At 46.2% G+C, this 115,343-nt stretch carries 109 protein-coding genes and 1 tRNA gene (2 of these 110 cut by a window edge); 69 read left to right on the plus strand and 41 right to left on the minus strand.

Features of this window, described 5'->3' with window-relative positions:
• The 6 genes from megL to Nant_RS02775 form a co-directional block, all read left to right on the plus strand.
• Window positions 1-1,181 carry the 3' portion of a methionine gamma-lyase gene (gene megL, locus Nant_RS02750; RefSeq protein ID WP_238377054.1) on the plus strand. It extends 19 nt beyond the left edge of the window, so 1,181 of the gene's 1,200 nt are visible here — the last part of the coding sequence; its start codon lies off the left edge, out of view; the stop codon is at window positions 1,179-1,181.
• Window positions 1,182-1,603: 422 nt separating this feature from the next.
• Complete coding sequence (locus Nant_RS02755) at window positions 1,604-2,986, plus strand: ATP-binding protein (protein WP_143773538.1); 1,383 nt, start codon at window positions 1,604-1,606, stop codon at window positions 2,984-2,986.
• 35 nt (window positions 2,987-3,021) lie between these two features.
• Window positions 3,022-3,720, plus strand: a complete 699-nt coding sequence (locus Nant_RS02760; protein WP_202904934.1) for a response regulator — start codon at window positions 3,022-3,024, stop codon at window positions 3,718-3,720.
• Window positions 3,721-3,839: 119 nt separating this feature from the next.
• Entirely contained in the window at window positions 3,840-4,334 is a 495-nt protein-coding gene (locus Nant_RS02765; RefSeq protein ID WP_054340122.1) for a hypothetical protein, read from the plus strand.
• Between the two features lie 630 nt (window positions 4,335-4,964).
• Window positions 4,965-7,640, plus strand: a complete 2,676-nt coding sequence (gene aceE, locus Nant_RS02770) for a pyruvate dehydrogenase (acetyl-transferring), homodimeric type (RefSeq protein WP_054340123.1) — start codon at window positions 4,965-4,967, stop codon at window positions 7,638-7,640.
• Between the two features lie 67 nt (window positions 7,641-7,707).
• Window positions 7,708-9,045, plus strand: a complete 1,338-nt coding sequence (locus Nant_RS02775) for a 2-oxo acid dehydrogenase subunit E2 (protein WP_162224919.1) — start codon at window positions 7,708-7,710, stop codon at window positions 9,043-9,045.
• Between the two features lie 70 nt (window positions 9,046-9,115).
• Here the strand turns inward: Nant_RS02775 and Nant_RS02780 are convergent, their stop codons facing one another.
• Window positions 9,116-10,303: a GAK system CofD-like protein gene (locus tag Nant_RS02780; RefSeq protein WP_054340125.1), complete on the minus strand. Its 1,188-nt coding sequence runs from the start codon at window positions 10,301-10,303 to the stop codon at window positions 9,116-9,118.
• A gap of 326 nt (window positions 10,304-10,629) precedes the next feature.
• Between Nant_RS02780 and Nant_RS02790 the strand changes: the two genes are divergently transcribed.
• The 3 genes from Nant_RS02790 to Nant_RS02800 all read left to right on the plus strand — a co-directional run bounded on the left by Nant_RS02790 (window position 10,630) and on the right by Nant_RS02800 (window position 13,698).
• Window positions 10,630-12,135, plus strand: a complete 1,506-nt coding sequence (locus tag Nant_RS02790; protein ID WP_054340127.1) for a fumarate hydratase — start codon at window positions 10,630-10,632, stop codon at window positions 12,133-12,135.
• 162 nt (window positions 12,136-12,297) lie between these two features.
• Entirely contained in the window at window positions 12,298-12,606 is a 309-nt protein-coding gene (locus Nant_RS02795) for an ArsR/SmtB family transcription factor (protein ID WP_054340128.1), read from the plus strand.
• Window positions 12,607-12,624: 18 nt separating this feature from the next.
• A complete protein-coding gene (locus tag Nant_RS02800; RefSeq protein WP_054340129.1) occupies window positions 12,625-13,698 on the plus strand; it encodes an alkene reductase in 1,074 nt (357 codons plus the stop codon).
• Window positions 13,699-13,869: 171 nt separating this feature from the next.
• On the opposite strand, the gene Nant_RS02805 is transcribed toward Nant_RS02800, so the two are convergent.
• Together Nant_RS02805 and Nant_RS02810 are read right to left on the minus strand one after the other, a co-directional pair.
• Window positions 13,870-14,916: a CobW family GTP-binding protein gene (locus Nant_RS02805; protein ID WP_054340130.1), complete on the minus strand. Its 1,047-nt coding sequence runs from the start codon at window positions 14,914-14,916 to the stop codon at window positions 13,870-13,872.
• Window positions 14,917-15,035: 119 nt separating this feature from the next.
• Complete coding sequence (locus Nant_RS02810; protein ID WP_054340131.1) at window positions 15,036-15,353, minus strand: hypothetical protein; 318 nt, start codon at window positions 15,351-15,353, stop codon at window positions 15,036-15,038.
• 162 nt (window positions 15,354-15,515) lie between these two features.
• Between Nant_RS02810 and Nant_RS02815 the strand changes: the two genes are divergently transcribed.
• On the plus strand, window positions 15,516-15,962 hold the full coding sequence (locus Nant_RS02815) for a flavodoxin (protein WP_054340132.1): 447 nt from the start codon (window positions 15,516-15,518) through the stop codon (window positions 15,960-15,962).
• A 2-nt stretch (window positions 15,963-15,964) separates the two neighbouring features.
• Here the strand turns inward: Nant_RS02815 and Nant_RS02820 are convergent, their stop codons facing one another.
• The 5 genes from Nant_RS02820 to Nant_RS02840 all read right to left on the minus strand — a co-directional run bounded on the left by Nant_RS02820 (window position 15,965) and on the right by Nant_RS02840 (window position 22,529).
• Window positions 15,965-18,631, minus strand: coding sequence for a bifunctional diguanylate cyclase/phosphodiesterase (locus Nant_RS02820; RefSeq protein WP_054340133.1), 2,667 nt, complete (start codon window positions 18,629-18,631; stop codon window positions 15,965-15,967).
• A gap of 77 nt (window positions 18,632-18,708) precedes the next feature.
• A complete protein-coding gene (gene nfsA, locus Nant_RS02825; protein ID WP_054340134.1) occupies window positions 18,709-19,446 on the minus strand; it encodes an oxygen-insensitive NADPH nitroreductase in 738 nt (245 codons plus the stop codon).
• 17 nt (window positions 19,447-19,463) lie between these two features.
• On the minus strand, window positions 19,464-20,105 hold the full coding sequence (locus Nant_RS02830) for an alpha-ketoglutarate-dependent dioxygenase AlkB family protein (RefSeq protein ID WP_076496024.1): 642 nt from the start codon (window positions 20,103-20,105) through the stop codon (window positions 19,464-19,466).
• The gene (locus tag Nant_RS02835; RefSeq protein ID WP_054340135.1) at window positions 20,098-20,982 is read right to left on the minus strand and encodes a ribose-phosphate pyrophosphokinase; all 885 of its coding nucleotides are present in this window, start codon (window positions 20,980-20,982) and stop codon (window positions 20,098-20,100) included. The genes Nant_RS02830 and Nant_RS02835 overlap by 8 nt, the downstream gene beginning before the upstream one ends.
• Window positions 20,983-20,984: 2 nt before the next feature.
• A complete protein-coding gene (locus tag Nant_RS02840) occupies window positions 20,985-22,529 on the minus strand; it encodes a thymidine phosphorylase family protein (RefSeq protein WP_082400035.1) in 1,545 nt (514 codons plus the stop codon).
• Window positions 22,530-22,710: 181 nt separating this feature from the next.
• On the opposite strand from Nant_RS02840, the gene purU reads away from it, so the two are divergent.
• The 4 genes from purU (at window position 22,711) to Nant_RS02860 (ending at window position 25,862) form a co-directional block, all read left to right on the plus strand.
• Window positions 22,711-23,565 (plus strand): formyltetrahydrofolate deformylase, encoded by an 855-nt coding sequence (purU, locus tag Nant_RS02845; protein ID WP_054340136.1) that lies wholly within the window; start codon window positions 22,711-22,713, stop codon window positions 23,563-23,565.
• Window positions 23,566-23,659: 94 nt separating this feature from the next.
• Window positions 23,660-24,067 (plus strand): CBS domain-containing protein, encoded by a 408-nt coding sequence (locus tag Nant_RS02850; RefSeq protein ID WP_054340137.1) that lies wholly within the window; start codon window positions 23,660-23,662, stop codon window positions 24,065-24,067.
• Window positions 24,068-24,130: 63 nt separating this feature from the next.
• Window positions 24,131-25,114: a DnaT-like ssDNA-binding domain-containing protein gene (locus Nant_RS02855; protein ID WP_054340138.1), complete on the plus strand. Its 984-nt coding sequence runs from the start codon at window positions 24,131-24,133 to the stop codon at window positions 25,112-25,114.
• The gene (locus Nant_RS02860) at window positions 25,029-25,862 is read left to right on the plus strand and encodes a replication protein P (RefSeq protein WP_238377055.1); all 834 of its coding nucleotides are present in this window, start codon (window positions 25,029-25,031) and stop codon (window positions 25,860-25,862) included. Before Nant_RS02855 ends, Nant_RS02860 begins: the two co-directional genes overlap by 86 nt.
• Window positions 25,863-25,896: 34 nt before the next feature.
• Here the strand turns inward: Nant_RS02860 and Nant_RS02865 are convergent, their stop codons facing one another.
• Both Nant_RS02865 and Nant_RS02870 read right to left on the minus strand, forming a co-directional pair.
• Window positions 25,897-26,961 (minus strand): DUF3549 family protein, encoded by a 1,065-nt coding sequence (locus Nant_RS02865; protein ID WP_054340140.1) that lies wholly within the window; start codon window positions 26,959-26,961, stop codon window positions 25,897-25,899.
• Window positions 26,962-27,019: 58 nt separating this feature from the next.
• On the minus strand, window positions 27,020-29,005 hold the full coding sequence (locus tag Nant_RS02870) for a monovalent cation:proton antiporter family protein (RefSeq protein WP_238377056.1): 1,986 nt from the start codon (window positions 29,003-29,005) through the stop codon (window positions 27,020-27,022).
• Between the two features lie 182 nt (window positions 29,006-29,187).
• On the opposite strand from Nant_RS02870, the gene Nant_RS02875 reads away from it, so the two are divergent.
• From Nant_RS02875 to Nant_RS02890, 4 genes are read left to right on the plus strand one after another with little or no spacing between them, the layout of a single operon-like run.
• Window positions 29,188-29,910, plus strand: a complete 723-nt coding sequence (locus Nant_RS02875; RefSeq protein ID WP_054340142.1) for a DUF1538 domain-containing protein — start codon at window positions 29,188-29,190, stop codon at window positions 29,908-29,910.
• Entirely contained in the window at window positions 29,910-30,704 is a 795-nt protein-coding gene (locus Nant_RS02880) for a DUF1538 domain-containing protein (RefSeq protein WP_054340143.1), read from the plus strand. The genes Nant_RS02875 and Nant_RS02880 overlap by 1 nt, the downstream gene beginning before the upstream one ends.
• Window positions 30,705-30,728: 24 nt before the next feature.
• On the plus strand, window positions 30,729-31,079 hold the full coding sequence (locus Nant_RS02885; protein WP_054340144.1) for a P-II family nitrogen regulator: 351 nt from the start codon (window positions 30,729-30,731) through the stop codon (window positions 31,077-31,079).
• Complete coding sequence (locus tag Nant_RS02890; RefSeq protein ID WP_054340145.1) at window positions 31,076-31,477, plus strand: CBS domain-containing protein; 402 nt, start codon at window positions 31,076-31,078, stop codon at window positions 31,475-31,477. Before Nant_RS02885 ends, Nant_RS02890 begins: the two co-directional genes overlap by 4 nt.
• Before the next feature lie 72 nt (window positions 31,478-31,549).
• Here Nant_RS02890 and Nant_RS02895 read toward each other — a convergent pair whose 3' ends face one another.
• Window positions 31,550-31,879 (minus strand): YqcC family protein, encoded by a 330-nt coding sequence (locus Nant_RS02895; RefSeq protein WP_054340146.1) that lies wholly within the window; start codon window positions 31,877-31,879, stop codon window positions 31,550-31,552.
• The gene (locus tag Nant_RS02900) at window positions 31,876-33,231 is read right to left on the minus strand and encodes a class II 3-deoxy-7-phosphoheptulonate synthase (protein ID WP_054340147.1); all 1,356 of its coding nucleotides are present in this window, start codon (window positions 33,229-33,231) and stop codon (window positions 31,876-31,878) included. Before Nant_RS02900 ends, Nant_RS02895 begins: the two co-directional genes overlap by 4 nt.
• A gap of 216 nt (window positions 33,232-33,447) precedes the next feature.
• On the opposite strand from Nant_RS02900, the gene Nant_RS02905 reads away from it, so the two are divergent.
• Complete coding sequence (locus Nant_RS02905) at window positions 33,448-33,846, plus strand: carboxymuconolactone decarboxylase family protein (RefSeq protein ID WP_054340148.1); 399 nt, start codon at window positions 33,448-33,450, stop codon at window positions 33,844-33,846.
• Window positions 33,847-33,895: 49 nt separating this feature from the next.
• On the opposite strand, the gene Nant_RS02910 is transcribed toward Nant_RS02905, so the two are convergent.
• The 3 genes from Nant_RS02910 to Nant_RS02920 form a co-directional block, all read right to left on the minus strand.
• Entirely contained in the window at window positions 33,896-34,810 is a 915-nt protein-coding gene (locus tag Nant_RS02910; RefSeq protein ID WP_054340149.1) for a LysR family transcriptional regulator, read from the minus strand.
• Window positions 34,811-34,908: 98 nt separating this feature from the next.
• Entirely contained in the window at window positions 34,909-35,814 is a 906-nt protein-coding gene (gene argF, locus Nant_RS02915) for an ornithine carbamoyltransferase (protein WP_054340150.1), read from the minus strand.
• 48 nt (window positions 35,815-35,862) lie between these two features.
• On the minus strand, window positions 35,863-37,065 hold the full coding sequence (locus Nant_RS02920; RefSeq protein ID WP_054340151.1) for an aspartate aminotransferase family protein: 1,203 nt from the start codon (window positions 37,063-37,065) through the stop codon (window positions 35,863-35,865).
• Between the two features lie 276 nt (window positions 37,066-37,341).
• On the opposite strand from Nant_RS02920, the gene grxD reads away from it, so the two are divergent.
• Entirely contained in the window at window positions 37,342-37,677 is a 336-nt protein-coding gene (grxD, locus tag Nant_RS02925) for a Grx4 family monothiol glutaredoxin (RefSeq protein WP_054340152.1), read from the plus strand.
• Window positions 37,678-37,749: 72 nt separating this feature from the next.
• Window positions 37,750-38,352, plus strand: a complete 603-nt coding sequence (locus Nant_RS02930) for a peroxiredoxin (protein WP_054340153.1) — start codon at window positions 37,750-37,752, stop codon at window positions 38,350-38,352.
• A 228-nt stretch (window positions 38,353-38,580) separates the two neighbouring features.
• Here the strand turns inward: Nant_RS02930 and rnt are convergent, their stop codons facing one another.
• Window positions 38,581-39,210 carry a ribonuclease T gene (gene rnt / locus Nant_RS02935; RefSeq protein ID WP_054340154.1) on the minus strand — a complete coding sequence of 210 codons (630 nt, stop codon included), beginning with the start codon at window positions 39,208-39,210 and terminating at the stop codon, window positions 38,581-38,583.
• Between the two features lie 187 nt (window positions 39,211-39,397).
• On the opposite strand from rnt, the gene Nant_RS02940 reads away from it, so the two are divergent.
• The 3 genes from Nant_RS02940 (at window position 39,398) to Nant_RS02950 (ending at window position 43,283) form a co-directional block, all read left to right on the plus strand.
• A complete protein-coding gene (locus Nant_RS02940; protein WP_054340155.1) occupies window positions 39,398-40,261 on the plus strand; it encodes a flagellar protein MotY in 864 nt (287 codons plus the stop codon).
• A 102-nt stretch (window positions 40,262-40,363) separates the two neighbouring features.
• Window positions 40,364-41,590, plus strand: coding sequence for an argininosuccinate synthase (locus Nant_RS02945; RefSeq protein ID WP_054340156.1), 1,227 nt, complete (start codon window positions 40,364-40,366; stop codon window positions 41,588-41,590).
• Between the two features lie 112 nt (window positions 41,591-41,702).
• Entirely contained in the window at window positions 41,703-43,283 is a 1,581-nt protein-coding gene (locus tag Nant_RS02950) for a response regulator (protein WP_054340157.1), read from the plus strand.
• A 1-nt stretch (window position 43,284) separates the two neighbouring features.
• Here the strand turns inward: Nant_RS02950 and Nant_RS02955 are convergent, their stop codons facing one another.
• Window positions 43,285-43,647, minus strand: coding sequence for a hypothetical protein (locus Nant_RS02955; protein ID WP_054340158.1), 363 nt, complete (start codon window positions 43,645-43,647; stop codon window positions 43,285-43,287).
• 69 nt (window positions 43,648-43,716) lie between these two features.
• Here Nant_RS02955 and Nant_RS02960 point away from each other — a divergent pair, with 69 nt between their 5' ends.
• The 11 genes from Nant_RS02960 to Nant_RS03010 all read left to right on the plus strand — a co-directional run bounded on the left by Nant_RS02960 (window position 43,717) and on the right by Nant_RS03010 (window position 58,055).
• Window positions 43,717-45,837 carry a type I secretion system permease/ATPase gene (locus Nant_RS02960; RefSeq protein WP_179078931.1) on the plus strand — a complete coding sequence of 707 codons (2,121 nt, stop codon included), beginning with the start codon at window positions 43,717-43,719 and terminating at the stop codon, window positions 45,835-45,837.
• Window positions 45,838-45,846: 9 nt separating this feature from the next.
• Window positions 45,847-47,178, plus strand: a complete 1,332-nt coding sequence (locus Nant_RS02965) for an HlyD family type I secretion periplasmic adaptor subunit (protein WP_054340160.1) — start codon at window positions 45,847-45,849, stop codon at window positions 47,176-47,178.
• 132 nt (window positions 47,179-47,310) lie between these two features.
• Window positions 47,311-47,934, plus strand: coding sequence for a LuxR C-terminal-related transcriptional regulator (locus tag Nant_RS21490; RefSeq protein ID WP_054340161.1), 624 nt, complete (start codon window positions 47,311-47,313; stop codon window positions 47,932-47,934).
• A 25-nt stretch (window positions 47,935-47,959) separates the two neighbouring features.
• Window positions 47,960-49,318, plus strand: a complete 1,359-nt coding sequence (locus tag Nant_RS02975) for a TolC family outer membrane protein (protein WP_082400036.1) — start codon at window positions 47,960-47,962, stop codon at window positions 49,316-49,318.
• A gap of 124 nt (window positions 49,319-49,442) precedes the next feature.
• Window positions 49,443-50,477, plus strand: coding sequence for a hydroxymethylglutaryl-CoA reductase (locus Nant_RS02980; RefSeq protein WP_054340162.1), 1,035 nt, complete (start codon window positions 49,443-49,445; stop codon window positions 50,475-50,477).
• Window positions 50,477-51,508, plus strand: a complete 1,032-nt coding sequence (gene fni, locus Nant_RS02985; protein ID WP_054340163.1) for a type 2 isopentenyl-diphosphate Delta-isomerase — start codon at window positions 50,477-50,479, stop codon at window positions 51,506-51,508. The genes Nant_RS02980 and fni overlap by 1 nt, the downstream gene beginning before the upstream one ends.
• A gap of 15 nt (window positions 51,509-51,523) precedes the next feature.
• Window positions 51,524-52,693, plus strand: a complete 1,170-nt coding sequence (locus tag Nant_RS02990) for a hydroxymethylglutaryl-CoA synthase (RefSeq protein ID WP_054340164.1) — start codon at window positions 51,524-51,526, stop codon at window positions 52,691-52,693.
• Between the two features lie 29 nt (window positions 52,694-52,722).
• Window positions 52,723-53,754: a mevalonate kinase family protein gene (locus Nant_RS02995; protein WP_202904935.1), complete on the plus strand. Its 1,032-nt coding sequence runs from the start codon at window positions 52,723-52,725 to the stop codon at window positions 53,752-53,754.
• A complete protein-coding gene (gene mvk, locus Nant_RS03000) occupies window positions 53,732-54,667 on the plus strand; it encodes a mevalonate kinase (RefSeq protein WP_238377057.1) in 936 nt (311 codons plus the stop codon). Before Nant_RS02995 ends, mvk begins: the two co-directional genes overlap by 23 nt.
• Window positions 54,657-55,691: a diphosphomevalonate decarboxylase gene (gene mvaD / locus Nant_RS03005; RefSeq protein WP_054340166.1), complete on the plus strand. Its 1,035-nt coding sequence runs from the start codon at window positions 54,657-54,659 to the stop codon at window positions 55,689-55,691. The genes mvk and mvaD overlap by 11 nt, the downstream gene beginning before the upstream one ends.
• Window positions 55,692-58,055 (plus strand): DNA polymerase II, encoded by a 2,364-nt coding sequence (locus tag Nant_RS03010; RefSeq protein WP_054340167.1) that lies wholly within the window; start codon window positions 55,692-55,694, stop codon window positions 58,053-58,055. It abuts the gene before it with no gap.
• A 4-nt stretch (window positions 58,056-58,059) separates the two neighbouring features.
• On the opposite strand, the gene Nant_RS03015 is transcribed toward Nant_RS03010, so the two are convergent.
• From Nant_RS03015 to Nant_RS03025, 3 genes are all read right to left on the minus strand, one after another.
• Window positions 58,060-58,617, minus strand: a complete 558-nt coding sequence (locus tag Nant_RS03015) for a sarcosine oxidase subunit gamma family protein (protein ID WP_054340168.1) — start codon at window positions 58,615-58,617, stop codon at window positions 58,060-58,062.
• Between the two features lie 89 nt (window positions 58,618-58,706).
• Entirely contained in the window at window positions 58,707-59,837 is a 1,131-nt protein-coding gene (gene gcvT / locus Nant_RS03020; protein ID WP_054340169.1) for a glycine cleavage system aminomethyltransferase GcvT, read from the minus strand.
• A 212-nt stretch (window positions 59,838-60,049) separates the two neighbouring features.
• Window positions 60,050-61,411 (minus strand): alanine/glycine:cation symporter family protein, encoded by a 1,362-nt coding sequence (locus tag Nant_RS03025; RefSeq protein WP_054340170.1) that lies wholly within the window; start codon window positions 61,409-61,411, stop codon window positions 60,050-60,052.
• A gap of 458 nt (window positions 61,412-61,869) precedes the next feature.
• On the opposite strand from Nant_RS03025, the gene Nant_RS03035 reads away from it, so the two are divergent.
• From Nant_RS03035 to gcvP, 4 genes are all read left to right on the plus strand, one after another.
• Window positions 61,870-63,255 carry an L-serine ammonia-lyase gene (locus Nant_RS03035; RefSeq protein WP_054340172.1) on the plus strand — a complete coding sequence of 462 codons (1,386 nt, stop codon included), beginning with the start codon at window positions 61,870-61,872 and terminating at the stop codon, window positions 63,253-63,255.
• A 31-nt stretch (window positions 63,256-63,286) separates the two neighbouring features.
• Window positions 63,287-64,588 (plus strand): serine hydroxymethyltransferase, encoded by a 1,302-nt coding sequence (locus tag Nant_RS03040; protein ID WP_054340173.1) that lies wholly within the window; start codon window positions 63,287-63,289, stop codon window positions 64,586-64,588.
• 104 nt (window positions 64,589-64,692) lie between these two features.
• Window positions 64,693-65,085, plus strand: a complete 393-nt coding sequence (gcvH, locus tag Nant_RS03045; protein ID WP_054340174.1) for a glycine cleavage system protein GcvH — start codon at window positions 64,693-64,695, stop codon at window positions 65,083-65,085.
• Window positions 65,086-65,092: 7 nt separating this feature from the next.
• On the plus strand, window positions 65,093-67,975 hold the full coding sequence (gene gcvP, locus Nant_RS03050; protein ID WP_054340175.1) for an aminomethyl-transferring glycine dehydrogenase: 2,883 nt from the start codon (window positions 65,093-65,095) through the stop codon (window positions 67,973-67,975).
• A 616-nt stretch (window positions 67,976-68,591) separates the two neighbouring features.
• Here the strand turns inward: gcvP and Nant_RS03055 are convergent.
• On the minus strand, window positions 68,592-69,131 hold the full coding sequence (locus Nant_RS03055) for a DUF3313 family protein (protein ID WP_054340176.1): 540 nt from the start codon (window positions 69,129-69,131) through the stop codon (window positions 68,592-68,594).
• A gap of 110 nt (window positions 69,132-69,241) precedes the next feature.
• Complete coding sequence (locus Nant_RS03060) at window positions 69,242-70,408, minus strand: Acg family FMN-binding oxidoreductase (protein ID WP_238377058.1); 1,167 nt, start codon at window positions 70,406-70,408, stop codon at window positions 69,242-69,244.
• 91 nt (window positions 70,409-70,499) lie between these two features.
• Here Nant_RS03060 and Nant_RS03065 point away from each other — a divergent pair, with 91 nt between their 5' ends.
• The 10 genes from Nant_RS03065 to Nant_RS03110 all read left to right on the plus strand — a co-directional run bounded on the left by Nant_RS03065 (window position 70,500) and on the right by Nant_RS03110 (window position 81,205).
• Window positions 70,500-70,964 carry a MarR family winged helix-turn-helix transcriptional regulator gene (locus Nant_RS03065; RefSeq protein ID WP_054340337.1) on the plus strand — a complete coding sequence of 155 codons (465 nt, stop codon included), beginning with the start codon at window positions 70,500-70,502 and terminating at the stop codon, window positions 70,962-70,964.
• A 366-nt stretch (window positions 70,965-71,330) separates the two neighbouring features.
• A complete protein-coding gene (locus Nant_RS03070) occupies window positions 71,331-72,089 on the plus strand; it encodes a transposase (protein ID WP_054340178.1) in 759 nt (252 codons plus the stop codon).
• Window positions 72,090-72,147: 58 nt separating this feature from the next.
• The gene (locus tag Nant_RS03075; protein ID WP_054340179.1) at window positions 72,148-72,414 is read left to right on the plus strand and encodes a YrhK family protein; all 267 of its coding nucleotides are present in this window, start codon (window positions 72,148-72,150) and stop codon (window positions 72,412-72,414) included.
• A 179-nt stretch (window positions 72,415-72,593) separates the two neighbouring features.
• Window positions 72,594-72,902, plus strand: a complete 309-nt coding sequence (locus Nant_RS03080; protein WP_202904936.1) for a hypothetical protein — start codon at window positions 72,594-72,596, stop codon at window positions 72,900-72,902.
• Window positions 72,903-73,322: 420 nt separating this feature from the next.
• The gene (locus tag Nant_RS03085; protein ID WP_054340181.1) at window positions 73,323-74,006 is read left to right on the plus strand and encodes a response regulator transcription factor; all 684 of its coding nucleotides are present in this window, start codon (window positions 73,323-73,325) and stop codon (window positions 74,004-74,006) included.
• A gap of 9 nt (window positions 74,007-74,015) precedes the next feature.
• Complete coding sequence (locus Nant_RS03090; protein WP_054340182.1) at window positions 74,016-75,452, plus strand: ATP-binding protein; 1,437 nt, start codon at window positions 74,016-74,018, stop codon at window positions 75,450-75,452.
• A 70-nt stretch (window positions 75,453-75,522) separates the two neighbouring features.
• The gene (locus tag Nant_RS21495; protein ID WP_054340183.1) at window positions 75,523-77,079 is read left to right on the plus strand and encodes a YHYH protein; all 1,557 of its coding nucleotides are present in this window, start codon (window positions 75,523-75,525) and stop codon (window positions 77,077-77,079) included.
• A gap of 45 nt (window positions 77,080-77,124) precedes the next feature.
• A complete protein-coding gene (locus Nant_RS03100) occupies window positions 77,125-77,892 on the plus strand; it encodes a YbhB/YbcL family Raf kinase inhibitor-like protein (RefSeq protein WP_054340184.1) in 768 nt (255 codons plus the stop codon).
• 13 nt (window positions 77,893-77,905) lie between these two features.
• On the plus strand, window positions 77,906-79,171 hold the full coding sequence (locus tag Nant_RS03105; RefSeq protein WP_054340185.1) for an efflux RND transporter periplasmic adaptor subunit: 1,266 nt from the start codon (window positions 77,906-77,908) through the stop codon (window positions 79,169-79,171).
• A gap of 3 nt (window positions 79,172-79,174) precedes the next feature.
• Window positions 79,175-81,205: a MacB family efflux pump subunit gene (locus Nant_RS03110; RefSeq protein ID WP_054340186.1), complete on the plus strand. Its 2,031-nt coding sequence runs from the start codon at window positions 79,175-79,177 to the stop codon at window positions 81,203-81,205.
• Between the two features lie 518 nt (window positions 81,206-81,723).
• On the opposite strand, the gene Nant_RS03115 is transcribed toward Nant_RS03110, so the two are convergent.
• The 6 genes from Nant_RS03115 to Nant_RS03140 all read right to left on the minus strand — a co-directional run bounded on the left by Nant_RS03115 (window position 81,724) and on the right by Nant_RS03140 (window position 86,851).
• Window positions 81,724-82,113 (minus strand): RidA family protein, encoded by a 390-nt coding sequence (locus Nant_RS03115; protein WP_054340187.1) that lies wholly within the window; start codon window positions 82,111-82,113, stop codon window positions 81,724-81,726.
• An 88-nt stretch (window positions 82,114-82,201) separates the two neighbouring features.
• Window positions 82,202-82,693 (minus strand): cupin domain-containing protein, encoded by a 492-nt coding sequence (locus Nant_RS03120; protein ID WP_274378312.1) that lies wholly within the window; start codon window positions 82,691-82,693, stop codon window positions 82,202-82,204.
• Window positions 82,597-83,892, minus strand: coding sequence for a TRAP transporter large permease (locus tag Nant_RS03125; protein ID WP_076496026.1), 1,296 nt, complete (start codon window positions 83,890-83,892; stop codon window positions 82,597-82,599). The genes Nant_RS03120 and Nant_RS03125 overlap by 97 nt, the downstream gene beginning before the upstream one ends.
• Window positions 83,892-84,401, minus strand: coding sequence for a TRAP transporter small permease (locus tag Nant_RS03130; protein ID WP_054340190.1), 510 nt, complete (start codon window positions 84,399-84,401; stop codon window positions 83,892-83,894). Before Nant_RS03130 ends, Nant_RS03125 begins: the two co-directional genes overlap by 1 nt.
• A gap of 54 nt (window positions 84,402-84,455) precedes the next feature.
• A complete protein-coding gene (gene dctP, locus Nant_RS03135) occupies window positions 84,456-85,466 on the minus strand; it encodes a TRAP transporter substrate-binding protein DctP (protein ID WP_054340191.1) in 1,011 nt (336 codons plus the stop codon).
• A gap of 77 nt (window positions 85,467-85,543) precedes the next feature.
• Entirely contained in the window at window positions 85,544-86,851 is a 1,308-nt protein-coding gene (locus Nant_RS03140; RefSeq protein ID WP_054340192.1) for an NAD(P)/FAD-dependent oxidoreductase, read from the minus strand.
• A gap of 189 nt (window positions 86,852-87,040) precedes the next feature.
• Here Nant_RS03140 and Nant_RS03145 point away from each other — a divergent pair, with 189 nt between their 5' ends.
• Window positions 87,041-88,045 (plus strand): LysR family transcriptional regulator, encoded by a 1,005-nt coding sequence (locus tag Nant_RS03145; protein WP_054340193.1) that lies wholly within the window; start codon window positions 87,041-87,043, stop codon window positions 88,043-88,045.
• Between the two features lie 274 nt (window positions 88,046-88,319).
• Here the strand turns inward: Nant_RS03145 and Nant_RS03150 are convergent, their stop codons facing one another.
• From Nant_RS03150 to Nant_RS03160, 3 genes are all read right to left on the minus strand, one after another.
• A complete protein-coding gene (locus tag Nant_RS03150) occupies window positions 88,320-89,171 on the minus strand; it encodes a substrate-binding periplasmic protein (protein ID WP_238377059.1) in 852 nt (283 codons plus the stop codon).
• Window positions 89,152-90,432 carry a GGDEF domain-containing protein gene (locus tag Nant_RS03155; RefSeq protein WP_054340194.1) on the minus strand — a complete coding sequence of 427 codons (1,281 nt, stop codon included), beginning with the start codon at window positions 90,430-90,432 and terminating at the stop codon, window positions 89,152-89,154. Before Nant_RS03155 ends, Nant_RS03150 begins: the two co-directional genes overlap by 20 nt.
• Before the next feature lie 155 nt (window positions 90,433-90,587).
• A complete protein-coding gene (locus Nant_RS03160; protein ID WP_054340195.1) occupies window positions 90,588-91,475 on the minus strand; it encodes a LysR family transcriptional regulator in 888 nt (295 codons plus the stop codon).
• Window positions 91,476-91,606: 131 nt separating this feature from the next.
• Between Nant_RS03160 and Nant_RS03165 the strand changes: the two genes are divergently transcribed.
• Window positions 91,607-92,449, plus strand: a complete 843-nt coding sequence (locus tag Nant_RS03165) for a PhzF family phenazine biosynthesis protein (RefSeq protein WP_054340196.1) — start codon at window positions 91,607-91,609, stop codon at window positions 92,447-92,449.
• Between the two features lie 139 nt (window positions 92,450-92,588).
• On the opposite strand, the gene Nant_RS03170 is transcribed toward Nant_RS03165, so the two are convergent.
• Window positions 92,589-93,185 carry a DJ-1/PfpI family protein gene (locus Nant_RS03170; RefSeq protein WP_054340197.1) on the minus strand — a complete coding sequence of 199 codons (597 nt, stop codon included), beginning with the start codon at window positions 93,183-93,185 and terminating at the stop codon, window positions 92,589-92,591.
• Window positions 93,186-93,233: 48 nt separating this feature from the next.
• The gene (locus Nant_RS03175; protein ID WP_054340198.1) at window positions 93,234-94,121 is read right to left on the minus strand and encodes an AraC family transcriptional regulator; all 888 of its coding nucleotides are present in this window, start codon (window positions 94,119-94,121) and stop codon (window positions 93,234-93,236) included.
• A 159-nt stretch (window positions 94,122-94,280) separates the two neighbouring features.
• Here Nant_RS03175 and Nant_RS03180 point away from each other — a divergent pair, with 159 nt between their 5' ends.
• Window positions 94,281-94,757: a YHS domain-containing (seleno)protein gene (locus Nant_RS03180; protein ID WP_076496028.1), complete on the plus strand. Its 477-nt coding sequence runs from the start codon at window positions 94,281-94,283 to the stop codon at window positions 94,755-94,757.
• Window positions 94,758-94,823: 66 nt separating this feature from the next.
• On the opposite strand, the gene Nant_RS03185 is transcribed toward Nant_RS03180, so the two are convergent.
• Entirely contained in the window at window positions 94,824-95,045 is a 222-nt protein-coding gene (locus Nant_RS03185) for a hypothetical protein (protein WP_054340199.1), read from the minus strand.
• Between the two features lie 181 nt (window positions 95,046-95,226).
• Between Nant_RS03185 and Nant_RS03190 the strand changes: the two genes are divergently transcribed.
• Complete coding sequence (locus Nant_RS03190; RefSeq protein WP_076496029.1) at window positions 95,227-96,663, plus strand: mechanosensitive ion channel family protein; 1,437 nt, start codon at window positions 95,227-95,229, stop codon at window positions 96,661-96,663.
• A 330-nt stretch (window positions 96,664-96,993) separates the two neighbouring features.
• On the plus strand, window positions 96,994-98,187 hold the full coding sequence (locus Nant_RS03195; RefSeq protein WP_054340200.1) for a zinc-binding metallopeptidase family protein: 1,194 nt from the start codon (window positions 96,994-96,996) through the stop codon (window positions 98,185-98,187).
• Between the two features lie 120 nt (window positions 98,188-98,307).
• Here Nant_RS03195 and Nant_RS03200 read toward each other — a convergent pair whose 3' ends face one another.
• Entirely contained in the window at window positions 98,308-98,922 is a 615-nt protein-coding gene (locus tag Nant_RS03200; RefSeq protein WP_054340201.1) for a YigZ family protein, read from the minus strand.
• Window positions 98,923-99,153: 231 nt separating this feature from the next.
• Between Nant_RS03200 and Nant_RS03205 the strand changes: the two genes are divergently transcribed.
• Both Nant_RS03205 and Nant_RS03210 read left to right on the plus strand, forming a co-directional pair.
• The gene (locus Nant_RS03205; RefSeq protein WP_054340202.1) at window positions 99,154-99,390 is read left to right on the plus strand and encodes a DUF2789 family protein; all 237 of its coding nucleotides are present in this window, start codon (window positions 99,154-99,156) and stop codon (window positions 99,388-99,390) included.
• Between the two features lie 34 nt (window positions 99,391-99,424).
• The gene (locus Nant_RS03210; protein WP_054340203.1) at window positions 99,425-99,556 is read left to right on the plus strand and encodes an entericidin A/B family lipoprotein; all 132 of its coding nucleotides are present in this window, start codon (window positions 99,425-99,427) and stop codon (window positions 99,554-99,556) included.
• A gap of 113 nt (window positions 99,557-99,669) precedes the next feature.
• Here Nant_RS03210 and Nant_RS03215 read toward each other — a convergent pair whose 3' ends face one another.
• The 3 genes from Nant_RS03215 to Nant_RS03225 are packed head-to-tail and all read right to left on the minus strand — an operon-like array spanning window position 99,670 to window position 102,555.
• A complete protein-coding gene (locus Nant_RS03215; RefSeq protein ID WP_054340204.1) occupies window positions 99,670-100,335 on the minus strand; it encodes a LutC/YkgG family protein in 666 nt (221 codons plus the stop codon).
• A gap of 13 nt (window positions 100,336-100,348) precedes the next feature.
• Window positions 100,349-101,755, minus strand: coding sequence for a LutB/LldF family L-lactate oxidation iron-sulfur protein (locus Nant_RS03220; RefSeq protein WP_054340205.1), 1,407 nt, complete (start codon window positions 101,753-101,755; stop codon window positions 100,349-100,351).
• A gap of 11 nt (window positions 101,756-101,766) precedes the next feature.
• A complete protein-coding gene (locus tag Nant_RS03225; protein WP_054340206.1) occupies window positions 101,767-102,555 on the minus strand; it encodes a (Fe-S)-binding protein in 789 nt (262 codons plus the stop codon).
• A gap of 182 nt (window positions 102,556-102,737) precedes the next feature.
• Here Nant_RS03225 and Nant_RS03230 point away from each other — a divergent pair, with 182 nt between their 5' ends.
• The 10 genes from Nant_RS03230 (at window position 102,738) to Nant_RS03275 (ending at window position 111,497) form a co-directional block, all read left to right on the plus strand.
• Complete coding sequence (locus Nant_RS03230; RefSeq protein ID WP_054340341.1) at window positions 102,738-103,436, plus strand: FadR/GntR family transcriptional regulator; 699 nt, start codon at window positions 102,738-102,740, stop codon at window positions 103,434-103,436.
• Window positions 103,437-103,666: 230 nt separating this feature from the next.
• The gene (gene thrS, locus Nant_RS03235; RefSeq protein ID WP_054340342.1) at window positions 103,667-105,580 is read left to right on the plus strand and encodes a threonine--tRNA ligase; all 1,914 of its coding nucleotides are present in this window, start codon (window positions 103,667-103,669) and stop codon (window positions 105,578-105,580) included.
• A 66-nt stretch (window positions 105,581-105,646) separates the two neighbouring features.
• Window positions 105,647-106,141: a translation initiation factor IF-3 gene (gene infC, locus Nant_RS03240; RefSeq protein WP_425319948.1), complete on the plus strand. Its 495-nt coding sequence runs from the start codon at window positions 105,647-105,649 to the stop codon at window positions 106,139-106,141.
• Between the two features lie 98 nt (window positions 106,142-106,239).
• A complete protein-coding gene (gene rpmI, locus Nant_RS03245) occupies window positions 106,240-106,434 on the plus strand; it encodes a 50S ribosomal protein L35 (protein ID WP_054340208.1) in 195 nt (64 codons plus the stop codon).
• A gap of 41 nt (window positions 106,435-106,475) precedes the next feature.
• Window positions 106,476-106,832 (plus strand): 50S ribosomal protein L20, encoded by a 357-nt coding sequence (gene rplT, locus Nant_RS03250; RefSeq protein ID WP_054340209.1) that lies wholly within the window; start codon window positions 106,476-106,478, stop codon window positions 106,830-106,832.
• 203 nt (window positions 106,833-107,035) lie between these two features.
• A complete protein-coding gene (gene pheS, locus Nant_RS03255) occupies window positions 107,036-108,019 on the plus strand; it encodes a phenylalanine--tRNA ligase subunit alpha (protein ID WP_054340210.1) in 984 nt (327 codons plus the stop codon).
• Between the two features lie 58 nt (window positions 108,020-108,077).
• On the plus strand, window positions 108,078-110,468 hold the full coding sequence (gene pheT / locus Nant_RS03260) for a phenylalanine--tRNA ligase subunit beta (RefSeq protein ID WP_054340211.1): 2,391 nt from the start codon (window positions 108,078-108,080) through the stop codon (window positions 110,466-110,468).
• An 18-nt stretch (window positions 110,469-110,486) separates the two neighbouring features.
• A complete protein-coding gene (ihfA, locus tag Nant_RS03265) occupies window positions 110,487-110,798 on the plus strand; it encodes an integration host factor subunit alpha (RefSeq protein ID WP_054340212.1) in 312 nt (103 codons plus the stop codon).
• Window positions 110,770-111,129, plus strand: coding sequence for a MerR family transcriptional regulator (locus tag Nant_RS03270; RefSeq protein ID WP_054340213.1), 360 nt, complete (start codon window positions 110,770-110,772; stop codon window positions 111,127-111,129). The genes ihfA and Nant_RS03270 overlap by 29 nt, the downstream gene beginning before the upstream one ends.
• Before the next feature lie 291 nt (window positions 111,130-111,420).
• Window positions 111,421-111,497, plus strand: a tRNA-Pro gene (locus Nant_RS03275).
• Window positions 111,498-111,598: 101 nt separating this feature from the next.
• Here Nant_RS03275 and ggt read toward each other — a convergent pair.
• The 3 genes from ggt to Nant_RS03290 all read right to left on the minus strand — a co-directional run bounded on the left by ggt (window position 111,599) and on the right by Nant_RS03290 (window position 114,485).
• Window positions 111,599-113,284 carry a gamma-glutamyltransferase gene (gene ggt / locus Nant_RS03280; RefSeq protein WP_238377063.1) on the minus strand — a complete coding sequence of 562 codons (1,686 nt, stop codon included), beginning with the start codon at window positions 113,282-113,284 and terminating at the stop codon, window positions 111,599-111,601.
• Window positions 113,285-113,448: 164 nt separating this feature from the next.
• Complete coding sequence (locus tag Nant_RS03285; protein ID WP_054340215.1) at window positions 113,449-113,748, minus strand: ribbon-helix-helix domain-containing protein; 300 nt, start codon at window positions 113,746-113,748, stop codon at window positions 113,449-113,451.
• A gap of 176 nt (window positions 113,749-113,924) precedes the next feature.
• Window positions 113,925-114,485 (minus strand): DJ-1/PfpI family protein, encoded by a 561-nt coding sequence (locus Nant_RS03290; RefSeq protein ID WP_054340216.1) that lies wholly within the window; start codon window positions 114,483-114,485, stop codon window positions 113,925-113,927.
• Between the two features lie 226 nt (window positions 114,486-114,711).
• Here Nant_RS03290 and Nant_RS03295 point away from each other — a divergent pair, with 226 nt between their 5' ends.
• The 3 genes in view from Nant_RS03295 to Nant_RS03300 are tightly spaced (at most 15 nt apart) and all read left to right on the plus strand, a layout consistent with a single transcriptional unit that may run on beyond the window.
• Window positions 114,712-115,089 carry a F0F1 ATP synthase subunit beta gene (locus Nant_RS03295; protein ID WP_054340217.1) on the plus strand — a complete coding sequence of 126 codons (378 nt, stop codon included), beginning with the start codon at window positions 114,712-114,714 and terminating at the stop codon, window positions 115,087-115,089.
• 15 nt (window positions 115,090-115,104) lie between these two features.
• The gene (locus Nant_RS21660; protein WP_274378313.1) at window positions 115,105-115,194 is read left to right on the plus strand and encodes a hypothetical protein; all 90 of its coding nucleotides are present in this window, start codon (window positions 115,105-115,107) and stop codon (window positions 115,192-115,194) included.
• Window positions 115,191-115,343, plus strand: the beginning of a protein-coding gene (locus Nant_RS03300; protein ID WP_054340218.1) for an OmpP1/FadL family transporter. The gene runs 300 nt beyond the window's last position; only the first 153 of its 453 coding nucleotides appear in the window; it begins with the start codon at window positions 115,191-115,193; its stop codon lies beyond the right edge, outside the window. The genes Nant_RS21660 and Nant_RS03300 overlap by 4 nt, the downstream gene beginning before the upstream one ends.

A 115,343-nucleotide genomic window follows, 5' to 3' on the forward strand; every position in this document is an offset into this window, starting at 1 on the left:
GCCTGTCTTTTTCAACCCGGGCGATTCATTCCGGCTACGATGCTTCTGCTAATGAAGGCGCGTTGAATCCTCCCGTGTATATGACTTCTACTTTTTGCTTTGATAGCGTCGAGCAAGGTGCCGCACGTTTTGCCGGTTCCGAGTCCGGTCATTTTTATAGCCGTATCTCTAATCCTACGCAGTCATTACTCGAAACCCGGTTAGCTGATCTGGAAGATGCGGAAGCCGGTTTGGCTACCGCATCAGGTATGGGGGCCATTACGGCGGCATTATGGACGCTGGTGGCACCTGGCGATAAAGTGATTGCGGATAAAACCCTCTATGGCTGCACATTTGCTTACCTTAAGCATGGTCTGCGAAAGTTTGGTGTGATTGTTGAATTTGTCGATTGTACGGATATCGAAGCCGTTGCCGCCGCGTTGTCTGAAAATACCAAAGTGGTGTATTTTGAAAGTCCGGTCAATCCGAATATGCGGGTGATGGATATTAAAGCGATCAGTCAGCTCGTGCATGACTATGATCCCGCCATTAAAGTAATGGTGGATAACACATACTGCACACCCGCGTTGCAGCGTCCTCTGAATCTGGGCGCAGATCTGGTGGTACATTCGGCGACTAAATATCTGGGCGGGCATGGTGACTTGATTGCCGGTGCGGTGCTGGGTAATCAGGCGACGATTGATCAAATACGTGTGTATGGTCTTAAAGATATGACCGGCGCGGTCATTGCTCCGTTAACTGCATTCCTGATTCTGCGTGGTCTGAAAACGCTGGAGTTACGTATGGAGCGCCATTGCAACAGCGCTCAGGAATTGGCGACCCGCTTGCAGCAGCATAATACCGTTGAAAGCGTTTATTATCCGGGTCTTGCTGATAATCCTTATCATGAACTGGCAAAAGCCCAAATGAAACGTAATGGCGGAATGATTGCGATGGAGCTCAAGGGTGGTTTTACCTCCGGGGTGCAGTTTATGAATCAACTTAAAATGATCAAGCGGGCCGTAAGTCTGGGCGATGCCGAGACACTTTGTCAGCACCCAGCGAGTATGACTCACGCGACTTATGCGCCAGAGGAGAGAGCGGCGCATGGTATCAGTGAGGGATTAGTAAGAATTTCGGTGGGTCTTGAAGATATCGAAGATATCTATGCGGATATTGAACAGGCGCTGCAATACGTTTAACCGTATTTTCTGGTCTCGTTAGCTTATTGACTTATCTGAAGCCGGCTACGTAGCGTAAGAGCCACGTAGCTATCTTTAAGGAAATTCTTAAGTAAAACTTTTTAAATAAAATAAAAAAATCCCAAAACAGAGGTGACATCTTGTTCATTTATCGGGCACTTTTCATCCATCATATCCTTGAAAGAAACACGATGGACTCCTCCTCACCTATCAGCTGATACGTGCCCAGCATAAACTAAAGTTAGCATCTTCTTATTTCCTCCACAATTTAACGTTATGCTGTATGGAGTTAAATTTATGCCTACACGCTGGCATGTTATGCTGCTTTTCAAGACTAGCGTTCCGATCGGAGAATCTGCTTGCGCTCCCGTATTTTTGTTAAATTACTGATAACGTTACTGTTGAGTTTTAGTTCAATAGTTATGTTTATATTAATTATCATTAACAGCTCTTTTCAGCAGGGTTTTGCCAATTATTTACAGCAAAAAGAGATTCGTTTAGCTAATGATATGACTGAGTTTCTTGTCCAGCATTATCAACAACAAAAAAGCTGGAAGCTTATGCAGCACAACCATAAGCTGTGGGAAGAAGCCTTAGAGTCAGCCAATATTTCGATTCCTCCCGGCCCGGGCCCTCGCAGGGCTCACGATAATCCCCCTCCAAAGCATTTGCCGCAGCAAGAGGAATCAAGCAGAGGTGCTCTGCCGCCTCACCGTCCCTTGGCGATGCGAATAAGCCTGTATGATGCTGAGAAAAAACTTTTTTTCGGGCCTCCGGATCAATCAGTAACTGGCCATTGGATAGAAATAAACACGCAAAAACAGTTGATTGGTTGGCTTTACCTTAGCCCTACTGAACTGATTGGCGAGCAATTAGCTAACAGCTTCGTTGAACAGCAGCAGCAGAATTTCATTGTTATAGCTGCGGCTGTCATGTTGCTGTCATTAGTGGTCGCCGCTATCTGGGCGCAACTCCTGCTGCGTCCGGTTAACCGGGTTATCTATGCTGTCCATAAATTATCAGCTGGCCAGTATGATATCCGGGTACCGGTTCGAGGCAATGATGAACTCACTGGTCTGGCACTCAATTTCAATCGTATGGCAGAAGCCTTGCAACAAAATGAACGGTTGCGACGTCAGTGGTTGACAGATATATCCCATGAACTTCGTACACCACTGGCGGTTATCAGTGGTGAAGTAGAAGCTTTACTGGATGGTATACGCCAGCCTACTAAAGAAAATATCACGTCATTACAAGAAGAAATTATCGCACTCACCCACCTTATTGAAGATCTTCATCAGCTAGCCATGGCCGACAATGACGCTCTGGATTTACACTTCACCGAGTGTGATCTGTATTCGATAATTGAGCATCAGGTTCAGATGTTCAAGCCTCGGATGAAAATGAAAAATCTGCAATTGAAACTGAAAACTGAACCTAAAGAAGGCTGTAAAATAAGCGCTGATTCCCGGCGCATATCTCAGCTGATGAGTAACCTATTGGAAAACAGCTTACGCTACACTGATCCCGGTGGTTCTGTAGAGGTGCAACTATATAATGATACCAAACAGTTAACGATAGTCGTCTCGGATACCAAACCCGGCGTCAGTAATACAGATCAGGAAAAGATTTTTGACCGCCTTTACTGTGCTGACAAATCCCGCAGCCGCAGCGCTGGCGGTTCAGGTCTGGGCCTGGCTATCTGTAAAGCGATAGTAACCGCCCACGGAGGTATTATTTTCGCTGAAAACCTTAATGGAGGTGGTCTCCGTATTACGGCTCAACTGCCACTGATCCCCGTCTAATTATTCAAGAAAACAGATCTTATCAGATGGACATTATGACCCAAAAAACTGTACTGGTAGTCGAGGATGAAAAGAAACTGGCGCGTCTGTTACAGGAGTATCTTGAACAGGCGGGCTACGCAACTCATTGCCTACACGATGGCAACCAAGTCGAACCCTGGCTGGACGAGCATCAGGCCGACCTGCTTATCTTGGATCTAATGTTACCGGGTGTCGACGGCGTTACCCTTTGTAGACAGATCCGTAGTCATTCATCAATACCTATAATAATGGCATCGGCTAAAGTGACAGAAGATGAGCGGCTCACGGGTCTTGATACCGGTGCAGATGATTACCTCTGTAAACCTTATAGTTTGCGGGAGATGGTTGCTCGGGTAAACGCGCTCTTTCGCCGCAGCGAAGCGGTTTTATTACCACCCGACAGATCAGCTAATCAACAGATAGGGCTATTCAGCTGTAATTCTGAAACCATGTCTATCCAGGTACATGGACACCTGCTTAACCTCACCCTTGTTGAGTTTCGCTTGCTTAATTATCTTCTGCACAACCCTGATGTGGTGTTTAGCCGAGATGAATTACTCAATCAGATATACAGTGACTACCGCCTGGTAACCGACCGTACTGTTGACACCCATATAAAAAATTTACGCCGAAAAATACAACAGATCATTCAGCATCAGGAAGTTATCCTCTCTATTTATGGCGTAGGCTATAAACTGCTTCTGCCAACGTAATATTTAAATTATTTACCGACGGGCGAAAACTTCACATTGTCTCCATATTTTAAACAATACTTTGAATTATGCTTAAATCCAGCCATCATTTACTATGGCAATAGCCAAGGAGATTAACCATGGTCAGCAGTATTTCAGGTAACAGTTTCCAAAGTTTCATGCCGCAGCAATCCACCCAGAGCAGCTCACTGACGGCAGATCAACAACAATTAGTAAAAGATACATTGGCCGAATTTGATTCTGAAGCGTTAACAGAATCTGATGCTCAGGCCATCGTGGAAGCCTTTGCTGAAGCAGGAATACAGCCTGGAAGAGCGCTAGAGTATACAATGGCTGCGGAAGGTTTTGATGCCCTCAGCATAGGGGACATGGCAGGTGTTCAGGAGTCAGGGCAAGGCGGTCCGCCGCCACCGCCACCACCACCCTCGGGTACGGAGAGCACTACACAAGGTCTTAATATTAGTGATGAGCTTTTGAGTGAACTGAACGATCTGCTGAACAACTACTACAGCGACGATCAGTCAGATGAGGAAAAAGTAAAGAGCCTGAATAGCATCCAGGAAATTTTACAAGCCTCAGCCCCGGAAGGCGGCCTGATTCATGTAACGGCTTAATGCCTCCCCCATAACATTTAACCTTTGACAGCTGTAACAAATTGAAAGCTATATCCGGAAGGTCTAGCAGCGAAATAAACCGTATCTTTATTCCCTATGCGGTTTATTTTGCCCTTTTGAACCTGATCAGGTGACGCAAAAATCCCCCCCCCCAGCTCCCATATCAAAAAACAGCCTTTCGGCTGCTTTCCTCTTTCATTAGATTTGACACCTTCAATATCGAGCAGTCGCCATTATTAATTCTTCTGATGTAGGTGCATCTCGACAGTAGGGGGATGTCTACAGTTTTCTCTGATTAACACCATTTTTGCTATTTTAGTTAATACTACGTTTTTAGTGCTAATTACGTAATTTTTTATGGGTTGTATCGCTAAAAATTACAGATTTAATGAAAATCTTCGCAATATAAAACTAACCAGCAGATGCTAGATTGTTTTAAGAATCGGTGATGAAAACCACCCCCTATCTCCCGGTTATACACCAGTTCACAAGACTGATTGCTTCTGTCCTTACAAGGGACGTCATACAGGGACTCTACTCAGGTCCCGTTATTACTCTGCAGCTAAGTGCCCTGTCGTTAAAGTGCTTTGCGTAAAGACCTTTGCTTTAAAAGTCCTTTGGGGAAATGCTATGAATACAATTAATCCTATAACTGAGTCGTTAAATATTGATGATTTGACTCATGAAAATAAAGAGTGGATTGAGGCTCTGAATGATATCTTGAGCGCCCAGGGAGAGAATCGTGGTCGCGACATTCTGAGGCTGCTACAGAATTACATGTTAAGTAAAAATATTAACTTAACAGAAGCAACGCTGAATACACCTTACCGCAACAGTATCTCGATACATAACCAGCCCGCTTACCCGGGCAATCCTGAAATAGAGCAGCAGCTGGAAAATATCATCCGCTGGAATGCGGCAGCCATGGTGTTAAAGGCGAATGATCAGGGTACCGGAGTCGGTGGACATATTGCGACCTACCAGTCTGCCGCGACTATGCTGGAAGTCGGTTTTAATCATTTCTTTAAAAACAAAACCGATAACTATGGTGGCGACCAGTTATTAGTTCAGGCGCATGCTGCACCCGGGTTATATGCCCGCGCTTATGTTGAGGGCCGTTTGTCTGAGCTGCAGATGCAAAATTTCCGCCGTGAACTGCAAGAAGGCGGCGGCTTGAGTTCTTATCCGCACCCGCGCCGTATGCCGGACTTTTGGCAAGGTCCAACCGCATCGATGGGGCTTTCTACTCCCTCTGCTATTTATCAGGCCAGATTTATGAAATATCTGGAAAACAGAGGTTTGAAAAAACCGGATGGTGGAAAAATCTGGTGCTTTATCGGTGATGGTGAATCGGACGAGCCGGAAGTGTTGGGTACGATCAACATGGCAACCCGCGATAATCTGGATAATCTGGTGATGGTGGTTAACTGTAACTTGCAGCGTTTAGATGGCCCTGTACGTGGAAATGGAAAAATCATCCAGGAACTTGAGCGTAATTACGGCGGTGCTGGCTGGAATGTTATCAAGGTGATCTGGGGTAGTGAGTGGGATGAACTGTTCTCGCGTGATCATGATGGTATTTTGCAAGCAAGAATGGACCGTGCTGTTGATGGTGATTATCAGTTTTATACGGTATCAGACGGCCCTACCGTGCGTGATCACTGGATCGACGGAGACCCAAAACTTGATGCTCTGATGAACTCTCTGAGCAATGAACAGATTCGTTGTATTAAGCGCGGAGGTCAGGATCGACGTAAAATATTCGGCGCTTTTGATCTTGCATTGCGTAGCGAAGGCAAGCCTACAGTTATCTTGATGAAAACCGTTAAAGGGGACGGTATGGGGGCGTCTGCAGAAGGGCAGAACACCTCTCATCAGAAAAAGCAGTTTACAACGATTGAGCGTATTGATATCGGGCGTCGTTTTGGTATTCCTTTGTCTGATGAGGCGCTGGCTGACGCGCAGTTATATAAACCTGCCGATGATAGCCCGGTGATGCAGTATCTGCATGAAAAACGCCAGGGATTGGGTGGTTATCTGCCTTCGCGTAAGGTGGCTTTCGAGTCTGTTGTGGCGCCAGAGTTAAGTTTATTTAAAGAAGCAATGGAGGGCACGACACGCGAGCAGTCGACCACCATGTCGTTTGTTAAAATACTCTCTCGTATGCTTAAAGACAAAAATCTCGGTAAGTACATCGTGCCGATTGTGCCTGACGAAGCGCGTACTTTTGGTATGGAGTCGCTGTTCAGGCAGTTTGGTATCTACTCCAGCGAAGGGCAAAAATATAAGCCCGTCGATTCGAGTAGCTTGCTGCCTTACAAAGAAGCCAAAGATGGGCAGTTATTGCAGGAAGGGATCTGTGAAACAGGTGCTATGGCATCATTCCTGGCGGCTGGTACAGCGTATGCGAATTACGGTGTACCTACCATTCCGTTCTATATTTTCTACTCGATTTTTGGATTCCAGCGCGTTGGCGATATGATCTGGGCGTGTGCTGACAGCTTGGCGAAAGGCTTTTTGTTAGGCGGTACAGCGGGCAGGACGACCTTGAACGGTGAAGGCTTGCAGCATCAGGATGGTCACTCTCAGGCCGTTGCTGCAACATTACCTAATATGTATAGCTACGACCCGTCTTTTGCCTATGAGTTGGCCGTGATTGTACAAGATGGTATCAAGCGGATGTATGAGCAAGGTGAGAATATTTTCTATTACCTAACGCTGTATAACGAAAATTATCCGATGCCCGCAATGCCGGAGAATGTTGAAGACGGCATTCTTAAAGGCATGTACCGCTTCAGACAAGATAATAGTAGTGGTTATAAAGTTCATTTGTTAGGTAGCGGTAGCTTAATGCAGGAAGTATTAAAAGCGGCTGAACTGCTGAAGGAATATGGCTGCAGTACTGATATCTGGAGTGTCACCAGCTATAACCTGCTGACACGTCAGGCGCAGTCAATTGAGCGACAGAACCTGCTGAATCCGGAGAATCCGCAGCAAAACTATATTGAGCAGCTATTGGATCGAGAGAAGGGTGCATTTGTCGCCGTCAGTGATTTCATGAAATCACTGCCTAATGGTATTGCCCGCTGGTTCCCGCAAGGGTTGGTTGCGTTGGGTACAGATGGTTTTGGCTTAAGCGAAAGTCGTCCTACGCTGCGCGATCACTTTGAAGTGGATGCACGCTATATCGCCTGGGCTGCGTTAACCAGTCTTTATCGTAAAGGTCAGCTGGCAGAGGCTGAATTAGCCCGGGCACGTGTAGCTCTGGTTATTCCACACGAAAAAGCTGATCCAGCGCTTTTTTAAATATTCGTAAACACTCTGGTGTGAAGCAAAGCCAGAGTGCCCACTTTTATGCGAGTGATATATGGCTATGGAAATAGTTTTAATGCCCGATGCGGACGGCAGCGGGGATGTAATCGAGTTTTGCCTTCAGGTTGGTGATCAGGTTTCAATCGGTGATTCGATGATTGTTATTGAGTCTGATAAGGCGTCAATGGAAATCCCTTCTTCCGTTGAGGGAACGGTTGTTGAGTGGCTGATTGAGATGGGTGATAGCATTGAGAAAGGTCGCCCTCTTGCTCGCGTTGATACTAGCGTAGAGACACAAGTCGAGCTCAAAACTGAGCGATCGGGTAATGACGTATCTGATATCAACGTTGAACGCCCGATTATTACGAACCTCAGTATTGATAATACGGCAATGATTTCTGTGCAGTCTGTTGATGCTCCAGCCAAAAAAGTGGTGGGTAGTACCCTAAACACTCCGCTTTTAATTGACGTTGTAGGAAGCATTTATGCTGGCCCTGCAACACGAAAATTCGCCAGAGAGCTGGGTGTTGATTTGTCGCGTGTGACAGGCAGTGGTACGCGTTCGCGTATTTTGAAAGATGATGTGAAACAGTTCGTTAAGCACTGTCTTACACAGCCGCTGGATAATGTTGCATCTGGAGCACTACCAGGACTCGCTCAACGCGGCATACCTACTTTCCCTGAGGTTGATTTCAGTCGATTTGGTCCGGTTGAGGAAAGAGCTCTCTCAGGGATAGCGAAAGCGACCTCTGCGCATATGACGCGCTGTTGGCTGAACATCCCGCATGTGACTTTGTCGGATGAAGTCGACATTACTGATTTGGAAGCGTTCCGCGCGACGATAAATCCTGATGTTTACGGTCTCGAGAAGAAGCCTACGTTGCTGCCGTTTATTATTATGATCGTCGCTAAAGCGTTGCGTAAGTATCCACAGTTCAACACCTCATTACATGTCGATGGTGAACGGATTATTTACAAAGATTATGTACATATTGGTGTAGCGGTCGATACCCCTGCAGGGTTGGTTGTGCCTGTCATTCGGGACGCAGATAAAAAGTCGATCAGCGAGCTGGCAAAAGCATTGGCTGATCTGGTTGTTAAGGCGAACGCGAGGAAGCTGAAAGCAGAAGATATGCAGGGCGGCTGTTTTACAGTGTCTAGCCTTGGCGTAAGTGGTGGTACCGGCTTTACGCCGATCATCAATGGCCCTGAAGTAGCGATTTTAGGGGTGGCCCGTTCAAGTATTAAACCGGTGTGGGATGGTCAGGTGTTTATACCCAGAAAGCAGTTGCCGCTGTGTTTGTCATTTGACCATCGGGTTGTGAATGGAGGGGATGCCGGTCGGTTTATGGTGATGCTGCATCAGTGTCTTGCCCAGATAGGTAATACGATCTTGTAGTGAAAGCTCAGGCTCTTTTTGAGTGGCCCGATGGGCCACTCATTTTTTAAGAATATGACAACCGCTGGATTTAAGTAAGCGATAATAGGGCATCTACCAATTTTTGTGGGTCGTAATAAGGAGCACTATCAGGAGTAACCAGGGGTAAATCAATTAACTGGATATTCTTAGCCCTTAGTGTTTCTCGGGTTTCAGCATCAATTTCGGTATAGCGCCCATCCAGCAAAATAATATTCAGACATTGGTTATCCCATTTTTCTGGCTGTCCATTTCTCAAATACTTTAGCAGTTGCTGAATCGCTGCGCGGGTGGTGGTGCCATACAATTCAGGGTCTTCTCCTAAGCTGGGAATATACACTTTTGGACAAATATTTTGCTGCACCGCGGTGGCTACGCCCGTGGGTATAAGGTTGGCCAGTATGCTGCTATAAAAGCTACCCGGAGGGTAACAAATCAGGTCCGCTTGCTGAATAAATGAAGTGAGTGTGTCGCTAAGCTGGCAGGGTGTTTTCTGGTAGTCGTCAGGATCACTGCTTAAACTAATATCCACTATTCTGGACGCTAACGGTGCTGTCTCTTTGCCCGTAATCCGATGTTGACCAATAATCTTCTGGCCGTCTTCCAGGTGTGCGACCAGATGTAAGCTTTCCTCTGTGATGGCATGCACTTCACCGAGAGTGTTGATCAGCTTGCTGAGTAAAAAGATGACCGGTTCCAGTTGTCGATGATGTGTTAAGTAGCCGCCGGCAATCAATAAATTACCGATGCTGGCACCCCGCAGGTTGAAATTCTCGGGCATAGCATCGATGAAAAAAGTCAGTAAGCTGCGAACCAGGTCTCGCATGGGTTGCTGAATGGACATGATCAAAGGATGGGTGCCATCAGCAATGTGATCCAGTTGAGATATTAAGTCGGTATCTGTTACTGATTCAGGCAGGCGGTAATTGAATAGCGCATAAATGGCGGGGTTACCTGTGACCGTTTCATCTGCTAACGCGAGTAAACGGCTACGTAAATCGCCAATCGCGGGCATATCAAAAGCATCACGTAATTTGGCAGAGCTGCCGCCGGAATCGAAGGCGGTCACCAGATGTACTGAATTGTGTGTGTAGTGTTTGAGTGTTCGGCTAACATGCTTGAGTGCACTGCCACCGGAAAAAAACAGCACACGTGGGCCACGTTCGGGGCTTTTACGGTAGCGGCTGATTCGCAGTAGATCCGGTAGTGTTGCCTGGCGCTGGATTAGGATCTTATCCATGTAGAGTTCCTGTAGAACAGATCTGCAAAAAAATATGAGACAGTAAAATCATCTCCAAAAAAGCTTTATTAAATGATAGCAGCAAAGGTGGGATAGCGTCTCCATGGCCAACATAATAGGTGAAACGGGATTTCAGATAATAAATGTAATTGTGGGCACAAAAATACATTTTATTTGTTAGGGCGGCTAAAAGAGGTAGGTATTTGGTGAGATAGTTAAGACTAACGCCCAACCCCGCATCATCTTTGATTTGGTGTATAATTTGCTCCACTCCGGCTCATCCGAGCCATTAAATGATATAGAACCAGAGTAGTGGGGAGCCTCGAATGAGCGTTATTCGCCAAGACGATTTCATCAGTAGCATCGCAGATGCGTTACAGTTTATCTCCTATTACCACCCGATTGATTTTATCAAAGCGGTCCATGGAGCCTATTTGAAAGAACAGAATCCAGCGGCAAAAGATGCTATGGCTCAGATTCTGATCAATTCACGTATGTGTGCTGAAGGGCATCGTCCCATCTGTCAGGATACGGGCATTGTTACGGTCTTTCTTAAAGTCGGTATGGATGTCCGCTGGGATGCTAAAATTGGTGTGACCGATATGGTCAATGAAGGTGTACGTCGGGCTTATATGAACCCTGATAATGTATTACGTGCATCTATTCTGGCTGATCCGGCCGGTAAGCGTCAGAACACCAAAGATAATACCCCGGCAGTCATTCATTACGAGATTGTTGAGGGTAGTGAAGTTGAAGTGCACATCGCGGCGAAAGGCGGTGGTTCTGAAAACAAATCTAAACTGGTGATGTTGAATCCGTCAGACAGCATTGTTGAATGGATAGTTAAAACCGTACCAACAATGGGTGCTGGTTGGTGTCCACCAGGCATGCTGGGTATAGGTATTGGCGGAACGGCAGAAAAAGCCGCCGTGTTAGCTAAAGAGTCCCTGATGGGTTCTATCGATATTCATGAACTACGTGAGCGTGGTCCGAAGAATCGTATCGAAGAGTTGCGCCTTGAAATTATGGATGCAGTGAATGCTTTGGGTATTGGTGCGCAGGGTCTGGGCGGCCTGACGACTATCCTTGATGTAAAAATCATGGATTACCCAACCCATGCAGCCTCTTTGCCGGTAGCGATGATCCCTAACTGCGCAGCAACACGTCACACACATTTCAAATTGAACGGTAATGGCCCTGCTATTCTGACGCCTCCAAGCTTAGATGACTGGCCAAAAGTGACGTTTGAAGTGGGCGCCAGCACACGTCGTGTTAATCTGGATGAGATTACACCAGAAGATGTGAAAGACTGGAAAGTAGGCGAAACCGTTCTGCTTAACGGTAAAATGCTGACCGGTCGCGATGCAGCGCATAAGCGCATGATCGAGATGCTGAATAATGGTGAAGAGCTGCCGGTCGATTTGAAAGGCCGCTTTATCTATTACGTTGGCCCGGTTGATCCTGTGGGTGATGAAGTTGTGGGTCCTGCGGGTCCGACCACCTCGACACGTATGGATAAATTTACACGCCAGATTCTTGAAAGCACTGGTTTGCTGGGTATGATCGGTAAATCTGAACGTGGTCCGGTAGCAATTGAGGCGATTAAAGATAACCAGGCGGTTTATCTGATGGCAGTGGGTGGTGCGGCTTATCTCGTATCCAAAGCGATTATTGGCGCTAAGGTGTTGGCATTCCCTGAAATGGGTATGGAAGCGATCTATGAGTTTGAAGTGAAAGACATGCCGGTAACGGTGGCTGTTGATGTAAACGGTGAGTCAGTTCACAACACCGGTCCTGCTAAGTGGAAAGATATTATTGCTAAACAAGCATAATATTCTGGACGGTGAAAAAGCGGCTTAGGCCGCTTTTTTTATGTGCGTATCAGCACAGGTAATATAGAAAATAATGAATTTTGCAAAACACTATTGATATAAATACTCTGTATATATCGATATATTTCGATATATCATATTAAAGCTTACAGGATGGAATAGATGATGACTGATGAAAACCTGGAACAGATTATTAAAGCGCTGGCAAATCCGGCGCGCCGTGAGATTCTTCAATGGTTGAAACAGCCTGAGCAGGAGTTTACGGAGCAGCCCAATGGTTTTGAGCAGGGTGTTTGTGTGAGCCAGATTTTTGCAAAGTCCGGGTTGTCACAGTCTACGGTTTCTTCTCATCTGGCTTTAATGCAGCGTACCGGTTTGCTGGCTTCTCAGCGTCGGGGGCAGTGGGTCTATTATCAGCGAAATGAAGCGGTTATCCGTGAGTTTGCTGAGCAAATTCAACAAACACTATAGAGCGTTTCAGGAGTATTTATGAGCACCTTGTTTAGCCCGGTTCAGATGGGTGATTTCTTATTGCCAAACCGTATCGTTATGTCACCTTTGACACGTTGCCGTGCCAGCGAAGGACGGGTGCCCAATGAGCTGATGGCCGAGTATTACACACAGCGCGCCAGTGCTGGCCTGATTTTTACGGAAGCGACGTCGGTAACCCCGATGGGTGTTGGCTATCCGGATACACCGGGCATCTGGTCTGATGCGCAGGTTGAAGGCTGGAAAAAAGTAACCAGCGCCGTGCACAACGCCGGTGGCCGCATCGTGCTGCAGTTATGGCATGTAGGGCGTATCTCCGATTCAATTTATCTGAACGGTGAATTGCCGGTTGCTCCCAGTGCACTGGTGGCAGAAGGACATGTCAGCCTGGTGCGTCCGGAGAAGGCATATGAGGTTCCGCGTGCACTCAGCACTGATGAGATTCGCGAGATTATTCTGGCCTTTAAAAAGGGTGCTGAAAATGCCAAAAAGGCCGGTTTTGATGGCGTAGAGGTGCATGGTGCAAATGGTTATCTGCCGGATCAGTTTTTGCAGGATTCGACTAATCAACGTACTGATAGTTATGGTGGCAGCATTGAAAACCGTGCCCGCTTCTTACTTGAAGCCACCGATGCAGCCATCGGCGTGTGGGGCGCCGGGCGTGTTGGCGTGCATTTGTCTCCTCGCTGTGACGCGCATTCGATGGGAGATAGTGATGCTGCAGCAACATTTGGATATGTGGCACAGGCACTGGCTGAACGTAACATCGCTTTTATCTTTACCCGTGAACATTTCAATGCGCCAGGACTGACGAGGATGCTTAAGCAGCGCTTCGGTGGTGCGGTGATCGTCAATGAGCAGATGGCTAAGTCTCAGGCGGAGCAGTTACTTGAAGAGGGGGTGGCAGACGCCGTTGCGTTCGGTAAAACCTACATAGCCAATCCGGATTTGGTAGAGCGGTTGCGCCAGGACGCGCCTCTTAATAAGCCAGATTCATCGACCTTTTATGCATCCGGTGCGGCGGGTTATACCGATTATCCTATGCTGCCTAAGGCACAGTTGTTTGCGGTATAGTTGTGTAATCTGTCTGTAGTATAAATTCTACTGGGCCTCTGTTTTATAGATGCTATGCATTGATAATCATTATGTGCCGATAGCAGTCCTGTTAGTAGCGCAGGACTGCCCCTATTTTTTGATAGCTTGACTAGCCGAGTGCTTAATCAATCGGCATCATCAGCGTAGAACTTATTTTTTGATCATAGAGAGTAATGCGGTTTCAATTTCATGCCAGGCTAAGGGCGTCTGGCTGATGATTTCAAGTCGGGAGTCGCGCCGCCATGCAATGGGCTGTGTCGTGGTTTCATCCAGTACCCGATTGTAAAAAACTCGGCTATGGCCTATCCGGAATACCCCTTTTAAGCGCCAGATTTGGGTCAATGAATTCAGGTATGCCAGTAAGCTATCGTGATCGAATTGATCATCAGGATGAAAAACCCAGCCGCAACTGAACGCCTCCTGATTAGCACCGGTGCGTTTGATCGGCTTGCCCGGTTCGGGTAGAAAGAGCGCCGGTAGCACTGGAGGTTGCGGAGGCGATTGTTTTGATGCTTGTTTTGATAATTGTTGCGGCAGTGGTTGCGGGTCGCTGCCGTTACTATGAGCGTCAGGGTAATGCGCAGAAAGCGCGGTGTTTCGGGTGTGATCCAACAGCTGAATGGGGAATTCGCCTTGTATTATCTGAATAACCTTTTGCTTAGGCGGGAACATATTTTCGGACAGGGTTTGAGCTTCATTAACTTGCGCCGTTGTAGCAAGATCGCATTTATTTAACGCGATGATATCGGCCAGGTTTAATTGATCAATAAAGGTCTGATGGCGCAACACTTCCGGTTGCTCTAGTACGCGAGGATCAAGCAGGCAGATAATGCTGCGTAAGGTGAGCACCTCGCGAAAAGATTCGCTTTGAAGTATGTCGATTAAGCCTTCCGGGTGGCCTAATCCAGTGGGTTCTATAATCACTCTGTCAGGTCGGGTGCGGCGCAATAACATGGCAAGACTAATGGTTAAGGCCGGGCCAAGCGCACAGCAAATACAGCCACCGGCAATCTCCTTAATTTGTATACCGGTTTGGTCTGTCAGAACGCTTTGGTCGATGCCAATCTGGCCGAATTCGTTGACAACAATTGCCCACGTTTCATTTTCAGGCTTTTGTTTAATGAGTTGGTTAAGGGCGGTGGTTTTGCCTACGCCCAGAAAACCGGTAATGATGTTGGTAGGGATATTTGATAGCATGAATAATGATCACAAGATTAATTGTTGTTATAATATAACGTTATTATAACGAGAGTATAACAACAATATGAACAATTACTCATGATCGAGCTATTTAATGCAAACCTTGTTCGTTTAGGCTATTTAGCCAAATAACGCTTTTGGGCAGCTAAATATTCAGGCATGGGTCCTGTATCTTGAAAAATTTCATCCCCATCTTCGATTCGAATGACCTTTTTGCCGGGTATATAAGGCATTCTGGCTTCCAATTCGTTGAGGGCTTCGTGAATCAGGGTCGCGATAATTTCATTTTGAGGTAATTTATAAACGTCAGCTAAAGCTGCTAGCCTTATAATATCGGTATCGTTGATGGATAAAGTTACTTCAGTTTGTTTGCTGACTTTTGAAGCGTGCTCTTCCCATAATTCAAGAAGTTTAGATAAGCTTTGGTTTCCCATGAATTTATTCCTTACTCAAAATACATAAATTAAGTATAGCGCCAACATGTAAATTCGCTACGAATAAATAGAAATATGAAGATAAAAAATGCGCGTTGAGTTTCACTGATTATTTATAGTATCAATAGTAAAATATGTTATTTCAAAATAGGATGATGCAGGATGGCCAAGGTTAAATTTTTAGTCGGTTCTACGTATGGTAATGCGGAGCAGGTAGCAGATGATGCAGCAGATCAGTTGGCAAATTTAGGGCATCAGACTCAGGTGTATAACCGTCCAACGATTGATGATGTTATAGCGAAAGATACAGAGGTGCTTATTATCTGTTCGGCGACCATTGGGGAAGGAGAAATTCCTGATAATCTGTTGCCACTGTACAGCCAGTTAAGAGATCAGTTTCCGATACTCGCACATGTAAGGTACGGTGTGATTGCTCTGGGTGACAGCTCCTATGATAATTTTTATGATGCTGGGCGCCAAATGGATGAACTGATGCAGGAGTTACGGGCTGAAGCCGTTCAGGATATGTTAGTGATTGATGCTTGTGAGACTCCGGATCCGGAAGAGGCCGTGAGCGAGTGGATTAGTGCATTACATTTGAAAATTTGAATTTAATGCTTGCCGATGAGATCGTAATGCTCATCGAGCCATTGAGAGAGAGCTGCAGCAGGTATCGGCCTGCTGATGAGATAGCCTTGTAACTGGTCGCAGTTCTCACCTCGCAGGAAGGCTTTTTGTTCTTCTGTTTCTACGCCCTCTGCGCAGACGCTAAGGTTAAGACTATGACTTAGTGCGATAATGGCTCTGGCTATTGCTTCATCATCGGGGTCGTTGGGGATGTCGCGTACGAGTGATTGGTCTATTTTGACTTTCTGCACGGGTAGCATTTTCAGATAGCATAGGGATGAATAGCCAGTGCCAAAGTCATCCAGAGCTAAGCGTACGCCGAGCGTGCGTAATTCATTCAATACGGGTTTGGCTGCATCGGCATGCTTCATGACAATGTTTTCAAGTATTTCGAGTTCAAGCTGATCGGGCTCAATCTCGTATTTCTCAAGCAACTCTTTTACAACGCTGACGAATCCATGGCTTAGAATCTGTTGGCCTGCAAGATTAACGGCTATGCGGAAGGGTGGATAACCTGCGTCCTTCCACTGAGACGCTTGAGCGCAGGCTTGTTCCAGCACCCAGTTGCCGACCTGAGTCATCAGGCCAATTTCTTCGATAATAGGTAAAAATAATCCTGGAGACATTAATCCGTTTTCAGGATGTTCCCAGCGAACCAAGGCTTCCACACCCGATATTTGTCCTGTCATTGCATCAATCTGAGGCTGGTAGAAAACCCTGAATTGATCTAACGCGAGTGCTCTTCTTAGCTCTGGTTCCAGACGAACCCATTGTTCAATAATTTGCGTTTGTTCTGGTTGATAGAAGGCGTAGTTATTACGTCCGTCATCTTTGGCCTGATGAACCGCCGTGTCTGCATTTTTAATCAGTGTTTCACTATCAAATCCATTTTCAGGATATAACGTGATGCCGATACTGGCGGTCGTGAAAAAATCATGTCCATCCAGATCAACCGCTGCTTCAAGTGCATTGACGAGTCGCATCGCGATGCGCTCAGCTTCGCCTTGATTCTGGCAATCTTTAATCATTATTGCGAACTCGTCACCCCCTACGCGGGCCAATAAATTATTGTCGGGTATGACATTACGCAGGCGTTTAGCGACTTGTATGAGTAACTTGTCTCCGGCCTGGTGCCCCATCGTTTCATTAACATGCTTGAAGCGATCCAGATCGATCATTAATACGGCGGGGCGCTGATCGTTCTGTTTGTGTTCGATTACATGATCCAGCAGTATTTTGAATAGTTGGCGATTGGGAAGATCCGTTAGCGCATCATGTTGGCTCATGTGACGTAATTTAGCTTCGGATTCTTTAATGTTGGATACATCAGCAGCAACATTCACATAGTGAGTCAGATTACCTTGTGTGTTGTAAACCGCGCTAATATTCAGCCACTGGGGGTATATGGCACCATCGTTACGTCGGTTCCACAACTCTCCTTGCCAAAATCCTTGTTCGAGTATGATGGCGTAGATGTTTTTGATGAATTTCAGCTCGTGGCGGCCGGAATTAAACAGGGAAGGTGATTGCCCAATGAGTTCATCCCGTGTATATCCTGTCATTTCGCAATAAGCGCGATTGACATCAACAATATGGTTGTTGGCATCTGCCACCATAATACCTTCGTTAGTCGATGCGAAGGCGATACCAGCTAGTTCGAGTTGTGCGTACGCCGCTTTTTCGCTGGAGATATCCAGCATGATGCTATTAATACGTTTAAGTTTATTATGCTTGTCCCATTCCGGAGTAGAGGCCAAATGTATCCATTTAATATGGCCTTGAGCGTCGAAAAAACGGCACTCGGTTGTCCATAGCGATCCATACTCTGGTTTACGGCTTAAAAAGCCATTGACCATATCACGATCATCCGGATGCAGGCGTTCCCAAACGCGTTTAAAGCTCGTTAAGGCCTCGACTGAGGTTACCCCGCAAAGGCTCTGAACACTGTCACTGACATAACTAAAATAAGGTTTATTCATGGCGTCGAATTCTGTTTGAAGAACTACGCCAGGAATGGAAGATACAATATGGGCGAAACGCTGCTCAGAATCTTTTAAAGCGACGCGGCTAAAATGGCGTGTGATGGCAATACCCGCCATATAGGCAGCACTTTCCAGTATGCGGGCATGGAATGTTGACGGGTTTCTTGGTAACGCGCTGGTAATCGCAATACTCCCCATAGCGTTATTGGCGGCATCATGCAGCGGGTAAGACCAGCAAGCGCCTGTTTCCATAAGTTCATGGATATGCTGAGCATTTTCCCAACGACTATCTGTATGTGTATTAATAACAAAAACAGGTTGGTCTGAATAAACAGCAGTGCCACATGATCGTGCTTTAGGTCCGGGAGTAAGGTGGTTAAGGAGGAGGAAATTCTTTTTTGGAATGCTTGGCGCACTTAAAAGATTCAGATCCCCATTCTTTTTATCCAAAAGCATAATGGAGGCGCAGCATTCGCCGACAATACCCTCTATCTCCAGACAGAGGCTGTCAAGCAGCTCCTTTAAAGGGAGATTGAGGGTTATTTTCTCAAGCAGATTTCTCTGCAGAAGGAGTAGACGGTTCAGGTCCTGAACAGTGGGCTGTGCATCACTGCTTGCCTGAAGCTTATCTGCAGATAAGCCTCTCTTCAGATTACTTAATGCGTCCATTAATACTCGCTGATAAAATATCTAACTTTCAATGCAATCTAGAAATAAATTCTATCTGCATAGGAAGTATTTGCTATTTATTTAAGTAAATAGCCACGTGACTGCAAATAAGACAGCATATGTGGCCGCGCTTCTTTTGTGAGCATTCCGGAAATCTGCTCACTCCAGCTCATCTCTTTATTACCGCCGGTACGCGAACGATAATACTCACGAATTATATTATCGTAATCGGCCATGAGTGTTGAATCTTGAACGTTTATATAAGAATCTTTTTTCAATACAACAGCTAAAGGCAGTCGAGGTTTGACTTCAGGTGCTTGATCGGGATAGCCAATACACATTCCAAAAACCGGGTATACCAGGTCAGGAAGGTCTAGTAGATCGCTTACATCCGCAATTTTATTGCGGATTCCACCGATATATACCACACCTAAGCCCAGGGATTCTGCGGCAATGGCTACGTTTTGTGCAAACAGGCCGCAATCCAGTGTTGCTGTTGTGAACTGTTCGGTGAAGCCGCTCATCATTTCTTCATCGTGCATCTCGCAGGCGAGTTTGTGGCGCTGCATATCGGCGCAGAAAACCAGAAAAACAGGCGCTTGTTCTACATATTTCTGGTTACCAGCGCACTCAGCGAGTTTTGATCTTTTGGATTTATCTTCAATCTGAATCACTGTGCAGGCTTGGATAAAACTGGAAGTCGCGGCTGACTGTCCGGAGGATACCAGCGTATTAATGATTTCCTGGCTGACGGGCTGCTCTGTAAAGGCACGAATGGAGCGATGGCTATTAAGTAAGTCGATAGTAGGGTTCATATATAGTCTCTGTCTCGTTATGGGTAAACATAGCGAAAGGTTAGATTGATTCGTTCTTCCTGAACACGTCTGGAAGAGGGAACAGTGTGTTGCCAATAGTGTTGTGTTTGTCCTGCCATTAATAATAGCGTCCCTTGACCCAGGTTCAGTTCGATTTTAGGCCGCTGTTTATCCCATCGATGCCTCAGTATAAATCGTCTTTCAGTGCCAAAGCTGAGTGATGCTATGACGGGGTTAGTACCGAGTTCAGGTTCATCGTCGCTGTGCCACCCCATTTTATCCTGGCCGTTACGATAACGGTTGATCAGCACGCTATTAAAAAGATGCTGGCAATGCTGCTCAATTCGCGTTTTAAGTGACAGTACAAGAGGATGCCAGAGCTTTGTCTCTAAAACCAGATTTGAATACTGGTAACGTATGCCTGGTTCACCCTGAAAGCTCTGGAGTCGTGGTATCTGATGCGTTTTTCCATATACCTGAATGGAATCTTGTCGCCAGTGAATTTCAGCACTGAGTTGGCTTTGTATTGCTAAGCTTTCGCTTGCACAAAGAAATTCCGGGTAGAGTATCAATTCGGTTTGCGGCGCGGTGATGGTCTGGGATTGCGTTTTAGATTGAATGCCAGGTTGAGTGCTCAGTTGAAATTGATTGTCAGTCATTTAACAACACCAGCGTTGCATCGGCGAGTGCCTGAGCAATATCAATCCTATTACTGGTGTGCGGAATGCATTGAGTTGTAATGATATCAGCGACCTGTGTCAGTTGTTCAAATGCATCGTCAGCAAAGATACCGTGAACGCCTATACACACAGGTCGTTTCATTCCTGCCCGAGTCAGATGTTGGATAGTTTTCAGCAGGGTATGGCCACTAGAAATAATGTCATCAATCAGAACCGGTGTGGCTTCTTTATACTGTGTTAGTTCGGGTGCTGATACATCAACCTCTCTATCGCCCTGTCGGATTTTTTGTAATATTTGAAAAGGCGCATGTGCAAAACGTGCCACTTCTGAAACCCACTGTTCACTTTCTATATCCGGGCCGATCAAAAGCGGTACAGATACATGTTGTTTAATCCATTGCGCGATCAATGGCGCGGCGGAGACGACGGTGGATTTTAATGTGTATATTTCATCAAGAGAGTGGTATCGGTGCAGGTGTGGATCCATCGTAACTAATAGATCCAGAGCGGATGACATAATGTTGGCAAAAGGGCGTGAACTAACGCATTCACCCTGATGAAACCGCTTATCCTGCCGCATATAAGGTAAATAAGGTGTGATTAATCCAACACGGTTAGCGCCCATCTCCTTGAGCGTGGAAACCAAAAAAAGTAAGCGTAATATTTTATCATCGGGCTTATAGAGGTTGCAGAAAATCATCACGTCCTGATAAGCGCATTCAGTGTGGACCCGCAGGTAAGATTCGCCGTCTGGGAACGTGCGCTGTTCAAGCTCGCCTCTTTTCGCTTTCAATGCATCGGCGAGCCCGTTAAAAAGGGAAGGATCAGAATCAAGATTAAATAGAATAAGTGGCATGATTATTTTTCCTGTTCCTGTTCCTGTTCCTGTTCCTGTTCTATAAGGATTACCTGTCGATGGTCCTCAAGATAGTCAACAGCGTAATTTAACTCACCTGCATTCGCCGCATGGATGGTCATCATGATCTGATTTTCTTCGACATGCTGGCCCAGCTTTACGAAAAACTCAACGCCCGCTTCAGGGTCTGCCGGTGCACCTGCCAGTTTGGCAATCTGTGCTAGTTGGCGATTATCAATGGCGGTGACTATGCCAGCTATATGGCAAACCAGACTATAGCGATAGGCTGCCACAGGTGGTTTGTGAAGGCCTCCCTGAGCGAAGCAGATGGCCTGGAATTTCTCCCACGCGAGTCCGCTTTCTAAAATGCTCAATGCTTTGGCTTGACCTGCGCCGGGCTTTTCTTCTCCAATCATTTCCAACATGGCTCCTGCCACCATGCAGGCTCGGTCTTTTAAATCTTTAGGGGCTCCCGGGCTGTTTTGTAAAACAGCGAGAATGTCATACGCTTCAAGTGCCGGGCCGATGCCTCTTCCTACGGGTTGAGAACCGTCAGTAAGAAGAATTTCAATATTAAGGCCTAGTTTTTTGGCAACGCTGCGAAAGCTTGCGGCAAGTTTCTCGGCGGCTTCAGGTGTGCGTATTTTAGCGGTGCTGCCAACAGGAATGTCGATTAATACATGCGTGGCGCCTGCCGCTATTTTTTTCGATAGTACGGATGCAATTAACTGACCCTCGCTATCAATATCGAGGGCCCGTTCTACCTGAATAAGCAAATCATCTGCAGGGCTTAAACGCATGGCGCCTCCCCATGCAAGACAGGCTCCTTGCTGTTTTACAACCTCTCGCATCTCTTTCTGAGTCAAACTTACATTCGTCAGAGTTTCCATTGTATCTGCAGTGCCTGCGGGAGAGGTGATGGCACGTGACGATGTTTTTGGCATCGTCAGGCCACAAGCGGCAAGAATGGGAACAACAATAGGTGTCGTTCTATTGCCGGGTAAACCGCCGACACAGTGCTTGTCGATAACAATAGGGAGATGCCAGTTGATCGTGCTTCCGGCTTTAATCATGGCATGGGTGAGTGCTGTTATTTCATTATCGTTGAGATGATCATCACCGCACGCGGTCACAAAGGCTGCCACATGCACATCAGCATAGCGGCCATCAACAATATCGTTGATGATGCTTTGAAAGGCCATTTCATCGAGCTCGTGACCATAGACTTTTGCGCGAACATAGGAAAGAGATTGTACGGGCTTCGGATGAGACAGCCACAGCGGATCACTATCGTGCAGCTGTAAGCGTTGCCAGGCCGATTCGGAAAAACCAATTTGACCTCTTTCAAGTAAGTCGCCGGTAACGATGTTAAGCGTGGCAATGGCGTGATGCTGATCCGAGGAAACGAGCACCCGGGACATGGCAGAAAAGCCTTCTGAGCGACAAACGGGGCAGTCAGCTCTCAGGTAAATTATTAACTCCTGATGGGTATCAATTCCCAGCCGAAGTGCTTTTAAGGGTGTCATGCGTTCGGGGGTGAAATGCATAAACAGGAAACTCCTTGGCCCATGTTCACTTTTTATAATAGCGGTAAATACACGAAATAACAGGACATCGGTGTTCATTATGGAGCTTTGAATCCAGATACAACTAAGAATGGATGCCGGAATAGGTTTGAAGCTGTTAGTATGATCAATCGAATTTAATTTTTACTGGAATGTGGAAGTAATGGAACGTCGATATCGGTTAATTTTGGCCTGCCCGGACAGAGTGGGTATTGTGGCAATGGTAAGTAATTTTATCTCTAGCCATGGCGGTTCAATTACCGATGCCAATCAGCACTCGGATCCTTCAATTGGCTGGTTTTTTATGCGAGTCGAAATCGGCGCGGTGATGCTGCCCTTCGAGTTAGATGCCCTGAAAAAGGCGTTTTCACCGATAGCTCAGTCGTTTGAAATGCAGTGGCGTATAACGGACTCAAGCAAACCGAAACGTGTTGTGTTGATGGCTAGCCGGGAGTCTCATTGTCTGGCTGATCTGTTATATCGTTTTCATTCAAAAGAACTCAGTTGTGAGATTCCTTGTGTCATTTCGAATCATGATGATCTGAGAAAAATGGTTGAATGGCATGATATTCCTTATCATCACGTTCCTGTGGATAAAGACAATAAGCAGCCGCATTTTGATAAGGTAACTTCCCTGATTAAGGAGTATCAGGCCGATGTCATTGTGTTGGCGCGTTACATGCAAATTCTGCCTTACGAATTATGCGATCAATATCCGCAGCAAGTGATTAATATACACCACAGTTTTTTGCCCTCGTTTGCCGGTGCAAAACCTTATCATCAAGCACATGATCGTGGTGTTAAGCTGATTGGGGCAACCTGTCACTATGTTACTCAGGATCTTGATGAAGGTCCGATCATTGATCAGGATGTCATTCGTATCAGCCATCGTGACCAACCGGAAGATATGGTACGACTCGGTCGTGATGTAGAAAAAAATGTATTGGCACGGGGGTTACGTTGTCACCTTGAGGATCGCGTACTGGTGCATGGAAATAAAACCGTAGTATTTAACTGAGATCAATACGGGTTAGATGTCTGCTGGTCTATTATATAAATACGAAGAGTATGTGTGGTATGGATTATTTTGATATCAGATAGAGGGATGTAGCATGTTAAAGTCTGTTAAAGTTCAGGATTATATGACCACAGGTCTGGTGACCTTTCATCCTGAAACCGATCTGTTTGAAGCGATTAATAGCTTATTGAAATTTAAAATTTCAGGCGCGCCGGTAACCAATCATCAAGGGGAATTGGTGGGGCTTTTGTCGGAAGTGGATTGTCTTAAGGCTATTCTGACACAGACCTATCATGAAGAAGAGATGGGGGGGTGTGTTGGTGATTGTATGACGGCTGAGGTTGAAACAATCAACTATGATGCAAATATTATTGCTGTCGCCAAGATTTTTATCGACAAAGGACGTCGGCGTTTACCTGTCATCCAGGACGGTAAGCTGGTAGGGCAGATCAGCAGGAGTGATGTCTTGCGGGCAGTAGAAGAGTTCGCACAGCACAGTTAATGTAGAGCAGGAACGCCGAATAAGGGGTTGCTGCTCAGCACCAACCCCTTATTCGGTATTTAAATGTCTATTACGATTCCAGAAAAACCATTACTTATTTATCCTTCTTTGGCGCGTAAGTTAGGCGTTGAAGCAGCGTTATTGCTCTCTATTTGTCATGAACAACTCAGTATTGTTGGTATTCCTGATTCATCGGGTACACGTGAAGCGGCATTGTCTGCGCAGCAATGGCTACGCGTGACTGATTTTTGGACGCGTGAAAAAGTCGCTGAACTGATGTTGATTTTATCTCAGCATCCTTGTATCCAGGTGGTTGCGCATCCTAGTGGAGCGGTAAGAATAACTGATGCTGCGTCGGTGTCCGTATCGTCAAATGGAGATCAACCCCACACTCACACTCACACTCATACGCATACCAATACGCATACTAAAACTCATACTGAAATTAAGGGTTCTGATGTTTTTCAATCCGCAGCACCCGTCCGGCCAGAAGTTGGGCCGGAGGTCGTGCATGAAGAACAAAAAACATCATGTTTGCCCGTGTTGGAAACACCTCCCATGTCTCCTCGCCGGCCTCTTCCTTCTCGCAATACTATGCGTGATCGGGGGCCTGCTCCCGCATTTGGTGGTAGTATTGGCTGGAAACGCGAGAAAGATGAACTGCAGCAGTTGTTTGATCGTCATGAAGAGCGTAACCAACAGCTACATATGATGCATATAGGATGGACGCCATCCAAAATGTTTTTCTCTATCTTGCCGAGGCACCAGATTCCTCGTGGGTTCGTTGAGACGTGTTTAGACGAATTTATTCTTTATTACATTGATAAAGAACGTAAAGAGAGTAACTGGGATCAGAAATTTCTGGCGTGGGTTAAGCGCGAATGGGTGCAGAAGCAAACACGCGATGCCCGTGAGCAGCGTAATGAACAACAACGACATACTCCTTCAGGTTCAGGTATAAATGATGAAAACACCCGCCGAGATACTAAAGAAAAACGAAAACGGGTTACAGCAGCCATCATGGATATCAAAGACACCGACTGGTAATCCAGAACAAAATAAAGAGCTAAGAACACAAAAGCAGGGCGTCGATACCATCGGTATCGAAACTAAGGCGATGGTAAACATGATCTTCGCCCGTTTTATGGCCATTTATGGCCATAAGTTCAAGAGTAGCTTTGAAACGCAGGATGAAATCCGCATTGCCAAGCGTGAATGGGCGCTGAGTCTGGCCTCGTTTACTGAAATGCAGCTAGTCTCTGCGGTTGATCGCTGTAAAGAAACGCTCGCCTGGATGCCGACTATTTCTGAATTCTTAAAGATTCTGGAAACGATTGGCGCTGGGGATGGTATACCGGGTGTACGCCAAGCCTATATGGAAGCGTGTCGTTATGCCGATCATCCTACCCAGCATGCATGGAGCCATCCGGTGGTTTATCACGCCGGCCGCGAAGCCAGTTGGTTTCGCTTACGTTCGGAGGAGGAGCGTGCGGTTTATCCGGTGTTTTCTTATCATTATGAGATGGTCGTGCGGCGCTTTCGTCAGGGCGAATTATTGGACCAGCCACATCCTCAGGCGATTACGGATAACCGCGATGCAACCTTATATCAGTTTATCCAGCGCTGGAGTCAGTCTCAGTCTGTATCTGAAGAGCAGGCCGCCTCATTGCTTTATTATTTAACCAAGCCGGAAGGTTCACGTACTCGCGCAACCTATAAAAAGAAAGCTGAGCAAAAAGTACGTGAAGCCGGATTGGATATTCAGCTACCTGATAATATTGATTCATCGGTTTAGCTTTTAGTACGACTTTAAGCACTGCCTCTTAGCTTTATTTTTTAATGCCGTTCTCAAATGAAGCACCAAACATCTGCCCAATCGCATGGGTTAAAGCATCGCTTCGTTCAGGGTTTCTGAACGCTTGTAAAATAAGCACGCGCATCACTGGAATAAACATCAGATCGGCCAGAATACGGGAGAAGCCTGTTTGCCCTGCTTCAGATACCGCTAACTTCTCAAGATAAAGACTCAGTAGCTCAGGATACTGTAGTGACTGATTGCAGCGTGTGGCAATGGCCGTCAGTACTTCGGCTTTATCGGCGTAATCAGAAAGAAGTGTCTGTTGAATAAGTTCTTTTTTGAACGTTTCATTATGGATGTTAGAAAGCCCACGTAGCAAGACTGCTATCAGATTCGTACTGTTAGCTTGTGTCAGGCTTTGTGCTAAGCGTTGCTGTAAGGCTTGGGCGATACGGTGGTCTGGTTGTACATGTTCCAGGCAGGTGCATAGCGCACTGAGTGGTTCTGCGGGTAACTGGGGAATCGCATTGAGTAAATAAGCGCTGTTGTTATCTGAATCAAGTCGTGCCACCAGATCAGCAATTCCCTGATAGCCGAGGGTAGCCCAGTTTTCCCAGCCCAGATCGCCGCTGAAATAGGCCTTCGCACCCGTATAAAATTGACTGGGTGGCTGGGCGATAATGGTGGCAGATTTCGCATGAAACATCGCCATTTTTTCCTGATCTGGTGTAAAGGAAAAAGGATTGTCTTTGAGTGCGTCGTTGCTTTGCTCGAGCTGCTCTTTTTGTAGCATCTGGCTAATGTTTTGCATCAAACGGTTAAGAAAGTCATCGCGTACCGCTTGTATCAGAAAACCCTGTTCATCCAGTGGAAACTTTAAAAACCACACCACATTCTGCTGCTTATCTTTGGTATTCCATAGCATCAGAGCCATCCAGGCATGATGTAGATAAGGATGTGGGTAGGGGATCATGCCCTGTTCTAATTTTTCAAATTGGTCGGTACTTACTTTTGATATACGACGTCCCATATCAAAGATGCGAAATTGTGCTCCGCTTTCACGTAGAAGATCGCTGATGCTATTGAACTGGGACATGTGAGCCTCGTTACCGATGGTTGAAAAAGCGCTATCTTACCAGTTACAGGCAAAAGGATCAGCTGCCTAATAGTGTCGCTTCCAGAAGATCCTGTTGGTCGGCAGGCATCTGGATAATCAGCGTGTCATTCGGTTCCAGTACCGTATCAGAGGGAGGTGTTTGCAGTGATCGATTCTGGCGTCGGATGGCCTGGATGCTGGAGGCATAGTGATCTAATTCCAGCGCCTTAATTGTTTTGCCACAGGCGGCACTGTCTGCCGACAGAAAAATCGGGTGAAGAATGGTGGTGGGTATGCCTTCGTCATCGATCTTTTTTGAACTCGTGCCGTGGTAGTAGCCGCGTAACATTGTGTAGCGCTCGGCGCGTACCTGACGGATTCGCTTGCGTATCTCCCAGGCAGGAATTTTCAGCATGGTGAGTACATGAGAAACCAGCATTAAGCTCCCTTCCAGTTTTTCAGGTATAACTTCTGTTGCCCCGGCTTGCTGAAGTACTTCCAGCAAGCTGTCGTCCCGGGTGCGCACTAATATAGGGACGCGCGAAAGGTGATGGCGCAGGCTGTTCAGCGTTTTAATGGCTTCTTCTTCATCCGGGAAGGTGATGATAATTAGTTTTGCTCTTTCGGCACCAATTGATTTCATCAAGTCATGGCGTTTAGCATCACCGTAGTAAATGCATTCGCCGGCCGCCGCAGATTCCTGCACACGTAAAGGGTCTGAATCCATAATCACATAGGGTATTTTCAGGGGTTTTAAAAAACGGGTAATGATCTGCCCGACACGACCGTATCCGCAGATTACAACGTGGTTATTCAATTCGCTGGTTTCTAATTGAAGAGTGTGTGTAGACGTAAATGGATGGTATGTCGGCACCGGTTGATCGGCGCTTAAATAAGGGGATAGCTTGCGTCCTAGCGTGATGAGTAATGGTGTGCAGATCATGCTGAAAATAATGGTGGATGTTATCACCGCGTTAAGTTGCGAGCTAACGAGTTGATAGCTCATGGCCAGCGTGAGTAAGGCAAAACCAAATTCTCCTCCCTGAGATAAACACATACCTGCACGAAAAGCGTTTTTAAGATCTTTGTGCAGAATAAAGGCTAAGCCTGTCGTGGTTAGTGTTTTCAGTGTGAGTAGGCTGATAGTAATCAGGATGACCCAGTACCAGTTATCCTGTAATGCCATGAGATTGAGTTGCATGCCTACTGACACAAAAAATAACCCCAGAAGAAGGTCGCGAAAAGGACGAATGTCTGCTTCCAACTGATGCTTATAACGACTTTCGCCCAGCATCATACCTGCCAGAAAACCCCCGAGAGCCATCGAAAGTCCGGCGGTATGCGTTAACCAGGCAGCCGTCAATGCTGCCACTAAAGCGGTCATGACAAACAGTTCATCGGAGTGAGCTTTGGCGACTTCGTGAAATAAGGTAGGTAGCAGTGTTCTACCCAATAAGAGCAGAATCAGCAGCAGTGTGGCCCCTTCCAATAGCATAACAATAATCGCTTCACCATCAATGTCTTGTTGACCGCTCAGGGAAGGCACAATAATTAAAAAGAAAACAGCCGCCAGATCCTGGAAGAGTAAAATGCCAATAGATATTTGACCATGCCCGGTATTTAATTCACTGGCCTGAATAAGCTCGCGTGTCACGATAGCCGTTGATGAAAGAGCCAGTGCTCCTGAAATAACAATCGCCGTCGCTAACGGAATACCCAGGCTAATGGCAATAAATAAAATAAGTAAACTGGTGCTGAGTACCTGTAAAAATCCGAGACCGAAGACTGTTTTACGCATGGTAATCATGCGGGGTAGAGAGAATTCCAGTCCCAGCATAAATAATAAAAATACCACGCCGAGTTCACTCAATAAATGAATAGTATCGGAGTACTCCACAAGGTTTAGCGAAAAGGGGCCAACAATAATACCCACTGATAAATAGGCCAGTATGGGCGGGAGATGCAAGTAGCGTAAGCAGGTAATGGCGATAACCGCACTCAACAGAATGATCAGAAACTGTTCAAAAAAACTTTGATCCATCATAAATGACCTCGCAGACAAGTCATGACTTATCATTTTCAGTGGTAATAGTGTATATCGATCAGGGAAAAAAATAACAGGGGAACTATCTGCTTTATTGATGTGGGTCGATACGGACCAATATAAAAAAGCTAAACTGAAATAAGTATTTGTTATACGGACAGTAAAAGGAATTGAGGGTAGGTATGGTTGCACTTTTTCGTTCAATGCTGGGTAGTTTTAGAGATCTATTGCCGATTATTCTGGTGATCACATTTTTTCAGCTGGTGGTACTGCAGCAACCCATTCCTGATTTCTTTGGGCTATTGGTAGGCTTGCTGTGTGTGATGCTGGGACTGACCTTTTTTATTTTCGGGCTGGAAATGGGGCTGTTTCCCATCGGCGAAACAATGGCCTATGCCTTTGCCCGAAAGGGTAGTTTGTCTTGGTTGTTGGTTTTTGCTTTTGCGTTGGGGTTCGGTACCACTATTGCTGAGCCAGCATTAATCGCGGTAGCCGCAGAAGCGGCAACGGTCGCAGCGGAAGGCGGGATGATTGTAAATGATGAGACGGCGCGTGCAAGTTACGCTTCTGGTCTACGCTTAACTGTCGCTTTTGCTGTGGGCTTGGCGATAGTACTTGGTGTATTAAGAATTCTTAAAGGCTGGTCGATCCAGTGGATGATTATTGGTGGTTATCTGCTGGTGGTGATTATGACTATGCTGGCCCCTCAGGAAATTATTGGCATTGCTTACGATTCTGGCGGCGTAACCACGTCTACGATTACCGTGCCTCTGGTGACGGCGTTAGGCGTGGGGTTGGCTTCCGCCATTGAAGGACGTAACCCTATGATTGATGGTTTCGGTTTAATCGCCTTTGCCTCGTTAACGCCCATTATCTTTGTGATGGCTTATGGCATGGTGATTTGATGTCTGATTTTTTTATTGAGCTGTGGGATGTTTTTTTTTCAACCATTAGAGATGTACTGCCTATCGCCGCGATTCTTTTTGGTTTTCAATTTCTGGTGATTCGGCGACGCGTCCCGAACCTGAAAAAGGTTATTATTGGTTTTGTCTATGTATTGGTAGGTTTGTCTTTATTTTTACTAGGGCTCGAAAAAGCGCTGTTTCCTATCGGTCGTTTGATGGCTGAGCAACTGACGAATCCAGAATTTATCCGCGAGTGGAGCGCTTCGGCGGGTGCTGTCCTGCACTGGAGCGATTATTATTGGGTATATATCTTCGCCTTTGCCATTGGTGCCAGTACGACGATTGCGGAGCCTTCTCTGATTGCTGTTGCTATTAAAGCGAATGAAGTATCGGGCGGGGCCATTGGCGTTTGGGGCTTACGTTTAGCTGTGGCCTTAGGTGTGGCGGTAGGTATTTCTTTGGGCTCCTGGCGTATTGTCACCGGTTATCCCATACATTGGTTCATTATTGGCGGTTATATAGTCGTTGTTATTCAGACATTATTTGCTCCCAGGTTAATCATTCCTTTGGCCTATGATTCCGGTGGTGTGACTACCTCTACAGTGACCGTGCCACTAGTGGCTGCACTGGGGCTCGGGTTGGCAGAAACAGTGCCCGGACGTAGTGCGCTGATTGATGGTTTTGGTCTGATTGCTTTCGCCAGTTTGTTTCCCATTATCAGTGTGATGGGTTATGCGCAAATGATCGAATGGATAGAAAAACGTGCTAAAAAAGCAAGCCTGCCAAATAAGTAAGACTGTTAGCAAGGAGATGGACAGATGCATTTCAAACTTTTGTTGGTGTTTGTAGAAGACAGTAAGACTGATGTCGTTATGAAAGCAGCACGTGAAGCGGGTGCGACAGGAGCGACTATTATTAATAACGCCAGAGGAGAGGGAGTGGTTAAAACCAAAACTTTCTTTGGTTTGTCGCTGGAGACTCAGCGTGATGTGTTGTTATTTATTGTAGAAGAGCATTTAAGTCGTAAAATTTTGGAAACGATCGCTAACGTAGCCGGTTTTGATGAAGCTCCGGGGCGTGGAATAGGGATTCAGCTGGATGTGGAAGATGCGGTAGGTGTTGCACACCAAATTGCTGCATTAACTGATGCCGTAGAGGAGGAGTTATGAGCAGCGAACGTAAAATTGTCCGTGTCCAGGACGTGATGACACAGGATTACGCTATGGTTGATGGTCTGACAACGATTCGGGAAACGTTGGAGATTTTTAAAGCACGTAAGGCATCAGTACTCATTATCAACAAGCGTCATGATAATGATGAATATGGAATATTGTTGATGTCAGATATTGCTAAAACGGTCGTCGCACAAAACCGTGCCCCTGAACGGGTAAATGTGTATGAGGTAATGGCAAAGCCGGTTGTGGCGGTTGATCCTCAAATGGATGTAAAGTATTGCGCCCGATTATTTGAGAACTTTGGGTTATCTACTGCGCCTGTGATTCAAGACGGTGCTATTTTAGGCGTTGTTAGTTATAACGATATTGTTCTTGAGGGGTTGCTTGTTTAATTATTCGGGTTGCATATGATGAGTTTTTAGTCGCATTCAGCGGACAGGTAATGTCCGCTGTCTGTTAATCTATTAATGTGTGATACGTAAACACGTATCAAGTCTGAGAATCAGGCTGATGAGTGGTTTTGTATTTGCATCAACGCGTTTAAATGCTTCCTCGGCCATCACAGACATATCGCTATTGCCCGGCAATGTTGTTTTTGATTGTGCCATCTGTTCCAGTCTGGGTAGCATAATCCACTGCGCCCATTCGCAGAAGGTCAGCGTATCCACACAAAAAGGTTCTTTACTACTCAATGCTGCATCGGACGGCGGTGTTTGTTGCCATAGTGCCTTATCCGCCATCTCTTCTGAGATGGCGCTAAGAATGCTTAATAGTTCGCTATGTTGATCTGTCATGTGTGATTTCTCGCCGCTTTCATCGTATCAGTAATGAGGAAGGCAAGTTCCAACGCTTGTTCACCATTAAGGCGAGGATCACAGAACGTATCATACTGATGTGCTAATCCTTCTTCAGTAATCTGGAAGGCACCACCGATGCACTCGGTCACATTATTACCTGTCATCTCCAGATGTACACCGCCAGCATGCGTACCTTCTGCACTATGCACCGCGAAGAAGCCTTGTATTTCGGCCAGAATGGCATCCACACTACGGGTCTTGTAACCGCTTGATGCCGTCATAGTATTGCCATGCATAGGGTCAGAACTCCACACCACATGGCGTCCTTCTTTTTTAACGGCGCGAATCAAAGGCGGGAGCTTTTCAGTAATCTGGTGGGCACCCATACGGGCAATCAATGTCAGTCGTCCGGGCTCGTTCGCTGGATTGAGAATATCTATTAACCTGATCAGCTCATCGGGTACGGTGGAGGGTCCGACTTTAATACCGATGGGGTTTTTAACACCGCGCAGGAATTCAACATGTGCATGATCAGCCTGGCGTGTTCTATCTCCAATCCACAGCATGTGAGCAGAGCAGTCATACCAGTCCTGTGTCAGGCTATCCTGACGCGTTAACGCTTCTTCATAACCTAACAGCAAGGCTTCATGTGATGTATATATCGACGTCTCTTTAATTTGAGGTGTGTTTTCAGCATGAATACCACAAGATTCCATAAAGGAGAGTGTCTGATCAATCTGATCCGCCATATGTTGGTACTTTTCACCTAAAGGACTGCTCTCGACAAAACCGAGATTCCAGCGATGCACCTGGTTGAGGTCAGCAAAGCCACCTTGTGCAAAAGCGCGCAGTAAATTGAGTGTCGACGTTGACTGATGATAGGCTTTAAGCAGTCTTTCAGGATCAGGTATACGTGCTTCTGGTGTAAAAGCATTATCATTGATAATGTCGCCACGGTAAGTGGGGAGTGTTACTCCGTCTTTTGTTTCGACATCAGATGAGCGTGGTTTGGCAAATTGTCCTGCCATTCGGCCCACTTTGATAACCGGGACACTGCCGGCAAATGTCATAACAACCGACATTTGCAACAATACTTTGAACGTGTCGCGGATTTTATTGGCATTGAACTCTGAAAATGTCTCTGCGCAATCCCCGCCTTGCAGTAAGAAGGCTTTGCCTTCCGCCACCTGGCCGAGTTTTTTATGTAAAGAACGAATTTCGCCCGCAAATACCAGAGGAGGGAAGGCTGCCAGCTGTTGTTCTACCACACGCACCTGTTCGGGATCAGGGTACGTTGGTTGTTGTACAATAGGTTTATTTCTCCAGCTGTTTGGGGTCCAGATAGTCATGGTGATCCGTCTATGTTGTCATTATTAAAAGAGCATCACAGTTTAAGGAATCATCACTAATAAACAAGTGTTGAGGTCATGAAATCAGATTAAGCTTAGTAGTTAATCGAAATCTTGAAAATTCAGATGCCTCAGATCAGTGATATCAGTACTGCGATAGCGTAAATAATTGAATACTTTAGCGCATTAGCGTTCATATAAAAGGAAGATGGCAACATGTCCAGAGAAGATTACGATAACGGACTAAAAGTACGTACCGAGGTAATGGGAGAAACGTTTGTTCAGCGTGCAATTGATAACACGACTGATTTGACTCAGCCTGTCCAGGATTGGATCAATGAGCACGCATGGGGCAGCACATGGCAGCGGGAAGGCCTGCCTCGCAGCACTCGTTCGTTGGTTACCATTGCTATGCTGGCTGCTTTAAAAGCACCTGCCGAATTAAAAGGGCATGTTCGTGGCGCCTTGAACAACGGTTGTACACCCGAAGAGATACAGGAAGTGCTGCTGCATTCTATCGTTTACTGTGGCGCGCCCGCCGCTCAAGAGGCATTCAGGGCGGCGAAAGAGGTATTAGAAGAGTACGAACTCAATAAAAATAATATTGAAAAATGATTGATTGTTACTGAGCAGAGAACGGATGAAGAACCTGAGCGATAATCGCTCAGGCGGATTTGATGCCGGCTAATGTGCTGAAGGATATCTCTTTAGCGGTATTCAGGAAATCAACCATGAATTCAGAGTTTTTCTGGTCTTCACGGATCGCTGCATACAAGGTGCACCACACACCTTTTTCGCCTAAAGGCCTGGCGGTTACATAGTCGCGCTGTAAGTACTCATGTAATGTCCAGTTAGGCAGGGCAGCAACGCCACGGCCACTGGCTACCAGTTGCAGAATCATTAAAGTAAGCTCGGCGGTACGAATAGCGGCCGGTTCAACACCGGCGGGGTCAAGAAACCGGGTAAACAGGTCGAGCCGGTTTTGATCAACGGGGTAGGTGATAACCGTTTCTTTAGCCAGATCTTGCGGGTGTATGCATTTACGCGCTATCAGGCGATGCCGCTTGCCAATCGCGAGTACTGATTCATAGCTGAACAGGGGTATGTAGATGATGCCGTTGCGATCTTCGGGATCGGAGGTGATCACCAGATCCAGATCGCCTCTTACCAGTGCGGGTAGTGGCTGAAATGTAAATCCGCTCGATAAATCCATTTCAATTTCAGGCCAGTTCTGGCGGAAATGATCAATCGTTGGCATGAGCCAGTCGAAGCAGCTATGGCAGTCAATACTGATGTTTAGCCGGCCGGTTTCACCGCCTGCCAGGCGAGCAATATCCCGTTCCGTATTTCTTATCATCGGGAGCACTTCTTCGGCCAGTGTTAGTAAACGCTGTCCAGCCGAGGTAAAGCAAAGAGGCTTGGTTTTACGAATGAAAAGAGAGCAGTTAAGCCGGTCTTCAAGATCTTTGATTTGGTGTGAAAGAGCAGACTGTGTCAAATGTACGCGTTCTGCCGCTTCAACCAGACTACCTGCATCCCTTAGGGCTGAAAGCGTTTTGAGATGTCGTAATTCAATCATACATCTGTCCTGAAATGGCCGGTGGCGTGTCACATCGACACAGTGTCGGCATAAAGGGAGAGCTACGGCCAATGCTGAGAGCTATTGACCGTATCTTATTATTTGACCAGCAAGAATTCCAGTAATGCTTTTTGGGCATGCAAACGATTTTCTGCTTCATCAAAGACGACGGATCTGGGATCTTCCATCATGTCATGGCTGACCTCTTCTCCGCGGTGTGCAGGCAGGCAATGCATAAAAATAGCATCGCTATCGGCCAAATCCATCAAGGCGGTGTTTACCTGATAACCGTCGAAGCGTTTGAGGCGTGTTTCTTGTTCATCTTCCTGACCCATTGACGCCCAGACATCGGTAACAATCAGGTGAGAGCCCTTTACTGCTTTGGCAGGGTCTCTGAAAATAGTCACACGGTCTTGATTTTCTGCTACGAGTGTCGCATCCGGATCAAATCCTTCAGGGCAGGCAATGTGTAGATTGAAATCTAATAATACGGCTGCATTAATATAGGACTGGCACATGTTGTTACCATCGCCAATCCAAGTCACTGTTTTACCCTGAATATCACCTCGATGCTCAAAAAAGCATTGCATGTCAGCTAATAACTGACAAGGGTGGTAATCATCTGTTAATGCATTAATCACAGGTACTTTGGAATACTTGGCAAACGTCTCGATGATGTCATGACTGAATGTCCTGATCATCACCACATCGACCATGCTGGAAATAACGCGGGCAGAATCCTCTACCGGTTCGCCGCGTCCCAGTTGAGTATCGCGCGACGATAAAAACATCGCGTGTCCACCCAATTGAGCCATGCCTGCTTCGAACGAAACGCGTGTGCGCGTTGATGATTTTTCGAAAATCATCGCCATCACTTTGTTCGTCAAAGGTTCGTGTACTTCGCCTCTATTACGCATGGCTTTAAGTTCGGTGGCGCGATTAATAATCTGTTTTAGCTCTTCGGACGTAAGGTCGAGAAGTGTTAAAAAATGTCTTGGGTTCATATACTTTATGCCGTCGTATCGGCTTCCATGTTGTACCAGAACTAATCTTTAGTTTCTGGGTTTTGAACGCTCATCTGCTGCGTATATTTTGATTAATTTCGAAAGCGTATTAACCATTAAATCTGCTTCAATATCTGTCATGATCAGTGGTGGCAATAAACGGATAACATGCCCGCCCCCTGTGATATTCAGCAAGATACCTTTTACTTTAGCCAGCACCGCCAGTTCAGGGCCAGCTTCGCTAAGCTCAATACCGATCATTAACCCTTTGCCGCGGATATCTTTAACATACTCCATATTACCCAGCTGTTCTTCAAAACTACTGAGTATGCGCTGGCCGAGGGTGGCTGCACGATCGCAGAGATTGTCGTTCATAATCGTGTCGGTAACAGCCAGACCAACGGCGCAGGCCAAGGGTGTACCGCCGAATGTAGACCCATGAGAACCAGGGACAAAGGTATTGGCTGCGCGACCTTTAGCGATGCAGGCGCCTATTGGGAAACCGTTTCCTAATCCTTTGGCAGTAGTTACCACATCGGGAATAATATGAGTGTGTTGATAGGCGAAGTAGCGACCTGTACGGCCATTGCCTGTCTGAACTTCGTCTAGCATTAACAACCAGTCGTTGTCGTCACAGATTTCTCTGAGTTGAGCCAGATAATCGTCTGCAGGGATCACGACACCACCTTCGCCGAGAATGGGCTCGACCAGAATAGCAACGACATCTTTATTGTTGGCAGCGATGGCGCGAATAGCATCAATGTTGTTGTAGGCTGCACGTACAAAACCGCTCACCAATGGCTCAAACCCGGCTTGGACTGCCCGGTTTCCGGTCGCACTAAGGGTTGCCATGGTGCGGCCATGAAAAGAACCTTCCATCACAATGATGGCGGGCTTGTCGATGCCTTTGTTGTGTCCGAATTTACGGGCTATTTTGATCGCCGCTTCGTTTGCTTCGGCACCAGAGTTGGAAAAAAATACTTTATCCATCCCTGAAATACTGCTCAGGCGTGAAGCGAGTTGTTCTTGTAACGGAATACTATACAGATTGGATGTGTGTATTAGCTTGCCGGCTTGTTCGCAAATAGCGTGCGTGACGGCCGGGTGTGAATGCCCCAGGCCGCAGACAGCGATCCCTGATAATGTATCTAAATATTTATTACCGTCAGTATCGTAAAGCCAGCAGCCTTCCCCGCGCTCAAAACTGACGGAGAGTCGTTTGTAAGTATTCATTAAAGGCTGGAGTGCCATATTATTCTCTCCCTACAACGAAAAAAGGCAGCTGTGGCTGCCATTTAAAGAACTTCATTCTATTGATAGTCTTCTTTTTTCGCAACTATGGTTGATGATCCGCTTGAAATCCTTAGTAGGAGACACCATAAAATGTCTTATAGCGAGATTATTACACAGATACCCGATGAATTTTTTGACATCTTATCCGAGTAATTTAGTTGGTTATGTGATAATATTTTTTGCAAAGATTAGTAATAAGTCCTTATAACTCCAGAGACTTTGGAAGGTAGAAAAATGAGCGTAATTGACACTATTAAAGAGCAGATCGAGAGCAATACAATCCTGTTATACATGAAGGGTACGCCACGCTTCCCGCAATGTGGGTTTTCATCAAAATCATCAGAAGCTCTGATGGCCTGTGGTGAAAAATTTGCGTTTGTGAATATTCTTGAAAATCAGGAAATTCGTTCTGAGCTGCCTAAATATGCTAATTGGCCTACATTTCCACAGCTGTGGGTTAATGGCGAGCTGGTAGGTGGTTGCGATATTATCTGTGAAATGGCTGAATCAGGTGATTTAGAAGCCTTGGTGAAAGCTGCTGCTGCCGATAAAAGCACTGAAAGCGAGTAATATTTTCATAGGATATCACTTGATGGATATCCTTATTTAGCATTTTAAACCGAACAATATCGGAGAAAGAAAATGGGCGTACTTGTAGGAAAACAGGCTCCTGATTTTACAGCTGCTGCTGTACTGGGCACTGGTGAAATTGTTGATGGTTTCAACCTTAAAGAAGCTATCAAGGGAAAGTGTGGACTGCTGTTTTTTTATCCACTGGATTTTACTTTCGTTTGTCCTTCTGAGCTGATTGCACTTGATCACCGCTTAGGGGCGTTTAAAGAGCGTAATGTAGAAGTTATTGGTGTGTCTATTGACTCTCAGTTCACACATAATGCATGGCGTAACACGCCTATCAACGACGGTGGTATTGGTCCTGTTGGATATACGTTGGTAGCCGATACTAAGCATGAAATATGCAAAGCTTATGATGTTGAGCATGATGCTGGTGTTGCTTTTCGTGGCGTATTCCTGATCGATGAGGCAGGTAATGTTCGTTCGCAGATCGTTAATGATTTGCCATTAGGCCGCAACATGGATGAGTTGATCCGTTTAGTTGATGCCTTGCAGTTCCATGAAGAGCACGGTGAAGTTTGTCCAGCCGGTTGGACTAAAGGCGATAAAGGTATGAATGCCTCTCCGGATGGCGTTGCGAAATATCTGTCAGAAGAGTCTGATAAACTGTAATTATCTCTAAAACAGATAAAACCCGTACTTGAAAAAGCGCGGGTTTTTTTTGTTCATTTTTTATCAGGCAGTTACGTGCTCTGGGTTTTCAGATAACTCATGAGCGTAGCGTTTGACGAATATCAGCCAGCAAAAAGGGGATAGATCCGACAGGATTATCCCCTTTTCTGTCTCTGGTATCTGGCCAATAAGGCGCGTGTTTATCGCGTTAATGACGCAGAAAAGAGGTTATTCATCATGGTCTTGTAGTGCTAATACCATGTCCCAGCCGCCCAGATCTTTCCAGCGGTTAATGATGCCACAAAATAGCTCTGCTGTTTTTTCTGTGTCATATAGCGCCGAATGTGCCAGTCTGGCATCAAATGGAATGCCCGCTACTTCGCATGCTTTCGCGAGTACGGTTTGTCCATAAGCTAAACCCGCCAGCGTCGCTGTATCAAACGTTGAAAAAGGGTGAAAAGGATTACGTTTTATGTCTGCGCGTGATGCTGCTGCGTTAACAAAGCCTTGGTCAAATGATGCGTTGTGTCCTACCAGAATGGCTCGTTTGCATCCATGTGCTTTTACCGCTCTGCGAATCGGCGTGAAGATGTGTTCCATTGCATCAATTTCAGGAACCGATTCCCGGTTAGGGTCATACGGGTCGATGCCCGTAAAATCAAGGGCGGCTTTTTCCAGATTGGCACCTTCAAAAGGTTCAACTTCTGCCATAAAGCTCTGGTCAATAATCAGATACCCTTGTTCATCCATGGTCAGGGTTACCGCCGCAATTTCCAGAAGTGCATCTGTGCGGGAATTAAAACCAGCCGTTTCTACATCTATTACCACGGGTAGATAACCGCGAAAGCGCTCAGCCATCAACTGAGAGATTATGTTATTACTCAAAAGGAATCCTTAACAATGACTGCTTGAAATGTTTTTTTATTCAGGACATTCTAGCAGCCTGAATTGTTGTTAGCCAAACAGAAGTGCTACTAATAAGCATTAAGCCTTCCCGTCGATATTGATTTGTACGTGGTTTTGCTCTGGGATTATTGTCTGGATTATGAAATTAAGACTTAAGTTATTCTTTTTATTGATTTTTTTGTGTTCGTCTTCGATGTCTTATGCGCTGACTTTTATGGCAGATATCGATCAGTCTAAATGGAATGTGGAAGCCTCTCAGTTTTTTTGTCGGCTTGAGCAGGTTGTGCCTTCTTACGGTATAGCCCGGTTTTTTCATGAAGCTGGAGAAAAAGTGGTATTTAAACTAGAGCCAACGCAAAAAGAGAGTATGGCTGGAGTGGTTAGATTGGTTGCTGAAGCTTCGCCATGGCAGCCTGGAATGGCACCTGAAATCATAGGGACGGTAAAAGTTAAAGCTGATGATAAGCAGATCAGCGTGAAATCTGACTATGCAGGTGAAATGCTGATTGCATTGTATCGAGGGATGTCGCCTACTTTTACTATTAATGGTTGGCTTGGATCTGACGAAGTTTTACGTGTGGCGTTGTCTGCTGCTAATTTTCAAAAATCTTATAACGACTATATTGAATGCGTTGATCGTCTTCTTCCTGTTAATTATAGGCAGGTAGCCAGAACAGCGGTCTTGTTTCCTCCGGCTCAATGGCGTCTGTCTGATTCGACAAAAGAACGATTGGATTTGATAGTCCAGTATATTAAAGCAGATAACAAGGTGGCTTCGGTTTATGTTGACGGCCATTCGGATAACGCTGGTCGTCGGTTATTAAACCGTGATCTATCAAAGCAACGTGCGGAAGAGGTGACGCGTTATCTGGCAGCTCAGGGGCTGGACGAAAAAGTTATTACGACGCGCTATCATGGTGAGCGCTATCCGGTTGTTGCAAATACGTCTGCTTCCAATCGTGCTCGTAATCGCCGCGTGACGATTCGCCTTGAACGAAATTGATGATGTGTTTCTTCTGTATAAGAGCTGCTACAATATTGCGCTTTAAAATGTTTATTCGATCTGTCGTGTGAGTGCACGGCAGATATTCAGTGGAGTTGATTGATGTCCGATATTAAAAAAGTAGTACTGGCTTATTCTGGTGGATTGGATACATCGGTTATCGTCCGCTGGTTGCAGGAAACTTATAATTGCGAAGTCGTTACTTTTACTGCTGACCTTGGTCAGGGCGAAGAAGTAGAGCCCGCGCGTGCTAAAGCGGAAGCATTGGGCGTAAAAGAAATCTATATTGATGATCTGCGTGAAGAATTCGTACGTGATTTCGTTTTTCCAATGTTCCGTGCTAATACGATTTACGAAGGTGAATACCTGCTGGGGACTTCAATCGCGCGGCCTTTGATTGCTAAGCGTTTGATTGAAATAGCTAATGAAACAGGCGCTGATGCTATTTCCCATGGGGCAACCGGTAAGGGTAATGATCAGGTCCGTTTTGAACTGGGTGCTTATGCACTTAAGCCGGGTGTTGCTGTTATTGCGCCATGGCGCGAGTGGGATCTGACGTCGCGTGAAACGCTAATGGCATATTGTGAAGAGCATAATATTCCGGTTGATTTCTCAGGCGGTAAGAAAAAATCACCTTACTCTATGGATGCTAACCTGCTTCATATCTCTTATGAAGGTGGTGTTCTTGAAGAGCCGTGGGCTGAAGCAGAAGAAGATATGTGGCGCTGGACGGTTGCTCCTGAGCAAGCACCTGACGAACCAACCTATATCGAGCTGACCTATGTTAACGGTGATATTACAGCTATTAATGGCGAAGTGTTATCTCCTGCGACGGTTTTAGAAAACCTGAATAAGATAGGTGGTGCTAACGGTATCGGTCGTTTGGATATTGTGGAAAACCGTTTTGTCGGTATGAAAGCGCGCGGTTGTTATGAAACACCGGGTGGTACCATCATGATGAAAGCACATCGTGCTATCGAATCCATCACACTGGATCGCGAAGCAGCGCATCTGAAAGATGAATTAATGCCACGTTATGCTAAGCTGATTTATAATGGCTTCTGGTGGTCTGAAGAGCGTAAAATGCTGCAGCAGATGATTGATTATAGCCAGCGTTATGTGAACGGTGATGTTCGCTTGAAGCTGTATAAAGGTAACGTGATCGTTGTTGGCCGCCGCTCAGACGATAGTTTGTTTGATGAAAGCATTGCCACCTTTGAAGATGATGCTGGCTCATATAATCAGAAAGATGCAGAAGGCTTCATCAAACTGAATGCGTTGCGTATGCGTATCGCCTCCAGTAAAGGCCGGAATTTACTTGAAGACTAAATATCTAAAGTGAAGGATGATAAAAACCCGCACCTTAGCGGGTTTTTTTGTATAAAAAGCGTTTTTCTAATAGGCTGATTTGTATTAATTTATTTTCTAAAGATACGAGTGCATGACGAATAGCCGTTTCGGAAAATCTGTCTTGATTGTCGACTATAAGCTTGATGAATTATCTGGGCTAAGAAATATCGTGTCGGGTTTGGGGTTTGAGAAAATAGAAGCGGCTTCTTCTGTCAATATGGCGATGAGTTACCTGAGGGAAGAATCTTTTGATCTTGTGTTGATTGCCTATGATTTGGGTAAAACCGAGAAGAATGGCCTGCAGGTTATTCAAGAAGTTTATGCAGAAAAGCTACGTCTTTTTCAAACATTATTTTTACTTATTGTCGATGCTGGTCCCTCTTCATTATTAGTGGGTTCACTGGAAAGTGCGCCCAATGCTTATATTTCACGCCCTTATGAGCGCGCTAAAATTCAGAATCTTCTGGAAAAACTATTGCGAGTCAAGAAGGCAGTCGTGCGTGTTGATGAATCCATGGATAGTGGTGATTGGAATCGCGCGTTAGAATACTGCACTCGATTGATTGATATTTATCCTGGATTGAAAGTTTATCTGGAGCGCCTGCAAGGGATTTGTTTGCTTGAGTCTGAGCGTTATAGGGATGCGGAAGTACTCTTTGCTGGTCTGGTAACCTCCCGTAAACAGGTATGGGCTCAGGTAGGTCAGGGTATGGCTTATTATTTTATGGGCTATCATTCGAAAGCTGTTGATGTCTTGCAGCAAGTCGTAGATCAGCAGCATATCTCTGTTGAGGCTTATACCTGGTTGGCGAGAAGCCTGCAGGTGTTAGGTAATTTGTCGCAGTCTGTTTTACTGATGCGTAAGGCGGTGATGTTACAGCCTTCTGTGCCGCAGTTGCAGTCTGAAATGGGAAATATGGCGGCCTATGCTGAGGATTGGGTGCTGGCTGTTGATGCTTTTCGTGCTGTTATTAAATATTCCCGCTACTCTGTATTCCAGAATCCTGACCACTATTTCGCGCTTGTGCGGTGTCTTATTGCTCGTTATCAGATTAAAAAAGAAAACCTTGCCGAGTTTGAACTCGAAGCTATAAGAGCCATGGAAGATGTTATCAGAGATTTCGTAAGTGATATCAGTGTCCAGTTTCGGGCGCATCTGGTTATCGCTGAATTGCGGGAAGTGTTGGGAAATACTGTTTTGGCGCAAGCAGAATTAAAACAAGCACTGGGCCTCTTTGAGCAGTTGCCGGTTGATGAGCAGTGGCGTTGGTTAGATTGGATAGTGGATGCTTCTGAAGGTAAAGTTATAGCGGAGCCTGTGAAAACCTTAAAATCACAGTTGCTGCATAACGAACATCCAGAGCCTTGGGTCGTGTTAATGAAAAGCGGATTGCAGCAGTATCAGAAGGGTGAGCTTGAGACGGCATGCGAAAGTTTTCGACAGGCTGATTTTGCACAGGCCGAGTCTGTTGCTGTCGTATTGAATCTTGCTCAGGCGACCCTGGAGCTGAAAGCTAAGGATAGCAGTGAGCTGTCCATGAGGCACTGGGTTGATTGTCTGGTGCGATTGAATCGTCTGAACTACGGTGCTTTTTCACTAAAGCAGCAAAAGCGTTATAAAACGCTGATGCAGCGTTATTCAGCCATTCAAATACAAACAGACACGGGTTAGTTTATAGCCAAGACTCATCATCAGAAAGAATGGAGGTGTTTTCATCCTCGCTTTGTGAATCGTCATCGTCTTTGTTAATCAGTTTACGTGCCAATTTTCGTGTCAGAAGTTTTCTTTGTGCTGCGCTAGGCAAGTCTGTAAAGATAATTAAATTTCGGGAAACCATCAGTTCAACGAGATCTTCAACAATTCGAGCAATGTTAGTATCTGATTGATCCAGATAAGCATCGGGTGTCATATCACCATTCATCGACAAAAAAGCCATAACTTCCGGATTTTTCAGGTCGACGACCTCCGCCCCTTCTTGAAGTGTTTCTGATAAGCTGGTAATTCTACCAGCGGTATTACGAAGTACATATAGCATAAATTATTCTACTTTCAGTCACTTGGTTACATGTTAGTATGTAGCCTTTAATGGATATTGGTCAAGAAAATGGATGTAGTACAAGACCCTCTTCTCAATTGTTTAGTTCACCTTAGTCAGCAAAACCATCGTCCTATGTCTGCAGATGTTCTGAAAGACGGGTTGCCGCTGGTTAATTATAAGCTAACACCTAAGTTATTTGTCCGGGCTGCTAAAAGAGCAGGCTTCTCCTCACGAATAGTCAAACGTGATTTATCAGATCTATCGCTTCTGACATTGCCGGTTGTATTACTGCTTAATAATGATCAGGCCTGTATTCTTCAGGAAGTGGATAAAGAAACAGGTGACGCCATTATTATTCAGCCCGAAAGCGGCGGTGCTCACCAGTTGTCTATGGTGGATTTGAAAAATGAATATTCAGGTTGTGCCATTTTTGTGCGTTTGGAATATCGTTTTACAGAAAGGGTTTCTCGCGTATTAGACCAGCAAGAAGGGCATTGGTTTTGGGGGACTATTTGGCGCTCAGCAAAAATCTATAGAGATGTGCTGGTTGCTTCATTTCTTATTAATCTATTCGTTCTGGCTAATCCTCTATTTGTTATGAATGTTTACGATAGAGTGGTGCCTAATAATGCAATAGAAACACTGTGGGTTTTAGGGATTGGTGTTTTTGTTGTTTATATGTTTGATTTCGGCCTTAAAATGTTACGTGCTTATTTTATCGAATTGGCAGGTAAAAAAACCGATATATTATTGTCATCAATGCTCTTTGAAAAGGTGATGTCATTACAATATGGGTCGATGCCACGTTCAGTAGGGGCTTTTTCAAATAATTTACGTGAATTTGAGAGCATTCGCGTATTTCTTAGTTCTAGTACTAATGCTGCTTTGATCGATCTTCCTTTTTCCGTAATTTTTCTTATTGTTATTGCTATGCTGGGTGGCCCACTGGTTATTGTGCCGTTAATTGGGGTCCCTGTTATTATTATCTATTCATTGTTTATTACCGGAAAACTGAAGGTAGCCGTAGAGAAAACGTTTGCCTCATCAGCGCAGAAAAATGCAACGCTGGTTGAGTGCCTTACTGCCATGGAAACAGTGAAAACGCAACGCGCATCATCTGCGCTTCAGCTTCGTTGGGAGCAGGCTGTCGGTTATATTGCGAAGTGGGGATTGCAGGCGAAAATGCTGTCTGGTTCAGTAATGAATTTTGCAGGATTTGTGACACAGATGTGCTCAGTGTCGCTGGTAATATATGGCGTTTATTTAATTGCTGAACGTGAATTGTCCATGGGGGCGCTAATTGCCTGCGTTATGCTTTCGGGGCGCGTACTTCAGCCGATGTCTCAGGTGGCAGGTTTAGTCACTAATTTTCATCAATCGCGAACCGCACTGGAAACTCTCGATAATATTATGAAACTCCCTGACGAGAGGGATAAAGATCGTCAATTTGTACATCGTCCAGAATTAAAAGGGAAAGTCGAGTTTAAAAATGTGTTTTTTAAGTACCCGGGTGCCGAGCAGGCTTCTTTGGAGAAGGTCTCTTTTACGCTTAAACCTGGAGAGAAAGTGGCGTTGATTGGACGCATTGGCTCTGGTAAAACCACAATAGAAAAACTGATGATGGCGCTGTATAAACCGGATGAAGGGTCAATCAGGCTGGATGATATAGATCTGAACCAGATAGACCCTGTCGATCTGCGTAGACATATCGGTTATGTGCCTCAGGATATTATGCTCTTTGATGGCACTGTAAGAGATAACATTGTTATGGGTTCACCCGAAGTGGGCGATGATGTTCTTTTAGAAGTCGCCGAATTGGCAGGTGTTGGTCAGTTCGTGAATCGTCATCCTTTAGGGTTTGATTTGCCTGTTGGTGAACGTGGAGCGGCTCTTTCTGGCGGCCAGCGCCAAGCAGTTGCCATTGCGAGGGCATTGATTCATAAGCCTGCTATTTTGATTTTGGATGAGCCGACTAACTCGATGGATAATGCGTCCGAAGAGTACATACGTAAGCAGCTTGAATCTTATGGGGAGGGGAGAACCCTTATGCTGGTTACGCATAAAATGTCCCTGCTTTCATTAGTTGATCGGATTATCGTCATGGATGGAGGCTTGGTTGTTGCTGACGGACCTAAAGCCGTTGTTCTTGATGCCCTGAAGCAGGGTCGGTTGCATATTCAACGTTAAGGAATCGGTATGAGTCAGAACCAGAAAATATCTCCAGATGATCTACTTTATATGCCCAGTGTGAGCGAAGCGCTTCTGGAGCAAGCACCTAAAGGTGCCCGAACGCTATTATGGGGTATGGTTGCTTTCATATGTATTGCGATTGCGTGGGCTAATTGGGCTTCACTGGATGAAATAAGCAGGGGCGATGGCGAAATAATTCCTTCTAAGCAACTGCAGGTTGTGCAGAATCTTGAAGGCGGCATTATTTCAGAAATTTTGGTGTCAGAAGGCGAGCTTGTTGAGAAGGGGCAAGTTCTGCTACGTATAGATGACACACGCTTTGCTAGCTCGTTTAAAGAAAATAAGGTTCGTGAGCTCGAATTGCTTGCTAAAGCCGCCAGGTTAAAAGCAGAAGCAGTAGGGAAACCTTTCGTTATTCCTGATGACTTCCCCGATGAATATCGCTCTTTAATTTTACAAGAGCAAAACTTACATACTGCAAGAAAAAATGAATTAAACGCCACGTTGGATATCCTGGGGCAGCAGGTTGCTCAAAAACGTCAGGAGTTACGTCAGGCGGAGTCTAAGAAGACTCAACTGTCGCGTAGTTATGGGCTGTTAAACCGCGAGGTTACAATCACCCGACCCTTAGTCAGTGAGGGTGTTATTTCTGAGGTTGAGTTTTTGCGCTTGAAGCGTCAGCTGAATGATCTTGCTGGTGAGCTTGACGGTATTCGTCTGAGTATTCCGCGAATTGATGCTGCATTAAATGAAACCCAGCAAAAGCTAGCCGAAGCTGAATTACAGTTTATTAGTGTTGCCAGAGCAGAGTTAAATGAAGTCTTATCTGAGGCTGCGCGATTAAAAGAGGCGTTGGGAGGTATGCAAGATAAAATCACGCGTACTGAGGTTCGGTCGCCAGTAAAAGGGACGGTCAAGCAGCTTTTAATTAATACAGTAGAAGGTGTTATTCAGCCGGGTGATGAACTGATTAATATTATTCCCTGGGAAGATACTTTATTAGTAGAGGCTAAATTAAAACCCTCTGATATTGCTCAGGTAAACACCGGACAAAAAGCTATTATTAAAGTATCGGCATATGATTTTGGCATTTACGGTGGTGTTGATGCTAAGGTAATGTTTATCTCGCCAAGTACGGTATTAGATGAAGAGGGAATGCCGCATTATATTGTCCGTTTGAAAACTGATAGGCCTTATATTGGGAAAGATGAAACTCGTTTGCCGCTTATTAGTGGTATGACCGTCGGAGTCGATATACTCACGGGCAAGAAAACGGTGATGGATTATATTCTGAAACCTATTCTTAAGGGTAAAAACCGTGCATTAACAGAACGTTAAGTTACATAGTGCTAATGTTTTTGGCTGTGTACTTACATTCCGTAATATAAATAGGGCGCTATAAAATGGCAAATTTAGTTTTTTCAACTATATTGCTGGAATGATGATAGTTGTAATTAATGGAATATTAAAATGAAGCTGTACATTGTTTCTGACAATAAGGAAGTTAAATCACGCTGGGCTAGTTTCGCGGGGGATAATTCAATTGAAATTATTGACGCTGATCAGTTATTATTGCAAAAAATTGATGTTAAAGGCTGTGGCCTGATTCATGTTAATTCAATAAAAAGCAATATTTTAGATTTAGTTTGTTCGCAACAAATGAATGTCCAATGGATTGCATTAACTGATAACCCTAATGATGCTGAGGGACTTGGTTTTTTACAGCAAGGATTTCGCGGCTATATTAATACCTATGTAACCGCATCGATATTTCGTGAGCTTCTTGAAGTGATAAGGAGGCGCGATATTTGGGCTGGACCCTCTATTACTCAGATGTTACTAAAACAGTTTTTAGTGAGCCCTGATCGGGTAGCCGCTGCGCCGTTAACATTAGATTGTGAAGAATACAGTTTTACGACAAGAGAAGAAGAGGTGCTCGATTCTCTTATCACTGGTGCTTCGAATAAAGAGATTGCACGAAAGCTGGGCATTACCGAACGAACAGTAAAAGCGCATGTAGCGTCGCTTTTAAGTAAAACAGATACAAAAGACCGTCTGTTGTTAATTCTTAAATTAGCACAGCAAACGGTATAATCATCAATTATCAGGAGACCTAGCGATGTTTAAAAGGACCTTTTTAGCGTTAATTATTGTGATTAGCCCCGTGGAATCGATCTATGCAAGCCAGTTGGTAGATGTTGTCACACAGGCGGTGTTGTCCAGTCCAGAGGTCAAAAGGAGTATGGATGCACGCAATGCTATTTATGAAGAAGTACGTCAGGCGCAAGGTGGATTTTATCCGACAATTGATATAGCAGCAGGTGCCGGGTATGAGTGGACGAAGAATACAACGACCGCTAATGCCGGAGATGGAGATGCCGAATTACAGCGCAGTGAAGCGAGCGTTAGTTTGCGTCAGATGTTGTTTGATGGTTTTTTGACAGGCAGCGAAGTTAATCGTCAAGCGTTTCGTTTAGAAGCCGGAAATCATCACCTCAGAGAAGTATCTGAAGCAAAAGCACTGGAAGTCACCCGCGCTTATCTTGAAGTGATAAAACGTCAGGAATTACAGAATCAAGCCAGCGAAACACTTTATAATCATGTACGAGTCTATGATCAGATACGTAGGCGCTCTGAATCTGGGTTAGGCACATTGGCTTCTATCCAGCAGGCACAAGGGCGTTTGGCGCTGGCTGAAGTGAATTTACTTTCGGCTGAAAATAACCTGCGTGATGCGCAAGTTTCGTTTCGTCGGCTTACAGGAGAAAAAGCTCCGGAAGTTCTTGAAATACCCGCGTTCGATTTGACCGCTCTTCCTGCGTCATCGTCTGACTCTGTGGAGCGGGCGATGTTAAATCATCCTACACTAAAATTGGCAAAAGCTGATGTTCAGGCTGCTGAAGCTCAATATGATTCAGCGCGGAGTTTGTTGTATCCAAAGGTGAATTTTGAAGTAGATCGTAGCTGGAATAACAATATTGATGGCGTTGAAGGAGATAACGAAGATCTGACCGCGATGTTCCGACTGCGTTATAACCTGTATAACGGCGGCAGTGATAAAGCACGTATTCGCCAGACACGTCATCAGATAAATGAAGCTCGGGGTGTTCAGGATAATGCGAATCGTCAGGCCATCGAAAGCGTTGAGTTATCCTGGAATGCTTATGAAATATTGGGTCGCCAATTGGCATTTTTTGAGCAGCATGTGAATGCAAGTACGCAAACGCGTGACTCCTATCTGAAGCAGTTTAATATAGGGCAACGCTCATTATTGGATTTGCTGGATACCGAAAACGAAGTATTTGCTTCTAAGAACGCTATGATTGCAGCTAAATATGATTACCTGCTTGCTCAGTATCGTTTGATCAATGGCACGGGTGAAATGCTGGATTTACTTAAAGTAGATCTTGAGCCGTTAGCTTCGACTTCTTTGGAAGGCGAAAAATCAATGACGGAGCAGACTGTACCTAAATCATAATCTGAATTTTCCCTGCTTGTGGTGGGGAGTTTGCAATATAAAGGTATCGCCGATAAAATCGCGCGTGCTTGAGTCTTTGAAAGGGTTGCTGAGAAGCGGCCCTTTTTCGTTTATATAGGTCATTATGAAATCACATAAAATTTTACAAGCGCCTGTACCGATGCGTTGGGTCGGGCCTCTGAAAATTTCAGGGCATGTGCTAGATGAGAAAATCAGTGTTCCTTTGGCCACCTATGAAACGCCTTTATGGCACTCTGTTGGCCGGGGTGCACGTGTCTCTGTATTAACAGAGGGCATCAAAACGACGGTGATTGATGAGCGAATGACGCGTTCTATTTTACTGGAAGGCGATGATGCTCTGGCTGCTCATTTGGCGGTAGAGTCGATTAAGTCCCGACGTGATGATCTGAATGAAGTCGTTTCTACCTCTAGTCGCTTTGCTAAATTGATTGATATGCACAGCCAGATAGTCGGTAATTTAATTTATCTTCGTCTTGAATTCAGTACGGGCGATGCGTCAGGTCATAACATGGTGACCAATGCTGCCGATAAAATTATTCCCTGGCTACTGACTGAATACCCGCAGCTACGTTACTCGTCTATTTCGGGTAATTATTGCTCTGATAAGAAAGCGACGGCTGTTAATGGGATTCTTGGGCGTGGAAAATACGTTATCAGTGAGATTTTGATTCCGCGTGAGCTGTGTGAACGCCGTTTATTAACAACCCCTGAAAAAATTGTTGATCTGAATATAAAAAAGAATCTGATCGGCACTATGATCGCGGGTGGGTTACGCAGTGCTAATGCGCACTTTGCTAATATGTTATTAGGTTTTTATCTGGCAACAGGGCAGGATGCAGCCAATATCATTGAAGGGTCTCAGGGCATTGTGCACGCGGAAGTACGTGACGGTGATCTGTATTTTTCATGTACGCTTCCTAATTTGATAGTAGGTAGTGTGGGTAATGGTAAAGGCATCGACTTTGTAGAGGAAAATCTGTCAAAACTCGGATGTAAAGAGGCCCGTCAACCCGGTGAAAATGCGCGTCGTTTAGCCGCTATTTGTGCAGCAACCGTGTTATGTGGGGAGCTTTCTTTGCTGGCCGCGCAGACTAATCCGGGTGAGTTGATGCAAGCACACCTGAAATTGGAACGCTAATGACTGATCCGACAAATGACAGAAAAATCGAGCATATTCGCGCCTTTGATCGTGACCCGGCGATAGAGCGGGATGCCCGCTATTTTGATAGAATTCATTTGTTGCACCGTGCTTTGCCTGAGCTGGATCTTGCAGATGTAGATGCGTCGGTAAAACTGTTTGGAAAAACCCTGAGCTTTCCGTTGCTGATCTCTTCAATGACGGGCGGTAATCATGAACTGGTCAGAAAAATAAACATGAATCTGGCGTTGGCCGCAGAGCATTGCCAGGTGGCGATGGGAGTGGGGTCTCAGCGTGTTATGTTTGTTGATGAACAGGCCAGGGCGAGCTTTGAGCTAAGACAATATGCACCTTCGACGGTATTGATCAGTAATGTGGGTGCTGTGCAGCTTAATTATGGTTTCACTGCACGAGAGTGTCAGATGGCTGTTGATGCGTTAGGGGCTGATGCTCTGTATTTACATTTGAACCCGTTGCAGGAAGCCGTGCAGCCAGAAGGTGATACTAACTTCAAAGGGTTGGCCGCAAAAATTACTGATCTATGTGCCAATCTATCGGTTCCGGTTATGCTGAAAGAGGTCGGCTCGGGGTTGTCACCAGCAGATGTTCAGTTGGGTTTGCAGGCAGGCATTCGTTATTTCGATATTGCCGGTAGCGGCGGTACGTCGTGGAGCCGAATTGAGCACCAGCGCCGGAGCAATCCGCAGGATAGTCTGGGGTTGACGTTTCAGGATTGGGGTATCCCTACCCCCCTGGCGCTTAAATTGATGGATCCTTATCAGTCACAAGCTACTTTTGTAGCGAGTGGTGGTGTAAGGGATGGGATTGATATGGTGAAATCTGTTATACTCGGCGCCTCGATTTGTGGAGTGGCGGCTCCGTTATTACACCCCGCCATGGAGTCGGCAGACGCTGTTATAGACGTGATTGAACGTTTACGTCGTGAGTTTATAACAGCGATGTTTTTACTGGGAACGCCTGATGTGGCGTCGTTATTCAGGAACCAAAATCTCATTCTTGAAGAACGTTGAGGAACATATTTAAATATGTCATCAGTTGGTATCGATCAAATCAGTTTTTATACGTCTAATTATTTTCTGGATTTGAGGACACTTGCTCAGATTCAACTCACCGATCCTGATAAATACTATCAAGGGATTGGTCAGGAGAAAATGAGTATGGCCGCGCATGATGAAGACATCGTGACGATGGCGGCGAGCGCTGCTTATCCCTTGGTTCAAAATGGTGAAAGCGAACAGATTTCTACCCTGTTATTTGCAACAGAAACCGCTATTGATCAATCCAAAGCGGCGGGAGTTTATGTTCATCGTTTGCTGGGGTTGAATAATAACTGCCGTGTTGTTGAGTTAAAGCAGGCGTGTTATAGCGCGACAGCAGCACTTCAAATGGCGTGTGCGCTGGTGGCCAGACAGCCTGAAAAGAAAGTCTTGGTTATTGCCTCGGATATCGCACGTTATGATCTGAATACGCCGGGTGAAGCCACGCAGGGGTGTGGTGCTGTTGCGATGATGATATCAGCGCAGCCTCGTATTTTGAGTATAGCCCCTGAAGTGGGTAACTATACTGAAGATGTTATGGATTTCTGGCGTCCTAATTATCGTAAAACGGCTTTGGTTGATGGTAAATACTCCACTAAAATTTATTTGAAAGCATTGAAGCAGGCGTGGGAAAATTTTCGAGAAAACAGCTCGCTGACATTCAATGATTTCACGCATTTTTGTTATCACTTACCGTTTAGCCGTATGGCTCAAAAAGCACATAAGCACTTGGCGCGGGTTAATAAAAGTGAGTTAGATGCCAGCGACTTAGAGCAGCAGATAGCCGATACCTTGTTGTATAACCGGATTATCGGTAACAGTTATACCGCCTCCATGTACATTGGTCTGGCTTCTTTGCTGGAGAACTGTCAGCAGAACCTGACAGGAAAGCATATTGGCTTCTTTAGCTACGGTTCGGGTTGTGTTGCTGAATTTTTCTCCGGAACGGTCGTGGAAGGTTATTTGGACGTATTATTTAAAGAACAGCATCATGCCATGCTGGATAAACGCCAGGAAGTTACCTACGAGGAATATCTGGAGCTTTATCGGGCCCCTGATCCTACAGATGGTGAATCTCATAGCATTGCAGCAGACACGCAAGGGCGTTTCCGTCTTGCCGCTATTTCGCATCATAAGCGTGAATATGTAGCTATTTGATGCGCGCCTGTGCTCCGGGAAAAATTATTTTGAGCGGCGAACACTCTGTTGTTTACGGCGCTCAGGCTATTGCTGTAGCGATAAATAAGCACACTAGCGTTAGCTTTAAGCCTCTATCTGAAAGTAACACCATCAATACGCTATTTTCAGGTATATCCTCAGGTGTTCATTACCCCCTGCATGCCTTGGGTACGTTGAAAGACAAGTTAGACTCACGTTTTGACTCGTTTACTCAGGGCCTCTTGCCGATTCAGAAAATCCTGAATACACCGGATGACCTGTTGGTCTACACATTATCTTCCTTAGTGCATCATCTTCCTGTGCCCGGGCGGGTGTCCAGTCAGAGCTACCTGCCGATTCCCGGACGTCTTTCCAGTACTACACAATTGTCTTTGGGGGCGGGCATGGGCTCTTCTGCTTCTGCTATTGCCGCTACCCTAGTACTCTTTGAGCATCTGCTTGAAAAACCTTTAGGTATCGATCAGCGCTTTGATATGGTGCGTTTTTGCGAGCGCTTGCAGCATGGCCGCGGCAGTGCAATTGATGCGGCAGCCGTGACTTATGGCGGCATGAATCACATCCAAAATGGAGTAGTGAAACGCCTCGATGTATCGCTGGGTTCTGGCTGGTATTGGATTTTTACCGGCAAGCCGCAGGTCAGCACGGGTGAGTGTGTGCATCATGTGCGTGACCGGTACGAAAAAGATACGTCGCTCTGGCACGCCTTTTCTGAGGTTACGGCTACTATTGTCGATAATCTTGGCGATCTGAATAGCCCCGGCAGCCCTCAGGCTATGAACGACGCCATAAAAGAAAACCATCGGCTGTTATGTCGGATTGGTGTGGTGCCCGCTTCTGCGGTCGCCTTGATCAACAGCATAGAAGCCTACGGCGGGGCGGCTAAAATTAGTGGCGCGGGTGCGCATAAAGGTGATGCCGGTGGTTTAGTACTGGCTTATTTTCCGGAAGGATCAATCCAGGATTTACTGAAAAACTATCCCGGCTATCAATGGGGAGTAGTTGAGGAGGATAGGTTAGGTGCACGCTATATCGGTGATTAAGGTCACAGCGCCCGGCAGTATTATGCTGATGGGCGAACATGCCGTATTATTTGGTCATCGGGCGATTGCCTGTGCGGTTGATAAAAGAATACAGGTCACTCTTACGCCGAGGCCAGACAGAGCGATTGTGATCCGCTCTGCGTTAGCAAATTATCGTTCCGATCTTGATGGGCTGGCAAAAGAGCCTCGGTTAAGTTTTGTTCTCTATGCCATTAGACAAGTGTGTAGCGATCTGGCCTATGGCTTTGAGCTGGATATTACCTCCGAGTTTTCCCACACTGTCGGTCTTGGATCGTCGGCGGCGGTAACCGCTGCTGTAGTGAAAGCACTGTCGGTGTATACCCATGAAGATCTCTCGCGGCGCCTACTATTTGACCGGGCGTTAGGTGTTATTCATGGCGTGCAAGGGCGTGGTTCGGGTACCGATCTCGCGGCCAGTGTGTACGGTGGTTTGATTGGTTATACCGTGAAATCACAACATATATCCGCACTGAATGGACTGCCACCTATTTCGTTATTTTATGCGGGTTATAAAACCACTACGCCTGATGTACTGGCAAGGGTTGAGCAACAGGCAAAAGTATTCCCCGAACTCTATCAATCACTCTATCAATTGATGAATGCAACAACGCTCAAAGCTGAAGATGCTATTCAGCAACAGGACTGGAACGAGCTGGGTTTGTTAATGAATATTTATCAGGGATTGATGGATGCGCTGGGCGTGAATGATGCAGTGCTATCCGATATAATTTATTCACTGCGTAAATCTGACGCTATTCTCGGCGCTAAGATATCAGGCTCCGGGTTAGGTGATTGTGTTATTGCGCTGGGTGAAGATGTATCACTTTCTTTGCCTTATGAATTAATACCGGTAGCGGTCAGTGGAAACGGAGTAGAGATTTATGTCGACTGAAATAGCCTCTGATAAAGTGACCAAAGCCGATGTTGTAGGGCGGTATTTATCGGCTCATTTAACACCGCTGGAGCACGCTGAAGCCTTTGCGCCCAGCAATATAGCATTGTGTAAATACTGGGGTAAACGGCAAGACGAATTGAATTTGCCGGTCAATTCCAGCTTGTCCATTTCATTAGCGCATCTGGGCAGTCGCACCGTCATACGTCCTTCAGCGACCGGGGAAGATAAGGTCATACTGAATGCTAAAGTGTTGGATCTTGATGCACCCTTCGCCAGTAAAGTGATTGCTTTTGTTGATTTGTTCCGCCGTCAGCAGGATCTGCCGGTGATTGTTGATACTCGCAATAATATTCCGACAGCGGCCGGGCTTGCTTCTTCTGCATCTGGTTTTGCTGCGTTGACGTTGGCGCTGAATCAGTATTTTCAACTACAACTGCCTGATAATGTACTCTCTGCGTTTGCCCGGATGGGGAGTGGTAGTGCGTCTCGTTCCATCTTCAGCGGCTTTGTTGAGTGGCAAATGGGATTGCATGAAGATGGTATGGACAGCCATGCTTATCCTTTGGATGTGGTTTGGCCTGATTTTCGAGTCGGACTCGTAAAAGTAAGCACAAGTCAGAAAGCGGTCGATTCCCGCTCGGGTATGAAACGTACCGTCGCAACGGCAAGTCTCTACCAAAGCTGGCCGGCACAAGCAGCGCAAGATTTAGAAAAATTGCACCAGGCGTTAGCACAGGGTGATTTTACGCTGTTAGGTTCGACCGCTGAGCATAACGCAATGTCTATGCACGCAACGATGATTGCATCCTGGCCGCCATTACTCTATTGGCAGCCGGATTCGGTCGCGGCGATGCAAAAAGTCTGGGCATTACGTGAGGCTGGTATCGAGGTTTATTTCACGATGGATGCTGGCCCCAATCTGAAACTGTTATTTCAGGCAAAAGACCAGGCGCTGCTGGAAACTGAGTTTGCAGGGCTTGAAGTGGTTGCACCTTTTAGCGGAGCGGCAGCACGCGTATAGATGGAACACTTGCGTGGCTTTGTGCTGACACGCCATCAGCAGGATCTTCCATCGGGTATCGAATTAAGGTACTGGATTAAAAGTGAACAAGATGTATCGCTAGTTACTATCGGCGAGCAGGAAACCGTTTTCTTTATTCATGATTCTCTGGTGGATAAAGCGCAGCAAAGCTTAGTCGGTATTAAGGGATGGCGTCTTGAAAAAGTTCAGTTGACTGATCTTGAGCAACAAGGCGTTCATGGGATTTATTGCCGTTCATTAGCGTTGCAGCGAGATGTGATTGCTCGGCTGACGCTGTCAGCTATCCCTATGATGGAAGAGGATATTCGCCCTGTAGACCGGTTCTTAATGGAGCGCTTTATTTTTGGCGGAGTCGAGGTTAGCCAGTCACCCTCATCCGAAGGCGCGCTTCAATCAAATCCTAAGCCTCGCTTCAAACCCTGTGATTCTCCCGTACAGCTAAAAATACTCTCTATCGATATTGAAACCACCATGCAGGCCGATCGCATACATTCCATTGGTTTGTATGGCTCAGCGCTATCATTAGTGATGATGCGCGGAGAGGGTGTAGATACACAGACGCTGCGTTTTTATCCTGATGAAAGGACGCTTTTACAGGCCTGTATCAGGCAGGTTGCTCTTTATGATCCGGATATATTTATCGGCTGGAATGTGATTGGATTCGATTTCAGAGTCTTGACTGAACGAGCCAACGCCTTAAAAATTCCACTACTTTTCGGCCGGGATCATCAGCCCCTTCGGGTGGTGCAGTCTGAGCGTGGAAAGTGGTACGTGCGGCTGGAAGGTCGGTTGGTGATAGATGGCATCGATACGCTAAAGGGCGCTACTTATCAGTTTGAAAGCTACTCGCTGGAATACGTATCTCAACAGCTATTTAAGCGCGGTAAATTGATTCATCAGCCCAATGATCGTGGTGCAGAAATTCAACGCCTGTACCGCGAAGATAAGCCGGCACTGGCGCGCTATAACCTCGAAGATTGTAAGCTGGTGTGGGATATTTTCGAAGAAACCCGCTTGCTGGAATATTTGATTGAGCGTACCCGGCTAACCGGATTGTCTCTTGATAAGGTGGGCGGTTCTGCGGCGGCGTTTGATTTTCAGTATTTGCCTCGCTTACATCGTATTGGCTATGTCGCGCCTGAATATGCGTCAGGTGCGCGGGGGATGGATGCGCCCGGTGGTTATGTGATGGATTCACAACCGGGTCTGTACCATCATGTGCTGGTGCTGGATTTCAAAAGTCTGTATCCGAGTATTATCCGGACGTTCAAAGTAGACCCTGCAGGGCTGGCCGAAGGGTTTAAAGCAGAAGCAGGGGAACAGGATCTTATCCCCGGGTTTAATGGTGCTATTTTCAGTAAAACCAAGTCCATTTTGCCGACGATTATAGAAGAGTTATGGGCCGCCCGTGATCAGGCTAAAAAGAACAAGAATAAGCCGCTGTCGCAAGCCATTAAAATCATCATGAATGCATTTTATGGGGTGCTGGGTTCGACGGTTTGTCGTTTTTTTGATCAGCGCCTGGCAGGTTCCATTACGTTACGCGGGCATCAGATACTGCAGCAAACCCGTGATGAGATAGAGCGCTATTTTGGTTATCGTGTTATTTATGGTGATACTGATTCGGTATTCGTATTATTGGGCGAAGATTGCAGTAATGCCGATGCGGACAGTAAAGGGCAAGCTTTAGCGGAATATTTGAACCTGTGGTGGTCGGATCAAATCCAACAACGTTTCAGTACAGAAAACTATCTTGAGCTGGAATATGAAACGCACTTTACCCGTTTCCTGATGCCGCGTATGAGGAACTCGGAAAAAGGCAGCAAAAAGCGCTATGCCGGTTTGCAGCAGTTGGCTGATGGTGCAACCGAGTTAGTCTTTAAAGGCCTTGAAAATGTACGTTCTGACTGGACACGGTTAGCCCGTGATATTCAAAAAAGATTATACGAGGCTATTTTCAGAGATCAGCCCTACCATGATTTTTTAAAGCAGTTAGTAGTGGATCTGCGGTTGGGGCTGTTAGATGATCAACTCGTCTACCGGCGGCGTTTACGGCAACCACTGGATGCGTATATTCGTATGAAGCCGCCTCACGTGCAGGCGGCACTCAAAGCGCAGCAGTACTGGCAGAAAAAGCACTTAAAAAATCCATATCAGCCGGGCCATCATGTGAGTTACATCATGACGGTGAATGGGCCGGAACCCGTTGAGCATATTTGCTCGCCGATTGATTATGAACATTATGTCGAAAAGCAGTTGCAGCCTGTTGTTGATGCTATTTTATGCTTCAAAGGGGAATCTCTGGATGCTTTGATTGCAACTCAGCGAGATTTTTTCAGCTAGTTTTTTAGCTGATATTAAGCCATTTTAAAAGCGTATCGGCGCAGCTCTTACGCACCAGTACTTCATAATTATCAGTCGCTTCCACTGAGAAAATCTGTATTGCGTTGTGTTGCAGGCAATCCATGCTTTTTTGTCGATAAAGCGTACTATTGGCACTTAATTCTTGAGTGTTTTCCGAATTTAACAAGTAGGTTAGCGCGGCGTTATTCAAGCGGGCAGTTAGCTTGCCTTCATGGTAATTAAGTTGAATATCATCACCCCAGCTTTGCGAGAGTAATTGTGGCAGCGAGTCTTGCTCGCCCGGTGCTCTGAGAATCAGCCAGCGGGTGTGATCCAGCCATAAAATAACCATGTGTTCTAAACAGGTGATTCTGCAGGCGCTTAACGGTTGTTTTACCCCCATCATTTCGCCTACGGCGATTAACAATGCCGGGTCATCGGGATCTGAGTCGAGTTGTAAGTCGCCGATAAAAGACCGTTCATGCACAACGATGCTTTGTAGGCGATTCTCCTGATTTACATGAGTGCCGATGGTTAAATGTACCAGAGGATTAATGGGCATAATATTCACATTCTCACACATACATAGTCTGAAATTTCACGTAACAAAAGCCATGGCAGTGACTGCCACGGCTTTTGTGCAGTATGGCCTTAGCCACGATAATAACGTTGTTCGATAAACGGCATGCGTGAAACAGTCATGGGTAATTTTTTACCACGTACTTCAGCAAAAACTGAAGTGTCCAGCGCACTAAAGGCGGTGTCGACATAACCCATAGCAACCGGTGCTTCAATGGTTGGGCCATATGTGCCGCTGGTGACGATGCCGATTTTGTTATCTTCTGCATCAAATAACTCGGCGTCTTCACGGATTGGAGCACGGCCTGCGCCTAATAAACCAACGCGCTTACGTGTCCAGTTTTTGTTGCTGATCTGATCAAGAATTTTGTCAGCACCAGGGAAACCACCAGCACGTTCTCCTGTAGCGCGACGGCAAGGCGAGATAGCCCAGATCAGGCTGGCTTCCAGAGGCGTGGTAGTATTGTCCAGATCGTGCCCATACAGGCACAAGCCTGATTCAAGACGTAAAGAATCACGGGCACCTAAGCCAATGGCTTCAATTTCTGGCTGATCTAAAAATAAACGTACTAAGCGTTCAGTATCAGCAGAAGGAATTGAGATTTCGTAGCCATCTTCACCGGTATAGCCAGAGCGAGAGATGATGCAATCAACACCGTCAATGCTCATTTCACGAGAATCCATGAACACCATGCTAGCGACTTCAGGTTGGATGCGAGCGAGAGCTTCGGCAGCTTTAGGGCCTTGAATAGCGATAAGTTCACGATCATCGAGGACTTCCAGCTCAATGCCGTCGCCTAAGTTGGCACGCATATGAGCAATATCTTGTTCTTTGCAGGCCGCGTTAACTACCACGTAGATCCAGTCGCCGTAGTTGGCAACCATCAGGTCATCCATGATGCCGCCGTCTGTGTTCGTGAACAGAGCGTAGCGCTGTTTGCCGATTGGTAAATCAATAATATCAACAGGCACGAGTGTTTCTAAGGCGGCAGCCGCATTAGCACCGGTTAGTTTTACCTGGCCCATATGAGAAACATCAAACAAGCCAGCCTGGTGGCGAGTGTGGAGATGTTCTTTTTTGACACCTAGTGGATATTGAACTGGCATTTCGTAGCCTGCAAAAGGCACCATCTTTGCGCCGAGTTCAACATGCAGGTCAAACAGAGCCGTTTTATTAAGATTATCTGATTGAATCTCAGCCATTTTTTATCTCCACAAATCGATAGTTAAATAAATAGTTAAACAAATAATTAAATAAATAGTTAAACAGTATGTTGGGTTGCGCAGTTTATTGGATCTAACAACACTTTGGGTCGATCAATACGTCGGTAGAACAACACCCGGGTGATACAGTTTTTTAAATGAGGGAGAGCCGGCGCTCCCCCTCGTCTATCTATATCGTTAATCAATAGCGATTAAGCAGACGTTGTTTTTCTATTAAAATACTCTTTGGTCAGCTTGAACACCACAGGACTAAGCAGTGCTAAAGCAATCAAGTTCGGAATAGCCATCAATGCATTTAGTGTATCTGCCAGTAGCCAGATGAAATCCAGACTAACACCTGCACCGACAGGTACGGCAATGATCCAAAGCACGCGATACGGAGTAATGGCTTTAACACCAAACAGGAACTCTACACAGCGTTCGCCATAGAAAGACCAGCCGATAATGGTAGTGAAAGCAAAAATAGCCAGTGCAATAGCCACTAAGTAGTTACCGACACCCGGTAATGCTTGTGAGAACGCTGCTGATGTTAGCGCTGCACCGGAGACACCAGAGGTCCACTCTCCCGACGTGATGATAACCAGACCTGTGATAGAGCAGATGATGAGAGTGTCGATAAATGTACCCAGCATCGCTACCAGGCCCTGACGAACGGGTTCTTTTGTCTGTGCTGCCGCATGAGCGATAGGTGCAGAACCCAGACCCGCTTCGTTAGAGAATATACCGCGAGCCACCCCAAAGCGGATAGCCATCCAAACAGCCGCGCCCGCAAAGCCGCCTTCAGCAGCAGTACCGGTAAACGCGTGTGTGAATACCAGATCAAGTGCCGCAGGAATAGCGTCAGCGTTAATAGCCAGAACAACCAAGCCAGCACCCAGATAAGCGATCGCCATTAAAGGCACCAGTGCACCCGCAACACTACCGATCCGCTTGATTCCACCCACCAGCACTGCACCCACCAGCACCATCATGACGGCACCGGTTACCCAGACATTAATACCGAAGTTGGCGTGTAAGACGTCGGCAACAGAGTTGGACTGTACCGTGTTACCAATACCAAAGGCAGCAACGGCACCAAAGATAGCAAACAAGGTGCCCAGCCACGCCCATTTAGCGCCTAAACCGTTTTTGATGTAGTACATTGGGCCACCGACGTGACGGCCTTCTTCATCTACTTCACGGTATTTAACCGCGAGAACCGCTTCAGAGTATTTGGTGGCCATGCCGACAAGAGCGGTACACCACATCCAGAATAGGGCGCCCGGTCCGCCGAGAAATACTGCGGTAGCAACACCGGCAATATTACCGGTACCCACAGTAGCAGAGAGCGCTGTCATCAAAGCCTGAAAGGGTGATATTTCACCTTCCTTTTCTTCGCCTTTCTTAGTGCTGCGGCCTTCGAAAAGCAGCTTGAAGCCAGTGCCGAGTTTCAGAATTGGCATTAAACGTAAACCAAGCATCAGAAAAAGTCCGACACCCAGAATCAGCACCAGCATGAAGGGACCCCATACGATGCTATTAATTTGTCCTATGAAAGAAGAGAGCATTTCCATTTATGAATTACCTGACATTTATTTTTATAGTGACTGGTGAGTCCAGTTCGGTTTTATTGGAAACATTACTACAAAAAAGCAACAAAGTTTCCAATAGGAAACAAATTTATCTTATCGGGATCAGTGTTGCAACTGTCAAATGGGAAGTGAAAATGTCTGATTACGAAGTCGATCTGCTAATTTTCGTCGTTAATAAATAAAAATCGCGGAAAATCATATAGATATCTGTAGAGATAGAATTCCCTGAGTTTCCTATAGGAAATTTACTTTGATTTTAGGAAACTTATTTTGATTTCAGGAAAAAAAGTTGCTAATCTAAATCCAAATTAAGTATTAGTGAGTTCCTTACTGTTCACCAAGTGTTGCCCAAAAAAGCGCTGTTTAGAAAGTATTGTTCAGAAAACAGTGTTCGAAAACGATGCTTCGAAAAATGATAAAAATAATACGGAGACCGCACCATGGCGTTAAGTATCTTTGATCTGTTCAAAATTGGTATAGGGCCTTCTTCTTCTCATACCGTGGGGCCTATGGTAGCGGCTAACCGGTTTCTTAACGAGTTAGAGGAGCGTGGCCAAGTGGCTCAGGTCAGTGCTGTTAAAGTTGGTTTGTATGGATCGCTGGCAATGACAGGGCATGGGCATGCAACGGATATCGCAGTGATGCTTGGGCTGATGGGCGAAAAGCCAGATTTAATTGATTCGAATAAAGTGCCAGATTACATCGAGCAGATTAAGCAGTCGGGCCACTTAAAACTGGCAGGCCAGCAGTTGATAGCGTTCACTAAAGAGCAGCATATTCCTTTTCATTTCGGCCTGTCATTACCGAAGCATCCGAACGGGTTACGGTTTCAGGCGTTTGATGAGGCCGGCATCATTATTCACGATGCCATTTTTTATTCAGTGGGCGGTGGATTTGTACTGGCTGATTCAGAAACTGATGAAAACGGTAAAGGTAATGCGGCCGTGACGGTTGATCTGAAATACCCGTTTGAAAATAGTACCCAGCTGCTGCAATACGCAGAAGATAATGGCATCACTATAGCTGATGTCGTTATGCAAAACGAAGCAGCATGGCACTCTGAAGAAGAGATTCATGATGGATTACTGCATTTGTGGCAGGTGATGAATGATTGTATTAATCGGGGGTGCGAACAGACGGGTGTGTTGCCGGGTGGATTAAAAATTAAGCGCCGTGCGCACGCTATGCGTCAGGAATTGATCAACAGTCCTGAGGCCAGCCTTAAAGATCAGCTAACGGTGCTGGACTGGATTAACCTCTATGCAATGGCGGTCAATGAAGAGAATGCGGCTGGTGGTCGGGTAGTGACCGCTCCAACCAATGGTGCAGCAGGTGTGATCCCAGCCGTGTTGGCTTACTACGTACGTTTTGTTCCAGGTAGTAATGAGGCAGGCATAAAACAGTTTTTAGCAACGGCGGCCGCGATTGGCATGTTGTATAAGAAAAACGCCTCTATTTCGGCAGCAGAAGTCGGCTGCCAGGGTGAAATTGGTGTCGCGTGTTCGATGGCCGCGGGTGCGCTTTGTGCGGTGATGGGCGGTTCTAATAGCCAGGTCGAAAATGCCGCCGAAATAGGTATGGAGCATAACCTGGGCCTGACCTGTGACCCTATTGGCGGGCTTGTACAAGTGCCGTGCATTGAACGTAATACCATGGGTGCGATAAAAGCAGTGAATGCGTCGCGCTTAGCATTACGGGGTAGCGGTGAGCATCATGTATCTTTGGATAGTGTGATCGAAACAATGCGTCAGACTGGGCTTGATATGCAGGACAAATACAAGGAAACCTCAACAGGTGGCTTAGCCGTCAACGTTGTGGCGTGTTGATTCAATTATTTTAAACAAGAGAATAAAAAATATGAGCCTAACTGAATTGTATATCGATGCTGCACATGCAGATTTTTTCACCCGCGATCTGGCAGAAAGCGATAGCGCTATTACTGCGGCGGTAGAAGAAGAATTTCAGCGTCAGGATAACCAGATAGAATTGATCGCTTCAGAAAATATCGTATCTAAAGCGGTTATGCAGGCACAGGGCACCGTACTGACTAATAAATACGCAGAAGGCTATCCCGGCCGCCGTTATTACGGGGGGTGCGAGTTTGTTGATAAAGCCGAAACACTGGCGATTGAACGTGCTAAGCAGTTATTTGGCTGTGAATATGTCAACGTGCAGCCTCACTCCGGTGCACAGGCAAATGGTGCGGTATTTATGGCGCTGCTACAGCCGGGTGACACTATTCTGGGCATGTCGTTAGATGCCGGTGGACATCTGACACATGGTGCACGTCCGGCACAATCCGGTAAATGGTTTACTGCAGTGCAGTATGGTGTTGCTGAAAAAACTTTGCGAATCGATTATGATGCAGTTGAAAAATTAGCAGTCGAGTGCCAGCCCAAGCTTATTATTGCAGGCGGTTCTGCTATCCCGCGTGAAATCGACTTTGCGCGATTCCGTGAGATTGCAGATAAAGTAGGTGCTTACCTGATGGTAGACATGGCACACATCGCTGGTTTGGTGGCAACCGGTGCTCATCCAAGCCCGTTGCCGCATGCGCATATTGTGACAACGACTACGCATAAAACCTTGCGTGGCCCGCGTGGTGGTATGGTGTTGTCGAATGATCTGGAATTGGGCAAGAAAATCAACTCTGCCGTATTCCCTGGCCTGCAAGGCGGCCCGTTAATGCATGTGATCGCTGCTAAGGCGGTTGCGTTTGGTGAAGCGTTGCAGCCAGAGTTTTCTGCATATATCGATCGTGTAGTGGCCAATGCTAAAGTGTTGGCAGAAGTAATGATTGAGCGTGGTTGCGCGGTCGTTACTGAGGGTACAGATACTCACTTGATGTTGGTTGATCTGCGCCCTAAAGGATTAAAAGGTAATCAAGTCGAAGTTGCGCTGGAGCGTGCCGGCATTACCTGTAATAAAAACGGTATTCCGTTTGATACTGAAAAGCCAATGGTGACGTCAGGGATCCGTTTAGGGTCGCCGGCAGGTACCACCCGTGGTTTCGGTATCGAAGAATTTCGTTTGATCGGTAATCTGATCAATGACGTACTGGATGGTCTGGTGGCTAATCCGGAAGACAATGCAGAAGTAGAAGCGGCGGTGTGTGCTCAGGTCACTGAGTTATGCCAGCGTTTCCCGCTTTACCGTTAAAAGAAGATAAAAGTACACAGCACTTAATACATAAATTAATACACAGATGAGTTGTATCGGCAGTTCATCTTCTCATTCCGACTATTAAGATAGGAAATATCATCATGAGTAGTGTTCCAGCAAACTTAAAATATACCGCTTCACACGAATGGGTTCTGGATAACGGTGACGGCACCGTTACTGTGGGTATTACGGACCACGCTCAGGAGTTGTTGGGTGATGTGGTTTTTGTTGAAGTGCCGGAAGTAGGCCGTATGGTTGAGAAGGGCGAAGAATTCTCTCTGGTTGAATCCGTAAAAGCCGCGTCAGATATCTATTCACCGGTAACGGGTGAAGTAATCGCCGTTAACGAAGAGTTGGAAGACTCACCTGAAACGATTAATGAATCCGCTTTTGAAGATGGCTGGATTGCTAAAGTTAAACTTTCGGATGCATCTGAACTTGACGATATGCTGGATGCAAATACATATGAAGCTAATGTAGGCGAAGAGGGGTAAGACACACGTGGAAAAACGTACTCTGAGTGAACTCGAACAACAGCATGACTTTACGCGTCGTCATATCGGTCTTCATGGCGAAGATCAGCAAGCGATGCTGGAAAGCCTGGGTGTCTCTTCTCTGGACGAGCTGATTGAGCAAACAGTACCCGGATCAATTCGTTTGGATGATGCGCTGGATATGGCTGATTCTGAAACAGAAGTCCAAGCACTGGCTTACCTGAAATCATTGGCGGCACAGAATAAAGTTAACAAGTCTTACATCGGTATGGGTTATCACAACACCCTGGTGCCGAATGTGATTCTGCGTAATGTATTGGAAAATCCGGGTTGGTACACGGCCTATACGCCGTATCAGCCAGAGATCGCTCAGGGCCGTTTGGAGTCATTGCTGAATTTCCAGCAGGTTGTCATGGATTTGACCGGTATGGATCTGGCGAACGCCTCCATGCTGGACGAAGCCACCGCCGCTGCAGAAGCAATGACGCTGTGCAAACGTTCTAACCGTAAAAAATCTAATACCTATTTTGTGGCTGACGATGTTCATCCGCAAACCATTGACGTCATCAAAACCCGTGCTGAATATTTCGGGTTTGATGTGGTGGTTGCACCGGCGTCTGAACTGGCAGAGCACGATGTATTTGGTGTTCAGTTGCAGTATCCGGGTACCTTTGGTGAAATTACTGACATCAAGACTCTGATAGACACAGCAAAAGCTCAGCAAGCGATGGTCGCTGTTGCCGCTGATCCGATGGCATTGGTATTGCTTAAATCACCCGGTGAGCTGGGTGCTGATGTTGTTCTGGGTTCTACTCAGCGCTTCGGCGTACCGATGGGCTTTGGTGGTCCGCATGCTGCATTTTTCGCTGCCAGTGACAAACTGAAGCGCTCTGTACCCGGTCGTATTATTGGTGTATCGGTTGATGCACGTGGTAATCAGGCATTTCGTATGGCGATGCAAACCCGCGAGCAGCATATTCGTCGTGACAAAGCGACATCAAACATCTGTACAGCTCAAGCGCTGCTGGCCAACATGGCGAGCTTCTATGCGGTTTATCATGGCCCTAACGGCCTGAAAACCATTGCTGAGCGTATTCATCGTTTGACCGCTATTTTAGCAACCGGCTTAAAAGACAAAGGCGTAAAGGGTAACGACAGTTACTTTGATACATTAACGCTGAATGTTGCTGATAAGCAGGGTGCTATTTATCAGGCAGCACTGGATAAAGGCTGTAACTTACGCCGTATCGGTGCTGATAAACTCGGTGTTAGCTTAGATGAAACAACAACCGCAGCTGATGTAGCTGAGTTGTTCGCTATCTTCCTGGGCAATGAGCATGGTTTAGATATCGCTGCGATTGATGCACGTGTCGCCGCTGGCGATACTGGTATTACCGATGCACAACGTCGTGAAGATGCAATTCTGACTCATCCGGTATTTAACAGCTATCACTCAGAAACCGATATGCTGCGTTACCTGAAAAAGCTGGAAAACAAAGATTACTCATTGGTTCACGGTATGATCCCGCTGGGTTCTTGTACCATGAAACTGAATGCCACTGCTGAAATGCTGCCGGTGAGCTGGCCTGAATTTGCCAACATTCATCCGTTTGCACCAGATGATCAGGTTCAAGGCTACCACACCATGCTGCGTGAGTTAGAAGAGCAGCTAGTGGAGATAACAGGCTACGATAAAGTCTCGTTGCAGCCTAACTCAGGTGCGTCGGGCGAATACGCTGGTTTGCTGGCTATCCGCAAATACCAGGAGTCTATCGGTGAAGGCCATCGTAATATCTGCCTGATACCATCGTCTGCCCACGGCACTAACCCTGCCTCTGCAGCGATGATGGATATGAAAATCATCGTTACCAAGTGTGACGAAAAAGGTAATGTTGATGTAGCAGATCTGGCTGAAAAAGCAGAGTTGCACGCTGAAAACCTGTCTACCCTGATGATCACCTATCCATCGACTCACGGTATCTACGAAGAAGATATTGTAGAGATTTGTGCATTGATTCATAAGTTTGGCGGCCAGGTCTATATGGATGGTGCCAACATGAATGCTCAGGTGGGTATTTCCAAGCCAGGCCTTATTGGTTCAGATGTATCGCATCTTAACCTGCATAAAACCTTTGCTATTCCGCATGGCGGTGGTGGCCCGGGTATGGGACCTATTGGCGTGAAGAGCCATCTAGCTCCTTTCCTGCCAAATCACAAAATAACAGCGGTTCAGGGTTCTGAGTCAAATGTAGGTGCTGTTTCTGGAGCGCCGTATGGTTCGGGTGCGATCTTACCGATCAGCTATATGTATAACCGTATGCTGGGTAAATCTGGCCTGAAAGCATCGACACAGAACGCGATTCTGGGTGCTAACTATCTGGCTGAAAAACTGGGTGAGCATTACCCGATTCTTTTCCGTGGCCGTAATAACAAAGTTGCGCATGAGTGCATCGTTGATATCCGCCCATTGAAAGAAGCGTCGGGTATTACTGAAGAAGATATTTCTAAGCGCCTGATGGACTACGGTTTCCATGCGCCGACGATGTCATTCCCGGTAGCGGGTACCTTGATGATTGAGCCGACTGAATCTGAGTCTAAGATGGAGCTGGATCGCTTCATTGAAGCAATGGTGATGATTCGTCAGGAAGTCGATAAAGTACAGCGTGGTGAGTGGTCTTTAGAAGACAATCCACTGCATAACGCACCGCACACCATGGCGGATATTACCGCTGCTGAATGGGGCCGCGCTTACTCTCGCGAAGAAGCTGTATTCCCCACGACGGCCACACGTCAGAACAAGTTCTGGCCTGCGGTAAACCGTGTGGATAATGTGTACGGCGATCGTAACTTTATCTGCTCGTGTCCGCCTATTGAGTCTTACCAGGACTAAAAATTCGGGTTGAGGTTAGGTAATGAAGTTGGTTAACGATTTAATTAAGATGGTTATCTTAATAAAGTTGGTTAATTGATCCGGGTAAAAACTAAAAAAGGCGAACCAGTAATGGCTCGCCTTTTTTCTTTTCGTTGACCCATCCTAAATAAGGTTGTCATTTTCCAGCTGTTGATTTGGAGAGTGTAATGCAGCCAATCACTAAGCTTTCGTGTTGCTACAAGGTATAAATAGAAAAGAGCCGTCGATTGTATAACCTATGGCTTTTTATTGAGCTGTATATGTCTACCTTGTGGTAAGCGACCTAAATGACTTTGAGCAAAACCTGTAGTGAGACGACGGCCACTGCCTAAGTCACTTGATGCTTATAAGGAGGAACACACTAATAAAAATACTTTCATTATCAAGGCATATGAGAGCAGTGGATATACGTTAAAAGAAATAGGGGACTATATTGGCTTACACTATTCAACGGTAAGCGGGATTATTAAAAGTCATAAATCAAAGACCTGCCCCCCGCTGCGCAATGTGCTAAAAACATTTCTGTTGAGGATAGGCCATTGCCTACTCAGCTTTCTGCTACCAACTGGTTTTAGTCACACCCCGTCACAAGTGCTTATCGAAGAGCATAATCTATGTCACGATTGAAATTTTGTATGCCATCCTCCAAGGCAAGTTTCGCCAATGCCATACTTGAGAAGTGCGAGATAAACTCCGATTTCGGCATCCACTTCGCGTAACTACCATGGAATATTTGTTCTCCCGTATTTTGGTCTATTGCTTGAATTTCAATGGCAGCGCCGCCTCGATCTAATGGAATAAACGCTAATAATGTCGTCATAACATTAAGAATAGGAGATGCCGTTTCCACGCGTGTAATGTTGGCACGAACATACATGTTTTTTTCTGCGTGATTTTGGATGACACTTTTTAGCAGTTTACTTACATGAAGCTCAAGTTCAACTTTCTGATCATCAGATATATTCTGGTGTTCAAGCTGCCAAGAAACATGAGGATTGATATCATTCGATTTGGCTTCAAAACCACTGAAACCGTGCTGGGTCGGCTGCATTGTAGAGCACGCTGCAATACCAAAAAAAAGAAGGGTTATAGTAAATTTTCTACAAAGTAGTGCTGTTTTATATTTAATAGTCACTGATTAATCCTTCGATAATTAGTTTTGTAACACTAATTTTTTGTTATCGTTTGATTTACTTAATAGATGGCGTTCAAATGTCGACACCGACGCCAGCTTCATTCTGCCACTTAACTTTGAATCAACTCTGAAATAAGCCGCCTCGGGCCGTGGGGGGGTGTTTCGGCTCTCCCCAAGCGAAACAGCATCTGTACGGTATCGTTCGGCTTAATATTGAAAGCTTTTTTGAATGCGACTTGTAACGGCCGCATCTCCTTATACTCCTGCAAAACTTGGCTCATGGGGTGCTGCGCGAGTCCCATCGCGGTGGTCTTGAGGTTGATACGGCAGTAATCTCTTCCCACTCTTACTTGATCTAGCCGGCTGTTAGCCGTGGTTGCAATCCAGACAAATGTAGCTGTTGAAGTGGTGGTAGCCCTTGTCATCTCCACCGCCTGCTCACCAAATTCGGTGGGATCTTTTTCGACCTGCTCCCGCGACAGTAAAAATGACTCAACGACAAATTTTTTGATTCCGCTTAAGCCTGCCTGAGACACTCCAAACCCGTCCCGGTACTTTTGCACCTCTTCCTCATTGAAGCGAAACATCGCAATGGTTTCATGATCCCGCTCTTGATCCCCTACTTCGATCTGCATGGCATCCGTCAGTATCTGCTCGAAACGATGCTTTGCCTCGTCAGACTGAACAATAGTTAGGGGGGCAGTGCTTTCCTGACCATGAAAGTCATGCAGCGTATCGATTTCTGATTGGGCTAAACGGCGGTTATCGTACTCACGTTTATTAGTGCGTCGAGTTAACAGGTGAGCGAACAGCGGATCAGGCGTGAGCCCTGGACGTTCAATCAGTTCAATGGATGCAACCGGTTTATTGATCAGTTCCGTGTTGCTATACATGCCTTGGGGGAAGTAGTCGATGCGCGCCTCATGGCCAAGTCCGGTCGCGGCGATGGCCAGGGTTTCCAGAAAGGTGCCTTGACCTATATGAATCTGGCGGTGGAGCGGGTCTGTGGCGGGTAATAACCGGTCTGGGTCAACATAGAGGTCAAAGCTGTGAGGGCCTGTGAGGCGGATGATCCAGGGTTGTTTGTTGTGAGGATTTGGACAGAGTATGGCGTAGGCCAAAACCTGCATGCGGATATCTTTTTCCGCTGGATCCGGGCCTTCCCAACCGATGCTCAGGGTGGGCTCCGCGATGCCACAACCTGCGATGGTACTACTCAGGGCAATGGATCCGAGTCCTAGACCAAAGACCTGAATGAAGTTTCGACGATTCATCATGCGCTCCTATGTGTTTACATTCCTGGGAATCTATATTACATTCCTGGGAATTAAAGCACAAGATTAATTTTAGTTGATGGGAAAAGACGCCATGGAAAATAGAATCCAGACAGAAGTTAGAGTGACGGTGTTACTCGGCATCGTTCGACAATTGATGGCTACCCGAGAAGCCAAGCTTTTTGCGGGCAGGTCGTTGAATCCCTCTCAGTTTGGGGTGCTGAATCATTTTACCCATCACCCAAAACGAAGCTGGACAGTGACTGATCTCGCGCAAGTGATGGAGATGAATCAGCCGGGCATCACCAAAATCGTCAACACCCTGCTCGATCGGGGACTGCTGAAAGCACACAGCGATACCGAGGACAAACGTAGACGGCACCTGCTAATCACCAACCAAGGACTCAAGCTGTGTGACGAGACCCTTACCGCGCTGCTGCCCGATATCGCTCATACCCTTGGAAGCTGGGACGATTCAGAGTTGTCTCAGCTGCACCAGCACATGGAGAAACTGATGCATTGGCTCGATGAGCACCGCGATGACATCCTGCGGACATAAACATGACGGGACCATATATGACCCCGCTGTGTGACCCCCGCTGTGAGCAAACCAAGATGATCCCGCTGCTTGTCGACTGATACTAGGGGGGGGCGTGTTTTACACGCGTAAATATATGACTGAAGAGCCGGATGCGGTAGTTCCGCACGTCCGGATCTGTGTGGGGTCGGTCTGGTAACAGGTCGCTCTACCACGATTGCATGCCATGATTCGAACTAGAGAGTGATATGAAACTATCTGAAACGATTAAGATCCTTACGAAATACAAAGGAATGACAGGGTCAGGTCTTTGATTTATGATCCCGTGCTCTGATAAAAGCTGATAATCTTATCGATTGTACTTTCAAGGAAGAAAGGAGATGCTCAATGGTCAGACCCTTACGATTGGAGTTTGCCGGTGCCTTATATCATGTGACGTCACGCGGTGATCGACGTGAAGATATCTACGAAAATTATAATGACAGGGATGATTTTTTATCAGTATTAGCGACGGTGTGCGAGACCTATAACTGGGTCTGCCATGCGTATTGTTTGATGAACAATCATAGTCATGGTCGTGTGGGTCATGTTTTTCAAGGGAGATACAAAGCTATTCTGGTCGAGAAAGAGAGCTATCTGCTTGAGTTGTCCCGCTATATTGTTTTGAACCCAGTGAGAGCAGCCATGGTGCTTACGGCGGGCGATTGGCCATGGAGCAGTTATCGTGCAACCGCAGGGTTAGCAGAGCCCTCTGGTTTTCTGACGACAGACTGGTTACTTTCAGGATTCAGTCTTAGAAAGAGTGAAGCTCTAGCACGTTACCAACAATTTATTTCAGAAGGAAAAGGGCAGCCCTCGGTATGGAAGTTATTACGTAACCAAGTGTTTCTTGGTAGTGATATGTTCGTTGAAAGGGCGCAGTCATTACTTGAAAAAGACAGTATGTTAAGTGAGATACCATCATCGCAACGACGGCCACTGCCTAAGTCACTTGATGCTTATAAGGAGGAATACACTAATAGAAATACTTTCATTATCAAGGCATATGAGAGCGGTGGATATACGTTAAAAGAAATAGGGGACTACATAGGTTTACACTATTCAACGGTAAGCGGGATTATTAAAAGTCATAAATCAAAGACCTGACCCTCCCGCTGTTCCGCTGTTGTTTCTTGACAGTTCTTGTCAGTAATAAGGAAATTTTATGAATTCAGATAGTAATCAATTGGTGTTAAACCAGGCTCCAAAGCACATCACTATCCAGCGTAGATATGAAGTGTTGGGAGCGATAAATGATTTTTTGATAGCAATGTGGTTTTTGATTGGCAGCTTTTTCTTCCTCACCGCCTCCTTGGTTGAAAGTGGTACTTGGTTGTTCGTAGTCGGCAGTGCTCAATTGCTTATTAAGCCAACATTAAAACTGATAAGCCTAGTGCACGTAAGCCGGGTTTATGACTCAAATAACGAGTAATTGAGTGCTATTGCTTAAGTTTCAATGGTTAAATATAACCTGTCAAAGCACCGGATACATTACGGCTATCATCATTTTTTCTTAAAGAAAAACCAGCAAAAACAACGCTAGCCACTGCGCCAGTGTTTGAGGCGTTAAGTGTTTAAATGAATTACGATGAATATATTGAAGAGGTGAGGATGTATTCAAGTGATGAAGTGGTTGCTCGTCTGGTGTCGTACCTGAGCGACTGGAAATCTGATGATACGAACGCGATAGAACTAGCCGATTCAATCGAAAGGTTCTTCGGTAATTCTTGGATAACCAACGAGGAATCTCATAGCCATCTTTATAAACTCTGGTCGGGTTTCAAAGCCGAGGCAGTTTCAGGTATTGGCGGCATGACCATGAATGAGAGGCTTTGTTGGTTTGGTCTGTTCGAGCGTTTTGACAATGCTTCTGAAGCAGAGCAACAGGTTATCTATGCAAAATTGTGTGCAAACACTTAACAAGCACATGACGCTCAGGTCTTTGATTTATGATCCCGTGCTCTGATATAAACTGATAACCTTATCGATTCTACTTTCAAGGAAGAAAGGAGATGCTCAATGGTCAGACCCTTACGATTGGAGTTTCCCTGTGCCTTATACCATGTGACGTCACGCGGTGATCGACGCAAATTTATCCAAAGGTATGCGGCAACTCAATGGGTAACCCTAAAGGTAGGCCGCTATTCGATCATGCATAAAAGCTCTCATTTCAGAGCGCTACGAACTCAGTTAATTTTTACCCTTTATTTGAGTTCAGTAAGTGCTTAGGCATTGGAACAATTATGATGGAGTACTCTAAAATGACAATTTTGTCATCCTTGTTGCGAGCACCGCGCATCAGATGGGATACTTTTATGCGTTGTCTAAGGATTAAACTCAATGAATATATTGCTTGTCGAAGATGAACAAAAAATTGCGGATTTTATCTGTGAAGGCTTGCGTGCGAAAGATTTCAGCGTCACCCATTGTGCCGATGGGAATCAGGGTTATGAGATGGCAAGCAATAATACTTTCGATGTTATCATTCTCGACATAATGCTTCCGGGCCGCGATGGACTGGATATTCTTCGTTCTCTTCGTCAGGCTGGTATCGATACTCCCATCATTCTTCTTACTGCACGCAACGAACTGGGCGATCGTGTTCAGGGCTTAGAGATGGGCGCTGACGATTACCTAGCAAAACCTTTCTATGTGGAAGAACTGAATGCTCGTATCCAGGCGTTACTCAGACGACGTGGCGGCACACTACAGCATGTGATTGAGGTCGGCTCACTGCAACTTGATTGCATTAGCCGAAGTCTCAATTGTCACGGTCAATCTGTCGAACTCACTAGTCGGGAATTTAGCCTGCTAGAGCATCTGATGCGTTCCCCGAATCAAGTATTAACACGCGGACAGCTGTTGGAGCATGTTTGGGGGTACGATTTTGATCCCTGTACCAATGTTGTGGATGTATGTATTAAACGTATCCGCCGTAAGATTAATTCGTTGGAGAGTACAGGGAAAATACTGGGTGTTATTGAGTCGGTGCGCGGTACCGGCTACCGTCTGAGCACTCGCTGAGGTTGTAAGATGTATTTTCGTACGCGTATTTTTGCAATATCCATTCTAACGGTCAGCGCTGTGCTTGCGGTTGTCATCACCTTAAGTTGGTCACGTATAATGAAGGTGGAACTTGATCACCTTGATGCTCGCCTTTGCATGGAAGCAAAGCGCATAATGCCCAGTCGTTTACAGAAAAAGCTTGATGCAAATAATTCGCCATCCAATTTGAGCATTTCAAGTGATACTCAGCTTTCAGGTAGCAGGCTAATTGATGATTTAGTGGATAAGCTACGCGTCAGCTCACCTGGCCAGTTAATGATATTCGTTGAGTCCAGTGAAAGTGGCATTCTGACGACGTCGGAAGGTACCAACGTACAAGATATAATAAGCCCATTAAACTGGGTTAGCGCAGATTTATCAGAACCAACCAACAAAACCACCCCCCTCTGTCAGTTTGCCTTCTTTGAACATCAGCAAAACCAATGGCGGGCCAGTTTATTTCAAGCCTCACACACACAAAGCTTTATCGCTGTTGATGTCGCCGCCACAACCAGTCAGTTAAGAAGCACCTTGCGAGCCGCACTTATTGTTGTTATTCCTTTCTCTCTGCTTCTCAGTATTCTTGGCGCATGGTTTATCGCTGCCACTACCATTCGGCCTATAAAACGCCTGCATAAATCAATGGATATGGTGACAGAAAAAGACCTCAGCCATCGCTTACCTGAGCATAAAGAAGACAAAGAATTTAAAATGCTAATCGATGCGTACAATACAATGCTGGATCGACTTGAGGATAGTTTTCAGCAAATTTCTCGCTTTACCGCTGATGCTGCTCATGAGCTGAAAACACCGCTCACTGTTTTAAGAGGGAAGCTTGAGCAAGCGGTTCTCTCTGAAAATCCATCGCAATTGGACCTTAATGCCATTCTTGATGAGGTAGGACATTTATCGGCCATCACGCGAAAATTGTTGCTTTTGTCACAGGCAGATTCTGGCTCTATGGCGCTTCATTTTGAACCGATCAATATTACCGGGTTATTAGATGAATTGACCGACGATATGGAGTTGTTGTCGGATGAATTAGTACTCGATTGCTCGATTGAACGAGCGCTAATGACAAAAGGTGATAGTGTCCTGCTGAAGCAGCTTTTAAATAATCTGCTCGTTAACGTCATGCGCTATAGCCTTCATGACAAAGGTGTCACTATTCAGGCCAGACAAAACGAATCCGCTATAGAAGTACTTATCAGCAACGTTTGTTTTCCGATGTCGAATGAAATCAGGAGCAAACTGTTCGAACGCTTTTATCGTGGAGAGCCAGAACATACACAAGGCAAATCCGGTAGTGGTCTCGGTTTAAGTTTAGCCCGGGAGATAGCACGCGCACATGGCGGTGATCTCACGCTTGAACCCAGCGTGAAAGAGGTTGTTACTATGCGGTTATTATTGCCCATCGTTAAATGACAACATTGTCACTCAGTCTGTGGCGTCTAATTGATAAGATGAAGACTACAGATATCTTGAGGGACACAATATGAAACCTTTTATTCTACAAATTTGTGCTATTTGTTGTTGGCTTTTTAGTACAGGTGCGACTTCAGCTGAGCTCAATAAATATCAAATTGATGTATGGGCTGATAATTGGTTTGCTGCGTATATCGATGGCGAATTGCTCTTGGAAGACTCCGTCTCTATTACAACTGAGCGTTCTTTTAATGCTGAGACGCTGCAGTTTTCCTCATCATTTCCTTTTGTATTAGCTTTTATTATTAAAGATTTTAAAGAAAACGATACCGGACTCGAATATATTGGTTCAAGACGCCAGCAAATAGGAGACGGTGGTTTTATCACTCAAGTTACTGATCTGGATTCTGGCAATGTTGTGGGTGTTTCCAGTGCCGCTATGCACTGTAAAGTCATCCATAAGGCACCACTGGATAGCAACTGTGCTAGTGAATCCGATCCGATAGCAGGAGAAGGTCAATGTCAGTTTATGACAGCCGAAGAACCGGTTTCATGGAAAACGCCAGCCTTTGATGACAGTTCATGGCAACATGCTACTGAATATACTGCCGCACAAGTAGGGCCGAAAGAGGGTTACGATAAAATAAGATGGGCCTCAGCCGCAAAGCTAATCTGGTCAGAGGATCTGAAAAAAGATAATACCTTACTTTGTCGGCTGGTCATTGATGGTAAAAGCGATATGGCAGCAACGCAAAGTGAGGCTGTGTTAAGCCAAAGTGAACACTCTCACAATGAAATACATGCGTACTTTGCGCACTTCGACAATGTTAAAACCAGTGAAGATTCAACTTACGTAAAGATAGAATCCAATGGTATGCCTGAACATAAGATGATGGAAGGCATCACAAGTTGGCAACAGCAAGTGCCATTACCCCAAGACTATACCGGCAGTAATAGCTGGAAAATCCCGTTAAAACCGGTTCTGGCTGATAACCCTATGTTAACCAAAGAGCACTTTCATAAAGGTGCGATTGCTATCGCAGTGAATGGCGTTCCAATCTTTAATGCCCTGAATAATCGGGGCGTATATTCTGCTGATGTCGGTGAGCTGGACGCATGGGGTGGCCATAGCGGAAAAGCTGATGACTACCATTATCACCTTGCTCCCGAACATTTAGAAGCGATCGTGGGTGAAGGTAATCCCATTGCCTACGCACTGGATGGCTTTCCCTTATATGGTAAAACCGAAGCACCATTGGATGAGTATTTGGGGCGCTTTAACCAAGACGGCACTTACGAATATCATGCCGTTGCTTACCCTCCCTATTTAATAGCGGGCTTAAGGGGAGAGGTGCAAGTAGATTCGCTCTTAAATGCTCCTGAAGACCAGATTGTGCCTCAACCCAGATCTTACCCAGTGCGGCATGGTGATTACGGCCCTTTAAGGGGCGCTAAAATCACAGGGTTAAACAAAATTGCAGAGACTGGTTATGCATTGGAATACACATTAAATGGCAAACAATATCAGCTCAACTATAGCTGGAATGAAGACCTGCAATATCAGTTTGTGTTTGTTGACGAAAATGGCAATCAAACCATTGAACGTTATCAGAGAAAAGAACAATAGACGGAATCATTAAATAGTTACCTTAATCGCTACGGAGATTGATCGATGCATACGAAAATTATTGTCTCCATTATAACCTTGATGTTGCTTGTATCTGCGGCAACTAAAGCCAGTGAATCCCTCGAACTCACCAGTCCTGCATTTACCGAGAGTGGGTCGCTTCCCATTGAATTCACGTGCGAAGGAGAGGGGTTATCTCCTCCATTAAACTGGCGTGGTGTGCCAGATGGCACGCAGTCTTTGGTGGTGATTATGGATCATATGCCAAATCACAAGCCAGAGCCTGACATTGCCAGCAACCAAGAAAGTACCGCCTTTCCTAAAGCAGCTGAAACACCTGAAACAGCTGAAACAACTACAGCACCTGAATCAAGAAAGCCGGAAGGGCTGCGTTGGTACTGGAGTGTATACAACATTCCGGCGCACGTTTCGGGTATTGTTTCTGGAATGAGAAGCGGCAAATCAGTAGGCACATTTGGCAGCAATGTCGTGAATGATAAAAATGAATACGCGCCGCCCTGTTCAAAAGGTCCTGGCCCGAAAAACTACACTTTTCATCTCTATGCACTTTCAACGTCTTTAGATATGGCTCAATCAGATGAGATTTCAGCAGCGACTTTGCGAAAAAGTATGAGTGGCTTAGTACTGGATTCTGATTCCCTGACCGTTAGTTTTGCACGCAGCTGCCAGACTCCACTAAAGCCACATCCGGAACACAGCAGCCAACAAGACAAAAAGAATCCGCCGTCAGCATTGCCGCCATGTGGACAACCCATGGGTCTGCTCACTCCAGCGCCTATCGAAGAAAAGTAACCAAGAGATTTACATGAAACGTAACATTAAAAAAACATTGGTATTGCTCCTTCTCGTCGGTGTCGCCGCAGGCGTTGGGTACAAATACACCGTGGCACAGCAGATTCAGCCGGTATTTATAACCGATGTTGTTAAGCGCGGAAATATTGAAAGCGTTGTTTTGACGAACGGTGTTCTATATCCGTCGAAACTGGTCAGTGTCGGTGCTCAGGTGTCGGGGTTGATAGAAAAAATTGATGTCCAGGTAGGCGAAGAGATAAAGCAGGGTGATTTGATTGCTCAGATAGACAACCTGACACAACAAAACGCGCTTAAAGAAGCAGAAGCTTCGCTAAAGAGTATTAATGCTGAATACCGGGCAAAGCAGGCACAGATTAAAGTCGCGACGTCTGAATTTAGCCGTAAGAAAGCGTTGTTGGTGAGTAGGGCCACCTCTCAATCGGAATATGACACGGCAGAATCATTACTGGCGGTCTATCAGGCAGAGCTGGATCAGCTAAGCGCCGAAAAAGAGAAATCGATCATTAGTGTCGATAACGCGAAACTCAATCTTGGTTACACAACCATAGCATCGCCTATTGATGGCACCGTGATTTATGTATCGGTCGAAGAGGGACAGACCGTCAATAACAATCAAGGTACGCCGAGTATTATTGAGCTGGCACAACTGGATGTGATGACCATCAAGGCACAGGTTTCTGAAGCCGACATTATTAATGTTCGTGCGGGGCAGGAAGTCTATTTCACTATTTTGGGCGCAACGGGTAAGAAATACCCTGGTGCTTTACGCGCCATTGAGCCTGGCCCGACCTTGCTCAGTGGTGACGACAGTACTCTGAAAATTGGTGATGATGAAGCTATCTACTACAACGCCCTGTTCGATGTAGAAAACCCGGAAAACCTATTGCGCTTCGGCATGACCGCGCAGGTATCCATTATTCTGAAAAGTGCGGAAGATGCATTGCTTGTTCCGTCACAGGTATTAATCGCAAAGTCCGGTTCGAATTCTTCCTATCAGGTGCCTGTGAAAAACGATGGTCAAGTTGAATATCGCCATGTGGAAGTGGGCATCAACAATAAAATCTACGCTCAGATATTGTCAGGTCTTAACGAAGGTGAAGCGATCATTATCGGTCAGTCTTCTGGTGATAAAGCCGCTTCCGCTAACTCTATGGGGAGTTCTATGGGAAGTTCGATCGAAAGCTCGATGGGTGGTTTGTCGGGAAGTAGTGTGCCTGGACAAGGTGGCCCGGGCTCAGGCAAGGACACGAGGTTTTAACGTATGGCTGAAGCACTGTTAAATATTGTGGGTGTACGCCGCACTTTTTCTGCCGGTGAGCAGGAACTAACGGTTCTGAAAAATATTAACCTGCAGATTCATCGTGGTGAGATGATCGCTATTATCGGAGCTTCCGGGTCGGGGAAATCAACATTAATGAACATCCTTGGCTGTCTGGATAAGCCAACTAAAGGGAGTTACTTCATTAATGGTCAGGATACCTCCGCTATGGATGAAGATGAACTGGCGGCACTGCGACGTGAGCACTTTGGATTCATCTTTCAGCGTTATCACCTGCTGAGTGATTTAACCGCGTTAGGTAATGTGGAAGTGCCGGCCTTGTATGCGAATCAAGGTCAGCAGTCCCGACAGGAAAAAGCCAAAAAATTGCTGACCCGCCTGGGTTTGGGCGATCGCTTAGAGCATAAACCAAACCAGCTCAGCGGTGGCCAGCAACAGCGAGTCAGTATTGCCAGAGCCCTGATTAATGGCGGTGATGTTATTCTCGCTGATGAACCGACCGGCGCGCTGGATAGCAGCAGCGGCGAAGAGATGATGAAACTTCTTCGGGAGTTACACCGTGACGGCCACACCATCATCCTGGTCACGCACGATCCGAATATTGCCGAGTTTGCTGATCGCGTTATTGAGATTAAAGACGGGGAAATCATTGGCGATACTCCCAATTTCAATAAGCCCAGTCGCAGCGCTGAAGAGGGTTGTCAGCGGGTAGCAGAGAGCAAAGACTCCGAAGATAAAGCGCATGACCCTAAGACTCATGACCCTAAAATCCATTACCCTAAAACCTATGAAACGCAAAAAGCTAAGTCGGGTATTAACTGGTCGCGTTATCTTGAAGCCTTGAAAATGGCGCTAATTGCGATGTCTAATAACCGGCTGCGTACGTTTCTTACCATGCTCGGCATCATTATTGGTATTGCTTCCGTTGTATCAGTGGTCGCATTGGGCGCGGGGTCACAGCAATCGATTATGGACAATATCGCTTCAATGGGCACCAATACCATTGAGATAAAGCCTGGTACAGGGCGCGGAGATCGCCGTTCCGGGCGAGTTCGCACGCTCACCGCAGAGGATGCCAATGCGCTTAAAATATTGCCGTTTGTGGATAGTGTTACGCCAACGGTCAGGGCTAATGTCGCTATTCGTTATTCCAATGAAACGGTGACGGGTTCGGTTCAGGGTGTTGGCACCGAGTATTTCCGTGTGCGGGGCTATACCTTAGCGCAGGGGCAATATTTTGGTGAAGACAGCGTCGAGACGCTGGAGCAGGTCGCTGTTATTGACGCGAATACCGAACAAGAGCTTTTCCCTGACGGTGATGCACTCGGTAGCGTCATCTTTCTGGGCCGCCTTCCTGTGCGCGTTATTGGCGTCACTGATCCTATTGAAAGTGTGTCCGATAACAGTGATGAGCTGAATATCTGGCTGCCTTATACCACAGTATCCGGGCGTATATACCGGCAGAATTATGTCAGCGATATCACCGTAAGAGTCGCTGCGAATGTCTCCAGTGATGTGGCAGAACAAGGAATTATTAGCTTACTGAGCATGCGTCACGGCGTGGTTGATTTCTTCACTATCAACACGGATACGGTGCGAAAAAGTATAGAAAAAACATCTGAGACCATGACATTGCTTATTTCTGCTATCGCGTTTATCTCTCTGTTAGTGGGGGGTATTGGCGTTATGAATATCATGTTGGTATCCGTAACTGAGCGCACGGGAGAGATAGGTATACGTATAGCGGTAGGGGCCAGACAGACGGATATCATGCGTCAGTTTTTGATTGAGGCGGTGCTGGTCTGCTTCTGTGGTGGCGCATTGGGGATCGGGCTCGCCTATCTGGTTGGCGTGATATTCACCTACACAGGTAGCGATTTTCAGATGATCTATTCCAGTTCGTCTATCATTGCGGCTTTTGCCTGTTCGACCTTAATCGGCATTCTATTTGGCTATCTTCCTGCCCGTAATGCCGCAAAACTTAACCCTATCGAGGCACTCTCCAGAGATTAGTGTGGAGGATAAACAATGAAAACGAGCGTTATCATTACGATGTATTCGTAATTTTTTGCTTGGGTGCAACCCAATACTCAGTGATTATCAACAGCCGGATTCAGGGGATAGTTTACTTAATTCCTCAGCTCTGGAAGGCATATTCGACAAAGATGTATCAAATACAAGAAGCAAAACAATGCCCAGGAAGGCTAGAGTAATGGTTTCGCCTTTGTTTGACCGCTTGGGGGCGATAGTGACTTAAATGGTTCTGAGTCGAACAAGATCAAACGTTAGGGCAGGTGGGTGCCAAATGCGGTCATAGTCAGTAATTCTAAAGATTGGCAACCGTATATTGTCCCCGATGATTAACCCGCATCACGTTAATCCAATCATATAAATGTACCCCGATCCATTTATTGATTGTTGATCGCTTACGGTGCCTGACGTTCATCTATGTATGCTGCTCTTTTAAACAGAATACCTGAATAAACCTGACTAATCGGGCTGCTTCGGGTCTCCATTCATTTACACAACATTCATTTTTTTTGATCGGTGTTGACCACTGCATAGGCGACCATTTCAACTAACATTTCATCCCGTGCCAATCCGGCAATGACCAAAGCCGCCCGATTAGGAAATGGGGCGCTAATATACTCGGCATAGACACGGTTTACAGTGGCCAGGTAACTTTTGTCCGTCACGTAAATAAGCACTTGTGTGAGGGCGGATAAATCTGCTCCTGCGCATTCCAGCGTGTGCTTAAGGTTGTCTAGAGTTTGGCGTGTTTGTGCTTCAATACCGCCTTCAACTACCTTGCCTGTGGCGTCTATCGGAATTTGTGCAGTGAACAGAATACCGTTGCCAATGGTTGCCCATTCTAGTGGTGAGGGTGAGTCGTAGAGTTCTGTTTTTACAATGCTGATCATTGAGTGGGCTTTCCTGTTAGGTTGTTAATGTTGACTAGTAGCCGGGGACGCGTTACTAACAGCGCCACCGGCGGGGCAATAAAACCTCTCACTCGGCGTTGGCGAGTAGCTCTTTCCAGTTGCCCGGATAGACGGCGTAAAAGATGCTTGCCTGCTCGCCCTCATATTTTAATTCGGTGCCTTTCGGAATCCATATAATGTCGCCGGCATGTCCCTCGAGTATTTCCCCGCCAGTCACCAGGCGAAAAATGCCGTCGATAACGTATATCACTTCGTCATAGAGCACCGTCCAGGCAATAGAGCAGGCATCGAAGCGTGCAACGCCCGCCGCCATGGTCGAACTGAGTTCGCCCCCGACCGCGCGGGCTACTTCTGAATGCCCCGGAGGGCCACCGCGGTGGGCAAAGTTGAGACTGGTCGAGCTAATAAGTTTGGCCGTCATAAATTTTCCAGTTTTTTCTAGATGGGTCAGAATGGCGTTCGTTACATGACGCCAAGCATCCGTGGGATGAACAGCGAGACTTCCGGAATAAAGGTCGTAACCATCATCACGGGTAGGCCTACAACCAGGATCATCCAGATTGCCGGCATAATTGCGTGGTGGATTGAGACCTGACCTATACGGCACGCCATGTACAGTATTGGCGCGACCGGCGGACTGTTGGCACCGATCACTACCGAGCATGCGACTATGGCGCCATAGTGAATTGGATCAACGCCTGCGCTCACAACCAGGGGCATCAGCAACGGGGCGATAACCACGGTGACCGATAGGTCATCCATTATCATGCCGGTGATGATCAGGAAGGCATTGACTATCAGTAGAATCAGGAGGGGATTTTGTACTAGTGTGGTAATCCACTCGGTCAGTTCCTGCGGTACACGTTCGGCGGTCAGAATGCGGCCGATCATGAACGAAAACAACAGAATCAGCATGATGGTACCGGTCGTTTCGGCTGACGCTACCACGCTATCCCTCAAACGGCTGAGGGTTAAATCTCTGTAGAAAAAGAAGCCGATAATAATAGCTGCAACCACTGCCACAGCGGCCGCTTCAGTTGGCGTGCAGATACCACCGTAAATCCCGCCAAGAATAAGAAAAGGCAGCGACAGAGCTGGCAGAGCTGACTTTGTAATACTCCAGCGCGAGGCTATCTTTTGTCCCGGCATCGTGTCGTCGGGGTGGTTTTCAGTAAACAGGCGTCCGGCGCAAAAACGGTTGAACAGGGTCAGGCCAAGCATCAGTAGCAGAGCGGGCCCTATTGTTGCGGCGAACAACGCTGTAATGGACTGCCGTGTGACTACACCAAACAAGATCATGGTGACCGAAGGCGGAATCAGGATTCCCAGCAAAGACGAAATGCCCAATAGTGCGCTGGCGTAGCCACGAGGGTAGCCGCGCTCGGCCAATGGGCCAATCATGATGGTGCCGATCGAGGCTACGGCACCACTGGCGGTACCTGAAATTGCGCCAAAGATACCTGAGGCGTACACCATAGAAGCACCCAGGCCGCCGCGCCGTCCTCTTACCAACATTTCGATGAAGTCAACCAGACGTCGAGCGATGCCACCACTCTTCATTAGGTAGCCAGCGAGTACAAAGAGCGGCAGTGCTAACAGGATAATATGGTCCAGCGAGCGAAAACCCTGCAATAGTAATGTTGTCATGTTCACGTCATAGATGAACACCAGATACGCAAGCACGGCGGCAAATGACCAGGCAACGGGCACGCCGATGGTCATTAATACGATCAACAAAAGTATGGCCAGAACACCCATTATTTTTCACCTTCTTCTTTTGGATTGTGGCATGCCCTGCCGGTAATCAGGTCACGCATGGCGTAGGCGAAGCAGCCAATGCTGGCGAGTGCCAGGGAGCTAAGTGGAATCAACTCGGGGAGCCCGAGTCCGGGTGTGGTTTGTGGACGTTTGATTGCGAAGCTCATCATGCGCCAAGCCAGATAGATAAAGAACACAGTTGTTGCGACCATGATCAGAGCAACCACTCGCTGGTGCAGGCGAAGTAGAAAAGGCGAAGTGAGCTGCTGCGGCAGAAAGTCGACTACAAGATGCTCTGCACGCCGACTAGCTATGATTCCACCGACCATGTAAAGCCACATGGCACTGATCAATGCCAACTCATCAACACCGACAATGGACCATTCCATAGCGTAGCGGGCAATAACCATGAAGAACACAAGCCCAGCCACTACTACGCTGGCAATAATCGCGATGAGATTGAGCAGGCGAGCCATTACGCGATCAATCGAAGAGAAAAAACTAAGCATGGATACCTCCGAAACAGGCTAAAGGCCCTGCCTTGCGGCAAGGCCTGTCAATCGTTAGAGCTTAGGAGCGTTTTCCCGCACTTGTTGTACGAGTTCTGGACCCACTTCTGCTTCCATCTGCGGCCATACCTGCTCTCGTGCAACTTTTGCCAGTGCGCGCAGCTCTTCTTCCGTCGGTTCTATGTACTCCATGCCACCGGCCACTGCTTTGTCTACGTAGCTTTGGTCAAGGGCTTTGGCATCGGCGAACTGTTTCTCCATAACGAGTAGCGCGGCATCGGCAACGATCTTTTGCTGGTTCGGATTTAGCTCTTCCCACGTTTCCGTATTCATCGATAGTACGCCAGTTACGAATACATGCTTTGTACGGGTGTAGTGGGTCAGCACATCACGAAAGTACTCGTAGTCCCAGTAGATGATGTTGCCCGCATCGCCATCGACTACCCCGGTCTGTATTGATGTGTATACCTCACCCCAGGTGATGGCTGTCGCTTGATACCCCAGCGCTTGCATGGTCTGCGGGTTCGGGAAGTTAGATGGCACGCGAACTTTGATCCCCTTGGCACCTTCGACGGTGGTTGCGTACTTGCCGCGGGTAGCTACACCGCCAAACCCTTCGGGCCAGGCCCCGAAAAAGGTCAGTCCCTGGTCGTTATGTACTTCGTTATAGATAGTGTTGAGCCAACCACCCGGACGGTAGGCATCAAATGCCTGGTCCCAGCTAAGGAACATATAGGGCATGTTGCGCAAGCCCATACGCTTGTCATAGGAAGTGAGGGGCCAGTTGAGCATCATGTCTACTTCGCCGGCCATGAACAGGTCAAACACTTCTTTTTGGTCGCCCAACTCATCCTGATAAAAGATGTTGATTTTTATCTCGTCGGGTGTGCCGGCTGTTTTTTTCTGGATTATTTCAGCCCAGTTATCAAGGGCGTTGCCTGTCGGAGACCCCTTGGATCCAGTGTCGGTGGCCATCTTCAGCTTAATGGTGTCAGCAGTTGTCACCATAGAAAAGACCACGGCAGCAGAAATAGCCAGCACCTTTGTAATATTGAATATGTTCATTTAGCCTCTCACTTATTTAGATTTATTTTGTGTTGTTGGCTCGCGCATTCTGCACGAATATTGTTAAGCACCGGATGTCATATTTCCGTCCGGCTTGCCAGCCGTGCCATTGCCATACGCAGTGGCACGCCTATTCGAAGCAGCGGTTTGGGCGGCAAGCGTGAAGGGCTGCCCGATACCTCCTGCATGTTGGTGAGCAACTTACTGTGTCTGCCTGATAGCATATCAGCTAGCATCATGCCCGAAATTGTTCCTCGTGCGGCTCCGACACTCTGATCGCAGCCCGATGAGTAGATACCCTCTTCGAGTTTGCCAAAGTAAGTCTCGAAATTGGCTGACAGACTGGTTGCGCCGCCCCAGGTGTATTCTATGCCGACATGTTTTAGCGTCGGATAGCGATGCTCAAGGCCTTCGCGGTGCCGCTCTTGGATGCCAGGGATGACAGCAGCGGGGGTGTTGTAATCCGGAGCATAGCGGTACGAGTTTCGAATGATCAGTCGGCGATCCTGTGTCATGCGCATGGTCGTGCCGGCATGATCCGCTGGTGTCATGCCCCAGTCCAGCTGGCCGCCGTATAGCGACATCTCCGCGTCGGTCAGTGGTCGCGTCATGCTGGCAAAGGTCATCACCGGTAATATCCGGTTTTTCATGAACCCTAGCTCCGGTGTAAAGATGCTGGTTGCGACAATGAGCTGTTTGCAGGTGATAGTGGCGTTGCGGGTCTTCAGTTTGAAGCCGCTGGGCTGACGACAGATTTCCAACACCGGTGTATTTTCGACGACACGAACATTGGCTGGCAGCGAGTCCGCCAGGCCGCGCATCAGAGCCGCTGGTTGTACCAGAGTACCGCCGGGCGTATAGATTGCGGCGTTGTAGTAGTCGGTACCGAAAACCGCCTGAGCTTCGGCTTTAGACAGTCGTTCATAGGGCTCGCCAGAATTGCGCAGAAGCTGCTCATAGTTGTTGAGGTATTTTTCGCCGCGCGGGCCCACCGCGCCCTGGTACTTACCAACTCGGGACCACTGGCAGTCAATTCCGAAATTATCGATCTGATGTTCCAGGTATTCAATCGCCGCCCGATTGAGTTGAATAATCTTGTTCTTGAATACATCGTCAGCGCGTTCGAGATCGCGTTTGTGGGGTTGGTCGATTACAAAACCGGAATTTCGTCCCGAAGCACCCTGGCCGACTTTTAATGCATCGATCAATAGCACCTTGTCATCTGGGCAATTTTCGGCGAGGCGACGTGCGGCGGCCGTACCGACAAAGCCGCCACCAATAACAACGGTATCGAATGTTGTATCATCGTTGAGTGCAGAGAACTCGGAAACTGAGCCGAGTAGCTCGTACCAACCACAGCGACCATCGTATTGCGGTAAAATCACGTCTACTCTCCTGTTCGAGCTTGACAGATGATGGACAGATAAGGGCTGTTGGCACCTCGTCTGCCCAAGTGCGAGACAATAGTGCACCTTGAATATTCATTTGTCTTCATTAGATCTCTGTTTTAAGCTAAAATTAGCTTCTATATAAATAATATTTATTTTGAAGCTAATTAATACACGAGAGATACCATGAAAGATGGACTCCTTATCGACACCCATGTACTTAATTCTTTCGTCACCATTGCTGAAGCTGGGTCCATGACCGAAGCGGCGAAGCGGCTCGGTGTCACCCAACCTGCGGTATCCCAGATTCTCAAACAACTGGAGGCGCAGGTCGGTACTCAATTGGTGGTTCGTCGTACCAGCCCTGTACGCCTCACGGTCGCAGGGCATGTGCTTAAGAAGAATGCTGATGCCATTCTGGGCGAATTACGCAGGCTTATCGCCACTGTGCGCGAAGCGGCGGATAAGGGGTTGGTGCAGTGTCGCTTGGGGTTTGTTACCTCATGCGCAGAGGTATTTGGCAGCAAGCTTATCGCTGCGCTTGGTCACCAGACGGAACGGCTTACCCTGCGTAGCGGGCTGACTTCAGGAATGGCTGAGGCTTTCCTCAATCGGGAGATAGACGTCTTGGTGTCAGACGAGACCCTAGCCGGAGTGGAGGGGCTCGAGCGCTTCGCTGTGTTCCGTGATCCAATGCTACTTGCCGTTTCGAGTGAGCACATAACCGACTCGGACTTTTCGCTGCAAGATCTCGCAACGCGCTGGCCCATGATCAAGTATGGTCGTGATGCGAGCATTGGCCGATTCAGTGAAGTCGTGTTGCGGCGTATGCAAATACAGGCCAACGTACGCTATGAAACCGATGATACTCATACCCTGATGAGCTTCGTGCGCGACGGTCACGGCTGGGCCATTCTAACGGCGACCTGTTTGGCTCAGACGCTCAATGCCTCGGGTGGGGGGGCGGGTGTTAAGGTAATGGAGCTGGGTAACAGCCGGCACTACAGAACTATTCAGCTGATTGCGCGTAAAGGAGAGTTGGGGGCTATCCCAGGCAATATCGCTGCGTTGATTCAGTCGATCCTCATCAGCGATATTTTGCCCAGATTGCAGGCGCAGGCTCCCTGGATAACTGAGGAGTTATTCAACGTAACGTCCGAACTCCGAGGGGGTGACGATCACACTTTGTGATGCAAACGACGCGCTGTAAGTTAGATACCTAAGTGCGCCTCGATTAACCGATGATTTTCGCTCAATAGAGTAGACCAGTAACCTCATGCCATTCATCACATAGGCAACTCAAACCGATCTTTCTCTGTGGATTGATCTTACAATCATATAGATCAGTCCATGGAAGTATCGGTTTCCAACTTGATTGGTCGTTATCAGTTGGTTGAGGCTCACCATATAGTTGGTGACTTATTTAGGCTATAAAATAAACTCTCTACGTCAATCCGTGTGGGTACTACTCTTCAAATGTTACGTTATACTTTTTGAGAATCATTTTTTCTGTTTTGCCCTTCATGGACAAACGTCCCTCATTCCAAATTCTTATCAGTTCCTGTCTTTTTACATCAGGAATTTTTTTTGAGAAGATCGGCATTTCAACCAATTTTTTTTCTAAGCCTGGGTGCACAATCCTAAGGTCATCATTAAAGTTCAGCCGATTTAAAACATGCTGAAGGACAAGATCATTATCCGCATATAAGTCGACTCTGTTTTCTTTAATCATGCGGAAAATCCGGTCAACCACATCATCGTAACCAGCGATCACTTCAACGAAGCGAGCATTTTTTGGGTCATCGATATGCTTTTGATAGTCGGCACTCATTGAGCTGTAATCCCAGCCCGGCCCCGTTGCGATGCGTTTACCTTTTATAGATTGAATACCATGATAGCGCCACGGATCATCTCGTCTGACGACAAAGGCTGTTGTGTATGCAAATGTTGCTTCGCGGGCATACTCGAAGTCCTTTTCTGCATTCTTTGAAAATAGGTATTCCGGCAACATATCGCAAAGACCCTCTGCTACCATAGCCAGTCCTCTTGCCAGAGGCACTTCATAATATTCCAGTTTATAGCCTTTTGATGTGTATATTTGATCCAGCATATCTATGACAACACCCCGCGCAGAAGACTCTTCTGATGGAAATATTGTCATAGGGGCCCATTGGTCATAGCACACTTTTAATGTCGTAGCATGACTCATGCCGGCTATGCTTGTTCCTGTTAAAAAAACCATGAGGAACAACAGGCGAACCATTTGGTCACCTTTTGATTTTTTGTTTTTCGGCTGCTTATTTTTCGACACGGTCACGACCCTTCTCCTTAGCACCATAAAGTTTCAAATCGGCGCGTTTAAATAGTTCGGAAATTAAATGGTCTTTTGGCTCCGATGACTCAATGCCAAGACTCACAGTGTAGGTGACGGTTTTACCATCAACTTCTAAAATTGCATTACGAATGGTCTTTCGTATTTTGTCGGCAAGCTGGAAGGCGTCATCAATTCCGGTATCCGGGAGAAATATGGCAAACTCTTCTCCACCCAGTCTCCCAATGAGGTCAGACTTTCTTAAGAAAGTTTGAATTGTATCTGTAAAATGAATGAGTACTTTATCACCAGTGAAGTGGCCATAGGTATCGTTGATCAATTTAAAGTAATCTAAATCCATCAAAATAAAAGATACTGACGATTTTTGGCGCTGAGAAAGAACGAGCAGATGTTGCGTTCTTTCAAAGAAACTGCCCCGATTTAATGTACCCGTTAAAGAATCCTTTGTTGCTAGCTCTTTGAGTTTTTCATTCAAAATTTGTAATGCTTCTGTACGCTTTGCAACGGTCTCTTCTAACCAATTTCGCTTGGCTTGTTCGTCTTCCAATAATCGTTCCCTGTCCCTTTCCATGGCAGAGAGCATCTTATTCATATGTCCTTGAAGCAGGCTGAGTTCGTTATTCTCAATGTTTGACAGGTTAATCCGTTCACTTATGTTTTGGCTCAATTGAACCTTATTTAATTGCGACATCAATTCTTTCAAGGGGCTTGCCAAATAACGATCAAAGGCCCAAATAAACAGCCAGAATAAAATAGATAACTTGATGATAGCCGTCATTGCAATCAAGGAGAAACCGAACAAAACCCGATCTAAAACGACTTCCGACGAGGAGTAAAGTGTAAGCGATCCCAGTAATACTTTTTCATTATTAAGTGCCCAATTTAAGTCTGATTTTGTATCGAAAATTGACAAGGGGACTGAGGCCGGCGTGTAGGATCTTTTAGATATTATATTTTTGGCATTCTTATCGAAAATATCCACACCCTCGATAATTGGCATTTTGATAAGCCCGTCAATGAGTGCATCCAGCTGTTTCTGGTTGTATTGCCATAAACTAGTAGAAATTGGGTCGTGGACTGTTTCTTCTAACTGTTTTAATTCATTTAAGATTGAATCCTGCGTTTTCAAATACTCGCTCAAGAACTGCATGCTTGTGATTAAGCAGGTTACGCCCAAATAGATGGAAAAAATAACACGCATCATTTTTTTGGACAGATTGTTAGGGCGAAGAAAACTTGTAAACACTATAGACAACCCTTCCCGATAAACTTTTAATTATAATTAAGCTTAGGTTACTAATGTGCTTAATGAAAGCTTAATAGAATAGAGTTTGCTTTACCGCCATCCAACAGCTTCAGCTTGATATCATTAGATAAAAAAGAACTTAACTCAATGATGAACTAGTCTGTCCGGTCTGATGCGAAATTGGATAAGTTGCCGGTAATTAGATCGCGTTGACTTTCCAAAACCGAAACCAAATGCTCTTTACATGCCCTTACTCTCGCTGTTGTTCGCAACTCGACATGATTCAAAATCCAAATTCCCCAATCAGATGGTGGTATTTTGAAATCTAAACGAACCAGTCCAGGTTGGGTGTCGCCGATAAAACAAGGTAATTTTGCCAAGCCAAAACCATTGGCCGCAGCGACTGCCATCGAACCGACGTCATCGACTCGAAGTGAAACTTCAGAATCGCCAGCATATTTTTTGACCCAATCCGTTCGCTTATTTTCTGATTGAAAAAGTACCACTTTTGTTTTTTTAGGACGATAGTGTAAATGCTCTTGAGAAGCATAGATCCCGTGATGCAATTTCATGATTTCATGACCCACTAGATAATCCGGTGGACTAGGTGTCATTCGAATGGCTAAATCGGCTTCCATGGCGGCCAAATCAACTAGGCTTTTGGTCATGAGTAACTGCATGTCAATATCAGGAAAACGTTCACAGAATTTTTCCATCTTCGGAATGATCAGGCGATTAGCAAGTTCAAACGCTATGGTCAGTTTTAATGGACCGGCTAATGCAGAATCCTGATTTGCCGCTTGTCTATTTATGGTATGTACCTTCTCCTCCATTGAAACGACCTGTTGGTAGAGATTCTCTGCCGCTTGTGTCATAGAGTAACCACTCCTGCTTTTATCAAATAATCGCGTGCCCAGGCTGATTTCAAGGGCTTCAATTCTCCTCGCTACGGTAGTATGTTTTACATTCAGCAGCCTGCCAGCACCACTAATCGTGCCTTCTCTTGCCAAAGCCAGAAAATACTTCAGATCATTCCAATTCATAAACAAGCACCTCAGCTAGTTTGGATTTGATGTGCATATATGCACATGATTTGCCAATATTAACTCATTTATTGTCTTTGTTGGGTGGAGTAAATTGATTCTGTAACCTAACAAACTCCAAGGTGCATTCCATGAATTCGCATACATTACAAAAACTAGCTGCATTTACTTCCAACCCTCAAGGTGGCAACCCAGCAGGCGTATGGATTGGTGAGACTTTACCCGAACCGAGGGAAATGCAACGCATTGCGGCTGAAGTTGGCTTTTCAGAAACAGCTTTTGTCGCGCCTGGCACAGGAAGTATCAGAACTGTACGTTATTACAGCCCAGAAGCTGAAGTCCCATTTTGCGGGCACGCTACGATAGCAACCGGCGTAGCTTTAGGTAAAAAATCAGGTAGTGGCACCTATCAGTTTGAAACGACTATAGGGACTATTCCTGTGGATGTCAGTGAGGATAAAGGTGAAATGAAGGCCACGCTTACGTCAGTGGAGCCTAAGTTTGAATTGGCATCTGACACTTTACTTAAAGACGCTCTGTGTGCCCTCGGCTGGAGTTCGGATGATCTGGATACCAAGATTCCGCCGGCACGAGCGTTTGGGGGGAATTGGCACTTAGTATTGGCAGTGAAATCAAAACAACGCTTAGATGACTTAAACTACGATTTCGAGAAACTTAAAAAAATTATGCTAGATGATGATTTGACCACTCTACAATTGATCTGGCGTGAAAACGATGAACTCATTCATTCTCGGAATCCATTTCCGGTTGGTGGTGTAGTCGATGATTCTGCTACGGGCGCTGCGGCAGTTGCTTTAGGTGGTTATTTACGAGAAGCAAAAATAATTAATGCACCGAAGGATATAAATATTCTGCAAGGCGAAATAATGGGAAGGCCAAGTCAGTTAAATCTTTCTATTCCGAAAGTTGGCGGCATAAAGGTGTCGGGTACGGCCGTCCAATTGACTGATTAGCTCGACCGAATCAACATTCGGGGCCGCCAAACAAATCAAAGGTTGGCCTCTGGACTCTTCAAATATTTATGCGGACACCTAAAGGAATAATCGTGTCCGCAACGGAGCAGTCTGGGGCAGAGTAAAGTTAAATCAATTGTTATATAAAAGGCGTGATGTTTTTCATGGCGCGCTCTACGTACTCTTCTTTTTCACCCACGGGTGCTACGTAATGAATTGCACTTTTTGCTGCTTCTAACCCCTCTAAACGAGTAATTATCCACACCGCAAGATATTGGGACGCAAGGCAACCGCCAGCAGTCGCTACATTACCTTTAGCAAAAAAGGGCTGGTTTAGTACTTCAATTCCGGCCTCTTGTACCCAGGGCTTCGTCGTCAGGTCGGTACACGCAGGCACCTCATGTAACAGACCGAGCTTGGCTAAAATGAGCGTGCCGGAGCATTGCGCGCCCAGTAATTGCCGGGATGGATCAAGCTGTAATTGCGCCATGATTGATTCATCCGCGACAACGTCGCGTGTTTTCATGCCGCTACCAATAATAACGGCATCCGCAGTACTCGCCTCATGAAGTGATATCTGGCTCTCTAATACAACACCGTTCATCGATTCAATACGTGCAGTAGGGCTGGCTATCGATACGCGCCAATCCGGTTTTTTAATCCGATTCAGGATGCCAAGTGCGATTAGGGAATCAAGTTCGTTAAAACCATCAAAAGTCAGAATAGCGATATGCATAGTGCTGAGCCTCGTTTAATTGTTGTCATGGATACATTAACGTCTGGATTAAACCTGAACTTCTTCAGTCCCGGCGCGCACGTGCCCCGGGCCAACACCCATAACGCGCTTAAAGGCCTTGGCGAAAGAAGACTCACTTTCATAGCCGCAGCTTAGTGCTGCATCCAGGGTCGTGATGCCTTCATCGGCCAGCGCGCGATACGCCTGAGTCATACGCCATTGTGTTAAGTAGTCCATGGGTGTTTGCTGGACAACCTCTTTGAATAAGCTGGAAAATGCAGAGCGGGACATCGACGCTGCACTGGCTAGATCATCTAAGCTGAGACGCTGCCCGCTGCGCTGTTGATGGATTAGCTCCATAGCTGCGCTCAGCTGTGGATGCGTGAAGGAGGCAAACACGCCAGTGGCAGTATCGAGACTGCCTCTTACCAGTAGATAAAACAGACAGTCGGCTAAGCGATTTAATAGCACATTAGTGTGTTGGCCCGATGTTTGGGCTTCTTCCAGAATTAATTCAATAATCCGGCGAGTAGCGCCATGGTCGCTGTGTCGCACGACTATTAGCTTAGGCATCTGCGCGACGAGTTTCTCAAATATCGGATGTCGGTGGGTAAAGTGGCCGCATACCAAGCCAGTCGACTCTTCCTCCAGGCTTTTCGTCATGGGTAGCGCTTCAATCTGATTCGCCGCAGGGGTGCCATTAAGCAAATTGGTGACGCAGTGTTGAGTGTCAGAAGGCATAAAGACCGCATCCCCTTCGCTCAATTCAATGGCCTCACCCTCAAACTTAAAAAAACATTTTCCTTTTGATACCACATGAAAAGTCATCTGGCGTGAACCTGAGGTATCTATCGCCCAATCGCCGCAAAACTGGCCATTGTTATACACATTGGCTTCTATTTTTAAACTGTCGAGTAATTGGTTAATTGCATTCATAGACGATCAGACATAACTCTTGGTAAATCGAACCTACCGATTAATAGAAGATTCTTTAAGATTTAACACATCAAGACTGTGTGCTTGTTGGGTAAAACCTAACTTTGGTTTTAATTACAATTTTAACTCTAACTCACAACGCAAAATAGGACTACAACAATGAAAATATCATCCATTATGGCTCCAGTAAAAGCGCTGGTATTGCTGGCAGCTTTTACTATTAGCAGCCTTAGCTTCGCGGGTGTTGAAGTGCAAACCGACGAAAATAACGTAACACTTGCAGGGCATGATGCCGTAGCCTATTTCACTGAAAATGCACCGGTTGAAGGCGATGCAAACATCAGCGCAATACATAACGGCGCTATCTATCGTTTCTCATCAGTAGCAAACCGGGACACGTTCAATGCTAACCCTGAGAAGTATGCTCCACAATTTGGTGGCTACTGTGCATACGGTACATCACTGGGTAAAAAACTTGCGATTGATGGCAAAGCGTTTGAATTGATCGACGGTAAATTGTACGTTCAAAAAAGCAAAGTCGTACAAGAAGTCTGGTCAGAAAATCCTGTGGCTAACTTAGCTGCAGCAGATAGAAATTGGCCGAAAATAAAAGATGTAGCTGCTGATAAGCTATAAGGCTAGACATCTCATATAGATCGACCAGACTGGCGCGGCATACGGTAAATATCGTCTGCCGCTTTTTTAATAGGAGGAGTTAGGCGTATTAGCAGGATCAATCTCGCCATACACTTCATCAGGATCAACATCGTTGATCAATAAGGTTTCTCTTACTTTTTCAATATGATCAAGCACTGCTTGGTATCGATCACCGTATTCGTACTTGGTTACTTCAATGGCTTTGGGCATATAGGTAAAAGCAATTTTAAGTGCCAGTAAAGCGTCGTCGTTTATTTTTTCGGTCATAGTGATCTCATTTATTGCCGTTGAATATTGCTGCATCTTAACGATGCTAGCTTATTTTCTTGTGTTTTATAATCGGTTATTTGTGCTTATCTGAAATTGACTCTGCTGTCTGGCGTTATTTCCAGTTCAATTATTTTGTTATAGTGCTCTGCATATTATGAGTCTATAAAAAGGATAGGTAATGAGTAATGCCCCGCTGCGATTATCCGGTCACTTGTGTTGGCTGTTTTTATTCTTGCTATGCAGTGGATCGCTATCTGTTAAGGCGGATAGTCAACCAGCGCTCGAGCCAGCGTTACAAGCACCGCTCGAAAATACCGAGCGGGTTATTGATGTTGATAAACAAGTTAAGGATGCGCAGATACAATCCAGAATCGAGGGGATCCTGACAACGGTTGATAAATATACGAGCTTAAGTGTTGAGGCACGACAAGGTTTGGTGTTTCTTGAAGGGCGGGTAACTGACGAGCACTTTGTGGGTTGGGCTACGGATATTGCTAAAAACACGCAAGGTGTTGTTGCTGTCATTAATAACATCTCTCCGCTCCCAAAAAGTGTGGTGGATATGGCGCCGGTGCGCGCTGAGCTGACACGGCTTTGGTATGCTTCTTTAAAAGTGTTACCGATGGTCGTGATTGGTTTCGTGGTGCTGATTATCTGCATCATGCTAGCGCGACCACTTGCGCACCTATTAATGAAACCTTTTAGCGGAGTGAACCAGAGCCAGTTGGTGCAGGTTGTCGTCAGCCGTACCATTATGCTGTTCATCATTTTATTTGGTTTTTATTTCTTCTTAAGGATAGCGGGCTTAACGCAAGTCGCTGTGGCGATCATTAGCGGTACGGGTGTTATCGGGCTGGTGGTGGGGTTTGCATTTAAAGATATTGCTGAAAACTTTATTGCTAGTTTGTTATTGAGTGTGCAACGTCCGTTTCAAATGGGAGATGTAATCGAGATTAGTAGCCATAAAGGCGTTGTGCAAAAAATGACAGCGCGGGCGACGACCTTGGTCGACTTTAATGGCAACCATATTCAAATTCCTAATGCGACCATCTATACCAATGTGATCAAAAACTGGACTGCCAATCCACTCGCACGAGGGAGTTTTGTGTTGGGTATTGGTTACGATGCCAGTATTCGTAAATCTCAATCTCTGGCATTGAAGGTGCTCATCCAGCATGACGCGGTGCTGGCCGATCCTGAACCTCAGGTGCTGGTTGAATCGTTAGGCTCATCGACTATCAATCTGCGAATTTACTATTGGGTTGATCAGCGTATGCACAGTGGGGCTAAGGTCGGATCTATCATGATGCGCTTAATTATGCGGGAGCTAGAGAGACATGGCATCAGTATGCCGGATGATTCACGAGAGATTATTTTCCCGCAGGGTGTGCCTGTCGTTATGAAAGATGTAAACGATGTTAAAGAACAGGATTCTACAGCCAGTTCTCCTCTGATTGTTGCCCCTGTGACTGAGCCATCCGTGCCATTTTATACCTCGCAGGTCGGAGCTGATCTTGAAGTGAGTGCGCATGATGATTTGAGCAGTGATACGGATGATATACGACAACAGGCTGCTGCCTCCCGCGATCCGGAACAAGGCAAGAATATTCTCTGATTTTAAAGCGTTTCTGCAGGTAACAGGCCTTTGACACGCGCTTGTGTCTGGTTTGTAATTCGTTCGTGGCTGCCGCGGGTTTATCTGTTCCAAAGTGGCTTCTGTCTTATGTTTGAAACCTATGGCTGTGGATAGGTATTAGCTGAATAGTGTTGCCGTTTATTGCGTACTTTTTGTTTATACTGTGCCCAGTGAATGCATTAAAATAACGTCTCAACTTCGTAGCATCGATATTTGTTACGTGGTATATAAACAGCCGATATTCCATGCATCACTCTGTCGTGATATCAACTAACCTGCATTAGACAATATAAAGGGTGCTCTAGACTTATGAAAATTTTCAGCTGCATTTGCGGCGTAACCAGTACCCTTTTTTTTGAAAGTACTCAATGTACAACCTGCGGGCGTTTAACAGGATATTGTCAGGATATAAAAGCAGTCATCGGCTTTGATGCCACTGAATCCGCTGGAATATATACTTCTACAGTCAATGAAAAACAATACCGACAGTGTGATAATTACAGTCAGCATCAGGCGTGTAATGGCATGGTGCCGACTGACAGCATCAAGGCCGACGTTCTTCCCAATCAAATGTTATGTTTTAGCTGCCATTTTAATGAGAATATCCCTAATTTGTCTGTGCCGGGGCATACCGCCTTATGGCGTAAGCTGGAAACGGCTAAACGTCGCACGCTCGTGACACTCAGTGATCTGGAGTTGCCTTTGCTGGATAAACAGCAATATCCGGAACTGGGGCTTAGCTTTGACTTTTTGGCGGATAAACAGGTCAGTGATCACTTTACTACGCCGCTGGACGGTTATGATCCCGTCTTTACCGGGCATAATAATGGTCACATCACGATTAATATTGCCGAGGCTGATGATGTCGCGCGTACATCGACCCGCTTGGCAATGGGTGAACGTTACCGCACCCTGCTTGGGCATTTTCGCCATGAGATAGGCCATTATTATTGGGATGTGTTGATCGCTCGTCATCCTGCAGAATGTAAACGATTTCGTGCTCTTTTTGGAGATGAACGTGAAAGTTATCAGGATGCTCTGAAGTATCATTATGAAAATGGGGCGCCTGATAACTGGCAGGATAACTTCATTTCTCCCTATGCAAGTATGCACCCGTGGGAAGATTTTGCTGAAACCTGGTCACACTATCTACACATGATTGATACACTGGAAACGGCTCAATCGTTTGGTTTGCAAGTCAATACTAATAACCACACGACCGATAATACCGATATGAAAGAGTTGCACTTACCGCAAGCCATCAACTATTTCGATAAAAAATCATCGTTGCTGGATATGATCGAGACATGGGTGCGTTTCTCGGTCATTCTTAATTCACTCAACCGTAGTATGGGGCTGCCTGATGCCTACCCCTTTGTGTTGAATGAAGTGATTGAGAAAAAACTACGTTATATTCATTACATCATACATACCTCTGTCAGCAACCCGCACACTAAACTCCCGGCTGCTGCGAAAGCGTTGCTTAACAACTCTGCTTTATAAGCGCTGATGATTTACGAGACAGCAGGCATAAAAATGCCTGCTGAATTGACTTTTGTTATGTGTAAAGCCAGCTTGCGATAAGATGATTTGCCATAATGCCCGTGCTGTAAACGGTGAGTTTCAGAGCACTTTTATACTTAGCAGGCCTCTGCCGCGTTCTTGTATTTGTTGTGTTAATTCGCTGGCAGATGATGCCGGTATGCTGACGGTAAGCGTAACGGATTCCGCATATTGGCTGTCTATTACCTGAGTATCAACAGTGTGTAATACTGCGTCAACTGTTGACGACAAGGTGTAAGGGTAAGTGAGTTCGATCGTACAGCGAGGGTGTACTTCTTCAAATATTGCCTGTGCGATCGCTTCTTTGACGCTCGTTGAATAAGCGCGCACCAAGCCGCCCGTACCAAGCTTTATACCACCAAAAAAGCGTGTTACCAGCACGCACGCTTGGCCAATGTTTTGTCCTTGCAGTACATTAAACATGGGTTTGCCTGCGGTGCCGGACGGCTCTCCATCATCACTATAGCCAAAGCCTTCTTCTGACTGAGGAGCCCCTGTAATAAATGCGCTGCAATGATGGTTTGCTGAGGGCGTGGCTGCTTTCGCCTGTTGAATATAAGCGCGGGCGGCAGGAACAGTGGAAAGGGGTGTTAGCGATACATAAAAACGGCTCTTTTTGATTTCATATAGCGTTTCTGTTGTCGCAGTAGGTTTTAGGTAAAAAGGCTGGGGCACGTGAAAAATCCCGTGAAGATAAGAGGGGAGTATAAAAGAGAATATAAATGAAGGTTACTTTAACACTGAAGTGCAGTCGCGCAGAATTATTCTAAATGGGCAGGGTCATATGTAGCAGGATGATTTGATTAAGCGTTCACGCAAGAGTAAATTGTTTGGGATGCAGTAAAGTTTAAGTGACGTTGCTGACGTGATGCTAAGCTAATAGCGAAACAAGGTCAGGAGAGGCATATGGATACGGTTAAGCATAATTTTGAAAATTTATTTCTTCAGTTAGGTTTAAGTGTTGAAGGGAAAGATATCGAGACGTTTATTCAACAGCATGTTCTGGATGCAGAAACTGCTTTGGAAGATGCGTCATTCTGGTCTCCAGGGCAGTCTGCATTCATTAAAGAAAGCCGTGCTAATGATGCCGATTGGTCCGAGATGGTGGATGCGTTAGATTCCTTGTTACGTAAAAAAAGATAGTCAGTTTGGCCATATTAATTACTTGGAATAGTCGATGAATAAGTTATACATAGCTCTGGTTGCTGTTTTTTTTAGTGCTGTAATGTCGGGTTGTAGTACCGTTGAGGGGTTTGGTAAAGATCTCAAAAAAGGTGGCGAGGCGATCGAAGAAGCATCTAAAAAATAGCCTCCGAACAAAATTTGAAAGGGTGCCGATGGCACCCTTTTTTATGGCTAAAGCTCGGCCAGAACTAAAGTAAAAGCTAAGGAAAAAGCTAAGATAAAAGCTCTGGAAACAACTTAATCGTTAATTAGTAAGATAATCAGATCTTTAGGGCCATGTGCGCCCATTTGTAGTGTCTGTTCTATATCTGCACTGCGAGAAGGGCCTGTAATCATATTGACGGTGCGTGGTAATTCGCCTTGGGTTTTATCCCGCAGTTTTTGCCATGCGTCTTCATACGGGCCGACGATGTCGGATCGGTTTAAAATCACAAAGTGATTATCCGGCAAGAAATTCAGCGTTGTCGGGCTATCTTTACCTGAATGCAGCATCAGTGTTCCGGTTTCAGCGATACCCGCAAAGCTGGTGGTCAGGCTAGCCGAATCTCCCACTTGAGCTACGCGCTGCACACAGGTTAGCTCCGCTGCAGAATCCCAGTCGAGTCCTAAAATAGCCTCATCACTGGCCGTTACCAGCGTATCGATGTGATGGTCTTTCAGCCAGGTAGCGCAAATTTGCGGCACCTCAGTAATACTGTTTAGCTGGAATAACTCGGCCGCTGCTTCTGTTGCCATAGCAATGAAAAGTTCTATCTGTCCTGCATGCGACAATTGGGAGCGCTGTGGAATCAGATTACGTGCATGCTGGTTGATGCGGTTTAATACGGCCTGTTTTTGCTCTTCTGAAGCTTCACCGCGTTTCAGGCCACGGCGAATGTTGCCAAGAATTTCTGCTTTACTCATAACATATCCCCCGTTAGCTCTGTTTACGTGATTTGTACTGTGACATAAATGTTTTACCGCTGGGTGCTGGCATATCCCGCCAGTCGGTCCAGCCACCCGCCATCGGGATTTTCTTGATGCGTCCTTTTTTCCCTGCCATCAGGCGTAGAAATAGATTGGAGCTAACGGCGAGCAATCGATACAGGGCAGGGCGTTTAGCAAAGAAGGCCCAGCCGCCAATCCCCCAGCGTACCGCTTTCGGGCTTAAATGCTTGGCGAACTCATCTTCGCGCCAGTGACGCATCAGCTTCGGCAGTGGAATGCGAACAGGGCAGACTGATTCGCACTTACCGCAGAAGGTTGATGCATTCGGCAGTAGGCCTGCATTCTCAATTCCTACCATTTGTGGTGTCAGTACCGATCCCATAGGGCCGGGGTAAACCCACCCATAGCTGTGACCGCCCACGGCACCGTAAACAGGGCAGTGGTTCATGCAAGCTGAACAGCGAATACAGCGCAACATATCCTGAAACTCGGTGCCGACCATTTCACTACGGCCGTTATCGACGAGGACAACGTGAAAGTTTTCAGGTCCGTCCTGATCTTCTGCTCTGCGAGGCCCTGTCGACAAGGTGTTATAGACGGTAAATTCCTGCCCGGTGGCTGAGCGAGCCAGCAAGCGCAGGAAGAGTGTCATATCTTCGAGGGTGGGCACTACTTTTTCGATAGAAGTAACCACTATATGAGTTTTTGGCAGTGTTTGTGTCAGGTCACCATTACCTTCATTGGTAACAATAATGGTGGAGCCGGTTTCTGCGACCAGAAAGTTAGCGCCGGTAATGCCTACATCGGCACCGGCAAACTTCTCGCGTAGCATTTCGCGGGCTTCCTGCATTAATACGGCAGGATCACTGGATTTTGGTCGATTGTGCTTTTCGTGAAAAATCTCGGAAACGTCTTCCAGATTCAAATGGATCGCCGGTGCAATGATATGGCTGGGATGGTCGCCACGTAGTTGCAAGATGTATTCGCCGAGATCTGTCTCGATTGGCTCTACGCCATTTTTTTCCAGATAATCGTTCAGGTTGATCTCTTCAGAGACCATCGATTTACCTTTGGTGACGGTTTTAGCATCAACTTCTTTACATATTTCCAGAATTTTTTTGCAGGCATCATCCGGCGTTCGACACCAATGGACGTGTCCGCCATTTTTGATGACATTCGCTTCGAACTGTTCCAGATAGATATCCAGATTTTCCAGAATGTGGTTTTTCAGCGCGGTGCCTTCGTCGCGTAGTTGATCGAATTCAGGCATCCGGGCAACCGCAGTAGAACGCTTAACGGGAAAACCTGCTTTGAGATTGCCTAATGCTTTCTGTAAATTTACATCGTGTAAGGCAATGCGGGCGTTTTCTTTAAATGCAGGGCTCTTAATTTCCATGATGTTATCTCCTACGCCGGTTGGCCAAGTTCGTAAGCTGAATCGCCAATCGCAGGCTCATCAGTCATGCCTGCCAGTACTTCAACGATATGGCGTGTTTCAATTTTATGGCCCTGACGTTTGAGTTTACCTGCCATATTCAGCAGGCAGCCCAGATCGCCGCCCAATAGGGTAGTTGCACCAGAGACTTGAACATTAGCCGATTTGTTTTCCACCATGCGATTGGAAATTTCCGGATATTTCACACAAAAAGTCCCACCAAATCCGCAACAAGTCTCGGCGTCTTCCATTTCGGTTAATGATAAATTGGCAACGTTTGCAAGGAGTTTACGGGGTTGCTGCTTCACACCCAGTTCTCGTAATCCGGCACAGGAGTCGTGATAGGTTACATTGCCCTCGTAAGACGCAAGCATTGAATCGAAATCGATCACATCAACGAGGAATGAGGTGATTTCAAAGGCGCGGTTACGCAGATCTTCCGCGCGCGCTTTCCAGGGATCAGTGTCATCAAATAGATCAACATATTGATGTAGCATGCCAATACACGAACCAGAAGGGCCGACTACGTATTCAAAACCATCAAATGCCGTGATGGTTTGACGGGCGATGTCTTGAGTCGTTTTTTTGTCGCCGCTGTTAAACGCGGGTTGCCCACAACACGTTTGTGCTTCGGGTACAGTGACGTTACATCCTGCGTTTTCAAGCAGTTTGATGGTGGCGAAGCCGATACTGGGGCGAAACATATCGACCAGACAGGTGACAAATAGACCGACCTGAATAGGCTTTTCTGATGCGAGCATGGCGTTTACCTAAAGTGTTTGGACGTTAATTTTTGTTATGTCATCTAAAGACTGTATATCTGTTAACCAAGATAGGTAAGGTTAAGCGTAAAAGAAATGCTAAACTAAAAACTGGTCTGACCAGAACGTACATAACGTGAATGTTTAATCTACGTAAGGGAATAAGTATAAAGTCTATGTTGATGAAGCATACAGTGTCGACAAAAGAGCAGCTTTGCCGCTATCTGAAACAGAAGATTCTGTTAGGCGATATTATTCCTGATCAGGCGTTGCTTTCTCAGCGTCAATTAGCGGCGTTGACAGGCTTGGCGCGCTCTACGGTCAGAGAGGTGATTCAACAGTTAGAGCTTGAGGGCCTGATTAAAACAGTGCCGGGTGGCAGAAGTATTTGCCAGAATATGATGCTCGATCATATAGAAATGCCGCTGGAAGGCGTGGGTGATAATCTGGATTTTCAGCTTCAGGTCTTAGAAGCCAGAGCGTTTCTTGAAGGTGAGGCGGCCTATTTTGCAGCACTGCGCGCCACAGACCAGCAACTACATGACATTGCCGAAGAATTTAAGCGCATGCAGTTACGTAGCAAGGGACTTAGCACGCTCGATAAGGCAAAAGCCGATCTTCGTTTTCATATGATGATTGCAGAATCCAGCCATCATGTTCTGATCACCTCCTTTAGTCAGCTCTTTTATAATCGTTATTTTAATGCGATTTATGGCGTACTCAATAACACCCTGATTAAGTTTGGTCGTTACCCCGATGGGATTCGTATGCAGCATGAACAAATTTATCATGCGTTACAAAAAAGAGATGCGCAAAAGGCCCGTAAAGCCGCGCGTGAGCATATTCTGTTTACCCGAAAGCTGCTTGAAGGTGCTGATTAAAATAGGGCGCCACTTTGGCTGCCTGATAAGGTACCGGTACTGTTCGATAGCTGGATCAGTGTTTAATTCCCGTCTAATAATAGGTTAATCGAATAGCTGCCATGGCTTTATCGTGAGGGTTTGGTAAAATGCGCCTCCAGCGCTGCGTACCTGGTTTGTACGATGTGCATAAAGTATTGAAATTGAAGTGGCCTGTCGTAGGGGTCACCACTGATAAACAAGGAAAAGAAATGCCTGTTATTACCCTCCCTGACGGCAGTAAGCGCGAGTTTGCTAACCCCGTTTCCGTATTTGACGTCGCCGCTGATATCGGTGCTGGCCTTGCTAAAGCTGCCTTGGCAGGAAAAGTGAATGGTGAGCCCGTTGATACTTCTTTTATCATCAATGATGATGCCGAATTAGCGATTATCACGGCACGTGATGAAGCCGGCGTTGAGGTGATTCGTCACTCATGTGCGCATTTGATGGCGATGGCAGTACAGGCATTGTTTCCAGGAGTTCAGGTCACGATCGGTCCTGTGATCGAGAACGGCTTTTATTACGATTTTGCTTATGAGCGTCCTTTTACTTCTGAAGATCTGGAAAAGATTGAAAAGAAAATGTCTGAGCTCGCTAAGCAAAATCTGCCGGTATCCCGCTCTGTTATGAGTCGTGACGACAGTGTTGCTCTGTTTGAAAAAATGGGTGAGAAATATAAGGTCGAACTGCTGAGTTCAATTCCTGCAGATCAGGATCTCTCTTTCTACTCACAAGGTGACTTTATCGATTTGTGTCGTGGCCCTCACGTTCCTTCAACGGGTCATATTAAGGTCTTCAAATTAATGAAGGTGGCCGGCGCATACTGGCGTGGTGATTCTAACAACGCCATGTTGCAGCGCATCTATGGCACGGCATGGGGTGATAAAAAAGAGTTAGCCGCTTACCTGCATCGTTTGGAAGAAGCTGAAAAGCGCGACCACCGTAAGCTAGGAAAGCAGTTAAACCTGTTTCATTTGCAGGAAGAAGCACCCGGTATGGTGTTCTGGCATCCGCATGGTTGGACGCTATATCAGCAAATCGAACAATACATGCGTACAAAACAACGTAAACATGGCTATCAGGAAATCAAAACACCTCAGGTGGTTGAACGTAGTTTGTGGGAGAAGTCCGGACATTGGGATAAGTTCTCCGAACAGATGTTTACCACGCATTCTGAGAGTAAAGACTTCGCGATTAAGCCTATGAACTGTCCTTGTCATATTCAGGTGTTCAACCAGGGTCTGCGTTCATACCGTGATTTGCCACTGCGTTTGGCTGAGTTTGGTTCGTGTCATCGTAATGAGCCTTCGGGTGCTTTGCATGGCATTATGCGTGTGCGTGGCTTTGTACAAGATGATGCGCATATTTTCTGTGCTGAAAATGCTATTCAGTCTGAAGTTGCCAGTTTTATTAGGTTTTTGCATGAAGTGTATGCAGACTTTGGTTTCACAGAGATTATCTATAAATTGTCGACACGCCCTGAACAGCGTGTAGGATCTGATGAGGTTTGGGATAAGGCGGAGAAGGCATTGGCTGATGCGTTAGACGCTGCTAAGCTTGATTGGCAGGAATTACCCGGCGAAGGTGCGTTTTATGGTCCGAAAATTGAATTTTCTTTAAAAGATTGCCTAGGTCGTGTCTGGCAATGTGGTACAATTCAAGTAGATTTTTCAATGCCGGGGCGTTTAGAAGCTCAGTTCGTTAATGAAGTGGGTGAACGTGAAACTCCCGTTATGTTACATCGGGCAATACTTGGATCCTTTGAGCGTTTTATTGGTATCCTGATTGAAAACTATGCAGGCGCATTGCCGGCTTGGCTTTCACCAGTACAGGCTGTTGTGATGAATATCACAGATAAACAGGCCGAATATTGTCAAGATGTAGTAAAAACACTGGAAAATAATGGATTTAGAGTCGTTTCGGACTTGAGAAACGAGAAGATCGGCTTTAAAATCCGTGAGCGAACTCTTCAGAAGGTTCCTTTCCTTTTGGTAGTTGGTGATAAAGAGGTTGAGAACGGGTGTGTGTCCGTAAGAACGCGCTTGGGTAAAGACCTCGGCTCAATGAGTATAGAAACATTCACCAGCTTCCTGAATAAAGACGTGGATCAGAAGGGTTGCGAATAATCATTAGGAGATATAACAATTAAGCGTGATAATAAAAGAGGTGCGCGTCGTGATAATCGCACACCCATTAATGAAAATATCAAAGCTCAAGAACTACGTCTAATTGGTGCTGATGGTGAGCAGGTAGGCGTCGTATCGATTACTGAGGCACTTGAGATGGCTCAAGCGGCCGAACTTGACCTGGTTCAGATTTCTGACTCAGATCCTATTGTTTGTAAATTGATGGATTTTGGTAAACACCAATACGAAATCAAAAAACAACAGGCTGAAGCTAAAAAGAAACAGCATCAGATCCAGGTTAAGGAAATGAAATTCCGTCCTGCGACGGAAGATGGGGATTATCAGGTAAAGCTACGCAACCTGGTACGTTTCCTAGAAGCAGGGGATAAGGCTAAGGTAACTTTACGTTTCCGCGGCCGGGAGATGGCTCATCAGGAACTGGGCATGAACCTGTTATTACGGATCGAAAAAGATCTGGAAGAACATGGTGCAGTTGAACAGCGTCCTAAGATGGAAGGTCGTCAGATGATCATGGTGATCGCCCCGAAGAAGAAAAAGTAATCCGTAAGGCTGCTTAACCCGTATCTGCCTTTTTGGTAGTCGCGGGTTTTGTCGTTTTTTCCGGATGAAAAAAACTAACGAATGCGTGGAGATTTGTAATGCCTAAGATTAAATCTTGCCGCGGTGCGGCAAAACGCTTTAAAAAGACTGCAAATGGCTTCAAGCACAAGCAGGCCTTCAAAAGTCACATTCTGACTAAGAAAAGCACTAAGCGTAAGCGTCAGCTTCGTCCGATGTTACAGGTTCATGCTGCAGATCGAGCTTCGATCCGTCGTATGTTGCCTTACATCTAGTCGTTTTTTCACTAACAGAATTGAATATAGGAAGGTAAAGAATGGCTCGTGTAAAACGTGGTGTTCAGGCTCGTCGCCGTCACAAGAAAATACTGAAACAAGCTAAAGGTTACTATGGTGCTCGTAGCCGTGTATTCCGTGTAGCTAAACAGGCTGTTATCAAAGCAGGTCAATATGCGTATCGTGACCGTCGCCAAAGAAAACGTCAATTCCGCGCTCTGTGGATTGCACGTATCAATGCTGCGGCACGCTTGAATGGTCTGTCTTACAGCCGTTTTATTGCTGGTATGAAAAAAGCTAGCATTGAAATCGACCGTAAAATACTGGCTGATCTGGCTGTTCACGAACAGGTTGCATTTACTGCTATTGTTGAAAAAGCGAAAGCTGCTTTAGCGTAATATGCTTCACCTCTGCTTACAGAGGTCGCTATTCATTGAGATAGCAGCGTAATTTTAAATAGGGGACGGGTGCAAACTCTTCCCCTATTTTTTCGGTTATTGCGCTGAGTTTGGGCTGATGCTTTTGGTCGCAACAATTCAGCAGAATAACTTAATTTCGAGTTGATAACTCTCCTCTTCCTCCTAATCAATTGGAGCCGGAAATGGAAAACATGACAAGTCTCCTTGAGCAGGCTGTCGCTGCCGTTACAGCAGCCAGCAGTGTTCAGGAGCTGGATCAGGTACGTGTTGATTACCTGGGTAAAAAAGGCCCGTTAACGGCGTTGCGTAAAGGCTTAGGTAAGTTGTCTGCTGAAGAGCGACCACTTGCGGGTGCAAAAATTAACGAAGTGATTCAGCATGTCTCAGAGCAGCTTAATGCGCGTAAAGAGACGCTGGAAGCAGTGGCGCTGGAATCAAAATTAGCATCAGAGACCATTGATGTAACCTTGCCGGGACGCGGTCAGAATCTGGGTGGTTTGCATCCGGTGACGAAAACCCTGGAGCGCATCGAAGCATTCTTCGCAGGTATCGGTTACAGCGTTGCTGAAGGTCCTGAAATTGAAGATGATTATCATAACTTCGAAGCATTAAACATACCGTCGCATCATCCTGCGCGCGCGATGCATGATACCTTTTATTTTAATGCCAATACTTTGCTGCGTACGCATACGTCCGGCGTGCAGATTCGCACCATGGAAACTCAGCAGCCTCCGATTCGTATTATTTGTCCTGGCCGTGTTTACCGTTGCGATTATGATCAGACGCATTCACCTATGTTTCATCAGGTTGAAGGGTTACTGATTGATAAAAACATCAGTTTTGCTGACCTCAAAGGCACGTTGGAGCAGTTTTTACGTGAGTTCTTTGAGGACGATGTGAAAGTCCGTTTCCGGCCATCCTATTTTCCTTTTACTGAACCCTCAATCGAAGTCGATATTGATCGTGGCGATGGTAAATGGCTGGAAGTTCTGGGTTGCGGAATGGTGCACCCAAAAGTATTTGAAATGTCCGGAATCGATCCTGAAGAATATACCGGATTTGCATTCGGTATGGGTGTGGAGCGATTGGCAATGCTGCGATATGGCGTAAATGACTTACGTCTTTTCTTTGAAAACGATCTGCGTTTTCTGGGTCAGTTCAACTGATTCTGAGCGGTTACTTTCAATTGTAGAGCAGTGAAATAAAGATTTTCGGGATAGCAGCATGAAATTCAGTGAAAAATGGTTACGTGAACTGGTAAATCCAGCCATCAATACACAGGCGCTGGTCGATCAAATTACGATGGCAGGCCTTGAAGTCGATGAGGTAGCAGCAGTTGCGCGTGATTTCTCGCGTGTGATTGTGGGTGAAATACTCACAGCCGAGCCGCACCCTAATGCCGATAAGCTACAGGTGTGTACGGTGTCTGATGGTGTCGATATTCATCAGGTGGTCTGTGGTGCACCTAATGCGCGTGCTGGTTTGAAAACAGCTTATGCCACCGTGGGAGCGATGCTGCCAACACCGGATGGCGGTGAGTTTAAAATCAAAAAAGCTAAACTCCGTCAGATTGAATCCTTTGGCATGCTTTGCGCCGAAGATGAGTTGGGTCTTTCTGATGATCATGACGGTATCATGGAGTTGGCTGCAGATGCGCCCGTGGGTGTTAGTTTGCGTGACTATCTGAATTTAGATGATAAAATTATTGATGTTGATCTGACGCCTAACCGTGGCGACTGCCTGAGTATTAAAGGCTTAGCGCGTGAAGTTGGCGTGCTCAATAAAGCGCCAGTGACTTTCGTAGATATACAGCCGGTTGCTGCGACAATTAATGATACCTTTTCTGTTACGTTAGATGCGCCAGCCGCGTGCCCGCGTTATTTGGGACGCGTTATTCGCAACGTCAATATGCAAGCGGTATCGCCTTTATGGATGGTTGAAAAGTTACGTCGCTCAGGTATTCGTTCAATAGATCCGGTTGTCGATGTTACTAACTATGTCCTGCTTGAATTAGGTCAGCCATTACATGCGTTTGATCTGAACAAGCTACAGGGCAGTATTACTGTACGTATGCCCGTCGCTGGTGAAAAGCTAACGCTATTGGATGGCAACGAAGTTGTATTGCAGTCAGACACACTCATCATTGCCGATGAAAATGGCCCTGTGGCGATGGCTGGTATTTTCGGTGGAAAAACCACGGGGGTCACTGCTGAATCCAAAGATATCTTTCTGGAATGTGCCTTCTTTGATCAGATCGCTATTGCGGGTAAAGCGCGCGCTTATGGATTACATACCGATGCCTCGCACCGTTACGAACGCGGTGTTGATTGGCAGTTGCAGCAACAAGCGATCGAACGTACAACACAGCTACTGCTCGATATAGCGGGTGGAGAGGCGGGTCCTGTCAGCGAAGCGGTGAGTGATGAACATTTACCAAAAGCACGTACGGTTACTCTGCGTCATAGCAAAGTCAATGCGATGCTGGCTTTTGAGATGCCGGCCGCCGAGATCGAAGAGATTCTGACGCGTTTAGGTATGCAGATTGAGCCAGCAACAGATCAGAGCTGGACGGTGGCTATTCCATCTTATCGCTTTGATATCAGTATCGAAGTGGATTTGATCGAAGAGTTGGCACGTGTTTTCGGATACAACAACCTGCCGGTCAAATTGCCGACATTGGCATTGCCGTTTACACCGAATGATGAATCTAAAGTCTTGGTGCATGATCTGCGTCGCACGTTGATCTCATTAGGCTATCAGGAAGCTATTACTTACAGCTTTATTGAAGCAGGTTTGCAAAAGCTCTTCGATGATCAATTCGAAGCGTTGGTATTGGCTAATCCTATCTCAGCCGAAATGGCGGTGATGCGTACCAGCATTTGGCCAGGTCTGGTTAAAGCCTTGCAATATAATCAGAATCGTCAGCAATCGCGTGTGCGGTTGTTTGAAACAGGGCAGCGTTTCTTGCCAATCAACGATGACTTGGTTCAGGAAAATGTATTGTCAGGTCTATTGTCAGGTAATCGTGACCCTGAATCCTGGACGGGTAAATCGCAATCGGTAGACTTCTACGACATTAAAAGAGATATCGAAGCAGTATTGAGCTTAGGCGGTTGTCTCGAGCAATACACCTTTGTTGCCGATAAACATGTCGCGTTACATCCTGGACAAACCGCACGCATAGAACGGGCGGGAGAAGTCGTAGGGTATGTGGGTGCATTGCATCCTTCGTTGCTTAAAAAATTAGACGTAAACGGTCCTGTGTATTTGTTCGAGCTTCGCTTGGATAGCTTGTTACAAGGGCGTATTGCACGTTTCTCTGAACTGTCGAAGTTCCCTGAATCAAGACGTGATCTGGCGCTGATTGTCGATGAGACTACAGACTATGAAACGCTTCGTGATATTGCCGGGAAAAATGCAGGCGAGTACCTTAAAAAAATCACTCTATTTGATGTGTACCAGGGCCAAGGTGTTGAAGTGGGACGAAAAAGTCTGGCTTTGGGCTTGACCTGGCAGCATCCATCGCGCACTCTTAATGAAGACGAAATTAATACAGCTGTACAGTCTGTGATTTCAGCCCTGAATAGTGGTGCTGGAGCAACATTAAGAGATTAAATAGCAAAGGTAGAGTTCATGAGTTCTTTAACAAAGGCAGACATGGCAGAACGTTTGTATGATGAGTTAGGTCTGAACAAGCGTGAAGCCAAGGATATGGTTGAATCCTTTTTTGATGAAATACGTGAAAGTCTTGCAGCTAATGAGCAGGTCAAATTATCAGGTTTTGGTAATTTTGATCTGCGCGATAAGCGCCAACGTCCGGGTCGTAATCCAAAGACAGGTGATGAAGTGCCTATTTCTGCTCGTAGGGTCGTTACTTTTCGCCCAGGACAAAAGCTAAAGGATCGCGTAGACGCTTATGCAGACACCCGATCTGAAACAGCCTGATCTCCCAGCAATACCCAATAAACGATATTTCACGATTGGTGAAGTGTCCGTTTTGTGTGAGATTAAAACGCATGTATTGAGATATTGGGAGCAGGAATTTGAACAGATAAACCCTGTTAAGCGTAACAATCGGCGTTATTATCAACAGCAGGAAGTATTGTTATTACGCCAGATAAAAAGTTTGCTGTATGAGCAGGGTTATACTATCAGTGGTGCTAAGCATTGGTTCACCAGCCAGCAAGGCAGCGATGAAAATTTCCGTTACAAAGAGCTGTTACGTCAAACCATTAGTGAGCTGGAATCTATTCTGGTTACACTCAAAAAGCGCTGATTTCACCTCCTTCATCAGCGTTTTCTTTCTTATCAGCAAAGTATTAAAACACCTCTATAAAGCTAATATCAGCGTATTATCTGGTACTAAATTAAGCAAAATCAGGTGGTTGTGACGCTTAAATTCACTGGCACCTGCTGTGTAAATCATTATATATTTAGTCTTATTTTTCGTAGACGAAAAAATTACACAATAAAAGCGGCTGTAGTGAATAAAAACCTTCACATATTCAAATACTTTGGTTAGTATTACCGCCTCTTTGGTAAGGTGATTTATCATCTTGTCATGTGTCGGGGCGTAGCGCAGCCTGGTAGCGCACTTCGCTGGGGGTGAAGGGGTCGCAGGTTCAAATCCTGCCGTCCCGACCAATAAAACCAAAGAGTTAAAGAAATCGCCATAGGGCGATTTTTTATTGTCTGTAAAAAATCGATAGAGTTGCTCTGGCAACCCTATCGATAGCTTCTGTGGTTTAGTAACCTTGTGCTGACGATGTACTACGTCGGGGATCAGCCGCACCGTACAATGTACCGTCTTCTCCAATCATAATGCTCTGAATGGCACCCATCGAAGATTTTGTATGGAGGGTATGCCCCATGCCTTCTAAAAGTGTTTTTGTATCAGGGCTTATGCCTTCTTCGATACGAATTTCATCGGGTAACCACTGATGGTGTATTCGAGAGGCCGCGACGGCTGATTGAATATTCATGCCGTGATCAATCACATTCATTATTACCTGTAAGGTAGTAGTGATAATGCGGGAACCGCCCGGGCTGCCCGTGATCATGAAATTTTTATCATCTTTCTTTACTATCGTCGGTGACATGGAACTCAGCATGCGTTTTTCAGGCTCTATTTTGTTAGCGTCACCACCAATTAAGCCGTAGCCATTGGGTACGCCTGGTTTTGAACTGAAATCATCCATTTCATTGTTGAGAATGAAACCTGCTCCGGGCACGACAATACCTGAACCATAACTGAAGTTGATGGTGTAGGTATTAGAGACGGCATTACCCCATTTATCGACAATAGAGAAGTGCGTCGTTTCATCACTTTCGTAGGACGTGGGCTCGCCAGGCTTAATATCTTTACTGGCTTTTGCTTTATCAGGGTCAATTAGCGTGCGAATGTGGGCAGCGTAGTCTTTATTGGTTAGGCCTTTCACCGGTACTTTGACAAAGTCACTATCACCCAGATATTCAGAGCGATCAGCATAAGCATACTTCATTGCTTCTGCCATCAGGTGGATCGTTTTGGCTGAGTTATGGCCATATTCCCCGATTGGATATCCTTCAAGGATATTTAGAATCTGTACCACATGAGTACCACCGGAACTGGGCGGAGACATAGAATAAACATCATAGCCCCGGTAGCTACCTTTAACGGGTTCGCGGATTTGCGGCTGGTAATCCTTCAAGTCTTGTGCGGTGATCATGCCGTCATGCTTGCGCATATCGTCGACGATCAATCGTGCTGTTTCACCTTCATAGAAGCCCTTAACGCCTAGATCAGAGATGCGCTGTAAGGTTGCAGCCAGATCCGGCTGTTTAAAGACTTCACCCGGCTGATAAGCGCTGCCATCGGCTTTATAGAATACTTCGAGGGTGGAAGGCCATTTTTGCAGTCGGTCTTTCGTGGCTTCCAGTCCTTTAGTAAAACGTGCCGGTACTTCGAAGCCATCATTAGCAAGCTTAATAGCAGGCGCTAATGCCTGCGGCAAACTAATGGTGCCGTATTTTTCGAGTGCTAACGCAAAACCTGCAACAGTGCCGGGTACACCGGCCGAGAGGTGAGAAAAGCGACTGCGTTCTTGAACGACATTGCCGTCATCGTCCTGAAACATTTTTTCATAGGCTGCTTTAGGGGCTTTTTCACGGTAATCGATAGCGACGACATCATTCGTTTTTTCCCGGGAAACCAGCATAAAACCACCACCGCCAATATTTCCTGATCGGGGTTGCGTAACAGCCAGTGCAAAGCCTGCAGTAACGGCGGCATCAATAGCATTGCCGCCATTTTTTAATACGTTAAGTGCGACTTCCGTTGCTAAATGATGGCTAGTGGCAACCATGCCTTGCCGAGCTTCGACCGGTTGGTTGCGCTCTCCTTCGATAATGTTCTGAGCATATACGGGGCTGATTATGAGAGCCGTAGTCATCACAAGAACTTGCAGCGGGTGTGATGTCCATTGTCTTTCAGAGGCTAGTTTCAGAGTCATAAATTAATCCAATAAAAAGCTAATATCGTTTAACCTTGGGAAAAGGTTCATGTTGTTAAAGTACTGGGGTAAGTAAAGGCGCGCTTTCGAAATGTTCCGTCAGGTTACATCGCTTCAGTTAACGCGCTTTTAAGGGCAATTCTTTGCTGATTATTCAGGTAGGTGGTGCAAGCTACGCGTAATAGCGAACTAAAATTACTGATGTCGCCGGTAGCGTCCAGGCGTTCATGGTAGACGCGTGTCAGAAATGTGGAGAGCTTCAGGTTTGCTTCTTCTGCTATCTGATTAAGAATTTGCCAGAATACGGCTTCCAGACGAATGCTCGTGACGTGGCCATCAAGGCGGATGGAGCGGGTTTTTATTTCAAACAAGGCTGCTTCCGTACCTGAATAAAGTTCACACATGATATCCCCCTTTTAGTCTAAAAATAGCGCATTGTTGCGCTAAAAAGCAAGGCTAGTGAGATATCGAGTTTAAAGTGTTTGTGTGTAAAGACTGTGTATATAAAAGTGTCTGTAATAGAGCAGAATAGAAAAAAGTGCCAGTATTCAAAAGAATTCGGGCACTGTTTTATATGGTGTTAAGAAAGTAACTGATTGAACTGTTTCAACCATTCGGGATGAGCAGGCCAGGCGGGTGCGGTTACTAAGTTGCCATCGGTAATGGCGCTATCAACAGGGATATCTGCAAACTCGCCTCCTGCAAGAGTGACTTCAGGCGCACAAGCGGGATAGGCAGAACACTTTTTGCCTTTCAGAACGTTAGCGGCGGCTAACAGTTGCGCGCCATGGCACACCGCGGCAATGGGTTTATTCTGGTTGGCAAAGTGCTGCACCATACTAATCACGCTTGGATTTAAGCGTAAATATTCTGGCGCACGTCCTCCGGGGATCAGCAAGGCATCGAAGTCGGCTGGATTTATCTCGGCAAAAGTACCATTAAGTGTGAAGTTGTGGCCGGGTTTTTCAGTGTAAGTCTGGTCTCCTTCAAAGTCGTGAATGGCGGTTTTAATCGTATCGCCCGCGGCTTTATCAGGGCATACCGCAGTGACTTGATGGCCCATTGCCTGCAGGCATTGGAAAGGCACCATGTTTTCGTAATCTTCTACAAAGTCGCCGGTAATTATCAGAACATGACTCATGACACACCTCTTATTTTTTCGCATGGTTTTTATTACATTTGAATCATAGTAAGCCGTTACTTCTTCGGGCAGGTAGTAGCTGACTACTACCCTCTTTTTTATTATTAGCTTTGTTGTTGCCTCTTATGGCCCAGCTGCAATGCTCACGCTAAAGTGTTTAAGTAAAAGCATTCAAGCTGCTTAAAAAATTTGAGGTTTTTTTAAGCTATTTATTCCGACAGGCGTAATGAATACAGGCAGGATTCTTGCCGTTCGCGGTAGTGTCGTGGATATTCGGTTTGATAAAAAATTGCCCCCCATTCATTCATTATTGCGTGCCGGAGATCAGCAGCAGATCGTTATCGAGGTGTTGGACCAACACGATGTGCATAGTGTCAGAGGTATTGCGTTAACCCCGACACAAGGGCTTGCCAGAGGAATGCTGGTGCAGGATACCGGTGGGCCATTGCAAGCGCCGGTAGGTAAAGGGATTCGATCACGGATGTTCGATGTGCTCGGCAACACGATTGATAACCAAGGGGCGCTCAATGATGTGCAGTGGCGCTCTGTTAATCAGGACCCTCCATCATTGGTGAGACGTTCGACCCAATCCGAGATATTTTAAACGGGCATTAAAATTATTGATGTGCTTATGCCGCTTGAGCGAGGTGGAAAGTCCGGGCTCTTCGGAGGGGCCGGTGTCGGTAAAACAGTGCTGCTTATCAAATGAATGATAAATGGTTACTGGCTATGGAGTTGAACTGGATAAACTGGTCAGATGCCATGAAAAACGTGGTGTTAACTGCAAAAAGTCCAGATAGTTCAGCTGTTGCTGATATTCAATCTACAACAACAATGGATTGGAATGACCAATGGGTT

The organism is Neptunomonas antarctica, from assembly GCF_001305295.1.
Classification (GTDB): Bacteria; Pseudomonadota; Gammaproteobacteria; order Pseudomonadales; family Balneatricaceae; genus Neptunomonas; species Neptunomonas antarctica.

Coding starts and splice junctions, on each gene's coding strand:
- Nant_RS02755 (WP_143773538.1), top strand. CDS start 1,604: ATGTTTATATTAATTATCATTAACAGCTCTTTTCAGCAGGGTTTTGCC.
- Nant_RS02760 (WP_202904934.1), top strand. CDS start 3,022: ATGACCCAAAAAACTGTACTGGTAGTCGAGGATGAAAAGAAACTGGCG.
- Nant_RS02765 (WP_054340122.1), top strand. CDS start 3,840: ATGGTCAGCAGTATTTCAGGTAACAGTTTCCAAAGTTTCATGCCGCAG.
- aceE (WP_054340123.1), top strand. CDS start 4,965: ATGAATACAATTAATCCTATAACTGAGTCGTTAAATATTGATGATTTG.
- Nant_RS02775 (WP_162224919.1), top strand. CDS start 7,708: ATGGAAATAGTTTTAATGCCCGATGCGGACGGCAGCGGGGATGTAATC.
- Nant_RS02780 (WP_054340125.1), bottom strand. CDS start 10,303: ATGGATAAGATCCTAATCCAGCGCCAGGCAACACTACCGGATCTACTG.
- Nant_RS02790 (WP_054340127.1), top strand. CDS start 10,630: ATGAGCGTTATTCGCCAAGACGATTTCATCAGTAGCATCGCAGATGCG.
- Nant_RS02795 (WP_054340128.1), top strand. CDS start 12,298: ATGATGACTGATGAAAACCTGGAACAGATTATTAAAGCGCTGGCAAAT.
- Nant_RS02800 (WP_054340129.1), top strand. CDS start 12,625: ATGAGCACCTTGTTTAGCCCGGTTCAGATGGGTGATTTCTTATTGCCA.
- Nant_RS02805 (WP_054340130.1), bottom strand. CDS start 14,916: ATGCTATCAAATATCCCTACCAACATCATTACCGGTTTTCTGGGCGTA.
- Nant_RS02810 (WP_054340131.1), bottom strand. CDS start 15,353: ATGGGAAACCAAAGCTTATCTAAACTTCTTGAATTATGGGAAGAGCAC.
- Nant_RS02815 (WP_054340132.1), top strand. CDS start 15,516: ATGGCCAAGGTTAAATTTTTAGTCGGTTCTACGTATGGTAATGCGGAG.
- Nant_RS02820 (WP_054340133.1), bottom strand. CDS start 18,631: ATGGACGCATTAAGTAATCTGAAGAGAGGCTTATCTGCAGATAAGCTT.
- nfsA (WP_054340134.1), bottom strand. CDS start 19,446: ATGAACCCTACTATCGACTTACTTAATAGCCATCGCTCCATTCGTGCC.
- Nant_RS02830 (WP_076496024.1), bottom strand. CDS start 20,105: ATGACTGACAATCAATTTCAACTGAGCACTCAACCTGGCATTCAATCT.
- Nant_RS02835 (WP_054340135.1), bottom strand. CDS start 20,982: ATGCCACTTATTCTATTTAATCTTGATTCTGATCCTTCCCTTTTTAAC.
- Nant_RS02840 (WP_082400035.1), bottom strand. CDS start 22,529: ATGCATTTCACCCCCGAACGCATGACACCCTTAAAAGCACTTCGGCTG.
- purU (WP_054340136.1), top strand. CDS start 22,711: ATGGAACGTCGATATCGGTTAATTTTGGCCTGCCCGGACAGAGTGGGT.
- Nant_RS02850 (WP_054340137.1), top strand. CDS start 23,660: ATGTTAAAGTCTGTTAAAGTTCAGGATTATATGACCACAGGTCTGGTG.
- Nant_RS02855 (WP_054340138.1), top strand. CDS start 24,131: ATGTCTATTACGATTCCAGAAAAACCATTACTTATTTATCCTTCTTTG.
- Nant_RS02860 (WP_238377055.1), top strand. CDS start 25,029: ATGATGAAAACACCCGCCGAGATACTAAAGAAAAACGAAAACGGGTTA.
- Nant_RS02865 (WP_054340140.1), bottom strand. CDS start 26,961: ATGTCCCAGTTCAATAGCATCAGCGATCTTCTACGTGAAAGCGGAGCA.
- Nant_RS02870 (WP_238377056.1), bottom strand. CDS start 29,005: ATGATGGATCAAAGTTTTTTTGAACAGTTTCTGATCATTCTGTTGAGT.
- Nant_RS02875 (WP_054340142.1), top strand. CDS start 29,188: ATGGTTGCACTTTTTCGTTCAATGCTGGGTAGTTTTAGAGATCTATTG.
- Nant_RS02880 (WP_054340143.1), top strand. CDS start 29,910: ATGTCTGATTTTTTTATTGAGCTGTGGGATGTTTTTTTTTCAACCATT.
- Nant_RS02885 (WP_054340144.1), top strand. CDS start 30,729: ATGCATTTCAAACTTTTGTTGGTGTTTGTAGAAGACAGTAAGACTGAT.
- Nant_RS02890 (WP_054340145.1), top strand. CDS start 31,076: ATGAGCAGCGAACGTAAAATTGTCCGTGTCCAGGACGTGATGACACAG.
- Nant_RS02895 (WP_054340146.1), bottom strand. CDS start 31,879: ATGACAGATCAACATAGCGAACTATTAAGCATTCTTAGCGCCATCTCA.
- Nant_RS02900 (WP_054340147.1), bottom strand. CDS start 33,231: ATGACTATCTGGACCCCAAACAGCTGGAGAAATAAACCTATTGTACAA.
- Nant_RS02905 (WP_054340148.1), top strand. CDS start 33,448: ATGTCCAGAGAAGATTACGATAACGGACTAAAAGTACGTACCGAGGTA.
- Nant_RS02910 (WP_054340149.1), bottom strand. CDS start 34,810: ATGATTGAATTACGACATCTCAAAACGCTTTCAGCCCTAAGGGATGCA.
- argF (WP_054340150.1), bottom strand. CDS start 35,814: ATGAACCCAAGACATTTTTTAACACTTCTCGACCTTACGTCCGAAGAG.
- Nant_RS02920 (WP_054340151.1), bottom strand. CDS start 37,065: ATGGCACTCCAGCCTTTAATGAATACTTACAAACGACTCTCCGTCAGT.
- grxD (WP_054340152.1), top strand. CDS start 37,342: ATGAGCGTAATTGACACTATTAAAGAGCAGATCGAGAGCAATACAATC.
- Nant_RS02930 (WP_054340153.1), top strand. CDS start 37,750: ATGGGCGTACTTGTAGGAAAACAGGCTCCTGATTTTACAGCTGCTGCT.
- rnt (WP_054340154.1), bottom strand. CDS start 39,210: ATGGCTGAGCGCTTTCGCGGTTATCTACCCGTGGTAATAGATGTAGAA.
- Nant_RS02940 (WP_054340155.1), top strand. CDS start 39,398: ATGAAATTAAGACTTAAGTTATTCTTTTTATTGATTTTTTTGTGTTCG.
- Nant_RS02945 (WP_054340156.1), top strand. CDS start 40,364: ATGTCCGATATTAAAAAAGTAGTACTGGCTTATTCTGGTGGATTGGAT.
- Nant_RS02950 (WP_054340157.1), top strand. CDS start 41,703: ATGACGAATAGCCGTTTCGGAAAATCTGTCTTGATTGTCGACTATAAG.
- Nant_RS02955 (WP_054340158.1), bottom strand. CDS start 43,647: ATGCTATATGTACTTCGTAATACCGCTGGTAGAATTACCAGCTTATCA.
- Nant_RS02960 (WP_179078931.1), top strand. CDS start 43,717: ATGGATGTAGTACAAGACCCTCTTCTCAATTGTTTAGTTCACCTTAGT.
- Nant_RS02965 (WP_054340160.1), top strand. CDS start 45,847: ATGAGTCAGAACCAGAAAATATCTCCAGATGATCTACTTTATATGCCC.
- Nant_RS21490 (WP_054340161.1), top strand. CDS start 47,311: ATGAAGCTGTACATTGTTTCTGACAATAAGGAAGTTAAATCACGCTGG.
- Nant_RS02975 (WP_082400036.1), top strand. CDS start 47,960: ATGTTTAAAAGGACCTTTTTAGCGTTAATTATTGTGATTAGCCCCGTG.
- Nant_RS02980 (WP_054340162.1), top strand. CDS start 49,443: ATGAAATCACATAAAATTTTACAAGCGCCTGTACCGATGCGTTGGGTC.
- fni (WP_054340163.1), top strand. CDS start 50,477: ATGACTGATCCGACAAATGACAGAAAAATCGAGCATATTCGCGCCTTT.
- Nant_RS02990 (WP_054340164.1), top strand. CDS start 51,524: ATGTCATCAGTTGGTATCGATCAAATCAGTTTTTATACGTCTAATTAT.
- mvaD (WP_054340166.1), top strand. CDS start 54,657: ATGTCGACTGAAATAGCCTCTGATAAAGTGACCAAAGCCGATGTTGTA.
- Nant_RS03010 (WP_054340167.1), top strand. CDS start 55,692: ATGGAACACTTGCGTGGCTTTGTGCTGACACGCCATCAGCAGGATCTT.
- Nant_RS03015 (WP_054340168.1), bottom strand. CDS start 58,617: ATGCCCATTAATCCTCTGGTACATTTAACCATCGGCACTCATGTAAAT.
- gcvT (WP_054340169.1), bottom strand. CDS start 59,837: ATGGCTGAGATTCAATCAGATAATCTTAATAAAACGGCTCTGTTTGAC.
- Nant_RS03025 (WP_054340170.1), bottom strand. CDS start 61,411: ATGGAAATGCTCTCTTCTTTCATAGGACAAATTAATAGCATCGTATGG.
- Nant_RS03035 (WP_054340172.1), top strand. CDS start 61,870: ATGGCGTTAAGTATCTTTGATCTGTTCAAAATTGGTATAGGGCCTTCT.
- Nant_RS03040 (WP_054340173.1), top strand. CDS start 63,287: ATGAGCCTAACTGAATTGTATATCGATGCTGCACATGCAGATTTTTTC.
- gcvH (WP_054340174.1), top strand. CDS start 64,693: ATGAGTAGTGTTCCAGCAAACTTAAAATATACCGCTTCACACGAATGG.
- Nant_RS03060 (WP_238377058.1), bottom strand. CDS start 70,408: ATGATGAATCGTCGAAACTTCATTCAGGTCTTTGGTCTAGGACTCGGA.
- Nant_RS03065 (WP_054340337.1), top strand. CDS start 70,500: ATGGAAAATAGAATCCAGACAGAAGTTAGAGTGACGGTGTTACTCGGC.
- Nant_RS03070 (WP_054340178.1), top strand. CDS start 71,331: ATGGTCAGACCCTTACGATTGGAGTTTGCCGGTGCCTTATATCATGTG.
- Nant_RS03075 (WP_054340179.1), top strand. CDS start 72,148: ATGAATTCAGATAGTAATCAATTGGTGTTAAACCAGGCTCCAAAGCAC.
- Nant_RS03080 (WP_202904936.1), top strand. CDS start 72,594: ATGTATTCAAGTGATGAAGTGGTTGCTCGTCTGGTGTCGTACCTGAGC.
- Nant_RS03085 (WP_054340181.1), top strand. CDS start 73,323: ATGAATATATTGCTTGTCGAAGATGAACAAAAAATTGCGGATTTTATC.
- Nant_RS03090 (WP_054340182.1), top strand. CDS start 74,016: ATGTATTTTCGTACGCGTATTTTTGCAATATCCATTCTAACGGTCAGC.
- Nant_RS21495 (WP_054340183.1), top strand. CDS start 75,523: ATGAAACCTTTTATTCTACAAATTTGTGCTATTTGTTGTTGGCTTTTT.
- Nant_RS03100 (WP_054340184.1), top strand. CDS start 77,125: ATGCATACGAAAATTATTGTCTCCATTATAACCTTGATGTTGCTTGTA.
- Nant_RS03105 (WP_054340185.1), top strand. CDS start 77,906: ATGAAACGTAACATTAAAAAAACATTGGTATTGCTCCTTCTCGTCGGT.
- Nant_RS03110 (WP_054340186.1), top strand. CDS start 79,175: ATGGCTGAAGCACTGTTAAATATTGTGGGTGTACGCCGCACTTTTTCT.
- Nant_RS03115 (WP_054340187.1), bottom strand. CDS start 82,113: ATGATCAGCATTGTAAAAACAGAACTCTACGACTCACCCTCACCACTA.
- Nant_RS03125 (WP_076496026.1), bottom strand. CDS start 83,892: ATGGGTGTTCTGGCCATACTTTTGTTGATCGTATTAATGACCATCGGC.
- Nant_RS03130 (WP_054340190.1), bottom strand. CDS start 84,401: ATGCTTAGTTTTTTCTCTTCGATTGATCGCGTAATGGCTCGCCTGCTC.
- dctP (WP_054340191.1), bottom strand. CDS start 85,466: ATGAACATATTCAATATTACAAAGGTGCTGGCTATTTCTGCTGCCGTG.
- Nant_RS03145 (WP_054340193.1), top strand. CDS start 87,041: ATGAAAGATGGACTCCTTATCGACACCCATGTACTTAATTCTTTCGTC.
- Nant_RS03160 (WP_054340195.1), bottom strand. CDS start 91,475: ATGAATTGGAATGATCTGAAGTATTTTCTGGCTTTGGCAAGAGAAGGC.
- Nant_RS03165 (WP_054340196.1), top strand. CDS start 91,607: ATGAATTCGCATACATTACAAAAACTAGCTGCATTTACTTCCAACCCT.
- Nant_RS03170 (WP_054340197.1), bottom strand. CDS start 93,185: ATGCATATCGCTATTCTGACTTTTGATGGTTTTAACGAACTTGATTCC.
- Nant_RS03175 (WP_054340198.1), bottom strand. CDS start 94,121: ATGAATGCAATTAACCAATTACTCGACAGTTTAAAAATAGAAGCCAAT.
- Nant_RS03180 (WP_076496028.1), top strand. CDS start 94,281: ATGAAAATATCATCCATTATGGCTCCAGTAAAAGCGCTGGTATTGCTG.
- Nant_RS03185 (WP_054340199.1), bottom strand. CDS start 95,045: ATGACCGAAAAAATAAACGACGACGCTTTACTGGCACTTAAAATTGCT.
- Nant_RS03190 (WP_076496029.1), top strand. CDS start 95,227: ATGAGTAATGCCCCGCTGCGATTATCCGGTCACTTGTGTTGGCTGTTT.
- Nant_RS03195 (WP_054340200.1), top strand. CDS start 96,994: ATGAAAATTTTCAGCTGCATTTGCGGCGTAACCAGTACCCTTTTTTTT.
- Nant_RS03205 (WP_054340202.1), top strand. CDS start 99,154: ATGGATACGGTTAAGCATAATTTTGAAAATTTATTTCTTCAGTTAGGT.
- Nant_RS03210 (WP_054340203.1), top strand. CDS start 99,425: ATGAATAAGTTATACATAGCTCTGGTTGCTGTTTTTTTTAGTGCTGTA.
- Nant_RS03215 (WP_054340204.1), bottom strand. CDS start 100,335: ATGAGTAAAGCAGAAATTCTTGGCAACATTCGCCGTGGCCTGAAACGC.
- Nant_RS03220 (WP_054340205.1), bottom strand. CDS start 101,755: ATGGAAATTAAGAGCCCTGCATTTAAAGAAAACGCCCGCATTGCCTTA.
- Nant_RS03225 (WP_054340206.1), bottom strand. CDS start 102,555: ATGCTCGCATCAGAAAAGCCTATTCAGGTCGGTCTATTTGTCACCTGT.
- Nant_RS03230 (WP_054340341.1), top strand. CDS start 102,738: ATGAAGCATACAGTGTCGACAAAAGAGCAGCTTTGCCGCTATCTGAAA.
- thrS (WP_054340342.1), top strand. CDS start 103,667: ATGCCTGTTATTACCCTCCCTGACGGCAGTAAGCGCGAGTTTGCTAAC.
- rpmI (WP_054340208.1), top strand. CDS start 106,240: ATGCCTAAGATTAAATCTTGCCGCGGTGCGGCAAAACGCTTTAAAAAG.
- rplT (WP_054340209.1), top strand. CDS start 106,476: ATGGCTCGTGTAAAACGTGGTGTTCAGGCTCGTCGCCGTCACAAGAAA.
- pheS (WP_054340210.1), top strand. CDS start 107,036: ATGGAAAACATGACAAGTCTCCTTGAGCAGGCTGTCGCTGCCGTTACA.
- pheT (WP_054340211.1), top strand. CDS start 108,078: ATGAAATTCAGTGAAAAATGGTTACGTGAACTGGTAAATCCAGCCATC.
- ihfA (WP_054340212.1), top strand. CDS start 110,487: ATGAGTTCTTTAACAAAGGCAGACATGGCAGAACGTTTGTATGATGAG.
- Nant_RS03270 (WP_054340213.1), top strand. CDS start 110,770: ATGCAGACACCCGATCTGAAACAGCCTGATCTCCCAGCAATACCCAAT.
- ggt (WP_238377063.1), bottom strand. CDS start 113,284: ATGACTACGGCTCTCATAATCAGCCCCGTATATGCTCAGAACATTATC.
- Nant_RS03285 (WP_054340215.1), bottom strand. CDS start 113,748: ATGTGTGAACTTTATTCAGGTACGGAAGCAGCCTTGTTTGAAATAAAA.
- Nant_RS03290 (WP_054340216.1), bottom strand. CDS start 114,485: ATGAGTCATGTTCTGATAATTACCGGCGACTTTGTAGAAGATTACGAA.
- Nant_RS03295 (WP_054340217.1), top strand. CDS start 114,712: ATGAATACAGGCAGGATTCTTGCCGTTCGCGGTAGTGTCGTGGATATT.